This is a genomic window from Streptomyces sp. NPDC003393, from assembly GCF_053589015.1.
In genome coordinates this window covers 224901-337297 of record NZ_JBSFRB010000001.1, presented here as the reverse complement: position 1 = coordinate 337297, position 112397 = coordinate 224901, and the positions used below count along the sequence as shown (strand labels likewise).

The 112397-nt window shown below is 72.1% G+C and carries 99 protein-coding genes and 4 pseudogenes (2 of these 103 cut by a window edge); 52 read left to right on the top strand and 51 right to left on the bottom strand.

Features of this window, described 5'->3' with window-relative positions; translation table 11 throughout:
• The 8 genes from pqqC to ACWDUZ_RS01490 form a co-directional block, all read right to left on the bottom strand.
• Positions 1–473, bottom strand: partial view of a pyrroloquinoline-quinone synthase PqqC gene (gene pqqC, locus ACWDUZ_RS01525; RefSeq protein WP_451629706.1) — the 5' portion only. It extends 226 nt beyond the left edge of the window; only the first 473 of its 699 coding nucleotides appear in the window; its start codon is at positions 471–473; its stop codon lies off the left edge, out of view.
• A 4-nt stretch (positions 474–477) separates the two neighbouring features.
• Positions 478–1383 carry a pyrroloquinoline quinone biosynthesis protein PqqB gene (gene pqqB / locus ACWDUZ_RS01520; protein ID WP_451629705.1) on the bottom strand — a complete coding sequence of 302 codons (906 nt, stop codon included), beginning with the start codon at positions 1381–1383 and terminating at the stop codon, positions 478–480.
• 106 nt (positions 1384–1489) lie between these two features.
• Entirely contained in the window at positions 1490–1585 is a 96-nt protein-coding gene (gene pqqA / locus ACWDUZ_RS01515; protein ID WP_063766868.1) for a pyrroloquinoline quinone precursor peptide PqqA, read from the bottom strand.
• 45 nt (positions 1586–1630) lie between these two features.
• Entirely contained in the window at positions 1631–3331 is a 1701-nt protein-coding gene (locus tag ACWDUZ_RS01510) for a PQQ-dependent dehydrogenase, methanol/ethanol family (RefSeq protein WP_451629704.1), read from the bottom strand.
• A 19-nt stretch (positions 3332–3350) separates the two neighbouring features.
• A complete protein-coding gene (locus ACWDUZ_RS01505) occupies positions 3351–3812 on the bottom strand; it encodes an MSMEG_3727 family PQQ-associated protein (protein WP_451629703.1) in 462 nt (153 codons plus the stop codon).
• 278 nt (positions 3813–4090) lie between these two features.
• Positions 4091–6340 carry a catalase/peroxidase HPI gene (gene katG, locus ACWDUZ_RS01500; protein WP_451629702.1) on the bottom strand — a complete coding sequence of 750 codons (2250 nt, stop codon included), beginning with the start codon at positions 6338–6340 and terminating at the stop codon, positions 4091–4093.
• 36 nt (positions 6341–6376) lie between these two features.
• A complete protein-coding gene (locus ACWDUZ_RS01495; RefSeq protein WP_451629701.1) occupies positions 6377–7771 on the bottom strand; it encodes a LytTR family transcriptional regulator DNA-binding domain-containing protein in 1395 nt (464 codons plus the stop codon).
• 370 nt (positions 7772–8141) lie between these two features.
• Positions 8142–9158 (bottom strand): helix-turn-helix domain-containing protein, encoded by a 1017-nt coding sequence (locus tag ACWDUZ_RS01490; RefSeq protein ID WP_451629700.1) that lies wholly within the window; start codon positions 9156–9158, stop codon positions 8142–8144.
• Positions 9159–9330: 172 nt separating this feature from the next.
• On the opposite strand from ACWDUZ_RS01490, the gene ACWDUZ_RS01485 reads away from it, so the two are divergent.
• The gene (locus ACWDUZ_RS01485; RefSeq protein ID WP_451629699.1) at positions 9331–13422 is read left to right on the top strand and encodes a S8 family serine peptidase; all 4092 of its coding nucleotides are present in this window, start codon (positions 9331–9333) and stop codon (positions 13420–13422) included.
• A 105-nt stretch (positions 13423–13527) separates the two neighbouring features.
• On the opposite strand, the gene ACWDUZ_RS01480 is transcribed toward ACWDUZ_RS01485, so the two are convergent.
• Positions 13528–14754 carry an MFS transporter gene (locus tag ACWDUZ_RS01480; protein WP_451629698.1) on the bottom strand — a complete coding sequence of 409 codons (1227 nt, stop codon included), beginning with the start codon at positions 14752–14754 and terminating at the stop codon, positions 13528–13530.
• A 111-nt stretch (positions 14755–14865) separates the two neighbouring features.
• On the opposite strand from ACWDUZ_RS01480, the gene ACWDUZ_RS01475 reads away from it, so the two are divergent.
• Positions 14866–15330 (top strand): winged helix-turn-helix transcriptional regulator, encoded by a 465-nt coding sequence (locus ACWDUZ_RS01475; RefSeq protein WP_451629697.1) that lies wholly within the window; start codon positions 14866–14868, stop codon positions 15328–15330.
• Positions 15331–15414: 84 nt separating this feature from the next.
• Here the strand turns inward: ACWDUZ_RS01475 and ACWDUZ_RS01470 are convergent.
• Positions 15415–16053 (bottom strand): annotated as a pseudogene (locus tag ACWDUZ_RS01470) (aspartate-semialdehyde dehydrogenase); the annotation flags it as partial.
• A gap of 150 nt (positions 16054–16203) precedes the next feature.
• Here ACWDUZ_RS01470 and ACWDUZ_RS01465 point away from each other — a divergent pair.
• The 7 genes from ACWDUZ_RS01465 (at position 16204) to ACWDUZ_RS01435 (ending at position 21251) form a co-directional block, all read left to right on the top strand.
• A complete protein-coding gene (locus ACWDUZ_RS01465; RefSeq protein ID WP_451629696.1) occupies positions 16204–17352 on the top strand; it encodes an amidohydrolase family protein in 1149 nt (382 codons plus the stop codon).
• Between the two features lie 136 nt (positions 17353–17488).
• The gene (locus tag ACWDUZ_RS01460; protein WP_451629695.1) at positions 17489–17911 is read left to right on the top strand and encodes an Hsp20/alpha crystallin family protein; all 423 of its coding nucleotides are present in this window, start codon (positions 17489–17491) and stop codon (positions 17909–17911) included.
• 149 nt (positions 17912–18060) lie between these two features.
• A complete protein-coding gene (locus tag ACWDUZ_RS01455; protein ID WP_451629694.1) occupies positions 18061–18726 on the top strand; it encodes a CBS domain-containing protein in 666 nt (221 codons plus the stop codon).
• A gap of 66 nt (positions 18727–18792) precedes the next feature.
• Positions 18793–19104: a BON domain-containing protein gene (locus ACWDUZ_RS01450; protein ID WP_451629817.1), complete on the top strand. Its 312-nt coding sequence runs from the start codon at positions 18793–18795 to the stop codon at positions 19102–19104.
• Positions 19101–19763, top strand: coding sequence for an OsmC family protein (locus ACWDUZ_RS01445; protein ID WP_451629693.1), 663 nt, complete (start codon positions 19101–19103; stop codon positions 19761–19763). The genes ACWDUZ_RS01450 and ACWDUZ_RS01445 overlap by 4 nt, the downstream gene beginning before the upstream one ends.
• Positions 19764–20003: 240 nt before the next feature.
• The gene (locus ACWDUZ_RS01440; protein ID WP_451629692.1) at positions 20004–20348 is read left to right on the top strand and encodes a universal stress protein; all 345 of its coding nucleotides are present in this window, start codon (positions 20004–20006) and stop codon (positions 20346–20348) included.
• A 36-nt stretch (positions 20349–20384) separates the two neighbouring features.
• Positions 20385–21251: a universal stress protein gene (locus ACWDUZ_RS01435; RefSeq protein WP_451629691.1), complete on the top strand. Its 867-nt coding sequence runs from the start codon at positions 20385–20387 to the stop codon at positions 21249–21251.
• A gap of 158 nt (positions 21252–21409) precedes the next feature.
• Here ACWDUZ_RS01435 and ACWDUZ_RS01430 read toward each other — a convergent pair.
• From ACWDUZ_RS01430 to ACWDUZ_RS01420, 3 genes and pseudogenes are all read right to left on the bottom strand, one after another.
• A pseudogene (locus tag ACWDUZ_RS01430) lies at positions 21410–22002 on the bottom strand (CBS domain-containing protein); the annotation flags it as partial.
• Positions 22003–22153: 151 nt separating this feature from the next.
• Positions 22154–22411 carry a DUF1876 domain-containing protein gene (locus ACWDUZ_RS01425; protein WP_451629690.1) on the bottom strand — a complete coding sequence of 86 codons (258 nt, stop codon included), beginning with the start codon at positions 22409–22411 and terminating at the stop codon, positions 22154–22156.
• Positions 22412–22566: 155 nt separating this feature from the next.
• On the bottom strand, positions 22567–25254 hold the full coding sequence (locus ACWDUZ_RS01420) for a bifunctional acetate--CoA ligase family protein/GNAT family N-acetyltransferase (RefSeq protein ID WP_451629689.1): 2688 nt from the start codon (positions 25252–25254) through the stop codon (positions 22567–22569).
• Positions 25255–25469: 215 nt separating this feature from the next.
• On the opposite strand from ACWDUZ_RS01420, the gene ACWDUZ_RS01415 reads away from it, so the two are divergent.
• Entirely contained in the window at positions 25470–26345 is an 876-nt protein-coding gene (locus tag ACWDUZ_RS01415; RefSeq protein ID WP_451629688.1) for a universal stress protein, read from the top strand.
• Positions 26346–26437: 92 nt separating this feature from the next.
• A complete protein-coding gene (locus tag ACWDUZ_RS01410) occupies positions 26438–26776 on the top strand; it encodes a carboxymuconolactone decarboxylase family protein (RefSeq protein ID WP_451629687.1) in 339 nt (112 codons plus the stop codon).
• Between the two features lie 51 nt (positions 26777–26827).
• On the opposite strand, the gene ACWDUZ_RS01405 is transcribed toward ACWDUZ_RS01410, so the two are convergent.
• Both ACWDUZ_RS01405 and ACWDUZ_RS01400 read right to left on the bottom strand, forming a co-directional pair.
• Positions 26828–27115 carry a hypothetical protein gene (locus ACWDUZ_RS01405; protein WP_451629686.1) on the bottom strand — a complete coding sequence of 96 codons (288 nt, stop codon included), beginning with the start codon at positions 27113–27115 and terminating at the stop codon, positions 26828–26830.
• A 111-nt stretch (positions 27116–27226) separates the two neighbouring features.
• Positions 27227–29581, bottom strand: coding sequence for a heavy metal translocating P-type ATPase (locus ACWDUZ_RS01400; protein ID WP_451629685.1), 2355 nt, complete (start codon positions 29579–29581; stop codon positions 27227–27229).
• A gap of 364 nt (positions 29582–29945) precedes the next feature.
• Between ACWDUZ_RS01400 and ACWDUZ_RS01395 the strand changes: the two genes are divergently transcribed.
• Positions 29946–32072 (top strand): SpoIIE family protein phosphatase, encoded by a 2127-nt coding sequence (locus ACWDUZ_RS01395; RefSeq protein WP_451629684.1) that lies wholly within the window; start codon positions 29946–29948, stop codon positions 32070–32072.
• Between the two features lie 446 nt (positions 32073–32518).
• On the opposite strand, the gene ACWDUZ_RS01390 is transcribed toward ACWDUZ_RS01395, so the two are convergent.
• Both ACWDUZ_RS01390 and ACWDUZ_RS01385 read right to left on the bottom strand, forming a co-directional pair.
• On the bottom strand, positions 32519–33811 hold the full coding sequence (locus tag ACWDUZ_RS01390; protein ID WP_451629683.1) for a cytochrome P450: 1293 nt from the start codon (positions 33809–33811) through the stop codon (positions 32519–32521).
• Positions 33812–33849: 38 nt separating this feature from the next.
• Positions 33850–35205 (bottom strand): glutamine synthetase family protein, encoded by a 1356-nt coding sequence (locus tag ACWDUZ_RS01385; RefSeq protein WP_451629682.1) that lies wholly within the window; start codon positions 35203–35205, stop codon positions 33850–33852.
• A gap of 336 nt (positions 35206–35541) precedes the next feature.
• Between ACWDUZ_RS01385 and ACWDUZ_RS01380 the strand changes: the two genes are divergently transcribed.
• The 10 genes from ACWDUZ_RS01380 (at position 35542) to ACWDUZ_RS01335 (ending at position 46041) form a co-directional block, all read left to right on the top strand.
• Positions 35542–35730 carry a ferredoxin gene (locus tag ACWDUZ_RS01380; RefSeq protein ID WP_451629681.1) on the top strand — a complete coding sequence of 63 codons (189 nt, stop codon included), beginning with the start codon at positions 35542–35544 and terminating at the stop codon, positions 35728–35730.
• Between the two features lie 3 nt (positions 35731–35733).
• Complete coding sequence (locus tag ACWDUZ_RS01375) at positions 35734–36942, top strand: NAD(P)/FAD-dependent oxidoreductase (protein ID WP_451629680.1); 1209 nt, start codon at positions 35734–35736, stop codon at positions 36940–36942.
• A gap of 30 nt (positions 36943–36972) precedes the next feature.
• The gene (locus ACWDUZ_RS01370) at positions 36973–37779 is read left to right on the top strand and encodes an acetoacetate decarboxylase family protein (protein ID WP_451629679.1); all 807 of its coding nucleotides are present in this window, start codon (positions 36973–36975) and stop codon (positions 37777–37779) included.
• A gap of 33 nt (positions 37780–37812) precedes the next feature.
• Complete coding sequence (locus tag ACWDUZ_RS01365; protein WP_451629678.1) at positions 37813–39300, top strand: aldehyde dehydrogenase; 1488 nt, start codon at positions 37813–37815, stop codon at positions 39298–39300.
• Entirely contained in the window at positions 39293–40228 is a 936-nt protein-coding gene (locus ACWDUZ_RS01360; RefSeq protein ID WP_451629677.1) for a 3,4-dihydroxyphenylacetate 2,3-dioxygenase, read from the top strand. Before ACWDUZ_RS01365 ends, ACWDUZ_RS01360 begins: the two co-directional genes overlap by 8 nt.
• An 83-nt stretch (positions 40229–40311) precedes the next feature.
• Entirely contained in the window at positions 40312–41157 is an 846-nt protein-coding gene (locus ACWDUZ_RS01355) for a fumarylacetoacetate hydrolase family protein (RefSeq protein WP_451629676.1), read from the top strand.
• Between the two features lie 28 nt (positions 41158–41185).
• A complete protein-coding gene (locus ACWDUZ_RS01350) occupies positions 41186–41800 on the top strand; it encodes a TetR/AcrR family transcriptional regulator (RefSeq protein ID WP_451629675.1) in 615 nt (204 codons plus the stop codon).
• Between the two features lie 193 nt (positions 41801–41993).
• On the top strand, positions 41994–43445 hold the full coding sequence (locus ACWDUZ_RS01345; protein WP_451629674.1) for an APC family permease: 1452 nt from the start codon (positions 41994–41996) through the stop codon (positions 43443–43445).
• Positions 43446–43828: 383 nt separating this feature from the next.
• Positions 43829–45319, top strand: coding sequence for an aldehyde dehydrogenase (locus ACWDUZ_RS01340; RefSeq protein WP_451629673.1), 1491 nt, complete (start codon positions 43829–43831; stop codon positions 45317–45319).
• Positions 45316–46041, top strand: coding sequence for a gamma-glutamyl-gamma-aminobutyrate hydrolase family protein (locus tag ACWDUZ_RS01335; RefSeq protein WP_451629672.1), 726 nt, complete (start codon positions 45316–45318; stop codon positions 46039–46041). Before ACWDUZ_RS01340 ends, ACWDUZ_RS01335 begins: the two co-directional genes overlap by 4 nt.
• Before the next feature lie 59 nt (positions 46042–46100).
• Here ACWDUZ_RS01335 and ACWDUZ_RS01330 read toward each other — a convergent pair whose 3' ends face one another.
• The 11 genes from ACWDUZ_RS01330 to ACWDUZ_RS01280 form a co-directional block, all read right to left on the bottom strand.
• Positions 46101–46673, bottom strand: a complete 573-nt coding sequence (locus ACWDUZ_RS01330) for a MarR family winged helix-turn-helix transcriptional regulator (RefSeq protein ID WP_451629671.1) — start codon at positions 46671–46673, stop codon at positions 46101–46103.
• A gap of 295 nt (positions 46674–46968) precedes the next feature.
• A complete protein-coding gene (locus ACWDUZ_RS01325; protein ID WP_451629816.1) occupies positions 46969–47262 on the bottom strand; it encodes a gas vesicle protein K in 294 nt (97 codons plus the stop codon).
• The gene (locus tag ACWDUZ_RS01320; protein ID WP_451629670.1) at positions 47259–47507 is read right to left on the bottom strand and encodes a gas vesicle protein; all 249 of its coding nucleotides are present in this window, start codon (positions 47505–47507) and stop codon (positions 47259–47261) included. Before ACWDUZ_RS01320 ends, ACWDUZ_RS01325 begins: the two co-directional genes overlap by 4 nt.
• The gene (locus ACWDUZ_RS01315) at positions 47504–48403 is read right to left on the bottom strand and encodes a GvpL/GvpF family gas vesicle protein (protein WP_451629669.1); all 900 of its coding nucleotides are present in this window, start codon (positions 48401–48403) and stop codon (positions 47504–47506) included. Before ACWDUZ_RS01315 ends, ACWDUZ_RS01320 begins: the two co-directional genes overlap by 4 nt.
• Positions 48400–48750, bottom strand: a complete 351-nt coding sequence (locus tag ACWDUZ_RS01310; RefSeq protein WP_451629668.1) for a gas vesicle protein — start codon at positions 48748–48750, stop codon at positions 48400–48402. The genes ACWDUZ_RS01315 and ACWDUZ_RS01310 overlap by 4 nt, the downstream gene beginning before the upstream one ends.
• Before the next feature lie 18 nt (positions 48751–48768).
• Positions 48769–49407, bottom strand: a complete 639-nt coding sequence (locus ACWDUZ_RS01305) for a hypothetical protein (protein WP_451629667.1) — start codon at positions 49405–49407, stop codon at positions 48769–48771.
• Positions 49404–49691 (bottom strand): gas vesicle protein GvpG, encoded by a 288-nt coding sequence (locus ACWDUZ_RS01300; protein WP_451629666.1) that lies wholly within the window; start codon positions 49689–49691, stop codon positions 49404–49406. The genes ACWDUZ_RS01305 and ACWDUZ_RS01300 overlap by 4 nt, the downstream gene beginning before the upstream one ends.
• Positions 49692–49695: 4 nt before the next feature.
• Positions 49696–50451 carry a GvpL/GvpF family gas vesicle protein gene (locus tag ACWDUZ_RS01295; RefSeq protein WP_451629665.1) on the bottom strand — a complete coding sequence of 252 codons (756 nt, stop codon included), beginning with the start codon at positions 50449–50451 and terminating at the stop codon, positions 49696–49698.
• A complete protein-coding gene (gene gvpJ, locus ACWDUZ_RS01290; RefSeq protein WP_451629664.1) occupies positions 50448–50975 on the bottom strand; it encodes a gas vesicle protein GvpJ in 528 nt (175 codons plus the stop codon). The genes ACWDUZ_RS01295 and gvpJ overlap by 4 nt, the downstream gene beginning before the upstream one ends.
• 36 nt (positions 50976–51011) lie before the next feature.
• A complete protein-coding gene (locus ACWDUZ_RS01285) occupies positions 51012–51329 on the bottom strand; it encodes a gas vesicle protein GvpO (RefSeq protein WP_451629663.1) in 318 nt (105 codons plus the stop codon).
• A 114-nt stretch (positions 51330–51443) separates the two neighbouring features.
• Positions 51444–53753: an LLM class flavin-dependent oxidoreductase gene (locus ACWDUZ_RS01280; protein ID WP_451629662.1), complete on the bottom strand. Its 2310-nt coding sequence runs from the start codon at positions 53751–53753 to the stop codon at positions 51444–51446.
• Between the two features lie 275 nt (positions 53754–54028).
• Here ACWDUZ_RS01280 and ACWDUZ_RS01275 point away from each other — a divergent pair, with 275 nt between their 5' ends.
• Positions 54029–54682 (top strand): FMN-dependent NADH-azoreductase, encoded by a 654-nt coding sequence (locus ACWDUZ_RS01275; protein WP_451629661.1) that lies wholly within the window; start codon positions 54029–54031, stop codon positions 54680–54682.
• A gap of 119 nt (positions 54683–54801) precedes the next feature.
• On the opposite strand, the gene ACWDUZ_RS01270 is transcribed toward ACWDUZ_RS01275, so the two are convergent.
• Positions 54802–55152 carry a GNAT family N-acetyltransferase gene (locus ACWDUZ_RS01270; RefSeq protein WP_451629660.1) on the bottom strand — a complete coding sequence of 117 codons (351 nt, stop codon included), beginning with the start codon at positions 55150–55152 and terminating at the stop codon, positions 54802–54804.
• Positions 55153–55547: 395 nt separating this feature from the next.
• Between ACWDUZ_RS01270 and msrA (ACWDUZ_RS01265) the strand changes: the two genes are divergently transcribed.
• The 3 genes from msrA (ACWDUZ_RS01265) (at position 55548) to ACWDUZ_RS01255 (ending at position 59271) form a co-directional block, all read left to right on the top strand.
• Positions 55548–56102, top strand: coding sequence for a peptide-methionine (S)-S-oxide reductase MsrA (gene msrA / locus ACWDUZ_RS01265; protein ID WP_451629659.1), 555 nt, complete (start codon positions 55548–55550; stop codon positions 56100–56102).
• 248 nt (positions 56103–56350) lie between these two features.
• Positions 56351–57046, top strand: a complete 696-nt coding sequence (locus ACWDUZ_RS01260) for a TetR/AcrR family transcriptional regulator (protein ID WP_451629658.1) — start codon at positions 56351–56353, stop codon at positions 57044–57046.
• A gap of 335 nt (positions 57047–57381) precedes the next feature.
• Positions 57382–59271, top strand: a complete 1890-nt coding sequence (locus ACWDUZ_RS01255; RefSeq protein WP_451629657.1) for a BTAD domain-containing putative transcriptional regulator — start codon at positions 57382–57384, stop codon at positions 59269–59271.
• Between the two features lie 197 nt (positions 59272–59468).
• Here the strand turns inward: ACWDUZ_RS01255 and ACWDUZ_RS01250 are convergent, their stop codons facing one another.
• The 5 genes from ACWDUZ_RS01250 to ACWDUZ_RS01230 form a co-directional block, all read right to left on the bottom strand.
• A complete protein-coding gene (locus ACWDUZ_RS01250; protein WP_451629656.1) occupies positions 59469–59777 on the bottom strand; it encodes a DUF6510 family protein in 309 nt (102 codons plus the stop codon).
• 1 nt (position 59778) lies between these two features.
• A complete protein-coding gene (locus ACWDUZ_RS01245; RefSeq protein ID WP_451629655.1) occupies positions 59779–60534 on the bottom strand; it encodes a ferredoxin reductase in 756 nt (251 codons plus the stop codon).
• Positions 60504–61103: a molybdopterin-dependent oxidoreductase gene (locus ACWDUZ_RS01240; protein ID WP_451629654.1), complete on the bottom strand. Its 600-nt coding sequence runs from the start codon at positions 61101–61103 to the stop codon at positions 60504–60506. The genes ACWDUZ_RS01245 and ACWDUZ_RS01240 overlap by 31 nt, the downstream gene beginning before the upstream one ends.
• Positions 61104–61334: 231 nt before the next feature.
• Entirely contained in the window at positions 61335–62069 is a 735-nt protein-coding gene (locus ACWDUZ_RS01235) for an RNA polymerase sigma factor (RefSeq protein WP_451629815.1), read from the bottom strand.
• Between the two features lie 214 nt (positions 62070–62283).
• A complete protein-coding gene (locus tag ACWDUZ_RS01230) occupies positions 62284–62745 on the bottom strand; it encodes a DUF5709 domain-containing protein (RefSeq protein ID WP_451629653.1) in 462 nt (153 codons plus the stop codon).
• 500 nt (positions 62746–63245) lie between these two features.
• Between ACWDUZ_RS01230 and msrA (ACWDUZ_RS01225) the strand changes: the two genes are divergently transcribed.
• Positions 63246–63755, top strand: coding sequence for a peptide-methionine (S)-S-oxide reductase MsrA (msrA, locus tag ACWDUZ_RS01225; protein ID WP_451629652.1), 510 nt, complete (start codon positions 63246–63248; stop codon positions 63753–63755).
• Between the two features lie 157 nt (positions 63756–63912).
• On the opposite strand, the gene ACWDUZ_RS01220 is transcribed toward msrA (ACWDUZ_RS01225), so the two are convergent.
• Positions 63913–64527 carry a 3'-5' exoribonuclease domain-containing protein gene (locus ACWDUZ_RS01220; protein ID WP_451629651.1) on the bottom strand — a complete coding sequence of 205 codons (615 nt, stop codon included), beginning with the start codon at positions 64525–64527 and terminating at the stop codon, positions 63913–63915.
• 277 nt (positions 64528–64804) lie between these two features.
• Between ACWDUZ_RS01220 and ACWDUZ_RS01215 the strand changes: the two are divergent.
• Positions 64805–65183 (top strand): annotated as a pseudogene (locus tag ACWDUZ_RS01215) (hypothetical protein).
• A 329-nt stretch (positions 65184–65512) separates the two neighbouring features.
• A complete protein-coding gene (locus ACWDUZ_RS01210) occupies positions 65513–66247 on the top strand; it encodes a LysM peptidoglycan-binding domain-containing protein (RefSeq protein WP_451629650.1) in 735 nt (244 codons plus the stop codon).
• Here the strand turns inward: ACWDUZ_RS01210 and ACWDUZ_RS01205 are convergent.
• The 3 genes from ACWDUZ_RS01205 to ACWDUZ_RS01195 all read right to left on the bottom strand — a co-directional run bounded on the left by ACWDUZ_RS01205 (position 66231) and on the right by ACWDUZ_RS01195 (position 69276).
• The gene (locus tag ACWDUZ_RS01205; protein WP_451629649.1) at positions 66231–66770 is read right to left on the bottom strand and encodes a hypothetical protein; all 540 of its coding nucleotides are present in this window, start codon (positions 66768–66770) and stop codon (positions 66231–66233) included. The two genes, ACWDUZ_RS01210 and ACWDUZ_RS01205, sit on opposite strands and share 17 nt — an antisense overlap.
• A 123-nt stretch (positions 66771–66893) precedes the next feature.
• Positions 66894–68570 carry an isovaleryl-CoA dehydrogenase gene (locus tag ACWDUZ_RS01200; RefSeq protein ID WP_451629648.1) on the bottom strand — a complete coding sequence of 559 codons (1677 nt, stop codon included), beginning with the start codon at positions 68568–68570 and terminating at the stop codon, positions 66894–66896.
• 58 nt (positions 68571–68628) lie between these two features.
• Entirely contained in the window at positions 68629–69276 is a 648-nt protein-coding gene (locus ACWDUZ_RS01195) for a TetR/AcrR family transcriptional regulator (RefSeq protein WP_451629647.1), read from the bottom strand.
• Between the two features lie 73 nt (positions 69277–69349).
• Here ACWDUZ_RS01195 and ACWDUZ_RS01190 point away from each other — a divergent pair.
• Together ACWDUZ_RS01190 and ACWDUZ_RS01185 are read left to right on the top strand one after the other, a co-directional pair.
• A pseudogene (locus ACWDUZ_RS01190) lies at positions 69350–69983 on the top strand (AMP-binding protein); the annotation flags it as partial.
• A 412-nt stretch (positions 69984–70395) separates the two neighbouring features.
• Positions 70396–71133, top strand: a complete 738-nt coding sequence (locus tag ACWDUZ_RS01185; RefSeq protein ID WP_451629814.1) for an FAD binding domain-containing protein — start codon at positions 70396–70398, stop codon at positions 71131–71133.
• Positions 71134–71359: 226 nt separating this feature from the next.
• Here the strand turns inward: ACWDUZ_RS01185 and ACWDUZ_RS01180 are convergent, their stop codons facing one another.
• On the bottom strand, positions 71360–73081 hold the full coding sequence (locus tag ACWDUZ_RS01180) for an MFS transporter (RefSeq protein ID WP_451629646.1): 1722 nt from the start codon (positions 73079–73081) through the stop codon (positions 71360–71362).
• 109 nt (positions 73082–73190) lie between these two features.
• Positions 73191–73655: a MarR family winged helix-turn-helix transcriptional regulator gene (locus ACWDUZ_RS01175; protein ID WP_451629645.1), complete on the bottom strand. Its 465-nt coding sequence runs from the start codon at positions 73653–73655 to the stop codon at positions 73191–73193.
• A 174-nt stretch (positions 73656–73829) separates the two neighbouring features.
• On the opposite strand from ACWDUZ_RS01175, the gene ACWDUZ_RS01170 reads away from it, so the two are divergent.
• The 8 genes from ACWDUZ_RS01170 (at position 73830) to ACWDUZ_RS01135 (ending at position 86397) form a co-directional block, all read left to right on the top strand.
• Entirely contained in the window at positions 73830–76190 is a 2361-nt protein-coding gene (locus ACWDUZ_RS01170; RefSeq protein WP_451629644.1) for a SpoIIE family protein phosphatase, read from the top strand.
• A gap of 99 nt (positions 76191–76289) precedes the next feature.
• Positions 76290–77009: a TetR/AcrR family transcriptional regulator gene (locus ACWDUZ_RS01165; RefSeq protein WP_451629643.1), complete on the top strand. Its 720-nt coding sequence runs from the start codon at positions 76290–76292 to the stop codon at positions 77007–77009.
• A 381-nt stretch (positions 77010–77390) separates the two neighbouring features.
• Complete coding sequence (locus ACWDUZ_RS01160; RefSeq protein WP_451629642.1) at positions 77391–80486, top strand: FAD-binding and (Fe-S)-binding domain-containing protein; 3096 nt, start codon at positions 77391–77393, stop codon at positions 80484–80486.
• A gap of 49 nt (positions 80487–80535) precedes the next feature.
• The gene (locus ACWDUZ_RS01155) at positions 80536–82359 is read left to right on the top strand and encodes a thiamine pyrophosphate-requiring protein (protein WP_451629641.1); all 1824 of its coding nucleotides are present in this window, start codon (positions 80536–80538) and stop codon (positions 82357–82359) included.
• Between the two features lie 283 nt (positions 82360–82642).
• Positions 82643–84409, top strand: coding sequence for a glycoside hydrolase family 15 protein (locus ACWDUZ_RS01150; protein WP_451629640.1), 1767 nt, complete (start codon positions 82643–82645; stop codon positions 84407–84409).
• A 10-nt stretch (positions 84410–84419) separates the two neighbouring features.
• Complete coding sequence (locus ACWDUZ_RS01145; RefSeq protein ID WP_451629639.1) at positions 84420–85442, top strand: SDR family oxidoreductase; 1023 nt, start codon at positions 84420–84422, stop codon at positions 85440–85442.
• 10 nt (positions 85443–85452) lie between these two features.
• Positions 85453–85713, top strand: coding sequence for a hypothetical protein (locus ACWDUZ_RS01140; RefSeq protein WP_451629638.1), 261 nt, complete (start codon positions 85453–85455; stop codon positions 85711–85713).
• A gap of 105 nt (positions 85714–85818) precedes the next feature.
• Positions 85819–86397, top strand: coding sequence for a MarR family winged helix-turn-helix transcriptional regulator (locus tag ACWDUZ_RS01135; protein WP_451629637.1), 579 nt, complete (start codon positions 85819–85821; stop codon positions 86395–86397).
• A gap of 33 nt (positions 86398–86430) precedes the next feature.
• On the opposite strand, the gene ACWDUZ_RS01130 is transcribed toward ACWDUZ_RS01135, so the two are convergent.
• Positions 86431–87309, bottom strand: a complete 879-nt coding sequence (locus ACWDUZ_RS01130; protein ID WP_451629636.1) for an SDR family NAD(P)-dependent oxidoreductase — start codon at positions 87307–87309, stop codon at positions 86431–86433.
• Positions 87310–87379: 70 nt separating this feature from the next.
• Between ACWDUZ_RS01130 and ACWDUZ_RS01125 the strand changes: the two genes are divergently transcribed.
• The gene (locus ACWDUZ_RS01125) at positions 87380–88063 is read left to right on the top strand and encodes a TetR family transcriptional regulator (protein WP_451629635.1); all 684 of its coding nucleotides are present in this window, start codon (positions 87380–87382) and stop codon (positions 88061–88063) included.
• Between the two features lie 92 nt (positions 88064–88155).
• Here the strand turns inward: ACWDUZ_RS01125 and ACWDUZ_RS01120 are convergent, their stop codons facing one another.
• A complete protein-coding gene (locus ACWDUZ_RS01120) occupies positions 88156–89076 on the bottom strand; it encodes an aminoglycoside phosphotransferase family protein (protein ID WP_451629634.1) in 921 nt (306 codons plus the stop codon).
• Positions 89077–89338: 262 nt separating this feature from the next.
• Here ACWDUZ_RS01120 and ACWDUZ_RS01115 point away from each other — a divergent pair, with 262 nt between their 5' ends.
• Complete coding sequence (locus ACWDUZ_RS01115) at positions 89339–89716, top strand: cupin domain-containing protein (protein WP_451629633.1); 378 nt, start codon at positions 89339–89341, stop codon at positions 89714–89716.
• 87 nt (positions 89717–89803) lie between these two features.
• Here ACWDUZ_RS01115 and ACWDUZ_RS01110 read toward each other — a convergent pair whose 3' ends face one another.
• A complete protein-coding gene (locus ACWDUZ_RS01110; RefSeq protein ID WP_451629813.1) occupies positions 89804–91162 on the bottom strand; it encodes a vWA domain-containing protein in 1359 nt (452 codons plus the stop codon).
• Positions 91163–91170: 8 nt separating this feature from the next.
• A complete protein-coding gene (locus ACWDUZ_RS01105; RefSeq protein WP_451629812.1) occupies positions 91171–92031 on the bottom strand; it encodes an AAA family ATPase in 861 nt (286 codons plus the stop codon).
• Positions 92032–92270: 239 nt separating this feature from the next.
• Here ACWDUZ_RS01105 and ACWDUZ_RS01100 point away from each other — a divergent pair, with 239 nt between their 5' ends.
• Genes ACWDUZ_RS01100 through ACWDUZ_RS01090 form a run of 3 tightly spaced genes read left to right on the top strand, consistent with a single transcriptional unit; the run spans position 92271 to position 94557 of the window.
• On the top strand, positions 92271–92951 hold the full coding sequence (locus ACWDUZ_RS01100; protein ID WP_451629632.1) for an ABC transporter permease: 681 nt from the start codon (positions 92271–92273) through the stop codon (positions 92949–92951).
• Entirely contained in the window at positions 92948–93619 is a 672-nt protein-coding gene (locus ACWDUZ_RS01095; protein WP_451629811.1) for an ABC transporter permease, read from the top strand. The genes ACWDUZ_RS01100 and ACWDUZ_RS01095 overlap by 4 nt, the downstream gene beginning before the upstream one ends.
• A complete protein-coding gene (locus ACWDUZ_RS01090; RefSeq protein WP_451629631.1) occupies positions 93616–94557 on the top strand; it encodes an ABC transporter substrate-binding protein in 942 nt (313 codons plus the stop codon). Before ACWDUZ_RS01095 ends, ACWDUZ_RS01090 begins: the two co-directional genes overlap by 4 nt.
• A 66-nt stretch (positions 94558–94623) precedes the next feature.
• On the opposite strand, the gene ACWDUZ_RS01085 is transcribed toward ACWDUZ_RS01090, so the two are convergent.
• The 7 genes from ACWDUZ_RS01085 to rhaI all read right to left on the bottom strand — a co-directional run bounded on the left by ACWDUZ_RS01085 (position 94624) and on the right by rhaI (position 103670).
• Positions 94624–95778, bottom strand: coding sequence for an ABC transporter ATP-binding protein (locus ACWDUZ_RS01085; protein WP_451629630.1), 1155 nt, complete (start codon positions 95776–95778; stop codon positions 94624–94626).
• A gap of 22 nt (positions 95779–95800) precedes the next feature.
• On the bottom strand, positions 95801–96481 hold the full coding sequence (locus ACWDUZ_RS01080; RefSeq protein ID WP_451629629.1) for a LutC/YkgG family protein: 681 nt from the start codon (positions 96479–96481) through the stop codon (positions 95801–95803).
• Positions 96478–97974, bottom strand: a complete 1497-nt coding sequence (locus ACWDUZ_RS01075) for a LutB/LldF family L-lactate oxidation iron-sulfur protein (RefSeq protein ID WP_451629628.1) — start codon at positions 97972–97974, stop codon at positions 96478–96480. The genes ACWDUZ_RS01080 and ACWDUZ_RS01075 overlap by 4 nt, the downstream gene beginning before the upstream one ends.
• A complete protein-coding gene (locus ACWDUZ_RS01070) occupies positions 97971–98726 on the bottom strand; it encodes a (Fe-S)-binding protein (protein ID WP_451629627.1) in 756 nt (251 codons plus the stop codon). The genes ACWDUZ_RS01075 and ACWDUZ_RS01070 overlap by 4 nt, the downstream gene beginning before the upstream one ends.
• A 133-nt stretch (positions 98727–98859) precedes the next feature.
• Positions 98860–100302: a rhamnulokinase gene (locus ACWDUZ_RS01065; protein WP_451629810.1), complete on the bottom strand. Its 1443-nt coding sequence runs from the start codon at positions 100300–100302 to the stop codon at positions 98860–98862.
• Between the two features lie 35 nt (positions 100303–100337).
• Complete coding sequence (locus tag ACWDUZ_RS01060; RefSeq protein WP_451629626.1) at positions 100338–102377, bottom strand: bifunctional aldolase/short-chain dehydrogenase; 2040 nt, start codon at positions 102375–102377, stop codon at positions 100338–100340.
• A 132-nt stretch (positions 102378–102509) separates the two neighbouring features.
• Positions 102510–103670, bottom strand: a complete 1161-nt coding sequence (gene rhaI / locus ACWDUZ_RS01055) for an L-rhamnose isomerase (RefSeq protein WP_451629625.1) — start codon at positions 103668–103670, stop codon at positions 102510–102512.
• Between the two features lie 281 nt (positions 103671–103951).
• On the opposite strand from rhaI, the gene ACWDUZ_RS01050 reads away from it, so the two are divergent.
• The 8 genes from ACWDUZ_RS01050 to ACWDUZ_RS01015 form a co-directional block, all read left to right on the top strand.
• Positions 103952–105466, top strand: a complete 1515-nt coding sequence (locus ACWDUZ_RS01050; protein WP_451629624.1) for a sugar ABC transporter ATP-binding protein — start codon at positions 103952–103954, stop codon at positions 105464–105466.
• Positions 105463–106503, top strand: coding sequence for an ABC transporter permease (locus ACWDUZ_RS01045; protein ID WP_451629623.1), 1041 nt, complete (start codon positions 105463–105465; stop codon positions 106501–106503). The genes ACWDUZ_RS01050 and ACWDUZ_RS01045 overlap by 4 nt, the downstream gene beginning before the upstream one ends.
• Entirely contained in the window at positions 106496–107506 is a 1011-nt protein-coding gene (locus tag ACWDUZ_RS01040; RefSeq protein WP_451629622.1) for an ABC transporter permease, read from the top strand. Before ACWDUZ_RS01045 ends, ACWDUZ_RS01040 begins: the two co-directional genes overlap by 8 nt.
• 73 nt (positions 107507–107579) lie before the next feature.
• Entirely contained in the window at positions 107580–108665 is a 1086-nt protein-coding gene (rhaS, locus tag ACWDUZ_RS01035; protein ID WP_451629621.1) for a rhamnose ABC transporter substrate-binding protein, read from the top strand.
• Between the two features lie 36 nt (positions 108666–108701).
• The gene (locus ACWDUZ_RS01030; protein WP_451629620.1) at positions 108702–109022 is read left to right on the top strand and encodes an L-rhamnose mutarotase; all 321 of its coding nucleotides are present in this window, start codon (positions 108702–108704) and stop codon (positions 109020–109022) included.
• A gap of 13 nt (positions 109023–109035) precedes the next feature.
• Positions 109036–110370, top strand: coding sequence for a BNR repeat-containing protein (locus ACWDUZ_RS01025; protein WP_451629619.1), 1335 nt, complete (start codon positions 109036–109038; stop codon positions 110368–110370).
• Positions 110371–110448: 78 nt separating this feature from the next.
• Positions 110449–111477, top strand: a complete 1029-nt coding sequence (locus ACWDUZ_RS01020) for a LacI family DNA-binding transcriptional regulator (protein ID WP_451629618.1) — start codon at positions 110449–110451, stop codon at positions 111475–111477.
• A 123-nt stretch (positions 111478–111600) separates the two neighbouring features.
• Positions 111601–112397, top strand: the 5' portion of a protein-coding gene (locus ACWDUZ_RS01015; protein WP_451629617.1) for an alpha/beta fold hydrolase. It continues 511 nt past the right edge of the window; only the first 797 of its 1308 coding nucleotides appear in the window; the start codon lies at positions 111601–111603; the stop codon falls past the right edge of the window.

Below are 112397 nucleotides of genomic sequence, written 5' to 3'. Positions count from 1 at the left end.
CGCGCCGCCATCAGATCGGGCGCGAACAGCTCGGTGAGCGAGGACGCCACCGACTCCACCCACGGGCGGGTCCGGGCGAAGTTCACATAGGCGTCGACGGCGAACCGCACACCGGGTACGAGGTGCCGGTGGTCCCGGATCTCCTCGCGGGTCAGCCCGACGGCCTCGCCGAGCCGCAGCCACGCCTCGATGCCGCCCTCACCGGCCGCGGTGCCGTCGTGGTCGAGGATCCGCCGGATCCAGCGGCGCCGGACCTCGAGGTCGGGGCAGTTGGAGAGGATCGCGGCGTCCTTGCGGGGAATGTTCTCCTGGTAGTAGAAGCGGTTGGCCACCCAGCCCCGGATCTGCGGGCGGCTCAGCCGGCCGTCGTTCATCCGGACGTGGAACGGATGCTGGTCGTGGTACCGCCGCGAGTGCGCCCGCAACGCCTCGACGAAGCCGTCGGCGCCGGTTGCCGTGGCCGTCGTCGTCACGGCACTACACCTGGACCTCAAGGCCGTCCATGGCAACCTCCATGCCCTTGTCCTCCACGGTACGCCGCTCGGGCGTGTCCTCGAGGAGCATCGGATTGGTGTTGTTCATGTGCACGAAGACGGTCCGCCCCACCCTCAGCGAGGGCAGTTGCGCCAGGCTGCCGTCCGGTCCGCCGACGGGCAGGTGGCCCATCTCCCGGGACGTCTTCCCCGCCAGTCCGAGCCGTACGAGTTCGTCGTCGCGCCAGCAGGTACCGTCGATCAGCAGGCACGCGCAACCCTCGATCTCGCCGCGCAGTGTCGGGGTCAGCGACTGCACTCCCGGCAGGTACACCAGCGTCCCCCCGCTGCGCTCGTCGGTCAGCCGGTAACCCACGACGCGGCCCTGGTCCGGCCCGGCTCCGAACCGGGCCCGCTTGCTGGTGGGCACGTCGAAGGCTTGGCAGGACAGCCCCTCCGACAGGGCGACTGCGGCGCCGGGGAGCACCGCACTCCACTCGACCGGGCAGTAGCGCTCGAGCGTGCGCAGAATCCCCGAGCCGTCGCACAGGGTCTTGCGCACCGCCGACGTGGTGTACAGCCGCAGGGCGCGGGCCTCGCGCAGCAGGAGCAGGCCCAGTGTGTGGTCGAGTTCGGCGTCGGTGAGCAGCACCGCCTCGATCGGCGTCGTCCGGTCCTCGTGCGGGTGCAGGCCCGGGAAGGCCTCGATCTGGCCGCGCACGTCGGGCGAGGCGTTGATGAGGAACCACCGGCGGCGGTCGGCGCTGACCGCGACCGACGACTGGGTGCGCGCGGGACCGGCCCGGGAGCGGACGGCGGCGCACACCGGGCAGCCGCAGTTCCACTGCGGGGAACCGCCCCCCGCCGCCGACCCCAGCACCCGCAGCAACACACCGCCACTTCCGTTCATCGCCGCTGTGGCCCGTCGCCGGCCCAGCCGTCCGCGACCGTCCCGAACCGCCGGGGGCGCCGGACCGTCACCGGCGCCACCCCGCGTCCGCTGGTCCTCTCGTCCGCTACTCCTCCAACCGAGCGAGGTACATGGTCACCTCGGCCGCGACCACGATCTCGTCGAACTCCGGTGTCTCCCAGACAGCGAGCTCGGACTCCATGGATTCACCTCCTCTCCGCCAGGGGCGGCAGGCTCCGGTCACGCGCTAGACCGGTTCCGGAAGGGCGAAGACGAGCAGGGCGCTCCCGTGCCCGGCGCCGAGCATGCCGGGGAGGAACCCCTCGGCCCAGCCGCCCCAGCCGACCGGTACGGCGACGTACTGCCTGCCGTCGACCATGTAGGTGGTCGGGCTGCTGTGGTGCCCGCTTCCGCACTGGAACTGCCACAGCAGCTCGCCGGTGCGCGCGTCGAACGCGTTGAACTCGCCGGAGGGTTCACCGGCGAACACCAGGTCACCACCGGTGGCCAGCACCGAGGCGCACATCGGCAGTTCGTTGCGCCAGCGCCACTTCTCCTCGCCGGTGGCGTCGAAGGCGCTGACGGACCCAGCCATGTCCTCGATGTCCACCTGAACGCCCGCGCCCCAGTACGGGATGCTCTCCTTGAACTCCCGCCGCCGCCGGGTGGCGGTGGCCCCGGTGTCCTGGACCGGGACGTAGAAGAGCCCGGTCTTCGGGCTGTAGGCCGCGTGCGTCCATTCCTTGGCGCCCGCGGGACCCGGGTAGAAGTGGACCGGTTCGCCCTCCTTGTCCGGGTACACCTTGGCCGTCACCCGGCCGTCCCGCGTGATCGCACCCCAGGTGATGCGGTCCACGAAGGGGGTGATCCCCACACGCTCGCCGTTCGTGCGGTCGAGGACGAAGAAGTAGCCGTTCTTGTCGAAGTGGCCCAGCAGTTTGCGCCCGTCCTGCTCGAACAGGATGCATTCGGCGATGCTGTCGTAGTCCCACAGGTCGTGCGGGGTGCACTGGTAGTGCCAGCGCATCTGGCCGCTGTCCACGTCCACGGCGATGATGCTGTCGGTGAACAGGTTGTCGCCCTCGCGGACGGCTCCGTCGAAGTCGGGCGCCGGGTTGCCGGTGCCGACGTACAGCAGGTTCGTCTCCGGGTCGAAGGTGCCGGTGAGCCAGCAGTTCGCTCCTCCCCGTGCCCAGGCCTCGCCGTCGGCGGGCCAGGTCTCCGCGCCGGGTTCCCCGGGCTTCGGCACCGTGTAGCAGCGCCACTGGTGCTCGCCGGTCTCTAGGTCGAACGCGTCGAGGTGGCCGCGTACCCCGAACTCACCGCCGGAGCTTCCGACGATGACCATGTTCTTCACGACCAGGGGTGCGACCGTGGCGCTCTCCCCGGCCCGGACGTCTCCGTAGGTCCTGTCCCAGACCCGCTTGCCGGTGGTCGCGTCGAGGGCGAGCACACGCGCGTTCGCCGTGACGAAGAAGACCTTCCCCTGGGCCACGGCGACCCCACGGTTGACGTTCCCGCAGCACAGGGACACGTCGAAGGGAACCGCGTGCTTGTACCGCCAGATCTCCACCCCCGTCTTCGCGTTCAGGGCCCACACCCAGCCGTCCCAGCCGGAGAGGAACATGACCCCGTCGACGACGATCGGTGCGGCCTCGAACGAGTAGGTCGACGCGCCCGCGATCAGGCCGGTGGTGCCTGCCTGGAAGACCCATGCGGGGACCATGCGCTTGACGCTCTCGGTGTTGAGCTGGTCCAGCGGGCTGTACCGCTGTCCGTTGTAGGCGCCGTAGTAGGTGAGCCAGTTCTGGGGTTCCTCGCGAGCGTGGAGTATGCGTTCGTAGTCGACGCCGGCCACCACCGGCGGCGCGACATCCCCGCCCGCGACCTTGCCGCTCAGGCTTCCCTGGTCGACGGCCCAACCCGCGTCCACGTAGTCGACGGTCATGCGCTCCGCCTCCATCTCCTTACGGTCGCGGCTGTGCCGGACGGTCGAGGCGGGCCTCCGGCGGAGCGTCCCCCAGGACGACGATGGCGCCGGTCAGTCCCCGGCCCTCGTCGTTGCCCGTGGGCGAGCAGAACCAGTAGTAGCCCGGTCCGTCGAGGTTGAGGTTCGCCCGTCCCCGTGAATGGTTCACCAGCCAGATGAACTTCCGGTCGCCGTTGCTCGGCAGCAGCGCGCAGTGGGTGTTCAGATCGTCGTTGATGAGCTCGAGCTCGATGTCGCCTCCGTGCGGCATGACCAGAATTTCGGGATCCCAGGTCAGTTCGTCCGGGTGAATGCGAATGGTGGCCTTCATACGGCCGTCCGATTCCTCGGTGGCCCGGCCGATGCTTCCGGTGCCCAGCACCTGACCCAGCGTTGCTTTGTTCTGTGTGTTCAACCCGATCTGGTCCAGCAGGTCGGATCGCTCCTGCGCGGTCGTCATCGGGGCTTCACTCTCCTCATGAACGGACCTGTGATGAGTGGACCTTTTTGAATTCATTTTTGCGTCGCGATATCCGGAAACAGTCGGCGACCGAGGAAGATGTCACGCCGGATGAATCACATCGAAAAAGCGGGATGAATGAGCAATCAATAAACACGCTACGCCGGGCGGATCACACCGACAAGAGTGAACGACGGCTCGGGGCCGCTCATGCCGTTCGTCCGCGGCCCGCTACCGTTCGCACCCCGTCCGCTGCCGTCGGCGGCCCCATGAGGGAATCAGGCGAGGTCGAACCGATCGAGGTTCATGACCTTGTCCCACGCGGCGACGAAGTCCCGTACGAACTTCTCCGGTGCGTCGTCACTCGCGTAGACCTCCGCGACGGCGCGCAGTTCGGGGTTCGTGCCGAAGACGAGGTCGACACGGCTGCCGGTCCACTTGACCTCGCCGGTGGCGCGGTCGCGGCCCTCGAAGGTGTCCGCCGTCGCGGAGGTCGGCTCCCATTCCGTGTCCGGGTCGAGCAGGTTCACGAAGAAGTCGTTGGTCAGCGACCCGGGTGCCGAGGTGAGGACGCCCAGGGGTGACTGCCGGTGGTTCGCGCCCAGCACGCGCAGGCCACCCACCAGGACGGTCATCTCGGGCACGGTGAGGTTCAGCAGGTTCGCGCGGTCCACCAGCAGGTGCTCCGACGGCAGCCGGACGCCCTTGCCCAGGTAGTTGCGGAACCCGTCCGCGGCCGGCTCGAGCGGGGCGAAGGACGCCGGGTCGGTCCATTCCTGCGCGGCGTCCGTGCGTCCCGGAGTGAAGGGGACCCGGACGTCATGGCCGGCGGTCCTGGCGGCCTGCTCGACGGCGGCGGCCCCGCCGAGCACGATGAGGTCGGCCAGCGAGATCTTCCTGTTCCCGGTCCGGGAACCGTTGAAGGACTCCCGGATCTCCTCCAGGGTGCGCAGCACCTGTGCCAGCGTGTCGGGCTCGTTGACCTCCCAGTCGCGCTGCGGCTCGAGGCGGATGCGCGCGCCGTTCGCCCCGCCCCGTTTGTCGCTGACGCGGAACGTCGAGGCGGACGCCCACGCGGTCGAGACGAGCCGGGGGACCGGCAGCCCGGAGGCGAGGATCCGGCTCTTGAGCACGGCGATGTCCGCCGCCCCGACGAGCTCGTGGTCGACGGCGGGGACCGGGTCCTGCCAGATCAGCGGCTCCGGGGGAACCAGCGGTCCCAGGTAGCGCTGGATCGGGCCCATGCCGAGGTGCGTCAGCTTGAACCACGCCCGGGCGAACGCGTCCGCGAACCGGTCCGGGTTCTCCAGGAAGCGCCGCGAGATCGGCTCGTAGACCGGGTCCGACCGCAGGGCGAGGTCCGTCGTCAGAATCGTCGGGGCGTGCCGTGCCGACGGGTCGTGGGCGTCCGGGACGGTACCGGCTCCGCCGCCGTCCCTCGGAATCCACTGCCACAGGCCGCCGGGGCTCAGCTCCACGTCCCACTCGTAGCCGAACAGGGTCGCGAAGAAGCCGTTGTCCCATGTCGTCGGGGTGGGAGTCCAGGTGCCCTCGAGCCCGCTGGTGACGGCGTCCCGGCCCTTTCCGCTGCCGTAGGCGCTCTTCCAGCCCAGGCCCTGCTCCTCGAGAGGGGCGCCCTCCGGGCCGGGGCCGAGACAGGCGTCCGGGTCGGCCGCGCCGTGCGTCTTGCCGAACGTGTGGCCGCCCGCGATCAGCGCGACGGTCTCCTCGTCGTTCATCCCCATGCGCCGGAAGGTCTCGCGGATGTCCCTGGCCGCGGTGAGCGGGTCCGGGACGGTGTTCGGTCCCTCGGGGTTGACGTAGATGAGACCCATCTGGACGGCCGCCAGCGGACGCTCCAGCTCCCTGACACCGCTGTGGCGTTCGTCGCCCAGCCAGACCCGCTCGGGGCCCCAGTAGACGTCCTCGTCGGGCTCCCAGACGTCCACCCGGCCGCCGCCGAAGCCGAAGGTCGTGAGGCCCATCGTCTCCAGCGCGCGGTTGCCCGCGAAGACCATCAGGTCGGCCCAGGAGATCTTCCGGCCGTACTTCTTCTTCACCGGCCACAGCAGCCGGCGCGCCTTGTCGAGGTTGCGGTTGTCCGGCCAGCTGTTCAGCGGCGCGAAACGCTGCATGCCCGCGCTCGCGCCACCGCGCCCGTCGTCGACGCGGTACGTCCCGGCGCCGTGCCACGCCATCCGGATCACCAGCGGGCCGTAGTGGCCGAAGTCGGCCGGCCACCACTCCTGCGACGTCGTCAGCACCTCGTCGACGTCCCGCGCCAGGGCGTCGAGGTCGAGCGTGCGGAACTCCGCGGCGTAGTCGAAGTCCTCGCCCATGGGGTCGACCATGGCGGGGTGTTTCCGGAGGACCGCCAGGTCGAGCCGGTTCGGCCACCAGTCGCGATCGCCCGCGCTCCCCATCGGGTGACCGTGGTGGCCGCGGTGACCGGCCGGGACCGAGTGGCCGAGGCCGCCCGCGCTCCCCGTGCTCTTCTCGCCGACAACGGCGTCCGGACTGTCGGACACGGGACTCCTTCCGGGAGCAGAGTCGTGCCGGGGTTGTCAGATGCCCAGCGCGCGACGTACGACCGGCGCGTGCCGTCGGGAGACCGGCACCATCTCGTTCGTGCGGTCGTCCATGACCAGGGACAGCTCACCCTTGGACCCGCGCTCGATCTCCCGGACACGGCCGAGGTTGACCACATACCGGCGGTGCACCCGCAGGAAGCCGGCGTCCGCCAGTTCGCTGTCGAGCCTGTCCAGGCTCGACGGGGTGGCTCGCAACGACCCCTGATCGGTGGAGAGCCACACGTCGTTTCCCCGCGACTCGGCGAAGAGGACCTCCGGCAGCCGCAGCAGCACCATCCGGTTGCCGCGCAGGCCCACCAGTCGGCGCGGACGCGCGCGGTGGTGCGCGGACCACTCCGTCTCGGGCACCCGCGCCCCGTCGGCGGCACCGAACGAGACCAGGTTCCCGATCAGGTGTCCGGACGAGAAGACCGGTCGGATGCTGATCGGCGTCGGCTCGTCGGCGAGGTGAGCGAAGATCTGCGTCGATCCGACCCAGCCGGGATCGTGTGCCGCCTGCCCGGACGCGTGCCGGGCGGCCGCGGTCAGTTCCGGCAGTCCAGGGGTCCAGCGCAGCGTGGGGTCGACCGCCGGGGTGGACGCCGGGACACCCAGGAGCCCGCTCGCCCTGTCGTCGGCGATCACCACCTTGCCCGCGGCGTCCACCGCGGCGAGCGCTGCGCCGGAGCGGGTCCTGGCCCGGGTGTAGGCCGCGACCAGCTCGGCGCCGCTGTCCCGGGCGCGCCTCTTCAGCGGGCGCTGGGTCATCGTGGCCGCGTTCGCCAGCCAGCATTCCGCGGCCGCGGGGAGCTCGCTGCGCCAGCAGCAGATGCTCAGGACCGCGATCGGTTCCTTGGTGACCACGTCACGGACCGCGATGCCCGCGCAGACCCAGTTGTGGAACGCCTGGCACCAGTGCTCCGCGCCCCGGATCGGCACCGGGCCGTGCGCCTCGAGCGCCGTGCCCATGCCGTTCGTGCCGGCCGCGCACTCGGACCAGCAGAACCAGGGCGCCAGATGGGAGGCGTCCGCCCTGGCGCGCGTGGCTTGATCACCCCACTCGGCCAGGATCCGGCCCGAGGCATCGGCGACGGTGACCACGCCACCGAGGTTGCCCACTTCATGTGCCACGGACGCGGCACGGAATCCCAGCTCGGCGATGACGACATCGTGCTCGGGCGTCCGGCCGGGCTCCGCGACGGCTGCCGGGGCCTGGGTGAGGTGAGGATCGACCCGGTACTGCTCACGGCAGCGACGCCATGAGACCGCCACCAGGGGGCGGACACCCGTGACCTGGTCCTCGCCCTGCACGAACCGTTCCCACGCCGCGAGTACGGTGCCGTCGCCCGGGTTCGCCGAGACGGGCTCGAGCCGCGTTGCGTCCCTCATGGTTCAGAACCGCCCTTGGTTCATCCCCCACGCCCGACGGCGTGCGCCCGCTCCGCACGGGTCGCTGCTGGTCGCGGCCGGGCCCACGGCGGGCCGGGCACCGCGTCGCGCGTCTTCCTGCTTCTTCTTCCTGCTTCGTCACTCGTTCCAGGCCGTGTCACAGACCTGCATCCCCCACCCTAGATACCGTTTTCGGGCAGCGCACGTCCCTGTCGGGGCCGCGTGCGCCGGGTGACCGAGGCGCATGGACGCCGCGGCGGCCGGAACAGCGCAGCCGGGGCCAGGTCGTCACCATCGGCTGCGGCGCGGTCGCACTGCGTGGCGCGCGCACCGCCACCCCGCAGCCGGGCCGGGGCGGCGGTGTGCCGCGTCACAGCCAGCCCCGGCGGGCCGCCATGACCGCGGCCTGGAACCGGGTGGACGCCCCGAGTTCCGTCATCAGGTCATGGATGCGGCGCTGCGTGGTGCGCGGGCTCCAGCCCTGCGTCCGGGCGATCGCCGCGTCGGTCAGGCCGGAGCTGAGCATGGTCAGCAGGGCCCGGCGCTCGGCCTCCGCCTGTACGGCGGCCGGCCCCGGATCCGCCGTGACCGTCTCCGCCGCGGTGTCGGCGCCCCGCGGCGGCGCCGCGTCCCGCAGCGGCACGGCGCGCTCCCACTCCGCTTCGAAGAGTGCCTCGAGGGACACGAGCATCGGTGAGGGACGGATGAGATACGCGGCCGAGTGGCCGCCGGGCGCCAGGCTGAACGGGATGATCGCGGCCTGGTCGTCGCTGACCACCAGTTTCAGCGGCAACTCGGCCCGGACCCGCGCGTGTTCGCCGCCGCGCACGCTCGGCAGGATGTCACCGTGCAGCCGACCGGGCCAGGCCACCGCCGCACGGCTGTAGATCACCCGATGGCTGACGCCGGTACGCTGCCGCTGCGTCTGGGTCTCCAGGTTGGCACCCGGGCGGTCGATGTACGGAGGGCGGTCGAAGGCGCGTACCTCCCGGCGGGCCCTCGAAGTCAGCCGGTGCACCGCGGCGCTGATGTCCCCCCGGTCGGTGAGGAGCTCAACCGCGATGTCCGGGTGGCTGATCCGGTTCGCCTCCCGGTGTGTCTCCGCCAGCCGCTGCACCAGTGAACGGGCCGCGTCGAGTTGGTGCTCCCGCTCCTGGATCAGCGCGGTGACGGCGACTTCGGGCGCGGTCGCCGTGAAGCGCGGCGGACGGCCGGCGGCGCGTGTGGCGAGACCGTCCTTCACCAATCGCGACAGCAGCCGCCCGGCAGCGGAGGCCGACAGCCCGCACACCGCGCCGAGTTCGGACGCAGTACAGCGCGGCATGCCTATGAGGGCCGTGTAGGCATGCTCGGTGTCGGCGGTGAGTCCCAGTACGTTGAGTTCCATGCCTTCTTCCGCCTCGTGTGGCGACACCTCGCCAGCTGGCTCACTTCGGCCACTGCCGCAATCTTGTGCTGTCTTGCGTGTAGTTGGCATCTTCCCTGGAAGGGACGTCCTCCTACGCCGATGACGAGCGGGCGGACGTCCCTGTCGTGTTGCCCCCTCGGAAGGTGTCCTCATGCCCCCGCGTCGCCGTTCGCCAGGCAGCCGGTTCGCCCGGTTGTCCGTCGCCCTGGCCGTCGTCTCCTCAGCCGTCGCCCTGGCCGTGCCGGCCGAGGCAGCGCCGCAACCCACCGCGATGCCGTCGGCCCGGACGCCGCTCGACGGCCCCTCCTCGGGCAGTGCGGTCCCCGAGCCGCCGGCCCAGCACCAGGGCGCCGTCCCCGGTCAGGTTCTGGTCACTCTCGACCCGACGACGTCGGTGACGGGCCACCCGGTGGCCGGTACGCGGCAGGCGGCCCGTGTCCCGAAGACCAGCAGCCCCGACCTCGACGCGAAGCTGCGGTCGGTCGGTGCCACATCCCTGCGCCCGCTGTTCCCCGGCCTGTCGTCTTCGGCCGCCGCTGACGTGACGTCATCGGCTCGCTCACGCCTGGGTGATGACGCGGCCGACCTGTCGCGCACCTACGTACTGCAGACCGGCCGACGTGACTCGGCAGCCGTGGCGCGGGCCCTGCGGGGCACCCCAGGGGTCTCCTACGCCGAACCCGACCGCTATGTGAACACCATGAACAGCGGTGCCCGGCCGCTGCCTTCGGCGGTGACCAAGGCCGCCAGGGCGGTCAGCGCCGAGCCGGCCCCGGGCACCGACCCCGCTTCGGTGCCGCGGAACTTCGGACTGGCCACCTCCGCCCAGGCGCTGCTCAACGCCGGCGGCGTCGACGCCGCCGGCGCGTTCTCGCTGCTGGGCCACTACGGGCAGCAGCCGGGCGACGGCGAGACCATCACGAATGTCTGCATCGGCGACCTGACCGACCAGTCGATGGCCGACGGCGGCGACGACTACGTGCGGTCGAACGGCCCCACCACGGTGGTCAAGGACGGCCGGCGCTACCTCGACCTGCCGTCGATGCCGCTGATCCCCACCTACGTCGCCGGCGACGACGGCAGCCTGGACGCCGCCGCGTCCACCGAGCATCAGGACCCCGCGCTGGGCGAGGCCATGCTGGACTTCAGCGTGATGGCCCCGCTGACGCACGACCGGCAGCGCCCCGAGGCGACCGGCAGCGGCTACACCGACCTGCTGGGCATCGCGCCCGGCGCCGACTACCGCCTCGTCGTCCCGCAGCAGCCCACCATCGACCGGATAGCCGGCGCGCTGCTGGCCGCCGCGCACCAGTCGCCCAAGCCCGACGTCATCACCGCGAGCCTCGGCTTCGGCACCGACGCGGAGGGATTCCCCGGGCGCTACCTGGAGGACGACCCGTTCATCCGGTCGGTCGTCGCCTCCATCGTGCACCGGGACGGCATCGTGGTGTCGATCTCCTCCAACGACGGCACCCGCCTGTACACCCCCGCCGCTGTCGGCCCCGACGGCGGCAGCACGCCCACCGACCTCGCGCCGGGCGAGCAGTCGGCCACGGACATCGACGACGACGCGGAGTCCACCACCCCGTCGAAGGTGCCCGACAGCGGCGCGATGTCCGTCGGCGGCACCACTCTGGACGACACCCTCGCCCAGGGCACGGACGGCGCCGCGACCACCGCCGAGACCCGGATCAGCGGCTCGGGCACCTTCTCCTCCGGCTTCGGCACCCGCGTCGACCTGTCGGCGCCCAGCGACAACGTCCTCGCGTTCTCCCACCCCGCCGGAGGCTCTCCGCAGGACGTGTCCGTGTCGCTCACCGGCGGTACGTCCGCGTCCGCGCCGGAGGTGGCCGCCGCGGCGGCAGTCGTCCTGCAAGCCGGCCGGCTCGCCGGGCACGACCTGACTCCGGCCCAGGTCAGGCACGTTCTGGAGCAGACCGGCCGAGACGTGCCCACGCCGCCGCAGATCGACCGGACGCTGCACGTCGGCCCGCAGATCGACGTCACCGCGGCCGCCGAGCGGGCACTGGGCCGCCCCGCGGGCACTCCGGCCCTCGTCAGGCTGTCGGTCGCGCACCGGGTCACCATCGGCGGGCTCGGCAGCGCCTTCACGGAGACGACCGACCAGGACCGCATCGACCTCGGCGACGCCGCGTCCGGCGGTACCGGAGAGGGGCTGGTGGGCCCGGTTACTTTTGCCGGTGACGTCGTGGGCCTGGACGGCGAGCGCGCCCAGTACACCCTCACCGTCGGATCGACCGTGTTCCGCTCGCACGGCCCGGCGATCCGGGTGACGCCACATCAGCTCCTCGCCGCGACAGGGCTTCCGGACGTCTCCGACACCGACCGCCGGGTGACGGTGACCTACCGGGTCGCCGTCCACGGCCGCACCCGCGCCACCGCCACCCGCACTCTGACCGTCGGCCCCAGCGACGGCCGGTACGCCGAGGCCGCCGCGCCCAAGGCGCCCGCGGTCGTCCCCGAAGGGCACCCGGTCACCGTGTCCTACGACCTGACCGGTGTCGAGAACGTCTCCGCACCGCAGTTGGTGGTGTCCGGCGTCGGCCACTGGAACCCGACCCTCGGACCGGTGTTCGGCGCCGCCTGGCACCAGGAACTCACCGGCACCAAAGGCACCGTCACCGTCCCGGCCGACGCGTTCTCCGGGGGCGGGCTCTACGGCGTCGGCATCTCGACCTCCGGGTTCGGCGGCAACCCCACGGCCGTCGGATACGGGGAGTTCGCGCCGGTCCGGGTCGCCGGCGGCACGGCGGCCGACCGTCCGGCCGCGCCGACCCTCACCGGGAAGAACCGCGTCGAGGGCCACACCGCCGAGGTCACCCGGGTCGCACCCGGGTTCGACCTGCACTACGACGTGCGGAGCGTGCACCGGGCCGCGTACGCGGAGGTCGAGTTCTCCGCGCCCGGCCCCACCGTCTACGGCTCGGTCAACACGTTCACCAACGCGGACGGCGACCGGCTCGACAACGACGGCGTGAACACGCCCTCCACCGTCCACCGGGTCCTGCCGGCCACCTCCGGCTCGGTGCACCTGGACGCCCTGGCGCTCGGCCTGGCCGGCTCCGACAGCTACGGCGTGCGGGTGTTCGCCCTGGACAAGGGCCACCACATCGTCGGCCAGGCCTCGCCGTCCTCCACCCTCGCGGTCGACGACGGGCTCGCCCCCGACGGCAGCACCGTGCTGAGCTTCGCCGCGGCCGGCACCGACTCCGTGGCCGCCCTGCGCACCACCTCGGGCGGTACCGAACTCCGGCACTACTCCACGGCCACCGGCGACTACGGCGCCGTCATCGCCTCCGACGCCGGCACCGGCTCCGACTACGAGGTGCTGGGCGTGGCAGGAGTCGCACACCGCGCCCTGGTGGTGCACCAGGCGGCACCGGGCGGTGATGTGCGGGTGGAGACGTGGAACACCGCCACCGACACGCTCATGGGCTCCACCTCGCTGGAGAACGGTCGGTACACGTTCGTCGCCGGCCGGGTCGACGCCGTGCACGACCGGGGAGGGGTGCTGCTGCGCGGCTCCGACGACAGCGACCTCGTCCTGCCCGTCGATCTCGCCACCGGGACCTCCGGCGACCCGATCCCGGCCGACCTGCCCGACGTGCCCAAGGGCACGTACAGCCTGCTGGACTTCGACACGTCCTCCGGTGCCGTCTACTTGGCCAAAGGCGCGTCGGCGTTCCTGTGCCTGGGAGGCATGGTCGTGCCCCGGGTGGATCTGACGACCCGGGCCGTCACCGAGGCCGGATCGATGCCCGGGTGCAGTTACGGCTTCGACTCCGACGGCCAGGGCCACCTCTACAACCTGTCGGCGACGTCGATCAGCACGAAGATCGTGCCGACGGCGGTGCTGACAGGCCTGGACACGGCCACCGGAAACCAGGACGCGTCGATCACCGTCCGGCAGGGCGCCCCGGCGTCGATGGCGATCGACGGCAAGAACAAGATCGCGGTCGTCTCGTATCCCACGCCCCCGGGCCAGGCGTACTTCGGGTCCCAGCAGCCGCTGGTCCTGGACAGCAACGCCACCGGCCAGCTGCTGATCATCGATCTCGCCTCGGGCACCGTCCTGCGGACCCTCTCCGGGTTCACCGTCGCCGCGCACGGCGGGTCCCTGATCCACGGCGGGCAGATGAACTCCGTCCAGCTCGACCCGTCCACCCGGACCGGCTGGACGTACGGCGCGTTCGACGCGCAGGTGCAGCAGTTCAGCTACTGATCCCGACCGGCACTCCGTGAGGGCCCGTACCCTCACGGAGTGCCGGCAGGTCGACCGGGCCGGGTGCCGTCACGACCGGCCCTCTCGCTCAGCGGCGGACACCGATCACGGGGCGGCTGCCGTGGCTCGACGGGCGGCGTCGCGACCGCGTCGGTGGAGCGGGGCGAGAACGGCCAGGCCCCCGATGAGGACGACCACGAAGAAGGCGCCGAAGGCGGTGGCCCCGCTCAGCAGCCCGGGCATCAGACCGTGCGCGGTCACGACGGCGCCGAGGGCGGGCGCCCCGATGCCCTGCGCGAGGTAGCCGATGAGGTATCCGCCGGACACCATGCTGGCCCGGTGGTGCGGAGCGGCGTACCGGTTGAAGACCGTCAGCCCGCCGGCGAAGTCGAAGGCGTAGGCGGCACCGGCCACCGCCGAGGCGAGGAAGAAGAGGGCCGGCGAATGCGTCAGGCCCGTGACGACGAACAGCCACACCGCCGCGAGCGACCCGACTGCCCCGAGGACGACCAGGAGCCAGACCTGGACACGCCGGGCCACGAGCGCGAACAGGGTGATGCACGCCGCGAAGACCGACAGCATCGCGCCTGTCACCAGGGCGTTGGTCGAACCGGCGAGCTGTTGGGCGATCTTGGCGCCGAGCGGCAGCACGATGGCTCCGAGCAGGAACGACGAGGCGAAGGCGATCGAGCCGGCCACGAAGACGGTGCGGCTGCCACGGGGAATGACGATCGTCCGGATGCGCCACGGTTCCCGGTCCTCGTCCGGGGTGTGCCGGGGCATGCGCAGGACCAGGCAGGCCACGGCCGCGATCGTGGCGGCCAGGACGAAGAAACCGAGGTGGAGCGGGAAGGGCGCGTACTCGGTCAGGGCGCCGCCCAGCACCATCGCCAGGCCGATGCCGAGGGCCGAGACGGCCGTGCTGATGGCGCCGGCGCGCTTCTCCTTGCCCGGTGCGCTGAATTCGACCATGGCCACGTTGGCGGGGCTGATCGACAGCCCGACACCGATTCCCATGAAAGCGCGCCCGACCAGGAGCCACCAGACGTCACCGGCGACGGCGAAGAGCAGCGCACCGATCAACTCGGCGGCGAGCCCGATCAGGATGGAGGCACGTCTTCCGATGTGGTCGGAAAGGTCCCCGAAGATGATCAGAACCGGGATCAGGACGATCGGATACGCGGCGAAGATCCACGTGACGGTTGTGGTCGAGACTCCCCATTCGGCCTGGTAGAGCGGGTAGGTCATGGTGGGACAGGCGCTGGTCCACAGCGCGAGTGCCACCACGGCGCCGGCCGTCCAGAAGCTGGCGCGTGTTCCGAGGAGGGGCACTGGGCCTCCAGTGAGTGACAGGGTTCGGGGTCGCCGACCACATAGCTGGATATCTCAAAGCAACCTAGCTGGCTGAGTAGCTTCCTGCAACTCAATGCCTAAGATGGAGGCATGACCAAGCTGCTCGGCAAGGACTCGACCTGCTCCATCGCCCGGAGCCTTGAGGTGCTCGGCGACTCCTGGACCCTGCTGATCATCCGGGAGGCGGTGGTGGCGCACTCGTCCCGGTTCCAGGAGTTCCGGGAGGCGCTGGGGATCGCGCCGAACATCCTCGCCAAGCGCTTGGCGCTGCTGGTCGAGGAAGGCTTGATGGAACGGCGCAGCTATCAGGAGCCGGGGGAGCGGGCCCGCGACGAATACGTCCTCACCGAGGCCGGGCGCAGTCTGACCGTGGTCATCGGGGCGCTGGCGGCCTGGGGACGGACGCATCGTCCGCGCCCGGACGGCACCTCGCCGCAGTTCACGCTGGAGGACTCGGGGAGGGCGGTGCGGCTGGCATTCGTCACCGAGGACGGCGACACGGTGCCGCCGGGAGAGCTGACGGCGCGGCGAACCGAGGACACGCGGCTCGGGTGAGCGGCGAACCCTTCCCGGTTCACCGGCCGTGCCCGGGGCGGTGCTCGCCGGCCGTGCGTCCGTCCCGGTGTGCCGGGCGTCTCGTCAGAGGGTGCCCGGCCGGCCTGCCACGAGCTCCGCGATCTGCACCGCGTTCAGGGCCGCGCCCTTGCGCAGATTGTCGCCGGACACGAAGAGCGCCAGTCCGTTCTCGACCGTCTCGTCGACGCGGATGCGTCCGACGTACGACGGGTCCTTGCCGGCGGCCTCGAGGGGCGTCGGGACGTCGGAGACCTCCACGGCGGGCGCCCGCTCCAGCAGCTCATGCGCCCGGTCCACGCCGATCGGCCGGGCGAAGCGCGCGTTGATCTGGAGGCAGTGGCCGGTGAAGACCGGCACGCGAACGCATGTCGTGGACACCCGCAGCCCTGGGATGCCGAGGATCCTGCGGGCCTCCCGGCGCAGTTTCTGTTCCTCGTCGGTCTCGTGGCTTCCGTCGTCGACGAGGTCGCCCAGAAGGGGAATCACGTTGTAGGCGATCGGCTCCTTGAAGGCGGCCGGTTCAGGGTGGCGCACCGCCGCTCCGTCGAAGGCCAGGTCGGCGGCCCGGGCGGTCACGGCGTCGGCTTGCCGTTGCAGTTCCGCGACGCCTGCCAGGCCGGCACCGGAGACCGCCTGGTAGGTGGTGGCCACGAGCGCCGTCAGACCGGCTTCCCGGTGCAGCGGGTGGAGCACCGGCATGGCAACGCCCGGGTGATCGTGGGCGACGGGGAGCGCGTCGTGGACGACGGCGCGGTCGTCGTCCGGGGCGGCCTGATCGAGGAGATCGGTCCCCGGGACGCCATCAGCCCCGATCCCGCGCGCAGGACGGTCTCCCTGCACGGGAAGACCGTCATGCCGGCCCTCGTCAATCCGCATGGGCACATCGGCTACTGGAAGGGCGCGGGAGCGGACGCCGCGAACTTCTCCGCCGACAACATCCTCGACCACCTCCGCCGTCTCGCCTACTACGGTGTGAGCGTGTTCCAGTCCCTGGGCACCGACCGGGACGACACGGAGATCCGCGTACGCGACCGGCAGCGCAAGGGGGAGTTCGACGACGAGGACCTCGCCGTCCTGTACTCCGCCGGGTCCGGCATCGTCGCCCCCACACCGGGGTCCGACAACGGCGGTCCGTTCTTCGCCGTCGACGCGGTCCACGAGGCGACGAGTCCGGAGGACGCCCGCCGCCATGTGCGCGCACTGGCCGCGAAGCACGTCGACGCCGTCAAGTTCTGGCTCGACGACCGGCACGGCAGCAAGGCGCGGCTGCACCCGGAGGTGTACCGGGCGATCGTCGACGAGGCGCACACGCACGGACTGAAGGCCGCCGCTCACATCTACACCGTCGACGACGCCAAGGAGGCGATCCGCGCGGGCGCGGACATCCTGGCCCACCTGCCGCGGACTCCGGCCCCCGACGACGAGCTCATCGAGCTTCTCACCTCTCGCGACGTCGCGGTCTTCACCTCGATGAGCGTCCAGCGGCCCGACGGCGACGGCTGGCTCGACGACCCGGCCCTGGCCGAACTGGTGCCCGCCGAACGCGTCGCGGACCTGCGCGCCCGGATCCGGAACAACGCGCCCCAGCCGCTGTTCGACACGGTGGACGCCTACCAGCGGATGCAGAGCACGCTGCGGACCTTCGTCGACGCGGGGGTGCGGGTCGTCTTCTCCGCGGACACGGGTCTGCTGACCCAGGTACCGGGCTTCGCCGAGCACCGCGAACTGGAAGCCCTCGCCGCGGCGGGGTTGCCGCCGCTCACGGTCGTCCGGACCGCCACACAGCGCTCCGCGGCCCTGCTCGGGCTCGCCGACCGCGGCACGCTGGAGGCGGGGAAGCGCGCCGACTTCATCGTCCTGGACGCGGACCCGCTGCGGGACATGACGCACACGCGCAGGATCGACTCCGTCTACCTCGGAGGGCGGCGGATCGACCGGCAGGCCATCCGCAACCGGGTGTGGAAGACCGTGGAGCAGGCCGACGCTGGTCCCGGCGCTTGACGCACGAGCCGTTCGCCCAGCCCTGACATCGGGGTCCGTAACCCGTACCGGGGCTGTTCGGCCCCGGCGGGAGGGGTACGCGAGAGGTGGAGTTGATGTGTCGGCAGTCCGACCACAGCCAAGAATGGAGAGAACGATGGCCACACTCGCGCGCAGGCAGAAGTTCCCGTTGCCGGACATACCCGAGTGGTTCGAGACCTTCCCCGCTCGGTTCGGGATGCCGTCGATGGGTGATCTGTACGCGGTCCGGATCGAGGAGTACATGGAGGAAGGCCGGTACGTCATGCGGGCGGAACTCCCGGGCGTCTCTGCCGACGACATCGACGTGACCATCAGTGAGGGCACGCTGACCGTCAGGGCCGAGCGCACCGAACGGGACGTGGAGAAGCACCGCAGTGAGATCCGCTACGGCTCGATGAGCCGCACCGTGACGCTGCCGCCCGGGGCCGACGAGGACGATGTCAGAGCCGACTACACCGACGGCATTCTCACCGTGAGCGTGGGCATGGGGCGCGAGAAGACCGAGGAGAAGCACATCGAGGTCAAGCACGGCGGGTGAGGTGTCACTGCGGCGGTCCGGCGTGCCGGGTTCCCCGGCCGCCGGGCACACGTCCTGAGCGCCGGGCACGCCAGGACGGCGCTGCTCGCCGGCGTGCCCGGCAGGTCGGTGCGAGGCCGGTTTCGAAGGGCCTGGAAGGGCGCTATGCGATGAGGCAGCACACGGTGGGCGAACTGATGACGCCCACCGCCGTGAGCGTGCGGCCGGGCACGCCGTTCAAGGAGATCGCACGCGTTCTGGACGAGTACGACATCACCGCCGTCCCGGTGGTCGACGACCAGGAGCGGCCGGTCGGGGTGGTGTCCGAGGCGGACCTGCTCCGCAAGCAGACCTCCCGCGGCGTGGGCAACAGCGCGCGGGACCTCATGACGAGCCCCGCCGTGGTCGCGGAGCCCGGCTGGCACGCCGTGCGCGCCGCCCGGACGATGCAGGAGCACAAGGTCAAGCGCCTGCCCGTGGTGGACGGCGACGGACGGCTGATCGGCGTGATCAGCCGCAGCGACCTGGTGCGGCTCTATCTCCGCAGGGACCGATCGATCCAGGAGGAGATCCTGGAGGACGTCATCGTGCAGACCCTGGGCCTGCCGCCGTCCGCGCTGACCGTGGAGGTCGTGGAAGGCAGAGTGACACTAAGCGGCACAGTGGAGAACAAGACCTTGATCCCCATTCTCGTACGGCTGTGCGACGGCGTCGACGGTGTGGTGGACGTGGTGAACCGGCTCGGCTTCGCCCAGGACGACACCGTGCACCGCCCCCCTGGGCACGGCGGTGTCACGGCGCCCCAGAAGCCCGTACAGGGCGGGGAACAACGGTGAGACGAGACTGCCGGGCGTCGTCGGACCAGCTCCTGGTGGGCTCCCTCCTCCAGGGCCGGACACGATCTGCTGCGTCCCTACCTGCGGGAGGACGCCGCCCTCGCGGACGAGATCCGTCACGACGTACTGGAACGCATTCTGGGCCTCGCCCCGGGGCGCGTCAGGGTCCGTGTCGATCACGGGGTCGTGGCCGTCACCGGCCGGATCGACTCCGCCACCGACCTTCCCGTCATCGTGCGCCTGTGTGAGTCGGTGGCGGGTGTGGTGGCGGTTCGTCCCCGTCTCACCTGCGCCTACGGTGGTGCTGACCTCGACGGGGAACCGCCGCGGGAGAGCCCGTCATCTGCCGGGACGACGGTCGGGAGGGAGCCGACATGAAGATCGAGACCCGTTGCGGGCGGACCATCGAGGTCACCCGTTTCGCCCCGCAGGGGCTGCCGGCCTCCATGCGACGCGTTGTTCTGGAGACCCCGTGCACCGCCCGGGACAAGGGCGGACTGTGGGTGTCGATGACGCCGGAGGAAGCAAGGGGCCTGGCGGCCCTGCTGCTTTCCCAGGCGGCCGCGGTGGACACCGCGCCGAGCAGCGAACCCGGGGAGGTCGATGTGGTGCCGGTCGCCGGTGACGCCTTCGAGGTCCAGGTCCGCGGGCACGTCCTCATGGCCGACCAGCCACGCTCCGACGGAGGCCGGGAGACCGGGCCCACGCCCGTGGAGTTGTTCGTGTCGTCCGTCGCCGCCTGCGCGGCGCAGCACGCGGGCCACTTCCTCGACTGGCACTGCGTCAGCCGTGACGGACTGCGCGTCCAGGCACGCTTCCGCATGGCCGACGACCGCCCGGCCCGGGTGTCCGAGCTTTCCCTGACGGTGCGGGCGCCGGCCCTGCCCGAGGATCGTCTGGCCGCTCTGCACGCCGTGGTGTCCCACTGCACGGTCAGCACCGCGGTCGCGCGGCCCCCCGAGATCCACGTGGAGGTCGTGCGTGAGGCGCAGTGCGAGTCGGCGACGCCGTCGTCCGGACCCGACTCCGCGTCATGACGGTGCTGCGCCCTTGCCGGCAGGGCGGCGACCGGGAGCCGGGCACCGTGCGAGCGCGCGCGCCACCGCTGTTGTCGTCCGGCCCCGTCGGTCGACCGGTGCCGACCCGGGCATGACCGGCCTACCCCGGTCGCTGGACGGCTCACCGCGCGGTCTGTCGTCCGTCACCGCGCGGACACGGTTCCGGGGACGCGGGCCGCTCGGCCCCGACCGGGGACCTGTGGCCCCTGCCCCCGGGGGATGCCGGCCGCGGATGCTGGAGATGGCTCAGTCGTTGCGGGAGGTGAGACCATGCCCCGCTGTGTCACCGTCGGTCTCGACGGGCCGCCGGAGTGCCGGGCGGCCGCCGAACGGGCGGCGCGCGAGGCGCAGGTCCGCGGGTCGCCGGTCAGGCTCGTACACGTGCGGGAACCGGTGTCCGAGCCCCTGGCGCCGGCACAGGTCCTCGAGGCCTCACGGGAGGCATCCCTGGTCGTCGTGGGCCGGCGCGTCCGCCAGACCGCGCTGTGCCCCCACATCGGACACGTCACCCACGCGGTGCTGCATCACGCCGACGCCCCGGTTGCCGTCGTGGCGCACGGCTGACCCCCTCGGACGCACACGCACAGGAGCGCGAGAACGATGGAACTGCCCCTGGTCGTCGGTGTGGACGGCTCCGAGCCCAGCCTGCGGGCCGTGGACTGGGCGGCCGACGAAGCGGCCCTGCACGCGGTGCCGCTGCGGGTGGTGTACGCCTCCCTCTGGGAGCGCTACGAGGGCTCCGCACTGGCACGGGACCTCGGCAAGCCGGACGCGCAGGTCCTGGCCGAGGACATCGTCCGGGCCGGAGCCCGCCGCGCCCGAAACCGACAGGCCGAGCTCAGGATCAGCATGGCCGCCCTGCCCGAGGAGCCGGAGTACGCGCTGGTACGGGAGGGCCGGAACGCCTCCGCCCTGGTCGTGGGAAGCCGCGGCCGCAGCGGCGTGGTGAACGTGCTGCTCGGCTCGGTCAGCCTGTTCGTCGCCGCGCACGCCGACTGCCCCGTGATCGTGGTGCGGGGCAGCCATGACAATCAGGCCCGCATGCCGGTGCACGGTCGCGTCGTCGTCGGGGTCGGGGACGCTTCCGCGGCAGCGCTGCGGTTCGCGGTGCAGGAGGCCGCCCGGCGTGGAGCGGTACTGGACGCCGTACGGGCCTGGCGGTGCCCCGCGCACGAGACGATCGACCACCCGCTGCTCGCCGGGTCACCCGAGCGGGTCTACGAGGAGCAGGCCGCCGAGGTCCTGGAGGCGGCGCTGCGGGACCTCCCACCGGAGGTGAAGGTGAAGCGCCGCACCGTGGAGGGGCCGGCCCGCAAAGTGCTGCTGGGGGCGGCCTACGACGCCGACCTGCTGGTCGTCGGGGCCCGGCGGCATACGGGACGCTTCGGACTCCAGCTCGGCCGGGTCGCCCACACCGTCCTGCACCACTCGGCGTGCCCGGTCGCCGTGGTACCCGAACGGACGTGAGGCCGCTCGCGGACGGCAGGCATGGGGCCCGGGTGCACGTCCGGCCAAGACCTCACGGGCCGCCGCGTCAGGCCGGCCGAACGGCGAGCGGCGAGGGGCTGCCCGTCCACATCTCCGTCACCGCCGGTCCTCGGTCCGGCCGGGTCGGTGGGTGTGCCCGTCAGTTGCGCCTCGACACCGACCACGCCTTCCACGGCGCGGGCGAGACGCGCGGCGATCGAGACGAGCGAGGTGTCGCGGAGCTCTCCGCGGAGAAGGACGACTCCTTCGTGCACGTGCACATGGATGGTGTGACTGAGGGCTGGGAACAAGCAGGACACCACGGTGCGACGGACTTCCTCCGCGATGTCCCCGTCCGACCGCAGGAACACTTTCAGCAGGTCGCCGCGGCTGACGATGCCTTGCAGAGTGCCCGCGTCATCGACCACGGGCAGCCGCTTGACGTGGTGCACGGCCATGATCCGGGCTGCCTGGGCCAAGGTGGCCCCAGGGGGCACCGTGAGGGCAGGGGCACTCATGAGCCCCGCCGCGGTCACAGCCCGCCCTTCGAGAGGTGGGGACTGGGCCTGCGCGGGCAGCAGATCGGCCTCCGAGACCACACCGACGACGCGTCCCTCGCCATCCAGGACCGGCAGTGCACTGACCTTCCACTGCTCCATGATCCGGACGCTTTCCTTGAAGGCGCATCGCGACCGACGGCCACGACCGTCAGGGTCATCACGTCGCCTACGAGGCGCGGAGTCTCGGGCATCTCAGGTCTCCTCCACTCGTCCCACCATTCCTGCGTGGGAGACGGCACGGAGTGGTTGGTCTCGCTGGTGCCATCTTCATGGGCCCCATGTGCCGCGAGGCGCGCCACCGTACCGGTGGCGCGACCAGGAGGCGACGTCGGATATGCGCCGTCACATGCGCACGGGGCCGGCCATGTCGACGATGTCGTCGGCGGCCACGTCGTGCAGCCGGATGGCGAGGTCCTCCAGGGCCCGACTGGCGGCCAGTTCGTCACCGATCTCCGGTACCGGCCGGTCGATCGGGTTGCGCCGGGCCACGCCGCGACCCGCGACTGCCGACGTGTCGCGGGTGGTGAGCACGGCGCGTGCCTGTGTCTCGTCACCGTCCTCCGTGATGTAGATCTGGACGGTCCAACGCTTGGCTTCCATCGTGATCACTTCCGTACGAAGGTGTCCTCCTTTTCCCACGGTGCCCTCGCACCGGAGTCCGCCGCCAGAGCCGAACGTCCCCGTCCGGTCCGCCGGTTTTCCCCCGGCCACGGGCCGTCGGTCCCCACTCGGGGGTTGCCGGCAACAGGCCAAGGTCAGCGCAGGCGGCGCAGGTACGGATCGCGGGCCTGGCGCGGCAGCAGCCGGACGCGTACGTCGAGCGCCGTGATGCCGTCAAGGCGGGCCAGGACCGGGTTGACATCGGCCTCGGCGAGTTGTGGCAGGTCGCAGGCCATCCGGGAGATGCGGTGCAGCAGCTGCTCCAGGCCGGTGAGGTCGACGGCCGGGGTGCCGGCGTGGCCGAACAGCAGCGGGGAGCAGCGGGGGGAGGTGAGCAGCTCGCGCACGTCGCGGTCGGTGAGCGGGGCGAGCCGGCCGGCGTGGTCGGCGAGGAGTTCGGTGGCCGTGCCGCCGAGCCCGAAGACCACGAGGGGACCGAAGACCTCGTCCTGGACGACTCCGGCGAACAGCTCCGTGCCGTGTTCGGCCATCGGCTGGATCACCACGCCGGTCAGCCGGTCGCCGAACCGCGCCACCAGATCCCGGTGGGCGGCTTTGATCTGGGCCGCGTCCCTCAGGTCGAGGTGCAGGGCGTGCTGCTCGCTCTTGTGCAGCAGCCCGGGCCAGTACGCCTTCATGGCCACGCGGCCGCCGGCGCCGGTCAGCCGCTCGGCGGCCGCGACGGCTTCGTCCTCGTTCGGTGCCCAGGCCCACGGAATCTGCGGGATGGCGTAGCAGTCCAGGAGGTCGGAGGTGGTCTGCGGGTCGAGCCAGCCACCGTCAGGGTGCGCGTCCAGGAACGCCGCGACGATCCTCCTCGCCTCGGGGCTGTTCACGTCCTTGAGTTCGCTCACCTCCCCGGGTGGCTCGGTCAGCCACCGTGCCCGGGTGGCCGCGTGGGCCAGGGCGTTGGCGGCGTCCTGGGCGTCGGAGTAGGCGGGCACCGTGCCATCGGCGTTGGTGTCGAGCAGTTCCACCCGGGCCGCCTGGGCGGGAAGGACGGCCACGGTGGGACGGAGCAGCGGTCGCGGGACATCGGTCAGGGCGCGCACCAGGTCCTCGCCGGTCGCCGAGGCCATGGCCGTGGGGACGAGGGCGACCAGGACGGCGTCAACGGCCCCGCAGTGGGCGAGAAGCTCCACGCAGGCACACATCTGGTCCTCACCGACCGCCGCGGTCGTGTCCACCGGGTTCGTGGCGGTCGCGCCCTCGGGCAGCAGCGCGGCGAGCCCGTTCACCAGGCCCGTGGGCAGCGCCGGCACGCTCAGTCCGGCGTCCGCGCACGCGTCGGCGGCCAGGACGCCCGCGCCGCCCGCGTTGCTGACCACGGCCACCCTCGTGCCGGCCGGCAGTGGCTGGGAGTGCAGCAGAGCGGCCGTGTCGAGGAGTTCCCCGATCGTGCGCGTGGCGGTGACGCCGGCCTGGGTGAACAGCGCCTGCCGGGTCATGGTGGGGGTGGCGGCCGCCGCCGTGTGGGAGGCAGCGGCCCGGCGCCCCTCCTCGGAGCGGCCGGCGTCCACGGTCAGCACCGGCATGGTGCGCGCCACGCGACGGGCGGTGCGGGAGAACGCGCGCGGGTTGCCGAAGGACTCCAGGTGCAGCAGCGCCAGGTCGGTGTGCCCGTCCCCTTCCCACCACTGGAGCATGTCGTTGCCGCTGACGTCGTACTTGTCGCCGAGGGAGACGAAGCTGGACACGCCGATGCCGAGGCGTGCCAGCCCGTCCAGCAGCGCGATGCCGACCCCGCCCGACTGCACCGCGACCCCGGCGGTGCCGGCTCCCGGGTGCCGGGCGGCGAAGGTGGCGTCCAGGTGGACGCCGGCCTCGGTGTTGGCCAGTCCCAGGCAGTTGGGGCCCGCCAGCCGCATGCCGTGCTGGCGGCACGCGTCCTTCAGGGCCGCTGCCAGGGAGGCGTCGAGACCGGCCGAGACGACGAGCAGGGCACGCACGCCGGCCGTCCCGCACTCCTCCGCCACCCGTGGAACGGCAGCCGCGGGAACGGCGACGACCGCGAGATCGGGCACCTGCGGCAGCGCGGCCACGGAACGGTAGGCGTGTACTCCGGCGATCGCGGAGGCCACCGGATGGATGACGAAGACCCGCCCGGTGAAGGAGCCGGTGAGGATGTTGCGCAGGATCGCGCGTCCGACCGAGCCGGGCTTGCGGCCGGCACCGATGACCACGACGGACCCGGGGCGCAGCAGCGGACGCAGGCTGACGACGTCGGCGAGGCGGCCGCGGGCGTCCACGGCGCTCAGGTAGGCCTCGTCCTCGGTGAGTTCCACCAGGCAGTGCACTTCGGGGCCGTCGTACTGGCGCTTCACGCGCAGGCCGAGGTCGTGGAAGACCCTCAGCACGTCCAGGTTCTCGGTGAGGGCGTCGGCGGTGAACGCGGTGATGCCCGCGGTGCGGGCGGCGTCCGCGAGGTGTTCGAGCAGCAGGGTGGCCAGGCCGCGGTGGTGCCAGTCGTCGGCGACGGCGAGGGCGACGTCGGCCGTGGTGCCGTGCGGTTCGGCCTCGTACTCGGCGAGGCCGACAAGGCGGCCGGCGTGCTCGGCCACCATGGCCCGGTAGCCGGGGCGCGGGAGTCCGGCCACGCGCTGCGCGGCCTGACGTGCGGAGGTACGGCTGAGGGAGAAGAACCTCAGCCGCAGGTTCTCGTCGGACATCTCCTCGTACAGGCGCAGGACCTCGGCATGGTCGTCAGGGGTCGACCGGCGGATCCGGACCGTGGTGCCGTCGGTCAGCAGGGCATGCACCGGTGCCGGCTCGGTAGCGGTCATCGCTTGGTCTCCTTCCGCGGTCGAGGTGTTCAGCCTCCGGCGCATCGGCTCTTGGCCACAGAGGCCGGGCGGGCAGGAAACCGGGCCGAACGGCCCCGTTCACGGCCCCGGAGGGGGCCGATCCGCCCTCGCGTCGGGCCACGTCGGATGCGAGGGTGAGATCAAAGGAACGTCGTGCCGCTCCACGCGCAGTCCGGTGAAAGGTGGCGGTGGGGATGGAGACGCCGCTGGTGGTGGGTGTGGACGGGTCGGGCCCGAGCCTGACGGCGGTCGACTGGGCGGTGGACGAGGCCGCCCGGCACGGACTGCCGTTGCGGTTGGTGTACGGCTCCCTCTGGGAGCGCTACGAGGGTGCTCTCCCGTCGGCGGGCAGGGAGCGTTCCGCCGAGGAGGTGATGGCCCAGAATGTGGTCGGCACGGCGACCGAACGGGCGCGGCGGCGCGATCCGGACGTCAAGGTATCCGCGACCATCCTCCCCGACGACCCGGTCTCCGTCCTGTTGGAGGCAGGGGACAGCGCCTTCGCGCTGGTCATCGGCTCGCGCGGGCGCGGTGAGCTGAAGGGGCTGCTCCTGGGCTCCGTGAGTCTGGCCGTGGCGGCCCGGGCCCGGTGTCCGGTGTTCGTGGTCCGCGGCGACGCCGCGGGCCTGGCGGGAAGCCACGAGCGCATTCTGCTCGGCGCCGGCGAGTCCGGGACCTGCGATGAGGCGGTGCGCTTCGCCTTCCGCGAGGCCGAGTCGCGCGGCTGCGTCCTCGACGTCGTACGGGCCTGGCGCCGCCGCACGAACGAGACGGCCGGCTCCCCGGTGGTGGACGACGACTCGGACCATGGGGACGAGGACCGGACCGCCGCCCTTCTCGATGAGCTGCTGCGCGATGCGACGGCCGGCCATCCGACGGTCCGCGTGCGGGGCGCGACGGTGGAGGGACCGGCACACAGGGTGCTCGTGCATCGTTCGGCCGCCGCCGATCTGGTGATCGTGGGCGCGCGACGCAGGGCGGGGTCCTTCGGGATCCAACTGGGCCGGACGTCCCATGCCCTGCTGCATCACGCACAGTGCCCGGTGGCGGTGGTACCGCAGCGGGTGTGACCGTCGGATGACGTCGCGGCGCCGTGTCCCCCACCGACCTCGGGGCACTGCTCGAACAGCCGCCGCGCGTCGTTGTGCAACTGGAGGCAGTCATGACCGAGTCCGTCTACCACCCCGCCACACCGGAGATCGGCGCCCGGCGGGCCCAACTCGCCCCGGCCGTCAACGAGGCGTTCGAGAACTTCAGCCGGGCCGTGTTCGCCGAGGGAGCGCTGCCGGAGAAGACCAAGCAGTTGATCGCCGTGGCCGTCGCCCACGTCACGCAGTGCCCCTATTGCATCCAAGGACACACCCGCCTCGCGCAGCGCAAGGGAAACAGCCCGGAAGAGATCATGGAGGCCATCTGGGTCGCTGCCGAGATGCGCGCCGGCGGCGCCTACGCGCATTCCACACTGGCCCTGCACGCGATGGGCGAGACCGCACCCCGCTGATGGCGCACCAGGCTTCCCCGGCGATCTGCGTGATCAGTGTGCGACGGCACCTCAGGCGCCTTTCAGTCGCCGGCTCATCTCCTTGATGTAGTGATCTCCGTACGCGGCCTCGACATCCTCGAGGTCGACCAGCGGGGGCAGGTCGACGACCGGCTGTCGCTCGGCGAGGTAGAGGGCCGTCTCCTCGATGATCCGCTGCTCGTCGGCCTGGGCCGCATCGAGTTCGTCGACGACGGCCGGGCTCGCCTCGAACCGCGACTCGATCACACCACCGCTGTACCGGGCACGCACCAGGTAGGCGTGATCGCCCACCGGCTCGATCTGAAACTGATCGGACATGGTGGCCGACTACCCGCGAAGGCGCCGGCTGTCACGGCGTTGCCCATCACGGTGCCCACGGCACGGGTCCCCCTGCGGCTGCGGCGCGCCCCGGTGCCGGCCGCCGGTGTCTCACGGAGCCAGTGAGAAGTAGTTCTCCTCCTCCTGGGTGAAGTGCAGCCGCAGGACGGTGTGCAGACCGTACAGGCAGGCACGCAGGTCCTCGAGCTGCTCAGGAGCGAGCGTGCCCTGCGCGTCGGCGAGCGACAGGTGGGTGGCCACCCGTCGGGCGAGCCGCTCGATCTCCGCGTGGGCGCGGCTCATGGTCGCGGTCGCCTCCGGGCCGCCGAGGGTGGCTTCGAGGGCCGGATACAGCTCGTGCTCCTCGGCGTGTTCGTGCGGCAGCAACCGCTCGGTGAGCAGCCGGTGCACGGTGCGCACCGAGTCCAGGGCCTTCGCGCTCTCGCCCTGATCCGAGAGACAGGCCGCGGCCCCCCGTACGGCGTGCAGCACGTCCTGGAGGTCCTCGTGCTCGGCGGCGAAGCGGCGGATCAGGGCTTCGGCGCCCGGCTCGAGGGCGGGACGGCCCGCGTGACCGACACGCAGGGCGCGCAACGCGTTGAGGATGACCACCAGGTCGATGCCCTCCTGAAGCAGGGCGCCGACAGCGGGCGGCAGCAGCCCCAGGGCGGCCGCGCCCATGGCCGCCAAGGACATCAGCATGCCGCCGAGGGCGCTCTGCACGGCGATGTGCCGCGCGCGTACGGCGATCACCGTGGCGTCGGCGAGCCGGTCCACACGATCGGTGGTGAGGATGACGTCGGCCGCCTCGGAGGAGGCGGTGGAACCCCGTGCGCCCATCGCCACCCCGACGTCCGCGGCGGCGAGTGCGGGGGCGTCGTTGACGCCGTCGCCGACCATCACGGTGACCGCGTGGGCGCGTTCCGCGTGGACGGCGGCCACCTTGTCGGCCGGGGTCAGTTCGGCGCGTACGTCGTCGAGCCCGAGGACCGCGGCGATCTCGCGGGCCGGTTCGGGCCGGTCGCCGGTGAGCATCACGATCCGCTCGACGCCCGCCGCGCGCAGCCGGCGCAGCGTCCGGGACGCGTCGTGGCGCAGTGGGTCACGCAGCAGAACGGCCCCGACGGGGACGCCGTCGACGGTGAGCCAGGCGACGGCGGCCCCGTCCAGCAGTGCCTGGTTCTCCACGGAACGGGCCCACTCCGGTACCGGTGTGCCGGGTGCCAGGCGGCCGACGGCCGTACGGCGGCCCTCGACGACTCCGTGGGCGCCCCGGCCCGGCTCCTCCGAGACGTTCGTGGCGACCGACGGTTCCAGCCCGCGCTCGTGGGCCGCGTCCACGATGGCGCGGGCCAGCACGTGCGGCGAGTACTGGTCGACGGACGCCGCCAGCCGCAGCACCTCGGCGGGCTTGACGCCCGGACCCGCGGTCACGTCGAAGACGCGCGGGCGGCCCCCGGTGAGGGTGCCGGTCTTGTCGAGCAGCAGTGTCCGGACCCGCCCGAGGCGCTCCAGCGCGCCCCCGTCGCGCACCACCACCCCCAGCCGGGACGCCCGGGACAGCCCGGAGACGATCGCCACCGGGGCGGCGAGCAGCAGCGGGCAGGGCGTGGCGACCACCAGCACCGCCACCGCCCGCACCGCGGACCCGCTGAGCAGCCAGGCCAGGGCCGCGACCGCCACCGCCAGGGGCAGGAACCAAGCGGCGTAGCGGTCGGCCAGACGGACCACGGGAGCCGATTCCGCGCTCGCCTGACGGGCCAGCCGGACGATCTCGGCGTAGGTGCTGTCCTGCTCGGTCGCCGTCGCCCGCAGGTCGAAGGCACCGCCCGCGTTGACGACACCGCTGCGTACGAGTTGGCCCCGTACCCGTTCCACGGGCACGGACTCGCCCGTGAGCACCGACTCGTCGAGCACGGCGGCGCCCTTGGCGACCCGGCCGTCGACCGGTACCACCTCGCCGGGGCCGACGACCAACAGGTCCCCGACGCCGACGTCGCCGAGAGGCACGGAACGAATTTCCTTGCCGGTGCGCCGGCGGGCGGTGCGCGGTGCGTGTTCGAGCAACGCGCGCAGATCGCGGGAGGCCCGCCGCTGCGCGGCGGCCTCCAGCGTGCGGCCGGTGGCCAGCATCAGCGCGATCAGTGCCCCGGCCAGGTACTCCCCGACCGCAAGAGTGCCGGCGAGTGCCAGCACCGCGATCAGATCCACGCCGGCGTGCCCGTGACGCAGGGTGGCCAGCACCCAGCCGACCGCGGGGCCGACGGCGGCGATGGTGCCGAGCGCCCAGCACAGGTCCGCCGCGGCGAGGTCGCCGAGCAGCCAGAGGATCCCCCCGGCGAGGAGGGCCGAGGCGGTGACGGCCAGCAGGACGGTTTCGAGCCTGAGGGCCGCTACGGGCGCCACGGTCGGGCGGAAGGCCGGGTGTCCCGGACTGGGGGGATCCGAACGTTCGGTGCGGTGCATGGCCAAGTGGTCCTCGTGGATGGACGGCCCCGTGAGGCTTCCTTCCCCTCTTCCAAGTGTTCGGCGTCGGAAACACCGTCGCCAGGCGGCGGCAGGCCCGCGCCGGGAGGGACGGCCGGCCCCGGTGCCGGCGGGGCGGGACGTCCCGGACCCGCACCCGCCCGCTCCGCCGCACACGGCGTCGCTTGTCGGAAGTCGGCCGTCGGCCGGTGCGGAAGTCGGCAGGTCGGCCGGGTGCACGGCTGTGTTCTGCGGGTCCGGGGGTTCCCGGGCATGATGAGGATGAGACGGGTCTCGCTGACGCTCGGTGACCGGGCGAACACGGTCGATCCGGGAAGGCGCGTCGATCCGGGAAGGCATGGTGATGGCACGCACGGATCTCGGCGGAGGCGGTTGTCCCGGCAGCCCGCCCCCCGGGGCGTTCGACACCACCAGGGACCTGGACATGCTGTTCGCCCAGGCGCCGGTGGGCCTGGCTGTCTGCGACGGCGAGCTTCGCGCTCTGCGGGTCAACGCGGCACTCGAACGTCTGTGCAGGATCGAGGCCGGCCAGGTCCTGGGCAGGCCGATCGGTGAGTTCTTCCCCACGCGTGACGTCGCCCGTCTGACGAAGCTCCTGCGCACCGTTCTGGAAACGGGCAGACCTGTGGTGACCACCGTGTCCCTGGCCGTGACCGGAGGTGAATCCGACCAAGGCTGCTCCTTCTCGGCCTTCCGGCTGTGCGACGCGAGCGGCCGGGCGAGGGGGGTCGTCACCGCGATCTCCGACCTGGGTGGGCGGCCGGCGCCGGGGAGCAGCGAGCGCCTGGCCCTGCTGGAGGCCGCCGCGACACGGATCGGTTCCACCCTGGAGGTTGCCCGGACGGCGGAGGAGCTCTGCGAAGTGGCGGTGCCCCGGCTGGCCGACCTCGTCGCCGTCGATCTGCTGGAAGGGATCGACCGCGGCGAGGAACCGCTGCCCGGACCGGTGGAGAGCGCGACCCTGTTGCGTCGCGCCGCGGTCCTCTCGCGGACCGCGCGCGCCCCGGAGGCGACCTATCCGGTCGGGGAGCTGACGACCTTCCATCCCACCACCCCCTACGCCCAGTGCCTGGCGTCGGGGCAGCCGCTGCTGATCCCGGTCCTGGACCAGGACGCCGGCTGGTTGGCCCAGGACCCCGCCCGCGCCGCCAAGATCCTCGGCGCCGGAATCCACTCGTTGATGACGGTGCCCCTGCGGGCGCGCGAGACCACGCTCGGACTCGCGCACTTCTACCGCTGGCAGTTGCCGCAGCCTTTCGAGCCCGACGACCTGGCCCTGGTCCACGACCTCGTCGCCCGGGCCGCGGTGTGCATCGACAACGCCCGCCGCTACACCCGGGAACGTCACGATGCCCTCGGCCTCCAGCACAGTCTGCTGCTGCGGGGTGCCGTGCCGGCGCGCAGCTCGGTGGAGACCGCACACCGGTACCTGCCGGCCCGCACCCATACGGGGGTGGGCGGCGACTGGTTCGACATCCTTCCGCTCTCCGGGGCCCGCGTCGGCCTGATCGTCGGTGACGTGACCGGCCGGGGCATCCAGTCCGTGGCCTGCGCCGGACGGCTGCGTACCGCCCTGCGAACACTGGCCGGCATGGACTTCCCCCCGGACGAGGCGCTGGCCCACGTGGACGCCCGGGTGCGCCCGGCCGCCGACGGCGACCTCTCGGCCGACCGGGAGGCCGCATCGCTCGGCTCCACCTGCCTGTACGTCATATACGATCCCGCCACCCGGCGATGCTGTGCGGCCAGCGCCGGCCATCTTCCGCCCATCGTCGTACGTCCCGATGGAGCAGCCGGGTTCCTGCCCCTGTCCGTCGGTCCGCCGCTCGGGCTGGGGGGCCTGCCGTTCGAGGCGACGGAGACGAGTCTGCCCGACGGCAGCCTGCTGGCCCTGTACACGGACGGTCTCCTCCACGGCCTGCGGCACGACCCGGACAACCTGGTGCATCTGCTGCACACCCTGACCGAGCCGGGCCGGCCGCTGGACGACCTGTGCCGGGCCGCCGTGGAGGCCGCCCTGGACGAACGGCCGCCGGCGGACGATACCGTCCTTCTCCTGGCCCGCACCCGGAGCCTGGAGGCCGACCGGGTCGCCACGTGGGACCTGCCCGCCGAGCCCGAGGCCGTCGCCCGGACCCGAGCCCGGGTCTCGCACCAACTCACCGACTGGGGCCTCGCGGAGGACGTGCCGTTGGCCGAGCTGGTCATCAGCGAGTTGGTGACCAACGCGATCCGCTACGGCCGCAGCCCCATCCACCTGCGGCTCATTCGGGAACACACACTCATCTGCGAGGTCTCGGACGCCTCCCACACATCGCCGCACCTGCGCCAGGCGAGCAGTGACGACGAAGGCGGCAGAGGACTGTTCATGGTCGCGCAACTCGCGGAGGCGTGGGGCACGCGCTACACGGCCACGGGCAAGACCATCTGGGCGGAGCTGACCATGACCCCCGCGGCCGCTGGCCCGTGACGTCCGCCCGTCCCGGCACGTCGTGCGCGTGCCGCCGCCGATCACATGGGGCCGCCACTCGGGTGCTCGCACGACCGTCGCCCGATCAGAGGCCGCAGCGCGGGACGGATCGCCGCTGTGCCAAGATCGGCTGCCGTGAAGGATGGCGACCCGCTGGCCGGCCTGGACGATGTGCCCTGGGGCCGGCTGCAGCAATCCTATGGCATGGCCGACGACGTCCCCGGACACCTCCGAGCAGGACGAGGCCTCCTGGCCATGGGCCGCGACAGACGCTCTGCGTCGGTGGAAGGTGCCGACCATGCACTCTCACCTGCGCGCCTACGTCGGCTTGTCCGGGCCGGCGGACGGGGGTGACGCTCTGACGCCTCCCGCGCCGTGGGGATGACAGCCGGGACGGGGGCGGTCCGTGAACGGCGACCGCCCCTGCCGTGCCGGTGCCGGGTGGCTCAGGCGAGCGTCACCTCGACCGGCAGCTTCTTGATGCCGTTGACGAAGTTGGAACGCACGCGCGGCACGTCGCCGGCCAGGCGGATGTCCGCCAGGCGTGGGATCAGCTCCTCGAACATGATGCGGATCTCGGTGCGGGCCAGCAGGTTGCCCAGGCACAGGTGCGGGCTGCCCTTGCCGAAGGTGACGTGGTCGTTGTTCCGGCGGGCGACGTCGAAGTCGTAGGGGTTGCCGAAGACCTCCTCGTCGCGGTTGCCGGAGGCGAACCACATGACGACCTTGTCGCCCTCCTTGATCCGCTTGCCGCCGAGTTCGACGTCGCGGGTCGCGGTGCGGCGGAAGTGGTAGACGGGAGAGGCCCAGCGCAGGAACTCCTCGACCGCCGTCGGGATCAGGGAGGGATCGTCCTTGAGGCGGGCGAGCTGCTCGGGGTGCTGGAGGAGGGCCAGCATCGAATGGGTGATGGTGTGCCGGGTGGTCTCGTTGCCGGCGACGACCAGCAGCAGGAAGTAGTTGTCGAAGTCCTGCGGGGAGAGCGGGACCCCGTCGCGCGGGGTCTCGTTGACCAGCCGGGAGATCAGATCGGTGCCGGTGCCGCCCCGGCGCCGTCGGGCCAGTTCCCGTCCGTAGGAGAAGACCTCCAGGGAGGCGGGGGAGCGGAAGGGCAGGTCGCGGTACTGCTCGCTCTCCGCGCTGTGCAGGAGGACGTCGGCGTAGTCGGGGTCGGTGTTGCCGATGATGCGGTTGCCCCAGTCGATGAGCTGCTGGTTGTCCTCCGGGGGCACGTCCAGCAGGCGGGCCAGGACGTTGATCGGGAAGTCGGCGGAGACCTCCTTGACGAAGTCGAAAGTGCCCTTGGACAGGGCCGCGTCCAGGGTGGTGGCGGTCAGGCCGCGCAGGAAGTCGGCGTAGCTGTTGATGACGCTCGCGCCGAACTGGCGCTGCAGCAGGCTGCGCAGGGCGCGGTGGCGGATCCCGTCGAGTTCCAGGATGGAGGCGCGCTTCTTGATCTGGTCGTCGTCGACCTCTTCGAGGTTGACGAACTTCGTGGAGGTGAAGGTCTCGGCGTCACGGTCGACGCGGGCGATGTCGGCGTGCCGGGACACGGTCCAGAAGCCGGAGTTGGGCGCGTCCTCCTCCTGCCAGTGGACGGGGTCCTCGTGCCGCAGCGTGTGGAACATGCGCCACGGGGTGACGCCGTCGGTGAAGTTGTCGAGGTTCGCGAGGTCGACGTCGGCGAGCGGCAGCGGCTCGCGCACGGCCTCGGTCAGCGGCTGGGCGGTGGTGGTCATGGGGTGTGTGCTCCTCGGCGTCACGGGTGGTACCGGCGTCACAGGTGGTAGGCGTACTCGGTGAACTCCCAGTCGGTGACGTGCCGTTGGAAGCGCGCGACCTCGTCACGCTTGTACGCGAGGTAGGAAGTGGTGAAGTCCTTGCCGAGCAGCTCGGTCAGCGCCGTGTCGGCCTCCAGGGCGTCGAGCGCGGCGGGCAGGGACATCGGCAGCACGGGAGACTTCGTCGTGTCGTAGCCGTAGCCCTCCAGAGGGATGGGAGGTTCCTCGCCGGCCAGGACCCCCAGCAGGGCGGCCGCGACGGTGCCGGCGATCAGCAGGTAGGGGTTGGCGCTGGCGTCGCCCAGACGCAGTTCGAGACGGGAGCCGGACCCGCGCTCGGGCGGGATGCGGACCATGGCGCTGCGGTTGTCCAGGCCCCAGTCGATCAGCCAGGGGGCGAGGGTGTCGGGGCCGAAGCGCTTGTAGGAGTTGACCGTCGGGTTGGCGAGCGCCGCCAGCGCGGGGGCGTGGGCCAGGACGCCGGCCACGGCGTGGCGCCCGGTGGCGGACAGGCCGTAGGGGGCGGACGGGTCGGCGAAGGCGTTGGTGTCCTGTTCGACCACGCAGGAGAGGTGGAGGTGGAAGCCGGAGCCGCCGGCGCCGTTGAAGGGCTTGGCCATGAAGGTGGCGAGGCGGCCCTCCTTGCGGGCGAGTTCCTTGATCGCCGCCTTGAAGCGGAAGGCGCGGTCCGCGGCCGTCATGGCGTCGGAGTGGGTCAGGTTGATCTCGAACTGCGACCCGTCGAACTCGTGGTTCCCGCTGGTGACGCCGATGTTCATGGCGTGCAGCAGGCGCAGGGTGCGCAGCAGGTGGTTGTCGTCGTCCGCACGCAGGCCCGCGGTGTAGACGACGCCCTCGGCGTCGCTGTACTTGCGCCATCCGGTCGGGGTGTCCGCGGCCGCGTCGCACAGGAAGTACTCCAGCTCCGGGCCGACGACGGGGCGCAGGCCGTGCTCGGCGCACTGGTCGAGGACGGCGCGCAGCAGGTCGCGCGGGGACTCCGGGGCCGGCCGCCCGGTGGCCGGGTCGGTGATGTCGCCCAGACAGGTGGCCACGCCGGGTTCCCACGGCAGTGAGGTCAGGGTGTCGAGGTCGGGACGCACGCAGATGTCGGGCAGGCCCGCGTCGAGCCCCCCGGAGACGGGGACGACGTCGCCCTGAGGACTGGTGTGGTAGACGGCGCGGCAGAAGGCCAGACCGTGCTCGCAGGCCGATGGCAGGTGGTCCAGCAGGACGTCCCGGGCCCGTTCGGTGCCGATGAGGTCGGGGTAGGTGACCCGGACCACGTCGATGCCCTCGGCGGCCAGCCGTTCCATGTGGTGGCGGACGGGCGGGGTGTCGGATGCGCTCACCGGTGTCTCCTCTGGGGAAGGGGGCGCCTCCCAGGGCTCAGGGCGCTGGGGGAGAAGGGGGAAGAGGGCGGCTGCGCACTGCGGGAGCGCTGAAGACCGCTCTGTTTGGTGCCAAACGGTAGGGACGCCCGTCACTCTCCCGCAAGGGGGCCGGTGCAAAAATTTATCCACCTGGATAGCTATTGACCAGAGGTCGCGCCGCTTCCTATGTTGTTTGACGCCAAACGAGTTGGGGTGCGGTGACAGCCGCACCCTTTGGCCGGGGCCCGGCCCCCCAGCGGTCCGGGCCCCTTCATCCCCCTCTCCGACGCCCCCTCAGTACCAGGAGGACCGGCCATGAAGGTCGTCGTCGACATGAACAAGTGCCAGGACCACGGCCAGTGCGTCTTCGCCGCCCCCGACGTCTTCCGCTTCGACGACGCCGGCCGCCTGGCCTACGTCCCCGACCCCGACGACGCGCTGCGCGACGAGGTCGAGGAGGCCGCCGACGTCTGTCCGCTCCAGGCCATCCGGATCGAGGGCTGAGCCGTGCGCGCACCCATCGTCGTGGCCGGCGCCTCCATGGCCGGCCTGCGCGCCGCCGAGCAGCTGCGCGCCGCGGGCTGGGACGGGCCGGTCACCCTGGTCGGGGACGAACCGCACATGCCCTACAACCGGCCTCCGCTGTCCAAGGAGGTGCTGGCGGGCAAGGCGTCCTTCGAGTCGCTCGCCTTCCGGCCCCGGGCCGCCGTCGCCGACGTCGAGTGGCGGCTGGGGACCCAGGTCGTCCGCGCCGACCTCGACCGGCGGACCGTCGAACTCGACGACGGCGCGACCCTGGCGTACGTCGGGCTCGTCGTCGCCACCGGAATGCGTCCCCGGCGGCTGACCTGCCCCGGCCCCGTCGCCGGCCGGCACACCGTCCGCACCCTGGCCGACGCCCGGGCACTGCGCGAGGCGCTGACCGAGCCGGGCGTACGCGTGGTCGTCATCGGGGCGGGCTTCATCGGCTGCGAGGTGGCCGCCACCGCCGTGGCCCTCGGCGCCGCCGAGGTCACCGTCGTCGACCCGCTGCCGCTGCCGATGGTCGGACCGCTCGGCGAGCTCCTCGCGAAGGCGCTGCGCGACCGCCACGAGCACAGGGGCGTCCGCTTCGCCCTCGGTACCGGCGTGAGCGGCTTCGAAGGCGACGAGCGGGTCACCGGAGTGGTCCTGGCCGACGGCACGGTGCTCGCCGCGGACGTCGTCGTCGAGTCCGTAGGCTCCGTCGCCAACACCGAGTGGCTCGGCGGCAACGGCCTCGACCTGACCGACGGCGTCCTCACGGACGAGCACCTGCGGGTCGGCGGCCGCCCCGATGTGATCGCCGTCGGCGACGTCGCCCGCTTCCCCAACGCCCGCTACGACGGCGTGCCCCGCCGCGTCGAGCACTGGTCCATCCCCACGGACACCGCCAAGCACGCCGCCCGGGTCCTCACCGCCCATCTGAACGGCACCGAGTCCTCACTCGCGCCGTTCGCCCCGCTGCCCACCTTCTGGAGCGACCAGCACGACTTCCGGCTCCAGTCCTTCGGCGCCCCCGCCCTGGGCAAGGAGGACGTACGCGTCCTGGAGGGCGACCTCGACGGGGACGTCCTGGTCGGCTACCACGACGCCGGCCGGCTGGTCGGCGTCGTCGCCCTCGGCGGCTCCGCCGCCGCTGCCGCCGCCGCCCGCCACCGCGCCGCACTGCTGAAGCAGCCCGCCCTCACCGCGTAACCGCTCCGCGCAACCAGCCAAGGAATCCCAGTGACCCGTGTCCGTGGATACTTCCATCCCAAGACCGCGACGGGTGCCTCGTCGCTGATCCCCTCCCCGCCCTGGCGCTACTCCGGCGATCTGCTCACCGTCGAGTACCGCACCGACCCCGCACGCGTACGGGAGCTGCTGCCCGAGCCGCTTCAGCTCGCCGACGAGGACCCCGGCGCGGTCGCACTGATCTGGGCCGACTGGCAGTCCTGCTCCGCCTCCGGCGACGAGCTGCTGGACCCGGTGCTCGCCCAGTACAAGGAAGCGTTCGCCGTCGTCCGCTGCATGTACAAGGGACAGACCTACACCCGCTGCGTCCACATCTGGGTCGACAAGGACTTCGCGATCGCCCGTGGACTGCACCAGGGCTACCCGAAGAAGCTCGGTTCGATCCACCAGACCCGCCCGCACCCGTACGGGCCCGCCCCGCGCATCGAGGCCGGCGCGCGCTTCGGCGCGACCCTCGCCGCCGCCGACCGGCGCCTGGCCCAGGCCGTCGTGACCCTGCGCGAGCCGTCCGCGACCAACGGCTTCGTGAACAGCCACCCCATGGCCCACCACCGCTGGCTGCCTTCCATCGAGAAGGGCAAGGGCCTGGCCCTGGACGAGCTGATCGAGTCCGGCGCCGCGTCCTTCGAGGGCGGACAGCCCTGGGTGGGCGACGCCGAGCTGGAGCTGTTCGAGGCGCCCACCGAGGAGCTGGCCCGCCTGGAGATCCGCGAGCCGATCGCGGCGTACTACCGGCAGGTCGGCGTGGTCTGGGACGGAGGCCGGCTGCTGGAGTCCGGCACGTCCGGCGCCGAGTGACCCCGCCCCCCACCACCCAGGAGCCCCGCGATCATGAGCCCACACCGCACCACCGTCGCCGGCGTCCCCGTCGACACCCGCCACTGGATCGGCGGCGAGCGCGTCGCCTCCGACGAAACGTTCACCGACGTCTCACCCATCGACGGCAGCACCCTCGGCGAGATCTCCCGCGGCACCGCGCCGGAGGCGGCCGCAGCCGTCGCCGCCGCCAAGGCCGCGTTCCCCGGCTGGGCCGCCACCCCCCGCGCCGAGCGAGCCCGCCTCCTGCACGCCATCGCCGACGGTGTCGACAAGCGCCTCGAAGAACTGGCCCTCGTCGAGACCACCGACAACGGCGCCCTGCTGCGCTCGCACCGCCGCGGCGTCATGCCCCGCGTCGCCCACAACTTCCGCTTCTTCGCCGACTGGCTGCTGACGCTGGACCACGAGGACTTCACGACGCACACGAGCGGCTCCGCCGCGGGCCGCGGACACACCAACCACGTCAGCTGGGACCCGGCCGGCCCCTGCGTGCTCATCACCCCGTGGAACGCCCCGCTGATGCTGGCCACCTGGAAGGTCGCCCCGGCGCTGGCCGCCGGCAACACCGTGATCCTCAAGCCCGCCGAGTGGACACCGCTGACCGCATCGCTGCTCGCCGACATCGCCGCCGAGGCCGGTCTGCCCGCCGGAGTCCTCAACGTGGTGCAGGGCTACGGCTCCGAGATCGGCGACGCCCTCACCTCGCACCCCGACGTGCGGCGCATCAGCTTCACCGGCTCCGTGCCGACCGCCAAGCACATCTCCGCGTCGGCCGCCGCCAACCTGACACCCCTGAGCCTGGAGCTCGGCGGCAAGTCACCGCTGCTGGTCTTCGCCGACGCCGACCTGGACCTGGCCGTCGACCTCGCCGTCGAGCAGTACGACAACGCGGGCCAGGTCTGCCTCGCCGCCACCCGCATCCTGGTGGAGGAGCAGGCCGCCGAGGAGTTCACCCGCCGGTTCGTCCAGAAGGCGGCACGGCTGCGGCAGGGCGATCCGCGCGACGAGTCCACCGACATCGGCCCCAACATCCACCCCCGCCAGCTGGAGAAGATCGACGGCTTCGTGCGGCGGGCGGTCGCGGCCGGCGCCCGCGCGGTCATCGGCGGCCACCGCGGGGACGGCCTCTACTACGCGCCGACCCTGCTCACGGACGTCGCGCAGGACAGCGAGATCGTCCAGGAAGAGGTCTTCGGCCCCGTCCTGACCCTCCAGACGTTCACCACCGAGGAGGAGGCGGTCCGGCTCGCCAACGGCACCCGCTTCGGCCTGGCCGCGACCGTCGCCACCGGCGACCTGGAGCGCGCCGAACGGGTCACCGCACAGCTCGTCGCGGGCACCGTCTGGGTCAACTGCTTCTTCGTCCGCGACCTCCAGGCCCCCTTCGGCGGCTCCCGCCAGTCCGGCGTCGGCCGCGAGGGCGGCACCTGGAGCTTCGACTTCTACTGCGACATCAAGAACACCGTCACCGCGCCGAAGGGATGGAAGGACCATGGGTGAGATCGTCGGGGCGGGCCTGCTCGCCCACGTCCCCACCATCGTGCTGCCCGAGGAGACCAGGCTGGAGCTGAACGGCGGCAAGGAGATCACCCTCGTCACCGGCCTTCGGCAGCTCCGCCAGGACGTCTTCGAACGCGACGACTACGACACCGTCGTCGTCCTCGACTCCCACTGGGCCACCACCGTCGAGTTCGTCGTCACCGCCCAGGACCGCCGGGCCGGGCTGTTCACCTCCGAGGAGCTGCCGCGCGGCATGTGCCGTATGCCGTACGACTTCCCCGGCGACCCCGAACTCGCCCACAACATCGCCTCGTTCGCCGACAAGCACGGCACCTGGATCACCGCGATCGACGACGCGTACCTGCCGATCTACTACGCCACGATCAACCTGTGGAAGTTCCTCGGCGAGGGCCTGCCCGACAAGCGATGGGTGACCATCGGCGTCTGCCAGACCGGCGACATGGAGGACCACCTGCGACTGGGCCGCGCGCTCGCCGACGGCATCGCCGCCACTCCCGGCCGCCGCGTGCTGCTGATCGCGTCGGGCGCCCTCTCGCACACCTTCTGGCCGCTGCGCGAACTGCGCGACCACGAGGCGAGCGACCCCGCGCACATCTTCACGGCCGACGCCCGCGAGGCCGACCACGAGCGCATCGCTCGGTTCAAGGAGGGCCGGCACGACAAGGTCCTCGACACCATGGACGAGTTCTGGAAGTACAAGCCCGAGGCCAGGTTCTTCCACTACCTGATGATGGCCGGCGCCCTCGGCGAGCAGGCGTGCGTCGCCAAGGCCCGCCAGTACGGCGAGTACGAGAACTCCATCGGCACCGGCCAGGTCCACCTCTGGTTCGACCGCCCGGCCGACGGCTGGACCGGCACCTCTCTGCCCACGCCGGCCGCACCCCGCACTCCGCACAGCCGCGCCTGACAGGCTCCGCCCAGCCGCCCAGCCGCCCAGCCGCCCAGCCGCCCAGCCGCCCAGCCGCCCAGCCGCCCAGGAAGGCCCCCGCCATGCCCGAGTACCGCCGTATCCTCCTCGACGGCGCCGCCGTCGAGACCGTCCGTGACGGTGACGAACTGGTCGCCGGAGACGGCCGCCGAGTCAAGATCGACGACGCGCGGCACCTGCCGCCGGTCGTCCCCTCCAAGGTGATCGCCGTCCACCTCAACCACCGCAGCCGGGTGGACGAATTCCGGATCGGCCTGCCCGACACCCCCACCTACTTCCACAAGCCGACCTCCTCCCTCAACTCCCACCAGGGCGCGATCGTGCGTCCCGAGGGCTGCAAGTGGCTCAACTACGAGGGCGAGGTCGCCATCGTCATCGGGAGGACGGCGCGCAACATCGCCCCGGCCGACGCGGGGGAGTACATCGCCGGCTACACGATCGCCAACGACTACGGCCTGCACGACTTCCGCGACACCGACGCCGGCTCGATGCTCCGCGTCAAGGGCTCCGACACGCTGTGCCCCCTCGGCCCCGCCCTGGTGACCGACTGGGACTTCCACGGCAAGCGACTGCGCACCTACGTCAACGGCGAGGTGGTCCAGGACGGCTCCACCGACGAGATGACCTGGGACATGCACTACCTCGTCGCCGACATCGCCCGCACGATCACCCTCTTCCCCGGTGACGTCCTGCTGTCCGGCACCCCGGCCAACTCCCGGCCCGTCCGGCCCGGCGACGTCGTCGAGGTCGAGGTCGAGGGCCTCGGCCGGCTCACCAACCACATCGTCACCGGCCCCACCGCCATCCGCACGGACGTCGGCGCCCAGCCCACCGAGTCCGAGGAAGTGCTCTCCACCGCGCTCGGCGGCGACTGGGAGTTCCGCGGCATCCGGCCGCCCCAGCGCTGACCGGAACGCCGCAGGTAGGGTCGTCGACATGACCGACTCCGTCGAGGCCGCCGGTGAGCGCCGCAGCCGCAAACGCGTGACGAACTACGGGAACGGTCGGGCTGCCCTGCTGGACGCCGCCGTACGGGTGGTGGCCCGGGGCGGTCTGCGCAAGCTCACCTACCGTGCCGTCGCCGAGGAGGCCGGCGTCACCCACGGGCTGGTCGTGCACCACTTCGGCTCGCGGGACGCGCTGATCGAGGAGGCCGTCACCCACGCCATCCGCTCCTCGCTCAGCAGCAGCGCCCTCGACATCGGGACCGGCAGGCCGGCCGACTTCGCCACCGGCCTGCCGCAGATGGTGGAGTCCGGACCCGAACTGCAGGCCTTCCAGTACGAGCTGCTGCTGGAGGCGCGGCGCAGGCCGGAACTGCTGCCCCACCTGCGGAGCCTGTACGAGGAGTACTTCGAGGCCACCAGGCGCGAGCTGTCCCGCATGCTGCCTCAGCCGGTGGAGCGAGGTACGTCGCGGCTCGTCTTCGCCGCGCTGGAGGGCCTGGTCCTGCACCAGCTCGTGTTCGGCGAGCGCGAGGTCACCGAAGAGGCGCTGCGGGAGCTGCAGGCCCTGCTGGAGCGGCTGTCGGAGGGCCCGGCCGAGGGCTGACCCGCGCGTTGCCGACGCCGCTGCCGCCTGTCGGCGGCCTCGCTGCCGACAGGCGGTTCACGGCCGGTGCACGGATTCGCCGCGCGGCGGGATTCCCCGCTTCCACCCCCTTGTCAAACGGATAGTTCCGGCCCAGGATGAGGCAACTCGTTTGGCCTGAAACGATCCTCCCCTTCTCTGGCAGGTGATCCGAGTGGACAGTCAGACGGCCTCCGCGCAGCGGACCGTACGGGACGCCCCCACTGCAGCCACACTCAAGCCCAACGCCCTGGGCGTCCTGGGCATCCTCTTCTTCGTCCTGTCCGGTCAGGCTCCGCTGACGGGTATCGCCGGTGCCGCCCCGATCTCGATCGCCATAGGCGACGGATCCGGCACTCCGGCCGCCTACGTACTGGCGGGGGCCGTGATCCTCCTCTTCTCCGTGGGGTTCGTCGCCATGGGGCGGCACGTCGTGGACGCCGGCGCCTTCTACACGTACATCGGCACGGGTCTGGGCCGGACGGCCGGCGCGGGCAGCGCGAGCGTCGCCCTGTTCGCGTACTGCGTGATCCAGGCGGCGATGTACGGCCTGTACGGCTCGATCGTCAGCGGACTCGTCGCCGACCACACCGGATTCCACCTGCCGTGGTGGGCGTGCACGCTGGTCACCATGGCCGTGGTGCAGGCCCTGGGCGCCGCGGGCATCGAGATGGGTGCCCGGGTCCTGGCCGTGTTCGTCCTCGCCGAGTTCAGCATCCTGCTGATCTTCGGCCTGGTCACCCTGTTCAAGGGCGGCGGCCCCGAGGGGCTGGGCGTGGCCGACAGCTTCTCCGCCTCGGCGGCCCTTCAGGGCGCACCCGGCGTCGCCGTGATGTTCGCCGTGGCGTCGATGTTCGGCTTCGAGGCCACCGCCATCTACGGCGAGGAGGCCAAGGAGCCGAAGAAGACCGTGCCGCGGGCCACCTATCTGTCGGTGGTCGTCGTCACCGGCTTCTTCGCGCTCACGTCCTGGATGCTCATCTCCGCCTACGGCGCCTCGCAGGCACCCGCGGCGGCGGGCAAGGCGCTGGCCGGCGGCGACTCCGCCGGCTTCGTCTTCGCCCCCATCGCCGCCCAGTTCGGTGGCTGGGTCAACGACGTCCTGCCGGTCCTGCTGGCCACCTCCCTGTTCGCGGGCATCCTGACGTTCCACAACTCCGCCAACCGCTACCTGTTCTCCCTCGGCCGCGACGGCCAGTTCCCCGCCGGCCTGTGTCGCCTCAACACCCGGCACGCGCCCTGGATCGCCGGCTGTGTCCAGACCCTGATCGCCGCCGCCCTGGTCGTGCCGTTCGCGCTGGCCGGTCAGGACCCGGTGCTCACCCTCTTCTCCTGGTTCAGCGGTCTGGCCGTCCTGGCGATGATGCTGCTGTACCTGCTGACCTCGGTGTCGGTCGTGGTGTTCTTCCGCCGCCGGCGCGTGGACCTCCGGATGTGGAACACCCTGATCGCACCGGTACTGGGCGCGCTCGGCCTCGCGGGGGCGATCTGGGTCATCCTCGCCAACTTCACCACGCTGATCGGCGGCGAGACGAGCACGGCCGTGTGGCTGGTGCTCTCCGTGCCCGTCGTCATGGCGCTCGGCGTCGTCAACGAGCGGATCCGCCGCCGACGTACCGCCCCCTGACGGACGGCTTCCCCTTCCGTGGGCGCGCCCATGTCCCCGGCGCGCGCCCGCGGGTGCCCCGTCTCCCTCCTCTGCTGTTCCGTAAGCGCTTCACCGACGCCTGGTCTGGAGGACCGCTTGACGCTCTCCCCCCTGAAGGGGGGAGATTCTTACGGCTCGCGCCGTGAGACTTCCTGTTTCATCGCCGACTGCCCGCCCGGAGAACTCCGTTGAGGTTCCAGCGGCTCACGCATCTTGGCCAGCGTCAGCCTGCCTCACGGAAAAAAACCTGCGGGTCAGAGCACGGCCTTTCGCCCAGGGGCGAAACCCCGCTCCCCGCCCTGCTCCGCAGGGGTTTCGTCTCCTCCCCATCTGAAGGTGGGGCTGTCCATGAAAGGACTTCGATGACCACCGCCACCCACGACGACTGGCTGCACCGCGCCAAGACGTTCGCACCGCACGGCACCCATCTGATCGACGGTGCCGACGAGCCCGGGGGCGGCAGCACGTTCTCCGTCGTCTCGCCCCGCGACGGTCAGCCGCTGGCCGAGGTGGCCGACGCCGGCGCGGCCGAGGTGGACGCTGCCGTCGCCGCCGCCCGCCGCGCCTTCGACCACGGCCCCTGGCCGCGCCTGGCCCCCGCCGAACGCGGACGGCTCCTGCTCCGCCTCGCCGATCTCCTTCAGGAGCACCGGGCGGAACTGGCGCTCACCGTCAGCCTGGAGATGGGCAAACCGATCACGGACGCCCACGACATCGAACTGCGCGCCGTGATCGGCACATTCCGCTGGTACGGCCAGCTGGCCGACAAGCTCACCGACGAGTCCCCGCACACCGCACCGGACGCGCTGGCCCTGGTCACCCGGGAGCCCGCCGGGGTCGTCGGCGCGGTCGTGCCGTGGAACTTCCCCCTGACGCTCGCCGGGTGGAAGGTCGCCCCGGCCTTGGCCGCCGGGTGCACGGTCGTCCTCAAGCCCTCGGAGAACTCGCCGCTCTCCGCGCTGCTGCTCGGCCGGCTCGCCCTGGAGGCGGGTCTGCCGCCGGGTGTGCTCAACGTCGTGGCGGGCGACGGCCCGGTGGCCGGGCGTGCCCTCGGACTCCACCCCGACGTGGACGTCCTGGCGTTCACGGGTTCCACCGCCGTCGGCCGCCACTTCCTGCGCTACGCCGCCGACTCCAACCTCAAGCGCGTCTGGCTGGAACTGGGCGGCAAGTCCCCGAACATCGTCCTCCCCGACGCTCCCGACCTGGACAAGGCCGCGGCCACCGCCGCCTGGGGCATCTTCTTCAACCAGGGCGAGATGTGCACCGCGCCCTCCCGGCTGCTGGTGCACTCGGCCATCGCCGAACAGGTCACCGAGGCCGTCGTGGCGCGCGCCCGCGCTCTGCGCGTCGGAGACCCCCTCGACCCCGCCACCGAGATGGGCGCCCTGGTCGGCCGGGACCATCTCGACCGCGTCCTCGGCCATGTCCACGCCGCGGTCGAGGACGGCGCCCGACTGCGCACCGGCGGCACGCGCACCCTGACCGAGACCGGCGGCGTCTACCTCGAACCGACCGTCTTCGACCGGGTCGACCCGGCCGGCCGGCTGGCCCGCGAGGAGATCTTCGGACCCGTGCTCTCCGTCCTCGCCTTCGACGACCTCGACGAGGCCGTCGCCCTGGCCAACGCCACCGAGTACGGCCTCGCCGCCGGCCTGTGGACGTCCGACCTGTCCACCGCCCACCGGGTCTCCCGCGCCCTCAAGGCCGGCACGGTCTGGGTCAACTGCTACGAGGAGGGCGACCTGACGGTTCCCTTCGGCGGCATGAAGCAGTCCGGCAACGGCCGCGACAAGTCCGCCCACGCCCTGGAGAAGTACACCGAACTGAAGACCACCTGGATCCAGCTGTGACCCACCGCCCCCTGATCGCCGTCCCGGCCCGTTACTCCGCCACCGCCTCCGCTCTGCGCCATGCGGCCGAGGTCAACGCCCGTGCCCTGATCGAGGCCGTCTGGCGGGCCGGCGGCGAGCCCGCCACCCTCCATCCGCACGCCCCTGGAGGGATCGCCGACCCCGCCGAGGTCGCCGCCCGCCTCGCCCGCTTCGACGGCCTGCTGCTTCCCGGCGGCGGCGACCTCGCCCCCCACCGCTACGGAGCGGCCGACGCGCACGAGGCCGTCTACGACGTCGACGACGAACAGGACGCCTTCGACCTGGAACTCGCCCGGCAGGCCCTCGCGAGCGGGCTGCCGACTCTGGCCGTCTGCCGCGGTCTCCAAGTGGTCAACACGGCCCTGGGTGGCACGCTGCACCAGGACATGGGTGGCCCCGAGCGGGAACACCGCCATGTCCGGCACCCCGTCTCCTTCACCCCCGGCTCGGCGCTGACTCGGATCACCGGCGCCGACAAGGTCGAGGCGTCCTGCTACCACCACCAGCACGTGGACCGGCTCGGCGAGGGACTGACCGTCACCGCCCGCGCGGCCGACGACACCGTCGAGGCCGTCGAACTGTCCCACGGCCGCGACTGGTTCGTCGCCGTGCAGTGGCACCCCGAGGACACCGCGCACGAAGACCCCGCCCAGCAGCGCCTCTTCGACGCGCTGGTACGGGCCGCGCACGGAGCACACTGAGAAACCCGGTGGAACGCCACGCCCACCGGAGCCGCGGGGCGGGCCGGGTGCGGGCGGCGTCAGTTCCGGGAGCGCCGTCCGCTGCGGCGGGGCGCGGGTTCCTCGCCGTGCAGCAGGGACCTGCGCCGGTCCTCGCCCTGCTCCTCGACCTGGAGCACCACGCGCCGCAGCCCCTCGGCCAGGCTGCGGCACTCCGCGTCGGTCAGCCGGGAGGTGACGAACGCCTCTTCCTCGTTGAAGGCCGGGAAGACCCGGCGCATGAAGTCCTCGCCCTCGTCGGTGAGGCGCAGCAGAACCAGCCGGCCGTCGGTCGGATGGGCGGAACGGCGCAGCAGCCCGCGTGACTCCAGGGTGCGCGAGACGCCGGTGAGCGTGCCCTTCGAGATGCCCGCCTCCTCGGCGACGTGCCGCGTCTCCGATTCCCCCCAGACCCACACCACCCACAGCACGACGAACGCGGTCCAGGTCAGGTCCGAGTCGCGCAGCACGGAGTTCTCCAGGTGGTGCCGCACGGTGGAGGCGGCCCGGTAGATGTTGGCCACGGCCGCCATCTGCTCGCGCCGGACGGCAATGCCTCCCAGCTTGGCCTCCGCGAGCTTCTCCGCTTCGGTGATGGATCGCTGGCCGGGCAAGCGTGCTCCCTGAGTCTCCTCGGCGGGCCCGGACGGCCTGCCGTCCCATCCGGTCGTTCGGATCAGATTGTACGGGCGGGGCCCGGGCCGGTACCCGACCCGTCGGCTCGTTCCGGCGTTCACGGTCCCGGGCGCGTGCGCGAGCTCGAACGACCGACGAACGCGGCCCGGTGATGCGTCGGGGACAGTGCCGTCGGTCGAGGCCGTCCGTGACGGCCGCACGGGCGCCAGTCGGCGGACCGGCGCTCCTGCGTCTGCGGTGGCCAGGGGAGCAGGTGCGCGGGGCCCTTCGGCCTCATGGCTCGGGGTCGGCGAGGAGGCGGCCCAGGGGGCCCAGGTCCAGATTGAGGTCGCTGCGGCGCAGCCCGTGCTGCGCGCACAGTTCGTCCATCCGCTGGTCGAGCAGCATCAGCGCGGTGCCGAGGCGGTCCTCCTGCTCCTCGCTCAGCGTGCCCTCGTCGAACCGGCGCACCGCCTGGCGCTCCATCAACTGGCGCAGCAGCTCCACGACCGCCAGGACCAGCGCGGCCAGGTCGCCCGCGACCCGTTCCGGATCCAGGTCGAGCGCGTGGGAGCGCGGCCCGGTCACAGCGGCCCGCTGTCCGGCCACGGCGCGGGCACCCGCTCGCTGACCGACGCCAGCAGGGCGTGCAGCGAGACGCGCACCAGCGGGACGTCGGCGACGGCCAGGACCAGGTCCCCGCTGACCACCACCCCGGTCGCCAGAACCCGGTCCAGCAGGTCGACCAGGGGCACCCCGATGGGCGCGCACGGCTCCGGTTCGTCCCAGGGCACGGGCGTGCGGTCGGGCTCCGGGGCGATCGGCAGGCTCATGCGCCCACCTCCTCCGGTGCCGAGCCGTTCCACTCCTGGTCGGGCCGTGCGAAGGAGTACGGGACCCAGGGCCCCGACGCGGTGATCTCCACGTGCGGCCGGCCGGTGGCGGCGCGCGCCAGGACACGGGCGAAGTCTTCTTGTCCCGCGTCGTCGACGAGATAGGCCGCGTTCAGCAGTTGCGGCGTCCTCCTGCCGGACAGCCGCTCGCTCTGCGGCCGGTGCCTGGTGGTGGCGACCGCGTATCGCCTCAGCTCCCGGTCCACCTCCATCGCCTGGGCCAGAGCCTGCTCGTGCACTTCGTGCCGGACGCGGCGCCGTGCGCTGGCCCTGCTCAGATAGGCCCGACCGCCGGCCGGACCGCCCTCGCCGGCCTGCGGCGGGCCCTGCGCCGCGGCGGGCGGGGCGGCGGCGTGCACCTTCACGGCCCACTCCGTGCGATCGCGCAGCCGGTCGAGCAGGACGCCGAACTGAGGCGCGCGGGCGGTGACGGCCTCGACCGCGTTGATGTCGCTCGCGTACAGGGTGGCCATGGGCAGCGGCACGACGGGACCCCGCCGGGCGGCCGCCTCGACGCCGCGGTGGTGTGCGCGGGCGCAGCGCTCCAGTTCCTCGGGCCGATTCAGCCGCTCGGCGAGCGCTGTCTCGCTGAAGGTGGACGCGGGCACGTCCTGGGCGATCACCCACACGGGCCCGGCCCGCAGCGCGCGCAGGGGGCCGCCCTCCTCGTGGCCCGCCGCCCCGGCCGGAAGTCCGGCGGCCACAGGGGCGCCGGTCACGGCGAACACGTAGGTGAGGGTCGGTTCGAGCGGGTCCCGATCGCCGGCGCCGCAGGGCGGCGGCGTGAGCCGCTCCGGGCCGCGGGGGGCGGCGTCCTGCGGTGGGAGGCCGTTCACCGGACCCTCTCCGGTTCCTCCGCCTCGCCGTCGGTGTGCCGTACGGCGGCCAGTTCCTCGCGCAGGCGCGCGTTCTCCTCGGCCAGTTCGTCGCGGGCGGCGCGCGAGGACAGCGCCGGGTCGGTCTCCCACCAGTCGATGCCCGCCTTCCTGGCGGTGTCGACCGAGGCGATGAACAGACGCAGCCGGATGGTGAGCAGTTCGATGTCGAGCAGGTCGATCTTGATGTCGCCCGCGATCACGATGCCTTTGTCCAGGACGCGTTCGAGCAGGTCCGCGAGGCTGCCGGCGGGCGCCGGCCAGGCCTCGGGGCCGAGGTCGGCGTTCCAGGGGGCGACGTCACTCACGATGCACCCCCGAGGAGCTCACCGGCGCCGGAGGGCGGGCTCGCGGCCGACCGCGCCGGCGGGCTCGTCCTCGTCGTGCTCGTCGGGGCCCACGCATCCGGGCCCTTGCCTGTCCTCGTCCTCGTGAGCTTCGTCCTCGTAAGCCTCGTCGTGGGCATCGTCGTCGTAGGCATCGTCGTACGTGTCGTCCCGCTCCTCATAGGCGTCTTCGTCACCGTCCCCGTACCTGCCGTCCTCGTCGAACTCGTAGTCGTCCTCCGGGTAGCCGTCTTCGGGCGCGTGGTCGTCCTCGTACCGTTCGTCCCGGTGCCGATGGCCCAGGTGGCCGTACCCGCGGCGGCCCGTCACGTCTGTGCCGGCCAGCGCCTCGGTACGGTCCTGCAGTGCGTCGGCGATGTCCGCCAGCCGGCGGTCCGCGGCCGAGACGACCGCGTGCGAGGCGGTCAGCAGTTCGCCGCGCAACTGGTCGGCGAGATCCTGCACCCGGGGCGACCGCCACGCGTCGAGCGCCTGGGGCAGCAGCCGGTCGGGGTTGACGCCGAGGTGCCGTCCCGCGAGACAGGTGCCCAGCGCGAGGGCCAGACCGGCCTTCTTCCTGCGCCCCAGGAGGTAGCCGCCGATCACGGCCACCGCCATGCCCGTCCTGTACGACTTCATGGTCGCCTCCCCCGCGGCCGCGACGGGCTCTTGGCCGCCGGGGCCCGATCCAGGCGCCGCACAGGGCTGTCGAGGAGGGCGAGAAGCCGTTCCTCCTCCTTCTCGAAGGTCTCCTCGTCGATGGTGCCCGCGTCCAGGGCCTGGTTGAGGGCGGCCAGCCGCGCCTGCACCAGTCGCGGGTCGCGCGCCTGACGCCGCGCCTCCTGGAGGAGGTGGTCGGCCACCCACAGGGTGCCGCGCACCGGGGCGAAGGGCAGCAGCAGGAGTCCGGTCATCAGGCCCACCGCGTCACCGCCCGGCCGCGACGGGAGGCGCCTGGACGAAGCTGTAGCACGGCAGGGGGCCGGTCACGCTGAGCGCCAGCCGGTCCCCGAGGTCGCGGGCCTGCGCGGCCAGTGCCTGCCGGAACCGGGCCTCGTCGCGGGTGCGCAGCAGGAACGACGCGCTCAGTGCCCGCTCGTCGTCGACCGGTCCCTCGACCACGCGTACCGCCAGTGGAGCCAGACCGGCGAGGACCGCGCGCGCCGCGCTCCGCGCCTCACGCCGGACGGCCTTGGCCAAGGCCTCGCCCAGACGCACGTTGGCCTCGTAGTCCGGTCTGCGCCGGGTGCGCTGGGCCAGGCGGCGCAGCTTCTCGTCCCGGCGCACGAGATCGGTGAAGCAGTCGGGTACCGGCACGCCCTTGACGTTCATCTCCACGCAGTCCCGGACCGTGTCCAGCTGTGCCGTCAGCCGGCCGGTGTCGGTGCGCAACTGCGAGCGCAGCGTGTCCTGATCGGGGCTGACGACGGCGAACCTCATGGGCAGCACGGAGCCCTGGGCGAGGAGCTCACCCAGCACCGTCTGATGGGCCAGCAGGTCCCGGCGGCGCGCGCGGATCCGCTCGGGCGCCCGGGAGACCGCCGCGCACAGGCCCGACTCGGCCAGCAGCCGCACGGGCGCGCCGCCCACACCCGGGGCGCGGGGGACCCGGACACCGGCGGGGGCGATGCCGTAGACGTACAACGGTCCGGAGGCGATGGCGGCGGCGTCCGTCATGGTCATTCCTCCTCGGCCGGGCGGCGTGCTCGCGGACGCGGGCGGTCCTCCTCACCGGCACGGCGACCGGCCGGTCTGCTGCGCTCCGCGGCGGGGCGGCGGCGCGCCGGCTCGGGCTCGCGCCGGCTCCGGGCACGCGGGGGACCGGCCTCCTCTTCCTCCGGCTCCTCCTCCGCCGCGGAGCCTTCGGGGCTGAGGATGTCCCGGACCCTCGAGCTCAGGGAGCGGGCGGTACGCCTGGCGCCCGCCTTGGCCACGGTCTTCGCCGGCGACCCCCCGAACAGTTCCGGCACGGTCTTGGACCGCGCGTCGTACTCCAGGTCGAGACGGTTGCACGCCTCGGCGAAGCGCAGGTACGTGTCGACGCTGGCGACCACGATCCGGGCGTCCACCTTGAGGATCTCGATGCCGACCAGCGAGACGCGCACGAAGACGTCGATCACCATGCCCCGGTCGAGGATGAGCTCGAGCACGTCGTAGAGGGTGCCGGCGCGGGGTACGCACACCACCTCGTCGTCGTAGGTGATCACACCACGCTCCTTCCGGGGCCGGCCCCGACGGGCCGCTCACTGGTCCTGGGCACCCCGCCGATAGCGGGCGATCCGGCGGTACTGCAACAGCTCTCCCTCCGCGTCGAGTTCGACCCGGTAGGTGGCGAGCAGGCTGGTGGTGTCGGGGATACGGGCCAGTTCCAGGACATCGACGTCGACGATCCAGCCGTCGTCCTCGCTCCGGGCCACCGCGGATACTCCCTCCAGACGGTGGTGCACGAGCTGGGCCAGCCCCTCGGCGGCGCACTCGGCCGCTTCCTTGGCGCCGCGGACCGCGCGCGAACGCGGGGACGCGCCGGCCGTGGCGCGGTTTCGCTCGCGGGTTTCTGTCATGCAGCCACTGTGACCGTACGGCCTGGTGGGCGCGCGCGGAGCTGGGCCATCCGTGGACCCGGTCACCGCGTCCGACGTACCGTCAGGCGCGCCCTCCAGGGGCCGCGACACCGTTCAGGCGGCGGCTTCATGGAGCTCCTCCCGCGGCGCCTCGGGCGGCTGCGCCGGCGTGAGGTCGAAGTTGCGGTCGAAGACGTCGTCCGGGTCCCACTGGGCCTTCAGGCGCCGCAGCCGGCTGAGGACCGGCTCGGGGAAGGCGTCGTGGAGGCGGGCCGGATCGGTGTCCGTCTCGAAGTTCAGGTACATGCCGTTCAGATGCGGATACAGCCGGGCCCAGTGGTTGTTCAGGCGGGGGACCAGATGGGGAGCGGTGGCGGCGAGGACGGAGAAGTGCTGGGTGCGGTGCGACCAGGCCATCGCCTCGGCGGGGACGTCGTGCACGGCGCCGCCCAGGGACCGGAACTGCATGATCAGCACTTCGCCCGACTTCATCATGCGCTCGATCACCTCGGCGGCTTCCCGGGTGATGTGCTCCAGGAGCCCGCTGCGGGTGTCCTCGAGGCCTTGGCCGCGGTGCCGGTTCTCCGGCGGTGCCACGATCTCGTGGTACGGGACGAGGCGGGCCTGCGAGCCGAGGACGGGGCCGGCGTCCAGGAACGGCGTCAGGGCGTTCTGCGCGGCTTCGACGTCCTCGCCCGCGTGAACGAGGGTGATCCGGGCGGTCACCGGTCTGCCGCGCCGGGCAGGCAAGAGCGACAGGAAGCTCGTCACCTCCCGCGGTGCGTCCTCGACCAGCCGGCCCCACCTGACCAGGACGTTCGCGGTGTCGGTCGCGTCCACCGTGAGCGTGGCGTGGGCGACGTCGCCGATCTCGTACGCCTCGAACTCGAATGCCGTGACGATGCCGAAGTTGCCGCCCGCGCCCCGGATCGCCCAGAACAGGTCGGGGTGGTGGTCCGAGTCGACGCGGAGGAGGCGGCCGTCGGCGACGACGATCTCAGCGGCCACGAGGTGGTCGATGGTCAGCCCGTGTTTGCGGGCGAGGTAACCGAGGCCACCGGCCGTGGCGAGACCGCCCACACCGACGTCGCCGTAATCGCCGGAGCTCAGGGCCAGACCGTGCGGCGCCAGAGCGCGGGCGACATGGCCCCAGCGTGCTCCTGGCCCGACTGCGATCCGGCGGGCGGCCCGGTCGATCACCGTGACGGAGTTCATCTTCGACAGGTCGATGACGATGCCTCCGTCGTTGGTCGACCGGCCGCTGATGCCATGGCCGCCGCTGCGGACGGCTATGCCGACGTCCTGGCCGCGTGCGTAGGCGAGGGCGGCCGCGATGTCGTCGGCGTTCTCCGCCTGGACGACCAGTGCGGGGGAGCCGGTGCGGGTGTAGGTGTGCCGCACGTCCTCGTAGGCCCGGTCGCCGGGCTTGACGGCTTTCCTCGCGAGCCGCTCGGGGACGGCGTCGTAGTCGACGGCGCGGTGCCGTGGGCCGAGAGCGACGGCCGGACGGGTGGGTGCGGGGCTCACGCCCGCCGCCCGCTCGCGTGCCACCGCCTCCCGCAGCGCCGGGGCGACCCGCTCGCCGAAGGTGCGGATCACGTCCGGGTCGTCGCCGCCGACGAGGAACCCGGAGAAACCGTGCTCGAGCACCAGGGGAAGCAGATCGTCGACCCATTTCTGCGGGGGCCCCTGGAGAGGCCCACTGCGGCCGGGGGAGAAGCCGACGTTCAAAACGTTGAGCAGGCGCCTGACCTCCCCGGGTGCTCGCCCCGCCGCCTGAGCGGCCTCGTCGATCACCTTGTTCGACGCGGCGATGTCGGGGTGGTGGAGGTACTCCAGGGTGGGCAGCCACCCATCGGCCGCGCGTCCGGCCAGGCCCAGCATTCGCGGCTTGTAGGCGCCGAGCCAGATGCCGATGTCGTGCGCGGGGCGCGGGCCGCGCTTCGTCGCGGGCACGGAGTAGTGCGTGCCCTGGTGCCGAAGCGGCCCGGGCGCGCTCTCGTCCCAGATGCCTCTGATGACGTCGATCGCCTCGTCGAGTGCTTCGACGCCTTCGCCGGGTGTACGACGTGGCCCGCCCATGCCGTACACCGCGTCGGGAAAGGCCCCTGCGCCGAGGCCGAGTTCGAACCGGCCTTTCGACAGCAGGTCGAGGCTCGCCGTGGCCCGCGCGAGCGCCGCGGGCGGGCGCAGAGGGAGGTTCAGGACGTTCGCCGAGACATGGATGCGCCGGGTCCTGGCCGCCACCCAGGTCAGCAGTGTGTAGGTGTCCAGGAAGCGCGGGTTGTAGGGGTGGTCCTGGAAGGTCGCCAGGTCGAGCCCGGCCGCTTCGGTGGTCTCCGCGAGCGCCACGGCCCGTTCGGGATCGCGCGCGGTGGGGGTGATGAAGGTCCCGAGCAGCAGGTCGTGGCCGTAGTCAGGCATGGAAGGGCCCTTCGGACAGTCGGTAAACGGACCATGGTCCGCTTCTCTCGATCCGGTGTAACAGGCGTGGCGGGTCGGGCACTACCTAGCTTGGGCGTGGCGTTGGACACAGTGTCCGACGCGATGGCGTGACGCACCGCCTGACCATCCTGACTTACTTTTCATTAGTAGCTAATCGGTGCTTTGTGTGGGGGCGACGGCGGACAGCACTGTGGACGCGTGCTGCTCCTGCGGGCAGCCGCGAAGATCACGACCGAGCACCTGGAGAACCCCTCATGGCAACCCTGCTGCACCTCGACTCCTCATTGCACTTCGGCACCGACTCGAAGTCCCGCACCGTGGCGCTCAAGTTCCGTGAGGCGTGGCGGGAACAGCACCCCGACGGGCAGATCGTCCACCGGGACCTCGCCGCGGACCCGCTGCCCCACCTGGACGGGCACGGCTTCACCGCGGCCTTCGTGGACGAGGGGGCCCGGACGCCGGAGCAGGCCGCCGCGTTCGCCAAACGTCTGGAACTGATCGAGGAGCTGGAGCGGGCCGACGCCGTGCTGCTCGGCGCCCCGATGTACAACTTCACGATTCCCTCGACCCTCAAGAGCTGGATCGACCATGTGCTCCTGGTCGACCGCACCACGGGTGACGGCTCCAGCGTGAAAGGTCTCCCGCTCACCGTCGTCGCCAGCCGGGGCGGCTCCTACGCGCCGGGTACGCCCCGGGAGTCGTCGGAGTACGTGCAGAACTACCTGCGGTCCATCCTGGGCGAGTACATGGGCTTCGACGTCGACTTCATCGTTCCCGAGCTGACCGCCGCCGCGTCGAACCCGGCGATGGCCGAGCTCATCCCCCTGGCCGAGGCGTCCTGGGCCAAGGCCCTGCAGGACGCCGTCGTCAAGGGCAAGGAAGTCGCGCAGCGCCTCACCGCGGCCTGACCGCGGCACGGACGCCGGGCGGCGCCCCATGGCCCCACCGCGTGGCGTCCCCAGCCCCAGCGGGCCGTGACCGTCGCGGTCACGGCCCGCTGGGCCTGGGAGGCGGGGTGGTCGGTTCGTCAGTGCCCGCTGTTCGTGTCCCGCGCGGTGTGGGTGGCGATGAAAGCCGAGCGGTTGATGTCGACGGTGTCGTTCCACTCGGGGTGGGCCTGGACGTAGTCGGCGACAAAACCGCAATAGACGCCGACCGGGCCCTGCCCCCCGCTCAGGTCTTCCAGGGCGTAGCGCGCGAGGGCCGACGCGATGCCCTGATGCCGGCGGTTCTGGTCCACGTACGAGTGCGTGAGCGAGACGCGTCCGCCAGTAGTCTCGTAAGCGAGGGTGCCGACGACCTCGCCCTCGATCAGCGCCTCGTAGAGGCGGGCGGTCTCGTCCTTGCGCACCTCGACGGCGGCCGGTGATGACTCCATGCTCTGTTCTCGATTCGTTCGTCTCCCGCCCCGGAGCGGGCCTCAGGGGCGCTCAAGTGGACTACTCAGTCCAACTTACCGTACGCATTCACGCGAATGGGGGTCCATACTGGACTCAGAGGTCCGAAGTGGGGCTGGGTCACGGACGGCGCGGCGGCTGATCGACAGCGCCGGTCAAGACGGCTCGGGACGACCCGCGCGGTGCGGGTGACCGAGGACGGCAGTCGTATCGGGCGCGTGTGCGATGACGGTCCCGGCGGCGGAAGCCGGCGGAACCGCGTGAACCCGGTCGCGCCGCGCTTCGTTCCCGTCTTCGGGCCCGCGACGCAGGAATAGGGCGAGTGCCGCTCGCCGTTCGGAACGGCCGAGACCACCAGTACAGAGGAGCACGCATCATGACCAGCGGAATCCACGACACCGGACAGATCACCCGGGAACCGGGCACCGAGACGGCTGTCCTGGCCGGCGGGTGTTTCTGGGGCATGGAGGACCTCATTCGCCGGCAGCCCGGCGTGCTGCGCACACGCGTCGGGTACACCGGTGGACAGAACGATCACGCGACGTACCGCAACCACCCCGGTCACGCCGAGGCGGTCGAGGTCGTCTTCGATCCCACGCAGACGACCTACCGTGACATCCTGGCATTCTTCTTCCAGATCCACGACCCGTCGACCCTGAACCGTCAGGGGAACGACATCGGCACGAGCTACCGGTCGGCGATCTTCCCGCTCTCCCCCGAGCAGGAGCAGGTCGCACGCGACACGATCGCGGATGTCGACGCTTCGGGCCTGTGGCCGGGCAAGGCCGTGACGACGATCGAGCCGGCAGGCCCCTTCTGGGAGGCCGAACCGGAGCACCAGGATTACCTCGTCACGTACCCGAACGGCTACACATGCCACTTCCCGCGCGAAGGCTGGGTGCTGCCCAAGCGCACGGCGCCCTCCGCCTGAGGACGGGGAGCCGCCGGCCGGAGCGGGCGCCGACTCCGGCGTCCGCTCCGATCCACGCCCCGCAAGCCGAGGCCGTCCGGCCACGGACGCGCCCCGGCGGGGGGAGGAGTGGGCCCGCACCGCGGGCCCGGCCGGCCGCGTCGGCACCCGTGGCCGCCGTGGTCCGGCACCTCGCCGTCGCCGATCGCGGCCACCGCACCACGGAGGACGGAAAGAGGACTTTGAAGTCCAGTCTGGATCCTGCTACCGTGCACACCGGTAATCTGGCCGATGTGGCGGAACAGGCGCGCGACAAGAACGGCTCCCGGCTCACCGAGCGCGGGAGGGTGACGCGCGAGCGGATTCTGCGGGCCGCCGCCGACATGATGTACATCAAGGGCGTGTCCCTCACGACCCTCGACGACGTCAGAGCGGCCAGCGGAACGAGCAAATCCCAGCTCTATCGCCACTACTCCGACAAGGATGCGCTGGTGCGGGACGTCGTCGCGTTGCAGGCCGCAGAATTGCTCGAACGCCAGAACCAGCTGCTACGGCGGCTCAACTCGCTCCGCGGGCTGGAGCGCTGGCGGGACGCGGTGATCGAACGCAACGCGCTCCACAGCGGAGCGTACGGCTGCCCCCTCGGCTCCCTGGCGAGCGAACTGGCCGACCAGGACGAAGAGGCGCGCAGGGCGATCGCCCGGCACTTCGAGTCCTGGGAGGGGCTGCTCGAGGCCGGGCTCGTGCGCATGAAGGACTCCGGGGTCCTCAGTGCCGATGCGGACGCCGAAGAACTGGCCACCGGCCTCATGGCCGCCCTTCAAGGCGGCTACCTCCTCGCGCAGACGGCCCAGGACGTCAAACCCATGCGGATCGCTCTCGACATGGCGATCGGCCACATCAAGGCCTTTGCCCTGTCCGCCGAGGGCGACGATCCGGCCGCGGAGGGCGCGGGAGAGCGCTGACCTCTCCGAGGCGAGACGGCGCCCAGAAGTCCAGGTCCGACGCCGCCGACGGCCGCGTCGCGGTCTTGGTGCCGGAGGGACCTCGTCGTCCGCGCCGGCAGGGCGCGGTGTGACGGCGGGAGGGCGCGCTCTTCCCTCCACCCCAGTACGCCGCCCCACTCCCGGGTGGCCCCGGTCGACAGAGGGGGGCGAGAGCCCCGCGCGATGGTCGGGTAGCCTCGTAGAAGGGACTATTTAGTCCAGAAGCTTTAGTCGTTCTGCGGTATGTTCGGGGGAGTCGTCCTTCGCGGACGGCCACATTCAGCGTCACGAGAATTTTCAGGGCGGTACGCACCATGCACCCAGGCGTCCAGTTCTCCGTGCTCGGCCCGGTCCGGCTCCACCGACAGGGAGTCGAGGCCGGAGCAGGTCAGCCGAGGCAGTGCGCCGTACTCGCTTCGCTGCTGCTCAGGGCGGGCAAGCCGGTGAGTCTCGCGAAGCTGGTGGAGGACGTGTGGGGCGACGAGGCCCCACCGTCGGCCCCGGGCTCGGTGCGCACGTACGTATACCGGCTCAGGCAGGCGCTGGGGGACCAGAGCGACAGCTCCGTGCGCCTGGTCGACGGCGGCTATCTGTTGCGCATCCGGCCGGAGGCCCTGGACCTCAACAGGTTCAAGGAGACCGTGGCAAAGGCGAGGGAGGCCCGCGGCAACGGCGACCTGGCGTCCGCGGCGAGCCTGCTGACCGAGGGCCTCGACATGTGGAAGGGGGTGGCCCTGGCCGGGGTGCCGGGGCCGTTCGCGAGCCGGCAGCGCAGTGTCCTCGGTGAGCTGCGCCTGGCCTGTGCGGAGGAGCTGCTCGCCTGCGAAGTCGACCGAGGGCGCTACACCGAGGCCGCGGCGGAACTGTCCGCCCTGCTGGTCGAGCACCCGCTCCGAGAGCGCGTATGCAGCCTCCTGATGACCGCGCTGTACGGTGCCGGCCGGCAGTCCGAGGCCCTGACCATCTACCACACGACCAGCCATCTGCTGCGTCAACGCCTCGGCGTCAGCCCGTCCCCGGAACTGCGGCAGGTCCACGAGCGCATCCTCTCCGGACGGTTCCAGCTCCCGCAGCGCGCCGACCGTCCGAGGCACGCGCCGCGGACGCCCGCGCCCGACGCCCCGGCCCAGCTCCCGGCCGCCCTGCCCAGCCTCGTCGGCCGCGAGTGGGAGCAGGAGCAGGTCGAGCGCCTGGTCGCCGATGCGGAGGCGTCGTCCTCCGTGGCCATCTGCGCCGTCGGCGGACTGGCCGGCGTCGGCAAGACGGCTTTCGCCCTCACCGTCGCCCACCGGCTGGCCGACCGCTTCCCGGACGGCCAGCTCTTCGCCGAGCTCCAGGCGGCGAGACCGGAGACCGAACCACGGGACCCCGCGCACGTGCTCGAGGACTTCCTGCGCTCCCTGGGGGTCCGACCCGAGGACATGCCGGAGACCATCGAGGCGCGCGGGCTCATGTTCCGCGGCCTGCTCGCCAACCGCCGGGTGCTGGTCCTGCTGGACAACGCGAGGGACACGGATCAGCTGAAGCACCTCCTCCCCGGCGGCCCCGGTTCCATGGCTCTGGTCACCAGCCGCATGCAACTGCACGCGCTCGTCGCTGCCTACCAGGCGCTTCCCCTGACACTCGCGCCCCTGAGCCAGACGGACGCACGCAGCCTCCTCGCACGCCGGCTCGGCGCGGCGAGGACGGCGGCCGAACCGGAAGCCGTCGACCGCATCATCGGGCTGGCCGGGCAGCTCCCCCTGGCCCTGGCCAACGTCGCCGCCCGCGCCGCCTACCGACCACAGTTGCGCCTGGCGAGCCTGGCCGACGAGTACGAGGCACCGGAGCTCAGCGCCCTGGACGCCTTCGCGAGCGACGAGGACCAGGCACTCGACGTCCGCGCCTCCCTCACCCGCTCCTACCGCCTGCTCGACACGGAAACGGCCGCGCTCTTCCGCGACCTGAGCGCCTGCCCGGACCCCATGTTCGCGGCATCCCAGGTCGCGGACCTGGCCGGACGGCCCGAGTGCCGGGTCCGTCAGGTCCTGTCCCGCCTCACGCGAGCGCACCTCGTCTCGGAGATCGGCCCGGGCCGGTACAGCTGGAACCGGCTCGTGGCCGCGTACGCGGCGGAGCAGGCGGGGCGGGGGTTCTTCGGCCGGGGCGAACCGGCCCGTCGGCAGAGCGGGCCGGAGCCGGCATCCATGCCGGTCGCGCCGTAGCCGAGGACGGTGACCACCCCGGCCGACTCGCGGCCGGGGACCGACGGCGTGCGGCCGGGGCTGCCGGCGCCGCCGTGGAGGGGCGCCGTACCACGCGGATCGAGCCATGCACGCGCGTACCCGACTGCAAGGAGCCGCGTACGCGCGTGACCGGCTGCTCGAATTCCCGGGGCCGCGGTAGCCGCGGCCCCGGGAAGTCAGGCCTCTTGCAAGGGAATCGCCAGCGAGGACGCGCCGCTCATGTCGAGCCAGACCGCGCTTGTCGTCCGTGTCGTACGCAGCACGACCTTCCCGCACTGCTGGCAGCGCGCGACGAGGCCCGGTGCATGCATGTACACGTGCAGGCAGGCGAGGGGGCCCGTGCAGCCGCAGTGACCGCAACGGCAGGTCGCGGCGGTCACATCGACGGCGAAGACCTCGGACAGGGGTCCTGCCAGCGCGTTCCCGTCGACATACCCGTCATGGACATCGTCCGTATACGGGCTGCCGGACTCCACGGACGCCATCTCAACCTCCACTGTCGCCGAAGCGCTCGGTACGTACTCGCTCAGGGGCATGTCCCAGGAGCACCAGGTAGGCGGCCGTCTTCTCGACGAACGCCGTGGGTCCGCAGACGTAGCAGGTCGGCTCGAAGTCGGGGGGCCAGCCACCGCGGACCAGATCCTCGGGGGTGATACGACCCGGCGGGCGCTGCGCGTCCTCGGGGGCTTCCCTGCTGTAGAGGTACGTCGTGTCCAGCCCCGGAGCCCCTGCGCGCAACTCCGAGCGGTACAGCAGGTCGGACGGGGTCCGCAGCGCGTAGAGCAACCGGAAGGGGACCCGGCTGCCGACCGCCTCGCGCACGCGGACCATGCACATCAGAGGCACGAGTCCCGATCCGCCGGCCACCAGCAGAATCGGCTCTGTCTGCTGCTGCCTCCAGACGAACCAGCCACCGACCGGCCCGCGCAACTCCACCTGGTCCCCGGGCACGAGTTCGTCCACGAGGTAGGGCGAGACCTCTCCGCCGGGCGTGCGCTGGACGGTCAGTTCGAGGCTCCGGCCGTCGGGGGCGGAGGCGATGGAGTAGCTGCGCTGGGTGCTGTAGCCGTCTTCCGCGGTCAGTCTGACGTCCACGTGCTGTCCGGCCAGGTGCCCGGACCAGTCCGGCACGTCCAGCGTCAGCGTGACGGCCGTCGGCGTCTCCACGCGCCGGTCCGTCACCTCGGCGATCCGCCATCGGAGCCGGTCGCCTAGTCTCCCTGATACCGCTGTTCCCGCCATGGGTCTCCGTAGTTGTGATAGCCGGCGCTTTCCCAGAAGCCAGGCGTGTCGTTCCGCCGCAGCTCGATCCCGCGTACCCACTTCGCGGACTTCCACAGGTACAGGTGCGGGACCAGCAGTCGCGCGGGGCCTCCGTGTTCGGGCGCCAGGTCGCTGCCGTCGTATTCGTAGGCGATCCAGGCCTTGCCGTCGAGCAGGTCGGCGAGGGGCATGTTGGTGGTGTAGCCCCCGTACGAGGTGACGAGGGCGTGCTCCGCGGCGGTCTCCACGTCCGCGAGCAAAACGTCCAGGGACACGCCTCGCCATTCGGTGCCGAACTTCGACCACTTCGTCACGCAGTGCAGGTCCACGGTGGGGGACTCCGCCGGGAGTGCCCTCAGGCCCGCCCAGTCCCACACGTGCTGCTTCCCGGACTCCGTGGTCACGGAGAGCTTCCAGTCGTCTTTCGGGATGCGGGGCGTGGGCCCGGCCGACAGGACCGGGAAGCCGGTCGTCTCGTACTGTCCGGGCGGTAGTTTCGTGCCTGCCGGTGGCCTTCGGCCGTGGAAACCGCGAGAGATGAGCGCCATGTGCTCGCCGTCCTTGTCGGTCCGGGGCGGCCCTGTGGGCCTCTTCGGAAATGAGCGTCCGCGGCTTGCTCAATCTTACCTCCGGCCTTTTGAGAAGGTCGGTTCGTGACCGCCCGGTCCTCCTTGCGGGACAGCCCTCAGGGACGGCGACGGCGCCCGGGTCCCCCGTGCGGTGCGGCGGTGCGAGCCCGGTGGGGCGGCGCGGCCCGGGCCGACGGGGCCGCCGCCGCGTCAGCCCGCGGTGCTGAGATGCCCGCCGGCGATCAGCTGGGCCCGCAGTTTCCTGCGGGCGTCGAACATGGTCTTGTAGAGCGCGTTGCGGTTCGTCCCCAGTTCGCCGGCGAGCGTTTCCAGGGGGACCCCGTTGACGACGGCGGTGAAGACCTTCCGCTGGTGGGCGCTGAGTGCGGTCTCGACCGCGTTGCGTATGGCCTCGACCAGTTCTCGGGCCTGCCAGTGGCTGACTGGGTCGGCTCCGGAGCAGTCGGGCACCTGCGCCCAGTCTTCCGACTCGAACCACGCGTTCGGCGCACGCCAGAAATGCCGGCCCAGCTTGCTGGACACTTCGAGTGCGACAAATCGAAACGCCCATGTGGTGAATCTGGCGTCGCCTCGGAATTCCCGGATCTTGTGCGTGATTCTCATCAGGGCATCGGCGGCCGACTGGTGGGCGAGGTCGTTCAGTTCGGGTCCCGTGATCCGGTGACGGGGACCGCGGCGGAACGCCTCGTCCATGGCGATCCGCACCAGCAGTTCGTGCAGCCGTCTGCAAGCCTGTTCGTACTGCGGCCCGTGACCGTCCTGGAGCGCGTCCACCCAGGCGGCGGACTCCGGGTCGAGTTGCCCTCGGCGTTCGGCGGGCTCTGCCGTCGGGGTGCTGCCGTCGGTTCCGGAATCTCCATTCGAAGCCGGGCGGCATGTTCTGCTGAAATCCGTGGAGTGCATTGCCTTCAATCCCCAGGTCATCTCGTGCACTCAAGCCAACCACGGGGGTCATCTACCGGACGTCTACGCTCAGTCGCTGCTTCTTCTTTCCTCGTGCGTACATCCCGGGATTGCACGGGTGAGATTTCCGGTGCATTCCGACCAGCGACTCGCGCCCGGCGTGAGGCGTGTTCTCCCGCCGGTCGCGACGGCGGGAGAACAGTCCGGTGGCGAAGGCCCGCGCCCTCCCACGCCCTCAAAGGTTCTCTCGGGTCTCGGGCACCACGTGGACAGCCGCTTCCTCGGCGGAGGCGGCCCCGTTGTCGACGCCCACGTCCCGCGCCCAGTAGTCGTCGCCGTCGTATCCCGTGGCGACGACGTCCGTGTCCCAGCCGAGGAGGCGCCCCGCGCGCTCGTCGCCGACCTGGTCGTCGATGAGCTCTCCGTCCGTGCCGATCGTGTCGCCCAGCCCGTCGCCCTCGTCCCGCGCGGTGACCTCCGGCAGCTCGCGCCTGAGCCGGTGCGTGAGGTCCTCGTGGGAGGCGCCCTCCCTCGCGGTGACGCCCCAGTCGTTGACGGCCAGAGGCGCGTTGGCGGGCGAGTAACCCCGGTCGAGGACGTCCTCTCCCAGCTCGTCCTCGTCGTACTCCTCCTGCGACCGCAGCGGATTGGAGGCGCTCAGGTCCTCGGCGGGCAGGAAATCGTCTGGTGAAGTCATTACGGCCTCCATGCCGTCGGAGCCCCGCGACATCGGGGTGCCGGCGCCTCGGTGACGGCGCGGGCGGGACGAGGCCATTCAAGCGGCCCGGTGTCGACTGGGCGTCTATCCGGCATCGTCGCCCGGGGCGGGCCCTCGGCTCACGCCGAGCGGTCGCGCGTTCTGAGCACCACCGGCCCGGGTGTCCCTCGGGCTCAGCCGTCGGTCGCTCAGGGCTGTGTCATGCCCGGGTTACCCGGCTCGCCACCACCGCTGTACCGGTGCAGGCACGCGTGTGCCCCGGCGGCCGGCGGGCCCGGCACCCGCGGACGCCGGGTAAGGAGTCCGCCACGGAAGCAGCTAACGGTTGACCGGCCGCTGGGTCCGGAGCCCCAGGGTCGAGGCCCTGGGGTGGATCCGCGATCCGGCGACGCGGCGGGCCCCGCCCGTCGATGCCGGTCTCGTGTCGGGCGGCCTCGGCCGGATCCGACTTCACAGCTTCACAGAAGGGGGAACGCGACGTGGTTCCGGCGAGGGAGTATGCGGTGCTGGCGGGCGGATGCTTCTGGGGCATGCAGGAGCTGTTCCGCCGGTTCCCGGGTGTCGTGGGCACCCGTGTCGGCTACACCGGCGGTGAGGTGGTGAAACCGACATTCCGGAACCACGGGAACCATGCGGAGGCGGTCGAGGTCACCTACGACCCTTCCGGGACGGACTACCGCAGCATTCTGGAGTTCTTCTTCCAGATCCACGACCCCACCACAGTGCACCGGCAGGGCGACGACATCGGCTTGACCTTCAGGTCCGCCATCTTCTACCTCGACGAGGAACAGCGGCGCGTCGCGCAGGCGGTGATCAAGGACTGCGAAGCGTCTGGATCATGGCCCGGGAAGCTGGTCACCGAGGTCGTCCCGTCCGGCACGTTCTGGGAAGCGGAACCCGAGCACCAGAACTACCTGCGGCGCCATCCGGAGGCGCACATCAGCCAGTACGTCCGGAAGGACTGGAAGCTGCCCCGGCCGCCGGCCTGACCCGCCCGCGCTCATCCCAGCGAGAGCGTGTCACGAAAGGTGAGGTGAGCACGTCACCCGGTCCGGCTCGGGCCTCGTCAGCTTTCGAGGGCCATCCGAACCGCGAGCAGGAGCAGCACGCCGCCGGAGACCCCGGCCGCCGGTCGGGGTCAAGACGTCAGCCGGATACCGGTGCCGCTTCGCCGGGGCCCGGCCACGCCAGGAGATTCGCCAGCAGTTCCGCCTGCTCGATGGCGTCGTCCAGGGCGTGGTGGGTGTGCCGGCGCCGGGACAGCAGGTGTCGTGGCATCGTGCCCTTGGCCACGGCCCGCAGCGGCAGCCCGGCTTTGGTGGCGTACAGCGTCTTCATGTCCAGGCAGCCGGAGTGCCCGAAGGGGCTCTCGCCGGTGAAGCGGATCAGGTACCAGTACAGGAACGTCCAGTCGTACGACGCCGGGTAGCCGCACATCACCGGCTGCGCGCCGGCACTCACCTCGCGCACCCACGCGCTGAACTCGGCGAGCGCGACCGCCGGTTCGGCGCCCTCGGTCGTCAGGCGGTCGCGGTCCAGGCCGCTCACCGCCAACGCCGCCGGGACGAAGTCGTCGGAAATCGGCTGTAGTTCGCGGTAGAAGGTGTGCTCCTCCGGGTCCGCCGGCGTGAAGCCGTCGGCGTCCTGGGTGCCGGCCACGGCCGCGCCGAGGCTCAGCATCGAGTAGGGCCCCGGGATCGGCCCGTCGGCCTCGATGTCGACGGAGATGCAACGGCCGGGTCTGACGCGTCGTGCGGGCATGGGACCGGAGCATGGCAGGCACCGGCGGTGCCGCGCATCCGAATTCGGGTGCGTTGTCCGGTCGGCCCGGCGGGCGGGCCACCGGGGGACGCCATGATCTTATGACGGGTGCCATGTGCCGCCCCGGTCCCGCGTCTACCTTCCGCGCCGGGACGAAGGGCAATCGGCGTGCTTTCAAGGGCGATTGAGGGGTATTGCTTTGTGGGGCGCCCGGGCACCGCCACAGGGTCCACGCATATCCCTCTGTGTTCGCATGCGCCAAGCCCTGCCGGAAGCGATGCGCGCCCGCGGCAAGGCCGCCGTGAGCGCCCTGCGTGCGACGCTCGCCGCGCTCGACAACGCGGAGGCGGTGCCGGTGGACGCGGCCGGATCGCGCGGACCGGCCCACGAACAGTCACCGGCCGGGCCCGGCGCCACCGATGTGGCCCGGTGTGAGCCGAGCGAGCACGGCGTGGTGGGAGATCGTGCGGGCCGAGGCCGTCGAACGACCGGAAGCCTCCGCACAGTTGACGGAACCCGGGCACGCCGGCCGGGTCGTGCGGCTCCGTGCGGAGGCGGCTGTGCTGCTGCGCTTCCTCGACGGGCACGGCGCGGCGCAGGCAAGGCGCGCGTCCCACATGCGGATGTGGAATATAAGTGGGCATTTCATCAACTGACCGTTTTGCCCACCATTGTGGCATAAGATCCAGAAAAATGGTAATTATTTCCCGCGTTGATCGGGAATACCCGTCGATCGGCGTGATGCAATTCACTTACGATCCGGCCTAGTGAAGGAATAGTTCCTTAACTGGCGCAACTTGCAGTGCAAACCGTAGGTGGGTACCCCTCCGCAACTATCCCGCTTAGTAAAGAGGGTTATTGTCCACTTATTGATCTGCGGCTAACAATGTCCCAGCCGCAGCGCACCGCGAACGAAATGCGATGTGAATTGCCGAGGGGGATCGGCAGCTGCGGGCCATGCAATCCGTGGACCCAAGGACGCACCATGCCCAGACACGCCGCCCACCGCCCGCGCCGAGCACGTCGTCTCTCCGCCGGCAGCGCCATCATCGCCGGCTCGTTCGCCCTGGCGTGCACGGCCACGCTCGGCTCGGCCCAGGCCGCGGATGCCGCTCCGGCCGCCTCGTCCACCGACGCGAACACCGACGCGACCACCTATGTCGTCCAGCGGGGCGACCACCTGGCCGCGATCGCCCGTTCCCTCGACGTGCCGGGCGGCTGGCAGGCCATCGCTGCGGCCAACCACCTCGCCGGCCCCTACGTCATCTACCCGGGCCAGGTTCTGACCCTGCCCGACGGATCCTCCACGGTCGCGAAGGCCGCGTCCGCCGCGGTCGCGAAGACCGAATCCTCCACGGTCGCGAAGGCCGCGCCCGCCTCGACCAGCCAGGTGGCCTACCCCGACAACCTGGACGGCTGGATCAGGCACTCGCTGGCCGTCATGGCGTCCAACGGGATCCCGGGCTCGTACAACGGCATCTACCGCAACATCATGCGTGAGTCCTCCGGCAACCCGAAGGCGATCAACCTCTGGGACTCCAACGCCGCGAAGGGCATCCCGTCCAAGGGCCTCCTCCAGGTCATCGACCCGACCTTCAAGGCGTACCACGTGCCGGGCACCTCGTGGGACATCTACGACCCGGTCGCCAACATCACGGCCGCGTGCAACTACGCCTACCACCGCTACGGTTCGATCGACAACGTCAACGGCCCGTACTGACCTGACGGGCACCCGGGGGCACGGGAACGCGAAGGCCGCGCTCCGTACGGTCGCGCAGGCCGGCCAGCAGCCGCCGCATCAGCTTCCCGTGCACCCCCGACCCGATCACCAGTTGCCGGTAGACGAAGCCGAGCGGTCCCGGGAACGCCGCGTACGTGGTGGCGCGCAGCACCGTTCCCGGCTGCTCCGACGCGGACTCCAACTCCAGCTCCAGCGCGTACCGGGCGTAGAAGTGGCGACCGGCCAGGACGGCCCGGCGCCCGGGCACCGACTCCACCACCCGCATGCCCGGCAGCGTCGACCCCGTCTGGAGCGCCGGTCCTGACACGGCCGCGGGCCTCGCCCGCACGAGGCGGGCGTACGCCTCACGCAGCCCGCCACGCGGCCGCCCGGCCGACCCGGCCAGCGTCCGCCACACTGCGGCGGCGTCCGCCGCGACCACGATCCGGTGCTCGTCCACGAACGGCAGTCCGTACGGAAGTTCCTTCGGCCGACTGCCGTTTCCGGCGTTCTCTGCGCTCACGGTGACACCTCGCGGGGGTTCTCGCTGGAGCAGGGCACGAACCCCGCGACAGTAACTCCCCCCGCTGTCACGGAAACGGCGGGGCCCGCCCCGCAGGGGAGCGGGCCCGCGACGGCCGGGCGGTCAGCGGGGCAGACGTGCGAGCAGTGCCGCGAAGTCCGTCCCGGGGGGCAGCGTGCCGAAGGCGAGGCCCCGGTCGCCGGCGAGACGGGAGGCGCAGAACGCGTCGGCGACGGCGGCGGGGGCATGGCGCACGAGGAGCGAGCCCTGGAGGACGAGCGCCGCGCGTTCGATGACCCGGCGGGCGCGCAGCGCCGCGTCCTCGGTGGGCGCGAGTTCGTCACGCAGTGCGCGCCAGGCCGCGTCGAGACGGCGGTCGGCCCCGGCGGCGGCCTCGACCTCGGCGCGGAAGGCGTCCAGGGACTCCGGCTCACGGGTGAGCGCGCGCAGCATGTCCAGCGCGTTGACGTTGCCCGACCCCTCCCAGATGCCGTTGAGCGGGGCCTCCCGGTAGAGGCGCGGCATGCCGGAGGCCTCGTCGTACCCGTTGCCGCCCAGGCACTCCAGTGCTTCGGCGACGGCGGCCGGCTGCCGTTTGCACACCCAGTACTTGGCGACGGCCGTGGCCAGGCGCAGGAAGGCCCGTTCCTGCGCGTCGCCGCGCTGCGCCCGGTCGGCGGCGCCGGCCAGCCGCAGCGCGAGGCCGGTGGCGGCCTCGGACTCCAGCGCGAGGTCGGCGACGACGTTGCGCATCAGGGGCTGGTCGATCAGCTTGGCGCCGAAGACGGCGCGGTGACGTACGTGGTGGGCGGCCTGGGCGAGGGCCGCGCGGGTGCCGGCGGCGGAGCCGAGCACACAGTCCAGGCGGGTCATGGTGACCATCTCGATGATGGTGCGCACACCCTTGCCCTCGGGGCCGACGAGCCAGGCCACCGTGTCGTCGAACTCGGGCTCGCTGCTGGCGTTGGAGCGGTTGCCGAGCTTGTCCTTCAGCCGCTGGATGCGGAAGGTGTTGCGGCTGCCGTCGGGCAGCACCCGCGGGACGAGGAAGCAGGAGAGTCCGCCCGGCGCCTGGGCCAGCACGAGGAACAGGTCGTTCATGGGCGCGCTGGTGAACCACTTGTGTCCGCGCAGTCGCCAGGTCCCGTCGGGCTGTTCGACGGCGGTGGTCGTGTTGGCGCGCACGTCGGTGCCGCCCTGCTTCTCCGTCATGCCCATTCCGGCGAGCAGGCCGCGCTTGTCGGCGGGCGTGCGCAGGCCGGGATCGTAGACGCGGCTGGTGAGCAGCGGCTCGTACGTCGCGGCGAGGTCGGGGGAGTGGCGCAGGGCCGGGACGACGGCGTACGTCATGGAGATGGGGCACAGGTGTCCCGGCTCCAGCATGGTCGTCAGCATGAAGCCCGCGGCGCGGGCCACATGGGCGCCGGGACGCTCGTCGGCCCAGGCAGCACCCGCGAGGCCGGCGCCGACCGAGGAGTTCATCAGGTGGTGGTAGGCGGGGTGGAACTCGACCTCGTCGACGCGGTGGCCGTAGCGGTCGTGGGTGCGCAACTCGGGTTCGTGGCGGTTGGCCTGGTCGGCCCAGAGCTGGGCCTCCTCACTGCCGGCGAGACGACCCAGGCGGTGCAGCTCGTCCAGGTGCCACTCGGCGCCCTCCCTGCGGACCGCCTCGAGGAGCACCGCGTCGTCGGCGAGGTCGTGACCGGACAGCGGCGGGGGCTGGTTGGTCACCTCGTGCGTCACGGCGGTGGGGTTGCTGCGGGGCACGGCTGTCGCGGCGGGCTCGGTGCTCGTGGTCATCGTGGGTCCTCCGGGATGCGCGGTCAGGGGGTGGTGCCGGGGTCACGTCGGGTCGGGGTCACGCCGGGGTGGTCTCCGGTCGGGACGAGGTGGTGGGCTCCGCGGGCAGGGCGCCGGCACAGCGCAGCGCGGTGGCGATGAGATCGGCGAGGAGTTCCTCGGTGCTGTTGTCGTCGGTGGTGGCGAGGGGATCGACGAGGACCTCGCCGATCGCCCCGGTGAGCGCGGCCGCGGTGACGGCGGCGTTCTGCGCGGGCAGCAGGCCCTGCGCCATGCCCTCCTCGACCACCTCGGCGAACAGCGCCCGGTAGCGGCGGCGGAAGTCCAGGCGCTCGGCGCCGACGGCCGGCTCGGCGGGGGCGGCGAGCAGGGCGTAGGCCAGCCCCCGGTTCTCCAGCGCCCGGCGGGCGAAGACCCGCACACCGCGGCTGAGGCGTTCCACGGGGGTGCCGGGGCCGCGCAGCACCTCACCGAGCACGTCGACCTCGTGTCCTGCGGCCCGCCGGAACACCTCCACGGCGAGCGCGGCCTTGGAGGGGAAGTGCTGGTAGACCGAGCCGGCCGCGATGCCGGCCGCGTCGGCCACGGCGGTCACGGACGCCTGTGACCAGCCCACTTCCGCGACCACCTGGGTGGCACACACGACGAGGTGCTCGCGGGCGGCTTGGAGTCGGCGGATTTCCGCCGGGGTCTTGCGGTACGCCATGGAAGAAGTGAACCATTATTCAGACTTTCTGGCCACGGCCGGTTCCGCCGGCCCGGCTCGTCAGGAGAACGTGATGCACCTCAGTGCCCTGCTGGACAGTGCCGTTCGCTCGGCCGGTGACAAGGAGGCCGTCGTCTACGGCGACCGTCGGTGGACCTACCGCGAGCTGTCCGAGCAGGCCCGGCGTGCCGCCACCGTGCTGCGGGACGCCGGCCTGCGACCGGCTGGCCGTGATGACCTACAACACCCCTGCCTTCCTGTTCGCGGCGTTCGGCGCCTGGTACGCGGGCGCCGCGCTGGTGCCGGTCAACCCCAAGCTCCAGACGGCCGAGGCGGCACACCAGTTGCGCCACTGCGGGGCCCGGCTCGCGGTCGTGGACGCGGAGATCGGCGAGCGCGCGACCTCGGCGGACGCGGACGTGAGCCGGCTGGTGAGCCATTCGGACGCCGACGCCGGCAGTCTCCCGGCCGACGCGTTCGAGGCCCTGGTGGCGCGGGCCGAGCCGTGGACCGGTGAGCCGGGACCGGACGGTGACATCGCGCAGATCCTGTACACGTCGGGCACCTCGGGAAGACCGAAGGGCTGCGGCCACACCCATCGGGGCATCGCACTGACCGCCGTGTACACCGCGGCCGCGATCCCCCTCCGCCGGGACGAGCGGTTCCTGATCCGCATGCCGATCTGGCACGCCTCACCGCTCAACAGTCGAGGTCACCGGCGACATCGGCAGGCTGACCGAACTCCTGGGACACCTCGTCGCCCCCGATCCCGACTTCGCGATCGTCACCCCGTGACCCCCGGGCCCGGGTGCCGCTGAGCGGCCCGTGTTGCGTTGCGGTCGCCCGGACCAGGGCGTCGAAGCGCCGGCCGGCCCCGGCCGCCATGGCGGTCTTCCTCGCCGGACAGGATCGTGCAGGCGGTACGCCCGAAAGCGTCCCATCCGGCCCGGCGGTGACCGAGCGGGCGGGGTGTCCGGCCGGGCGGTGCACGGCCTGCTCGTGTGAGCCCTGTACGCGCCCCCACCGGGGCGGCGAAGATGCGCCCTGTCGGCGGGCGCCGGTACCGGTAGAGCCCGTCCGTCCACCGTCCAACTCCCCGTGGAAGGCAGGTCGGTCGAGGTGCTGTTGCGGTTTCCCACGTCTGTGACCGAAGCGCAGGAATGCCTGGCCGAGGCCGCCGTCCCGATCGGCGGGGCGACACTCGTGTGGGCCGCCTGGCAGCGCGACGGCTTCCCCGAGCGGGCCATGTCCTTGCGCGACCTGCCGGAGGCCAACGTCATCGGATCGGAGGCACTGGGCGCCGCGGTGGTGCTGAACAGGATCGACGACCGCATACCGGAGGTGCTGCGCCGGGCCGCCGGCTCGGTGGGGACCGGGGCCGTGCGCCGCACGGCGACGGTCGGCGGCAACATCGTCGGCAGCACGCTGCGCTGTCTGCTGCCCGCGGTCCTGGTCCTCGACGCCCGCGCGACGGTGCTGGAGTCCGACGGGCCGCACGAGACGGATCTGGCCGAGGTGACCGCCAAACGTCCGCTCCTGCTCGCCCTGCGCTGGCGCCGGCCGATCGCCAGCGCCTACCGCAAACTGCCCGGTGAGGCGGGCGGACCGCCCCCGCTCGTCGTCGCAGGCGCCCTGCACGACGACGGCGGTGGACGGCACCGCCTGCATGTCGCCGTCCGCGACGGCTACGACGTGCTCAGCGGCAGCACCGTGTGCCGCGCCACCGGCACGGGCGCCGACGCCGGGCCGGTGCTCCGCACTCTGCGTGGCACGGCGCTCCGCCAGCTGCCGGACGCCGCGTGGGACATCGTCGGTCGCCAGGTCGGCGATCTCCTGAGCCGCCCCGGCAGCCACTGAGGACTCAGCAGCGGGCGGCGGGCAGCGCGCCGTCCTCGCCCTGGACGGTCACTTCCGCGGTGCCGTCGCCGTCCTGCGCGAACGCGGCGGTGCACACCAGCTGACGCACCGCCGGCTTCCCGAGCGGCCGCACCGCGAGCGGCCCTGCGCTGAGGGCGGGCGCCGGGGCGCGCGTGTGTCGTCGAGACGGCCGAGGCGGATGGTGGGACGGCCGAATCCGGACGGTTCAGGCCGCGCTGTCGCGCAGTTCGGCCAGGGCGTCCGGGGTGAGCTGCCGCGGCAGGTGATCGGCGTCGACGAGGACGACGGTGCAGCGGGCGGAGTGGGCCAGGGCGGTGGTGAGGCTGCCGTCGGCGAACTGGGCGAGGGGGCCGCGTGGTGAGCGGCCGACCGCTATGACGCGGGCACCCACCTGCTCGGCGTGCCGGGCCAGGGCCCGGCCGGCGGCGGCGTGGTCGCCGACGCTGTTGAGGATCTGTCCGGTCGCGGCGACGCCGTGGGCGGCCAGCCGGTCCAGGTGGGCGGTGACGGCGGCCCGGGCCTGATCGGCGGTCTCGGTGTCGGCGGCCTGCTCCTCGACCACGGCCGTCTGCTGGACATGGACGACCTCCAGCGGGCTGCCGGTGTCGCGCGCCAGGCGGGCCGCGGCGTCGACGATCTCGGCGGCCCTGTGGTGGGCGCCGACGGCGACGACGACCGGGGGCACGTCGTCGGCGATCGGCGCGCCGATCGCGGTGAACGACGGCGTCACCGGCCGGCTCTCCTCGGGCTGCGTCTCGGCCCGGCGGAGCAACTGGTGGCCGCTGGCCAGGACCGGGATGGCGAGGAGGAAGGTGGCCGCACCCAGGTAGAAGGGGACGCTGAGGTCGGTGGCGTCGGCGAGCTTGCCGGCGACGTAGGGGGCCAGGCCGCCGCCGATGAAGCGCAGGAAACCGTAGGCGGAGGAGGCCACGGGCCGCTCGACCGGGGAGACGAGCATGACGGCCTGGGTGGTGAGCGTGTTGTTGATGCCGATGAAGGCGCCGCTGACGATGACCGCGACGATGACCACCGCGGGTGTGGCGACGCCGGCGGCGATGACCGCCATCACGACCCCGAGGCCGAGCAGGTTCGCGTACAGGACCGGGGCGGTGCCGTAGCGGGCCTGCAGGCGCGGGGCGACGAACACGCTGAACGCGGCCACCAGCAGACCCCAGCCGGTGAAGACGAGCCCGAGTTCATGGGCGTTGAGCTTCATGGGGTAGGGGGCGTAGCCGAGCATGGTGAAGAAGCCCCAGTTGTACAGCAGGGCCATGATGCCCATGGTCAGCAGGCCACGGTGGCGCAGCGCCCTGAGCGGGGCGACGGGGGAGGTCGGGCGCTTCGGCTTGGGCAGGGAGGGCACGAAGGCGAGGGTCGCGACCAGCGCGATGGCCATGAGCACGGCGACACCGAAGAACGGGCCGCGCCAGCTGATGGCGCCCAGTTCGCCGCCCAGCAGCGGGCCCACGGCGATCCCCAGGCCGAGCGCGGTCTCGTAGAGGATGATCGCGCCGCCGAAGCCGCCGCTGGCGGAGGCGACGATGACGGCGAGGGAGGTGGCGATGAACAGGGCGTTGCCCAGGCCCCAGCCGGCGCGGAAGCCGACGATGCCGTTGATGGAGTCCGTCGAGCCCGCCAGGGCGGCGAAGACGACGATGACGGCCAGGCCTATGACAAGGGTGCGCTTGGCGCCGAACCGGCTGGAGAACCAGCCGACGAACAGCATCGCGACCGCGGTGACGATCAGGTAGCTGCTGAACAGCAGGGAGACCTGGCTCGGCGTGGCGTGCAGGCTCTCCGCGAGGGCGGGCAGGATCGGGTCGACGAGACCGATGCCCATGAACGAGATCACGCAGGCGAACGCCACGGCCCAGACGGCCTTCGGCTGCCTGAACGGGCTGGCGGTCTTCTCGTGCGGTGTGCTCATTACCGCTTCTGCTCCAGTCATGTGACGACGGGGACGGTGCCGTGGGGGGCAGGGTGAGGGACGGTGCTGTGAGGGGACGGGGTGAGGGACGTGGGTGCGCGGAGTGCGGTCAGGGACGCTCCCGGTGGCCCTCGATCGCGCGGGCGAGCGCGGGGAGGGCGGTCCGCACCGCCTGCCGCTCGGGTTCGGACAGCTCCTCGACCAGCTGCCGCAGGGCATGCGCGCGTTCGGCCCGCCGCTGCCTGAACACCTCCAGACCGGTGTCGGTGGCCTCCACCAGCACTCCCCGGCCGTCGGTGCGATCGGCGGTGCGCCGGACCAGCCCGGCCCGCTCCAGGCGGGTGACGAGCTGGGTCATGTTGGGCTGGGAGACGTTCTCCGCCCGGGCCAGTTCGGTCAGCCGCTGCGGCCCTTCGCGTCCCAGCCGGCCCAGCGTGGACGAGGCCGCGGTGCTCAGGCTGCCGGCGGTCGCGCTCTGGCGCACGTACCGGACCAACTGCTCCACAGCGATCACCAGGTCCTCCGCGGACGCGCCCGGAGGGACGGGTCCGGGGTCCATAACCCGCTTATGCATAGCCGCATTATGCATCTACATGTACGACACATCAAATGCCTCCGCGCACCACTCCACGCTCCTCCCCGAGGGGCCGTCGGAGCGGTCCGACCGCCGTATGCGGCAGAGCGTCGGTGACCGGGGCGGGCCCGCCGTGGACAGCGCGCGGTGCCGTGAGCGACGTACCGTAAGCAGGTGTTCTCCTTCGCCGGCATCGCGGCGGCCGTGCTCGACGGGCACGGCACCGTGCTGTGCTGGTCCTGGGCGGCGTGCGACCTGCTGGGCTGGACCACGGACGACGTCCGCGGGCGGCCCTTTCGGGCGCTGTTCGCCGAGGCGCTCCCCGGCGCGGACGACGGGGGCCTTCCCACGCAGGGCCGTGCCCGGCTGCGGCATCGCACCGACGGGCCGGTCGACGTCACGTTCCGGGTACTGGACCTCCAGACCGCAGACCGGTCCGTGGTGCTCATGGCGCCCGCCCGAGCGGCGGACGACTGGGAGCAGGGCGCGAGCACGCTGCGCGCCCTGCTCGCCCAGGAGCACCTGGGGATCGCCCTGCACGGCCCGGACCTGACCCTCGTACGGAGCAACCTCGCCCCTGGCCTGCCGGGTGCCGCCCCGCCTCCGGGGGGTCGGCTGGGCGACGTGCTCTCGCCGCAGGACGCGGAGGCCGGCGAGGCCGCGCTGCGCGGCGTCCTGCGCACGGGCGCGCCCCTGACCGGGCAGGCCGTGAACCTGCGGCCGGCGGGCGACGGCCCGCCGCAGCGGGTGTCGCTCTGGGCCTTCCGCGTGGAGGACGCCGCGGGCGCCCCGGAAGGCGTCCTCGCGCTCTACGTCGACGCCCTCGCGTTGCAACGGACCCGCCGCGAACTCGATCTGCTGCAACGGGCGGCCGTCCGGATCGGCGGCTCCCTCGACCCCCGACGAGCCGCGCAGGATCTGGTGGACGTCCTGGTTCCGGCCCTGGGGGACCTGGCGACGGTCTCGCTCGCCGAGGCGGTGCTGCACGGCGACGAGCCCCCGAGGCTGCGCGGCGGTGGTGCCCTGCACCTGCGGCGGGTCGCCGTGGCCTCGGCCGTCGGCCCTTATCCCGACGTCCTCCTCCAGCCGGGCGCGACGGTGCCCCCGGTGCTGGCGACGGCCGAACTGCGGGAGCTCCAGGACGGGAGGGCCGCCGTCTTCGGCCCGGAGACCGTGGCCCGGCAGTTCGACGACCCCGCGCAGGTCAGACACTTCGTCCCGGACGGCGGGCACTCGGCCCTGTGGGCTCCGCTGTTCGCGCGCGGCCTGGTCCTCGGCACGGTCACGGTGTGGCGCACCGAGCAGCCGGACCCGTTCGACGAGCAGGACGTGGACATGCTCACCGAGATCGCCTCCCGCTCCGCGCTGAACGTCGACAACGCCCGCCGCTACCTGCGCGAGCGCCGCTCCGTGCTCGCCCTCCAGCAGCGGCTGCTGCCCCGGGCCACGACCGAGAGCCCGGCGGCGGAGACGGCGGGTCTGTACCGGCCGGCCGAGGGCGGATCCGGCATCAGCGGCGACTGGTACGACGTGATCCCGCTGCCCTCCTTCCGGGTGGCCCTCACCGTCGGTGACGTCTCCGGCCACGGCCTGTACGCCACCGCCACCATGGGCCGGCTGCGCACCGCGGTCCGCACGCTCGCCGACCTCGAACTCGATCCGACCGAACTCCTCACCCACCTCGACGACGGTGTGCGGCAACTGGCCGGTGAGTCGGACGCGCAGAGCCGCGTGGACTCCACCTGTCTGTACGCCGTCTACGACCCGGTCACCTGTCTGTGCCACCTGGCGAGCGCCGGTCACCCGCCCCCGGTCGTGGTCCGGCCCGACGGCACCGTCAAGGTGGTCGACGTCTCCGCGGGGCCGCCGCTGGGAGTGGGCGGCATGCCGTTCGACACCACCACGGTCGATCTGGAGCCCGGCAGTGTGCTGGCCCTGTACAGCAAGGGCCTGATCCAGCAGGACGACGCCGACGTCGAGAGCGGACTGCGGTGGCTGACGGAGAGCCTCGCGGCGTCCTGCGGGCAGGGCCGGTCACTGGTCGAGGCGGGCCGCGCTCTGCTGGCCGCCCTCCCGGACGGCCGGCGGAGCGACGACATCGCGCTGCTGCTGGCCCGTACCCGAGCGGTACCGGCCGAGTCCACGGCGAGCTGGGAGTTCCCCGCGACGCCGGCCGACGTGTCCGCGGCCCGGGAGGCCGCCGCCCGTCAGCTCACCGACTGGGGGCTGGACGAGTTGGTCTTCACCACCGAGCTGATCGTCAGCGAACTGGTCACCAACGCGGTGCGTCACGCGGGCGGCCCGATCCGCCTGCGGCTCATCCGCGGCGACGTACTGGTCTGCGAGGTCACCGACCCCAGCAGCACCCAGCCGCGGCTGCGCCGCGCCCGCTGGACCGACGAGGGCGGACGCGGGCTGTTCCTCGTCGCCCAGCTCAGCCTCCGCTGGGGCAGCCGCTACGGCCGCTGCGGCAAGACCATCTGGTCCGAGCAGGCCCTCGCGCCGCCCGAGGCCGACGTCGCGGCGCTGATGTGAGGCACACTCGCTCGGTACCGAATGTCCGGGCAGCGGTATTCAGTACCCTACGCGGGGCGAGTGATCGCCGAGGGCCGAGACAGAGAAGGACGACCGCCCATGAGCAAGCAACCCGCGCGGATCCGACTCGCCGACGCCGCCTTCGCCCTCTTCGACGAGCGAGGATACGAGCAGACGACCGTCGACGACATCGCCGAACGGGCCGGAGTGGGACGTACGACGTTCTTCCGGCACTACCGGTCCAAGGAAGCGGTCATCTTCCCCGACCACGACCGGCTGCTCGAACTGATCCGGGACCGGCTCGCCACCTCCAGTCATCACACCGCCCTGGTCGCCGTCTCCGACGCGGTCCGCCTGGTGCTGCTCCACTACGTCGAGGAGGGCGACCTCGCACGCCGGCGGTACGCCCTGACCAGCAGGGTCTCCGCACTGCGCGACCGCGAGATCGCCAGCGTGGCCCGCTACCAGCGGCTGTTCCGCGAGTTCATCGCGGACTGGATGGGCGACCCCACGCAGTCGGCGTCCCTGCGGGCAGAGATCATGGCGGCGGCCGTGGTCGCCGCCCACAACCATGTGCTGCGCCGGTGGCTGCGGGGCGAGTCCTCGGACCCGGTCCGAGAGGTGGACGAGGCGATGGCCGAGGTGCTCGCCCTCTTCCCGGCGCCGTTGGGCCACGACGACGGCGGTACGGGCGGCACCACCGTCGTCGCGTTCCGGACCGGACAGGACCTCGACGCGCTGCTGCCCTCGCTGCGGCGGCTCGTCGAGGGCGGGACGGCACCGGGCGTCGAGACCTCGGTCAGGCCCGGCAGCCGGTAGCGCCGGCTCGCTGATCGGCAGGACACCCTCCCCGGCGGCCACTGTCGGAGCCGCGCCGCCACGCGGATCCGCCCGGACCGATCCGCCGGGGCCGACGGGGCGGCGCTCACCCGATCGGGTCAGCCCCTGCGGAGGAACGGGAGAACCCGGCCGGGCGGAACGGGGCGAACGGTCCGGCCGCCGGACGCAGCCGCGTTCAGCCCTCCCGGGCCGTCGCCCCCACCCCTCGCCCCGGCCCGCCGGACCCCTTGCCCCGCCGCCCGCCATCGGCGCGGCTCACACGATCGCCCTACGACGCGCGCGGCAAAAACCGCCCTTGCACACTGCAAGGGCGGGTACCCGGCAGGAGTCCCGCACGCGCCAGGAAGGCGGTCGCCCCTGATGAGTCGCACATCTCGCCTCGACGTCCCGTCGGTGGACCCGGTGGATCCGGCCGGGTTGGAGGCGGCACTGCACGCGTCGGTGGACGCCGAGGTCCGGTTCGACGCCGGAAGCAGAGGCGCGTACGTCACGGACGGCTCCAACTACCGTCAGGTGCCCCTCGGCGTGGTCGTGCCGCACAGCGTGGAGGCGGGCGCCGAGGCGGTCGGGGTGTGCGCCCGGTTCGGGGCGCCGGTGCTGTCCCGGGGCGGCGGCACCAGCCTGGCCGGCCAGTCCACCAACACCGCCGTGGTGATCGACTGGACCAAGTACTGCCACGGTCTGATCTCCGTCGACCCCGACGCCCGCACCTGCGTCGTGGAGCCGGGCATCGTCCTCGACCAGCTCGACAAACTGCTCTCCGACCACCGTCTGCAGTTCGGGCCGAAACCCTCCACCCACCGCCAGTGCACGCTGGGCGGAATGATCGGCAACAACTCCTGCGGCGCCTCCGCGCAGGCCTACGGCAAGACCGTCGACAACGTCCGCCGGCTCGAGGTCCTCACCTACGACGGGCTGCGCATGTGGGTCGGGCCCACCTCCGAGGCCGAGCGGGCCGGGATCGCCGCCGAGGGCGGGCGCAAGGCCGAGATCTACGCCGGCCTCGACCGCATCGCCACCGAGTACCTGGCCGACATCCGGCGCGGCTTTCCGAAGATCCCGCGCCGGGTCTCCGGCTACAACCTCGACTCGCTGCTGCCGGAGAACGGCTTCGACGTCGCCCGCGCGCTGGTCGGCAGCGAGGGCACCCTGGTCACCGTACTGCGGGCCGAACTCGATCTGGTGCCGGTGCCGCCGTACCAGTCGCTGCTGGTGCTGGGCTACGACGACATCTGCCGGGCCGGCGACGACGTCGCCCGGCTGCTGGAGCACTGCTCGCCCAGCCAGCTGGAGGCGCTGGACGGGCGGATGGCGCAGCTGATGCGGGAGGAGGGCGTCCACCTGGACTCGCTCGCCGTCCTGCCCGAGGGCGACAGCTGGCTGCTCGTGCAGTACAGCGGGGACAGCCAGGAGGACGTCGACGAGCAGGCGCACGCGCTGCTGCGCGCGATCGGCCGCGGCCCGAAGGACCCCACCGTCGCCTTCTCCGACGACCCCGCCCGCGAGGACAAGATGCTCAAGGCGCGCGAGGCCGGTCTCGGGGTGACCGCGCGGCCCCCGGACGACCGGGAGACCTGGGAGGGCTGGGAGGACTCCGCCGTCCCGCCCGAACGGCTCGGCGACTATCTGCGCGACCTGAAAAGGCTGTTCGGGGAGTTCAACTACGACGACCCCTCCCTGTACGGGCACTTCGGGCAGGGCTGCGTCCACACCCGTATCCCCTTCGAGCTGAAGACCGCCGCGGGCGTCGCCGACTTCCGGCGCTTCGTCGAGCGCGCGGCCGACCTGGTGTCCTCCTACGGCGGTTCGCTGTCCGGCGAGCACGGCGACGGGCAGTCCCGGGGCGAGCTGCTGACCCGGATGTTCGGGGAGCGGCTGGTGACCGCGTTCGGCGAGCTGAAGACACTGTTCGACCCGGGCAACCGGATGAACCCCGGCAAGGTCGTCGACCCCAACCCGGTCGACGGGCAGTTGCGGCTGGGCGCCTCCTGGCGGCCCGCCGACCCGGAGACGCACTTCGGCTACCCGGAGGACGAGCACTCCTTCACCCGCGCGGTGATGCGCTGCGTCGGCATCGGCAACTGCCGCGGCCACGAAGGCGGCGTGATGTGCCCCTCCTACCGGGCCACGCTGGAGGAGGAGCACTCCACCCGGGGCCGCGCCCGGCTGCTGTTCGAGATGCTCGGCGGCCACGCGGACTCCGCCATCACCGACGGCTGGCGCTCCACGGCCGTGAAGGACGCCCTCGACCTGTGCCTGGCCTGCAAGGGCTGCAAGTCGGACTGTCCGATGAACGTCGACATGGCCACGTACAAGGCCGAGTTCCTCTCCCACCACTACGCGGGCCGGCTGCGCCCTGCCGCCCACTACTCCCTGGGCTGGCTGCCGGTGTGGGCCCGGCTCTCCCGCCTCGGCCCGTCCCTGGTCAACACGGTGCTGCACGCGCCGGTGCTGGCCCGGGCAGGCAAGGCCCTGGCGGGCGTGGCCGGCCAGCGGCCCGCGCCGGTGTTCGCCCGGCAGTCGTTCCTCCAGTGGTGGCGGGAGCGCGGCACGCCGGAGCCCGACCCGGCCGGTCCGCGAACCGTGGTGCTGTGGCCGGACACCTTCAGCACCTACTTCCACCCGTCGATCGCGATCTCGGCCGTCCGGGTGCTCGAGGACGCGGGCTTCGACGTCGCCGTACCCACCGAGCCGGTGTGCTGCGGGTTGACGTGGATCTCCACCGGGCAGCTGAGCACGGCCGAGAAGGTGCTGCGGCGCACGCTCGACGTGCTGCGCCCCTACCTGGACGCGGGCACCCCGGTCATCGGCCTGGAACCGTCCTGCACCGCGGTGTTCCGCTCCGACGCGCCCGAACTCATGCCCGCCGACCAGGACGTCAAGCGTCTGGCCGGGCAAGTGCGCACCTTCGCGGAGCAGTTGGTGCACCACGCGCCCGACGGCTGGCGGCCGCCGCGGCTCGCCCGGCAGGCGACCGTGCAGACGCACTGCCACCAGCACGCGATCATGAAGTTCGAGGCCGACCGGGAGCTGATGCGCCGCGCCCACCTCGACGCCGACGTCCTGGACGAGGGCTGCTGCGGGCTGGCCGGCAACTTCGGCTTCGAACGCGGCCACCACGAGGTCTCCATGGCGGTCGCGGAGCAGGGTGTGCTGCCCGCCGTGCGCCGTGCGGCCCCCGACAGCCTGGTCCTCGCCGACGGCTTCAGCTGCCGCACCCAGATCGAACAGGGCGGAACCGGCCGCCGGGCCCTGCACCTGGCCGAGGTGCTTGCTCTCGGCCTCGACGGGAACCTGCCCAGTGAGCAGCCCGAGCGCCTGGCCGTCCGGCCCGCCACGCCTTCGCGCGCGGCCCGGTGGGCGGTCACCGCGGGCGCGGCGGGCACCGCCGTGCTCACCGCGGCGGCCGTGGCCGCCCCGGGACGGCGCACCCTGCGCCGCCTGCTCCGGCCGTGACGGTGCCCTGCCGAAACCGACCCCCGAACCCCCCGAAAGGTTTGCGAACATGTCGATGAAGGTCTCCGACCACCTCCTCGAGCGCCTGCGCGACTGGGGTGTGGAGTACGTTTTCGCCTACCCCGGCGACGGCATCAACGGGCTGCTCGCGGCCTGGGGCCGGGCCGACGACAACCCGCGCTTCATCCAGTCCCGGCACGAGGAGATGTCCGCCTTCGAGGCCGTCGGCTACGCCAAGTTCTCCGGCAGGGTCGGCGTGTGCGCCGCCACTTCCGGCCCCGGCGCCATCCACCTCCTCAACGGCCTGTACGACGCCAAGCTCGACCACGTCCCGGTCGTCGCGATCGTCGGGCAGACCAACCGCAGCGCCATGGGCGGCTCCTACCAGCAGGAGGTCGACCTGCTCAGTCTGTACAAGGACGTCGCGTCCGACTTCTGCGAGATGGTCACCGTCCCCGAGCAGCTGCCCAACGTGCTGGACCGGGCGATGCGCACCGCCATGGCCCGCCGCTCGGTCACCGCCGTCATCCTCCCCGCCGACGTGCAGGAACTGGACTACTCGCCGCCCGAGCACGCCTTCAAGATGGTCCCCTCCAGCCTGGGCATGCCGCAGTACGCGCCGGTGCCCTCGGACGACGACCTGGAGCGCGCCGCCGAGGTGCTCAACGCCGGCGAGAGGGTCGCCGTCCTCGTCGGGCAGGGCGCCCGCGGGGCCCGGCAGGAGGTCATGGCGCTCGCCGACCGGCTCGGCGCCGGCGTCGCCAAGGCACTGCTCGGCAAGGACGTCCTCGACGACGACCTGCCCTACGTCACCGGCGCCATCGGCCTGCTCGGCACCCGGCCGTCGTACGAGCTGATGGAGAACTGCGACACCCTCCTCGTCATCGGTTCGTCCTTCCCCTACACCCAGTTCCTGCCCGAGTTCGGAAAGGCGCGGGCCGTGCAGATCGACATCGACCCGCACATGGTCGGCCTGCGCTACCCGTTCGAGGTGAACCTCGTCGGCGACGCCCGCGAGACGCTGACCCGGCTGCTGCCGCTGCTGAGGGCGCACAAGAACAAGAGCTGGCGCAAGAAGATCGAGAAGGACACCGCCCGCTGGTGGAAGGTCATGGAGCGGCGCGCCGCCGTCGACGCCGAACCGATCAACCCCGAGTACGTCGCCCACTGCCTCGACCCCCTGCTGCCCGCCGACGTCATCCTCGCCTCCGACTCCGGTTCCGCCGCCAACTGGTACGCCCGTCATCTGAGGATGCGCGGTGCCATGCGCGGATCGCTGTCCGGCACGCTCGCCACCATGGGTCCCGGAGTGCCGTATGTCATCGGCGCCAAGTTCGCGCACGGCGACCGCCCGGCCATCGCCCTGGTCGGCGACGGGGCCATGCAGATGAACGGCATGGCCGAGCTGATCACCATCGCCAAGTACTGGCAGGAGTGGGAGGACCCCCGCCTGATCGTGGCCGTCCTGAACAACCAGGACCTCAACCAGGTCACCTGGGAGATGCGCGCCATGTCGGGCGCCCCGCAGTTCCTTCCGTCGCAGTCGATCCCCGACGTCGCCTACGCCGACTTCGCCCGTTCCATCGGCCTGAACGGCATGCGGATCGAGGAGCCGGGCGAGGTGAAGGGCGCCTGGAAGGCGGCGCTGCGCAGCGACAAGCCGTGTGTGCTCGACTTCGTCACCGACCCCGCCGTACCGCCCATCCCGCCGCACGCCACCCTCGACCAGATCGAGGCCGCCGCGGAGTCCGTCCTCAAGGGCGACAGCGACCGCGCCGCCATGGTCCGCCAGGGCTTCAAGGCCAAGATGCAGGAGTTGCTGCCCGTGGGCCGCCACCGCGCGGAGCGGCCGCAGGCCAAGCACGCGCCGTGAGCAGGAGCCCGGTCGCGGAGGGGGTGGGCATCGCGGTGTCCGCCCCTTCCACCCCTTCCAGGGCCGCCGGGGAGGCGTACGGCGGCGGGCATCTTCCGGCCGCCCGGCGCCCCGTCCACGTCACCGGCGCGGAACCGGGCGGCATCCCGGCCGGCACCCCCGCCCCAGGGACGCGCACGACGCACCGGCCGCACGAGGCACCGCGGACAGAGACACCGCGGACAGAGGCATCGGAGACACAGGCATCTCACACACAGGCATCACGGACAGAGGCACCCCAGACATGAGCACCACCACCTTCCCGCCGCACGCCCTGCACGACTACGCGCTGCTGGCCGACGGGGAGCGCGGCGCGCTGATCGGACCGGACGGCGCCGTCACCTGGCTGTGCGCCCCCACCTGGCACGACGACGCCGTCTTCGCCTCTCTCATCGGCGGCCGCGGCGTCTACGCCGTCACCCCGCGCGGCCGCTACGTCCCCGGCGGCTACTACGAGGAGGGAACCCTGATCTGGCGCAGTCGCTGGATCACCACCGACGGCGTCATCGAGTGCCGGGAGGCCCTCGCCTTCCCCGGCGAGGGGGACCGTCTGGTGCTGCTCCGGCACTTGATGGCCGTCGAAGGGACCGCCCACGTGCGGCTCGTCCTCGACCCGCACGCCGACTACGGGCGGGCACCGACGACCTCTCCGCACCGCGACGACGACGGGGTCTGGTACCTCAACTCCGGCCGCCACCGCATGCGCTGGCAGGGCGCACCGGCGGCCTGCGTGCGCGCCGAGGGACTGACCGCCGAGCTCGTGCTGCGGCCCGGCGAATGCCACGACCTGGTGCTGGACTGCTCCGACGCCCCGCTGTCGCGGACGCCGCCCCGGGCCGAGCAGTGCTGGGCCGCCACGGAGCAGGCCTGGCGGCGTGGCATGCCCGCGCTGGGACAGACCATCGCCCCCGGCGACGCCCGCCGCGCCTACGTGCTGCTGCGCGGCCTGACCTCGCACGGCGGCGGCATGGTCGCCGCGGCCACCACCAGCCTGCCCGAACGCGCCGAGGCGGGCCGCAACTACGACTACCGGTACGTGTGGATCCGCGACCAGAGCTACGCCGGACAGGCCGCGGCGGCCGCGGACGCCCCGGAACTCCTCGACGCCGCCGTCCGTTTCGTGGGTGAGCGGCTGCTGGGGGACGGCCCGCGGCTCGCCCCCGCCTACACCGTCCACGGCACACCCGTCCCCGGCCAGCGGGAGCTGGACCTGCCCGGTTATCCCGGCGGATTCAGCCGGATCGGCAACAAGGTCTCCGGGCAGTTCCAGCTGGACTGCTTCGGCGAGGCGCTGCTGCTGTTCGCCGCGGCGGCGCGCGCCGACCGGCTGGACGGCGAGGGCTGGAAGGCCGCCGAGCTCGCGGTCCGGGCCATCGCCGAGCGCCGGCGGGAGCCGGACGCGGGCATCTGGGAGCTGCGCCCGGAACTCTGGACCCACAGCAGGCTCATCTGCGCGGCCGGACTGCGCGCCCTGGCGCGCGTGGCACCGCGCCACCCGCTCGCCGGCACCTGCACCGGACTCGCCGACTCCCTGCTTGCCGAGGCCACCGCCACCAGCCTGCACCCCGACGGGTACTGGCAGCGCGCCCCGGACGACCCCAAGGTCGACGCCGCTCTGCTGCTGCCCGCCGTGCGCGGCGCGGTGCCCGCAGCCGACGGGCGCACCCGTGCCACTCTCGCCGTCTGTCGCGAACAACTGGCCGAGGACCACTTCATCTACCGCTTCCGCCACGACGACCGGCCGCTGGAACAGGCCGAAGGCGCGTTCCTGCTGTGCGGGTTCGTCATGGCGATGGCCCAGCACCAGCAGGGCGACGACATCGACGCGCACCGCTGGTTCGAACGCAACCGAGCCGCCTGCGGCTCGTCCGGGCTGTATGCCGAGGAGTTCGACATCGCCCAGCGTCAACTGCGCGGCAACCTCCCGCAGGCCTTCGTCCACGCCCTGCTCCTGGAGACCGCCGCCCGCCTCGCCCAGGACCCCCAGCCGCCGGCGCGTACCGCCGAGTGAGGAGCCGACCATGTCCGAGACCGTCGTCATCACCGGAGCGAGCGCCGGCATCGGCCGCGCCACCGCGCGCGAGTTCGGCAGGCGCGGCGCCGACGTCGTCCTGATCGCCCGTGGCCGGGCAGGCCTGGAAGCCGCCGCCAAGGAGGTCGAGTCGCTCGGCGGCCGGTCCCTCGTGCAGGTCGCCGACACCTCCGACGCAGGGCAGGTCGAAGCGGCCGCCGACGCCGCCGAGCAGGCGTTCGGCCCGATCGACGTCTGGGTCAACTGCGCGTTCACCAGCGTCTTCGCGCCCTTCGACGAGATCACCGCCGAGGAGTACCAGCGGGTCACCGAGGTGACCTACCTCGGCTTCGTCAACGGCACCCGCAGCGCGCTCCTGCGCATGCTGACGCGCGACCGCGGCACCATCGTGCAGGTCGGCTCGGCGCTGGGGGAGCGCGCCATCCCGCTCCAGTCGGCGTACTGCGGGGCCAAACACGCCATCAACGGCTTCACCTCCTCCCTGCGCACCGAACTGCTGCACCGGGGCAGCAACGTACGGGTGACGATCGTGCAGATGCCGGCCGTGAACACCCCGCAGTTCTCCTGGGTACGCTCCCGGCTGCCCCGGCATCCGCAGCCCGTCCCGCCGATCTACCAGCCCGAGGTCGCCGCCCGGAGCGTCGTGCACGCCGCCGACCATCCGAGGCGCAAGCAGTACTACATCGGCGCCAGCACCCTGGCGACCGTCTGGGCCAACCGCCTGGCTCCGGCCCTGCTCGACCGCTACCTGGCCCGCACCGGCTTCGACTCCCAGCAGACCGACCTGCGGCCGCCGAGCGACGAGAGCAACCTGTTCGAACCCGTGGACCGGCCCGAAGGCGCCGACCACGGTGCCCACGGCATCTTCGACGACTCGGCGCACCGCCACTCCTTCGAGGCCGCCCTGGCCCGCCACCCCGCCGCCGTCGCCTCCGCGATCGCCCTCGGTGCGGGCGCCGCCGCCACCGCGAAGGCCGCACTGCGCAGGCGGGTCCACGCCAACGCCGCATGAGGAGACTTGCATGACCGCATTCGACCGTCCGCGCCGCCTCCTCGACGAGGCGACCGACATCGTGGCCATCGTGGGCGGGGTGACCCACGACCGGGCCCGCGCCGTACTGCGTGCGATGTCCGCGCACACGCACATCAAGGAAGCGCACGTCGCCGAACTCGTTGTGGAGTGGGCGGTGTCGGGGCGGCTCCCGGCCGACCTGCGCCGGGAGCTCAGACTCCAGCTGGACACCGGCCGGGGCGCGCCGGCCGCCGAACCGGCCGCCCTGTGAGGACGGGCCGGCCGGGCACCCCCTGCCGAGCGCCGTCGTCCTCTGCGATGATTCTCCGCGCCTGATCGTCCGCCCCGCCGGGCGGAGCGGCGGAAGGGGGACACCATGGCACACCACGACACCGGCCGAGGCCACGGCCATCCCGGGCAGCACCCCCTCGACCGTGAGGCCGAGGAGCTCGGCGTGGCCGTGATGGCCGCCTCCCGGCTGTTCGTGGCGATCTCCGCCCGCGCGCTGGCCTCCACCGACGACTCGCTCACCCTGCCCCAACTACGGGCGCTGGTCGTGCTGGACACCTGCGGACCGGTCAAGCTCGTCGTCCTGGCCGCCACGCTGGGCGTCAACCCCTCCACCGCGCTGCGCATGGTGGGACGGCTCGAGGCGCTCGACCTGGTCGACCGCAGGACCAACCCGGCCAACCGGCGCGAGGTCGTGCTCAGCCTGACCGCCGCCGGCCGCGATCTGGTCACGCGGGTGCTCGCGCACCGGCGCGCGGAGATCCGCAAGCTGGTGCAGCGGCTGCCCGCCGAGGAACGCGCGGTGCTCGTTCCCGCCCTGCACGCCCTGACCACGGCGGCGGCCGACGAGATGGCCGTGGACGTCTACGCCGACGGGCGCCTGGACCACGGCATCGTGGACGATCCCGTCGACCCCGCCTTCCCGCCCCACGCCCAGGACGCTTAGGACGTCGGGGACGCCCTGGGGGATGCTGCGGGCTTACCGGCGCGCGGCTTCCTCGGGTGGGAGATCCGCGGGGTAGGGCTCACCGAAGTCGGCCGAGCGGCTGACCTTCTCCCAGTCGGTCGCCTGGGCGAGTCGCCGGTGTGCGTGGTCCAGGGCCATGGTGGCCGCGTTCACACCCAGGAGGAGATGACTCGGGACCCGGCCGCGTCGGACGGTCCGCACGATGATCTCGGCGGCGCGCCGAGGGTCGCCGGCCGCTCCGTCCGAGCTCTGGCGCACCCGCCGGTTCATCGCCCCGACCGTCTCGTCGTAGGCGGCGGGGATCGGGTGGACCGTCATGGAGGAACCGGCCCAGTCGGTGGCGAAGCCACTTGGTTCGACCACCATCACCTGCACGCCGAACGGCGCGGTCTCCGCGGCGAGCACACGGCTGAAGCCGTCGACGGCGAACTTGGCCGCCTGGTAGGAGGCGATGCCCGGTGAGCCGCCGACGCGCCCGCCGACCGACGATATCTGCACGACGGTGCCGGCGCCTTGACGGCGCAGGACGGGGAGCGCGGCCTTGGTGACGTGGTAGACGCCCCAGAAGTTCGTCTCGAACTGGGCGCGGAAGTCGTCGTCGTCCGAGGTCTCGATGGGCGAGACGTTCGCGTAGCCCGCGTTGTTCACGAGCACGTCGATGCGTCCGAAGCGGGCCAGCGCCGCCTCCACGGCCTCGCACGCCGCTTCCGGGCGAGTGACGTCCAGGGCGAGGGGATGAATGCGGTCGCCGTACTGGTCCACCGTCTCGGCGAGGGCCTCGGGGCGGCGGGCGGTGGCGACGACGTGATGGCCGGCCTCGAGGGCGGCGGTGACCAGGGCGCGGCCGAGACCGCGCGACGAACCGGTGATGAACCAGACTTTTTGCCTCATGCCTCTAGTGAAACACCGTTCTCTTATTTACGCAACGCCGTTCTCTTATCCTCTTCCTATGATGTGCCGCATGACTACGCCTGCCTTCCAGCGCGCGCGCAGTGCCCAGGCCAAGCAGGCTCGGGAAGAGGCGATCCTGGACGCGGCCCGCGCGCTGGGCCGCGGTCGCGGTATCCGGGACGTCACTCTCACCGACATCGCCGCGGCCGTGGGGATGCACAAGTCGGCCCTGCTCCGCTACTTCGAGACGAGGGAGCAGATCTTCCTCAAGCTCACCGCCGAAGGCTGGCGGGAGTGGTCGGCCGACGTGCGCGCCCAGCTCGGGGAGCGGGCGCACTCCACCGCCGGGGAGGTCGCCGAGATCCTGGCCTCCACGCTGGCGGCGCGGCCGATGTTCTGCGATCTGCTGGCACAGGCGCCCTTGAACCTCGAGCGCAATGTGTCGGTCGACTCCGTGCGCGCGTTCAAACTCGTGACGCTCGAGGAGATCGAGCTGATCGGCGCCGAGCTGCGGCGGCTGCTGGGACTGACCGAATCGCAGACGGTCGATCTGGTCGCCACGGCGACGAGCCTGGCGGGGGCGCTGTGGCAGATGGCCACTCCCGGCCCGCGCCTGCGGGAGCTCTACCGGACCGACCCCCGGCTCGGCCACGCCGTCGTCGAGGTCGAGCCCCGGCTGCGCCGCGTCCTCGCCGCCTTCCTCGCCGGACTCGACACGGGCGCCGCGGGGACGGATCGGCCCTCTCGGGCGTAGGCGGGCCTCAGGGCCTGGCCGTCCTGGTCCTGCCGGCGCTCCGGGGCCCGCTTGCCTTCAGGTCTTGTCGCGTCGTGACCCTTCCGGGGTGTTCAGCCGCTGGGAGAGCGGCGGTGGGGACCGGCGACATGGTCGTGGAGCAGTTCGTGGAGGACGCGGCGAGCGACGGTCGCCATGTACGGGTTGCGGTCGCGATAGGAGCGCAGTTCGATCAGTGCGATCGACAGGGCCCATCCGCGCCCCCTCGTCCACGTCGCGTCGTCGGCTCGCAGGGCCGCCCGGAAGACCTCGCGCGCCCCCGCCGGCAGCACGTACCAGGCCGCGATGAGGTCGACGGCGGGATCGCCCAGGCCCAGGCATCCGAAGTCGATCACCGCGCTCAGCCGGTCCCCCGTCGCCAGCACGTTCCCCGGCTGGAGATCGGCGTGGATCCACACCGGCGGCCCGGGTGGCCTGGGGGCTCGCAGGGCCTCCTCCCAGACGGCGGTGACAGCGGCGGCGTCGACGGTGCCGCGCAGCGCGGCGACGGCCTCCCTCGTCACCCCGTCCCGCGCCGCCAGGGGCTCGGCCCGGTAGGAGGCCGGTCCGCCCGCCGGATCGATCCGGTGCAGGGCCGCGACGAAGCGCGCCAGGTCCTCGGCCAGTAGGCCGGGATCGTCCAGACCGGCGACGACCGGGTTCTCGCCCTCGAGCCAGCGGTAGACCGACCATGGCCAGGGCCACCCGTCGGCCGGCGTCCCCCTGCCCAGCGGCTCGGGCACGGCCACCGGGAGCAGCGGGGCGAGCCGCGGGAGCCAGGTGTGCTCCTTCGCCACGTCCGCGGCGGATCCGGCGGTGCGGGGCAGCCGTACCACCATGTCCTCGCCGAGCCGGTACATGACATTGGAGGTGCCTGCGGAGGCGACCGCGGTGAGGGGGAGCCCCGCCCACCGCGGGAACCGCTCGGCGATCAGCCGGTGCACGAGGCGGACGTCGAGGGCCCGTTCGCCGGGCGGTGGAATGGGGACACGCATGGGCGACGAGTGAACGGGAGCCGCCCTGGTCGGTCAACTCGTTTTCCGGCTTGCGGACGCGGGACCGAGCCGGTGTGTGTGGCCCTTTTCGTGCTGGTGCCCTGACCCCGATCGCCCGGCCCCCGTAAGCATTGCCCGGCCCCCGTAAGCGGGGAGACGATGAGGGCGAGGGGCTCGGCCCCCGCCGGTACCGTGCCCTCGAGCCCGGCGACGGAGACCGGCCCCGGCCGCGGACATCACGGCCGGAAGGGAGAACACCGTCATGTTGGAAGTGAAGACGGTCGACAAGCCGGACGAGCGGCGCGACTTCCCCCGGGGCCACCTCGAAGCCGTCCACCTCACCGGTCTGGACTTCGCCGTGGCCACCTTCGAACCGGGCTGGCGCTGGTCCGAGTCGGTCGGACCGATCGCCGGGACGAAGTCCTGCATGATCCACCACAACGGCTACGTCGTGCGGGGCCGGATGCACCTGGTCATGGACGGCGGCGGCGAGGCCGAGGTGGGGCCCGGTGACGTGTTCGTCTGCCCACCCGGACACGACGCCTGGGTGGTGGGCGACGAACAGGTCGTCGTGTACGACTTCGCGGGAGCCATGGCGGAGCGGTACGCGAAGCCCGGCCAGACGCCGGTCGAGGCGTGACCGAGGAGCGATGCCGCTGCCCGGCGGGCGGAAATTCCCCTCGCCGGGCGCCCGGCGCTCCGATCTTCCGGTGCCCCGGGCGTGCCCTCAAACGGGCAGCACCCGGGAGACGATCTCCGCGAGTTGGCGGGCGTTGCGGCACTCGTGCATCTCGACCACGCCGGCGTAGGCGGGTGCGGCGGAGTCGCCCGTGCCCCACTGGGCGCGCGGCTCGGGATTCAGCCAGTACAGGCGGCGGGCCCGGCCCGCGATCTCCCGCAGGGCCGGCAGGTTCGGGTCGCTCATGTTGGTCCGGGCGTCACCGAGCACGAACACGGTCGTGCGCGGGCCGACCGCGGCGCCGTGGCGTTCGGCGAACTCGCCCAGCGCCACGCCGTAGTCGCTGCTGCCGTGCCAGCCGGTCAGCCGTGCCTCCGCCTGGATACGGGAGCCCAGTCCTTCCGGATCGGCCGTGCCGTGCCGCAGCAGCCCGGTCACCTCGTCGATCCGGTTGACGAAGGCGAACACGCGCACCTTGCCGAACTGGTCGTGCAGCGCCTGCACCAGCAACATGGTGAAGTCGGAGAAACCCGAGACCGACCCCGACATGTCGCACAGCAACACCAGTTCGGGCCGGACGGGCCGGCGGCGGCGCAGCACCGGCTTCATCGGCACGCCGCCCGTCGACAGCGAGCCGCGCAGGGTGCGGCGCAGGTCGATGGTGCCGCGGGCGGCCCGGCGACGGCGCGCTGCCAGCCGGGTGGCCAGCTTCCGCGCCAGCGGGTGCACGGTCCGGCGCAACTCGGCCAGCCGGTCCCGGCCCGCGTACAGGAAGTCGACGCGGTCCGCGCTCGGTGCCACCGCCCGCCGCGCGATCTCCTCCCGCCCGCGCCGCTCCGCGACCCGGCGCCGCGCCTCGGTGGCGACCTGCCGGCGGAACCCCTCGATACGGCGCCGGATCTCGTCGTCCAGCAGACGGTCGGTGAAGGAGGCCGCCCCGCTCCCGGTGTGGATATTCGCCCGCACCCGGGCCAGCAGCGTCTGCGGACGCAGCCGCTCCAGCGTCTGGTACGCCGACCAGCCGTCCGAGCCGGGGGAAGCGCCGTAGCCGCCGAAACCGTCGACCGCCTCGACCGCCAGCCGCCCCAGCAGCGCCGTGTCGCTCGCGGCGAGCGCGTCCACGAGCCGGTCGCGCAGTTCCTCGCGCCCGGCCGGCTCCCCGCCCGGGGCGCCGACACCGCGCGGGAAGTACAGGTCGAAGACCGGGTCGAACACCGTTCGTTGGCCGCTGCCGTGCAGCAGCGTGGCGGCCAGCCCCTCCCGCAGCATGTCACGGTCGGCCAGCCCCAGCGCCTCGACCGCCCGGGCGGCGTCGACGGTCTCGCCGGTACCGATCCGCAGGCCGTGCGCGCGCAGCGCGGATACGAAACCGGTCAGCCGCTCCGCCACCGAGGCGCCGGCCGGCACGGCGGGGTTCACACGGCGTCCAGGTCGAGCTTGGCGGCCGCCTTGAGTACGTCCTCCTGGTGCTTGAGCAGGACGCCCAGAGTGTCGCGGACCAGGCTCTCCTCGAGACTGTCCGCGCCCAGGGCGAGCAGTGTGCGCGCCCAGTCGACGGTCTCGGCGACCGAGGGCACCTTGCGCAGATCCATCGCCCGCAGCGCCCCGACGACCCGCACCACGGACGCGGCCAGGGTCTCCTGAAGTCCCGGCACCTTCAGCCCCACGATGCGACGCTCCAGCTCCTCCTCCGGGAAGCCGATGTGGAGGAAGAGGCACCGTCGGCGCAGCGCCTCCGACAGCTCGCGGCTGGCGTTGGAGGTCAGGACGACGAAGGGGCGGCGGGTCGCGGTGATCGTGCCCAGCTCGGGGACCGTCACCTGGAAGTCGCTCAGCACCTCGAGCAGCAGGCCCTCCACCTCCACGTCGGCCTTGTCGGTCTCGTCGATCAGCAGCACCGTCGGCTCGTCGCCGCGGATCGCCGTCAGCAGCGGGCGGGAGAGCAGGAACTCCTCGCCGAAGATGTCCGTACGGGTCTCGTCCCACGTCTCGTCCCGGCCGGCGCTGATGCGCAGCAGCTGCTTGGCGTGGTTCCACTCGTACAGCGCGCGGGACTCGTCCACGCCCTCGTAGCACTGCAACCGGACCAGCCGGGCGCCCGCCACCTGGGCCACGGCCTTGGCCAGCTCCGTCTTGCCGACTCCGGCGGGCCCCTCGACCAGCAGCGGCTTGCCGAGTCGGTCGGCGAGGAAGACGGATGTGGCAACCGCCGGCGAGGCCAGGTATCCGGTCTCGGCGAGGCGGGCGGAGACATCGTCGACGGACGTGAACAACAGGGCCTCCAGCGGGCGCGTGAATCGGTTGCGTAGCTGCCTTCCGCGAGCTGAGCACTTCTATCTAAGCGCTTGTTCAGTCGCTCTGTCACGGGTGTTCCTCCGGTACAGGGCGTCCTGCGCCATCGGACCCCGCCGGCCGCGGGGCGGTGCGCCACCGCCCCGGACGGGCGCGGTGCGCCACCGCCCCGGACGGGCCACCACAGCGCGCCGCTCCCGTGCGCCGCCGGTGGAATGGACGCGTGACAGCGCCACCGGACGACTGCCTCGCCCGCAACGAGTGGATCTGCGGTGCGTATCTGAGCACGCGCCGCCACATCCTGTGGGACGCGGTGCTCCAGCACCTGTGGCTGACCGGCCTGTCGGTGCTCATCGGACTTGCCGTCGCCGTTCCGCTGGCCCTGGCGGCCCGCCGCTGGGGCTGGGTGGCCGGACCCGTGCTCGCCGTCACGACCGTCCTCTACACCATCCCGTCCCTGGCGATGTTCTCGCTGCTCCTGCCGCTGTACGGGCTCTCGGCGACCCTGGTCGTCGCCGGACTCGTGCTGTACTCGCTGACCCTGCTGGTGCGCAACCTCCTCGCGGGCCTGCGTGCCGTCCCCGAGGAGACCCGGCAGGCGGCACGCGGCATGGGCTACGGTCCCGTGCGGCTGCTGCTCACCGTCGAACTCCCGCTCGCCCTGCCCGCCGCGATGGCCGGGCTGCGCGTCGCCACGGTGTCGGCGGTCTCCCTGGTGACGATCGGCGCCGTCGTCGGATTCGGCGGGCTGGGCAACCTCATCTACGCGGGGATGAGCACCTACTTCAAGGCCCAGGTGCTCACCGCCTCCGTGCTGTGCGTGGTGATCGCGGTCGCCGCCGATCTGCTGCTGCTGGGCGTGCAGCGCCTGCTGACGCCATGGACCCGGGCCGGCCGCACATGACGACGCTCGCCGACTCCTGGCGCTGGCTCACCGATCCCGCCCACTGGAGCGGCGACGACGGCATCGCCCACCGCCTTCTCCAGCACCTGGTGCTCACGGCCGTCTGCCTGGCCGTCAGCTGCCTGATCGCCCTGCCCGTCGCCCTGGTCCTCGGCCACCTCGGCAAGGGCGGCACGCTCGCGGTCAACCTCGCCAACGTGGGCCGGGCCGTCCCCACCTTCGCCGTGCTGGTCCTGCTGCTGCTCACCCCGGTCGGACAGTGGGGCGAAGGCCCGACGGTCGTGGCCCTCGTCCTGTTCGCGGTACCGCCGCTGCTGACCAACGCCTACGTGGGGATGCGCGAGGTCGACCGCAGCGTCGTCCAGGCGGCCCGGGGCATGGGGATGAACGGCCGGCAGACGCTGTTTCACGTGGAACTGCCCCTTTCGCTCCCCTTGGTGCTGAACGGGGTGCGGATCGCCGCCGTCCAACTCGTCGCCACCGCCACCCTCGCCGCTCTCACGGGCGGCGGCGGCCTCGGCCGGGTCATCACGGCCGGCTTCAACCTCGCCAGCACGCCCCAGGTGGTCGCCGGTGCGCTGCTCGTCGCGGTGTTCGCGCTCGTCGTCGAGGGAGTCTTCGAGATCATCGAGCGGCTGGCACCGGTGTGGGCCCGGCGCGGCCGATGAGCGGACGCCGCGTCCTGTCGGCCGTCGTGCTGCTGGCACTGACCGCCTGCACCACCGGCCCGTCCCTGGAGAACCGCGGCCAGGTCACCGCGTCACCCGGTGACAGCCGGCACCTGACCATCGGATCCGCCGGCTTCACCGAGAGCGACCTGCTCGCCCAGATGTACGCACTGCTGCTGAACCAGGCCGGATACAGGACGACGCTCCTGACCGTCGCCAATCGCGAACTGTACGAACCCGCCCTGGAGTCGGGCCGGATCGACGTCGTCCCCGAGTACGCGGCCACCTTCGCCGACTGGCTGAACGCCAGGACGCAGGGCGCCGACGCGCCCCCGGCCGGCTCACCCGACCTCGGCACCACCATGCGCGCGCTGCGCGAACTCGCCGCACCGCGCGGCCTGACCGTCCTGGACCCCGGCAGGGCCGTCGACCAGAACGCCTTCGCGGTGAGCCGGTCGTACGCCCGGCGGCACGGTCTGAAGACCCTCAGCGACCTCGGCGCCTCCGGCCTGAAGGTACGGCTGGCGGCGGGCGACGAATGCGTGCGCCGCCCGTACTGCGCGCCGGGCCTGAGGAAGACCTACGGGATCGACGTCACCGGCATCGACCCCAAGGGCGTCGGCACCACCCAGGCCAAGGAGGCCGTGCGCGGCGGACACGACCAGATGGTGCTGACCACCACGACCGACGCCACCCTCGACGCCTTCGGCCTCGTCCTCCTCGCCGACGACAGGCACCTCCAGAACGCCGACTACGTGATCCCGGTCGTCAACCGCGCCCGCGCGGGCGGACCCGGCGTGACCAAGGTGCTCGGCCGGCTCAACGACGTCCTCACCACCGCCGACCTGGCATCCCTGAACCGGCAGGTCGACAGCTGGCGCCGGCTGCCCTCGGACGTGGCCCGGACCTACCTTCGGGACAAGGGGCTGCTGAAGTGACCCGACGTGACCGCCGCGACCGGCACGGCCGTCGTCGTTCCCCGGCCACTGCCGGATCGGCCACCGTCAGGCGTCGGCCACCGAGTCGAACCTGACCTGGTCCCGCGGCACGCCGCGCGCGTCGGCGCCCACCGAGCGGCGCAGCGCCGCGTGCAGCCTGGCCGGGGTGAGCACGCCGAGGAAGCGGGCGCCGTCCAGCACGGCGACCCAGCCGGCGTCGTGCTGGAGCATCACCCCGAACGCCTGTCGGAGCGGTGCGCCCACCGGCACCCACGCCCGCATCCGGTGCGCCAGACCGGCTACGGAACCGCCCGCGGCCAGCCCGTCCAGGCCCACCCAGCCGTGCAGGTCACCGGAGGCGTCGAGGACCACCGCCCAACGGGCGCCCGCGGCGCGCAGCCGCCCGGCCACCCGCTCGGCCGGCTCGTCCAGCCGGGCGACCGGCGGCTGCTCCAGGTCGTCCGGCTCGATCGTGGTCACCGACAGCCGTTTCAGACCCCGGTCGGCGCCCACGAACCCCGCGACATACGGGTTCGCCGGGCTGCCCAGTACCGTCCCGGGCGTGTCGAACTGCTCGATCCGCCCCTGCCCGTACACGGCGATGCGGTCGCCGAGCCGCACCGCCTCCTCGATGTCGTGCGTGACCAGCAGCACCGTCTTGCGCACCGCGGCCTGCATGCGCAGGAACTCGTCCTGCAGCTGCTCGCGCACCACCGGGTCGACGGCCCCGAACGGTTCGTCCATCAGCAGCACCGGAGGATCCGCGGCCAGCGCCCGCGCCACCCCGACCCGTTGTCGCTGGCCGCCCGACAACTGCTCCGGATAGCGCGGCCCGTACGTCCCCGGGTCCAGGCCCACCAGTTCCAGCAGCTCGGCGGCGCGCGCCCGCGCCTTCGCCTTCCTCCAGCCGAGCAGCGCGGGCACGGTCGCGGTGTTGTCGAGCACCGTGCGGTGCGGGAAGAGGCCGACCTGCTGGATGACGTAGCCGATCCGGCGGCGCAGCCGCACCGGATCGACCCCGGCGACGTCCTCGCCACCCACGAGGATCCGGCCCGAGGTCGGTTCGATCAGCCGGTTGACCATCAGCATCGTGGTCGTCTTGCCGCACCCGGACGGGCCCACGAGCGTGACGAGTTCACCCTCGGACACCTCGAAACTGAGCCCGTCCACGGCCGTGGTCCCGTCCGGGTACCGCTTGGTGACCTGCTCGAAGCGGATCATTCCCTCACGCTAACCGGGCCGCTCACCCCCCGCTCACCAGCACCACCTCCAGGGTGCGCGGACCGTGCACCCCCTCCACCCGGTCCAGTTCGATGTCGCTGGTCGCCGAGGGGCCGGAGATCCAGGTCAGCGGACGCGTCGGATCGAGGCGTTCCAGGGCCTGCGGTACGGAGGAGACCACCTGGTCCGGGACGCGGACGACGCAGATGTGGTGGTCGGGGATGAGGGTGATGCGGCGACGGCCCTGGTCGGGGGAGCCGTCCAGGACGATCGTGCCGGTCTCGGCGACGGCGACCGCGCAGCCGGTGACCACGCTGTCCACTCGGTCGAGCTCGTGGGGTGTGCTCACCGCGCGGTCGTGGACCCGGGTGGGATCGGCGGCCGACATCCACTCCGGCGGAAGCCCGGGCGGCACAAGCACGTACTGGGGCCCGCGCTGGGCGAGCAACCGCATGATCACGTAGGGCAGTTCGTCGGTGGTGGTCCGGTGCACGAGCGCCCGGTAGTCCGCCAGGTTCTCGGCCAGCAGATCCACCGTCTCCTCGACCCGCCGGTCGCCGTGGTACCGAAGGTAGTCCCGTGAAACGGCCTGCTCGTACCGGGGGTCCCTCCCAGGCCCTTCAGGCACTGGGGGAGTGTCGTCCGCCGGCACATCCGCCAGCGCGCGGCGCACGCGGCCCAGGATCCGGTCCCTGCTGCTCACTTCGTCCCCTCCTTGCCGCCGTCCGTGCGCTGCCACCAGTCACGGAACGGTTCCGCGGGCACCGGGGGCAGGTCCCGGGTGCCGCTCCAGGCCCTGCCGGGGCCCGGCAGCGTACGGGGATGCAGACGACGGGTGCGCGAGGCGAGGCGCTGGCCGGTGCGCAGGACACCGGGGTGCGTGAACGCCCAGCGGGCCGCGCGCATCGCCGCCCGCTCGGCGGCGTGCCCCTTAGCCGGTCGCAGGACCACCTTGTTGCCACCGCGTGTCGACCGATCGCCCTGGGCGACCCGTTCGCGCAGGTGCACCAGCACCTCGGGGATGTCGATGGCGACCGGGCAGACCTCGTAGCAGGCGCCGCACAGCGAGGACGCGTACGGCAGGGAGGCGTCGATCGCGCTGCCGGTGCCGCGCAGCTGGGGACTGAGGATCGCGCCGATCGGTCCGGGGTACACCGAGCCGTACGCGTGCCCGCCCGCCCGCTCGTAGACCGGGCACACGTTCAGACACGCCGAGCAGCGGATGCAGCGCAGAGCCTGGCGGCCGACCTCGTCGGCGAGCGTGTCGGTGCGGCCGTTGTCCAGCAGTACCAGATGGAAGGTGCTCGGTCCGTCCCCGTCGGTGGTGCCGGTCCACATCGACGTGTACGGGTTCATCCGCTCCGCCGTCGAGGAGCGGGGCAGGGTCTGGAGGAAGACCTCCAGGTCCCGCCAGGTCGGCACGATCTTCTCGATGCCGACGACCGAGATCAGCGTCTCGGGCAGGGTCAGGCACATCCGCCCGTTGCCCTCGGACTCCACGACCACCAGCGTGCCGGTCTCGGCCACGACGAAGTTGGCGCCGGAGATGCCGACCTTGGCGCGCAGGAACTTCTCCCGCAGGTGCAGCCGGGCCGCCTCGGCGAGTTCCGCGGGCGTGTCGCTCAGACCCTCCGGGGCCGGACGGCCCCACTCGCCCATCTCGGAGCGGAAGATGTCCCGGATCTCGGCGCGGTTGCGGTGGATCGCCGGCACGAGGATGTGGGAGGGCCGGTCCTTGCCCAACTGCACGATCAGCTCGGCGAGATCGGTCTCGTAGGCGCGGATTCCCTCCGCCTCCAGGGCCTCGTTGAGGCCGATCTCCTGCGTGGCCATCGACTTGACCTTGACGACCTCGCTCTCCCCGGTCGCCTTGACCAGATCGGCGACGATCCGGTTGGCCTCGTCGGCGTCGACCGCCCAGTGCACGGTGCCGCCGGCCGCCGTGACGGCCTCCTCGACCTGCACCAGATAGCGGTCCAGGTGCCGCAGCGTGTGGTCCTTGATCCGCCGGCCGGCCTCGCGCAGCGCCGCCCAGTCGGACACCTCCGCCACCGCTCTGGCGCGCTTGGCGCGGATGGTGTGCGTGGCGTGGCGCAGATTGCCGCGCAGGGTCTCGTCGCGCACGGCCTGGTGCGCGGCCTCCGGAAAAGCCGGGTACGCCCGGAAACCGGGCATGCCCACGAACGTGGCACTCATAGGGCGGGGTCCTCCTCCGTGCTCGCCAGGATCTCCGCGATGTGCACCGGCCGCATGCCGGTGCGCAGCCGGGCCATGGTTCCGCCGATGTGCATCAGACAGGAGTTGTCGGCCGCGCACAGCACCTCGGCACCGGTCGACTCGGCGTGGCGCACCTTGTCGGCGCCCATCGCCGCCGAGACGTCGGGGTTCTTCACCGCGAAGGTACCCCCGAAGCCGCAGCACTCCTCCGCTCCGGGCAGCTCCACCAGCTCCAGCCCCTTCACGGCCCGCAGCAGCCGCAGCGGACGGTCCCCGAGGCCCAGCACACGCAGCCCGTGGCAGGTCGGGTGGTACGTCACCGGGTGCGGGAAGTACGCCCCGACGTCGATCACCCCCAGCACATCGACCAGGAACTCCGTCAGCTCGTACGTCCGCGGCACGACCGGCGCCAGCGTGCGGGCCAGGGTGTCGCCCCGGCCCTCCGCCCGTGCCCGCTCGCCCATCCGCGGATACAGCTCCCGCACCATCGCCGCGCACGATCCGGACGGTGTCACGATCGCCTCGTAGTCCTGGAAGACCTCGGCGAAGCGCCGGGCCAGCGGTTCGGCCTCGTGGCGGTAACCAGTGTTGTAGTGCGCCTGCCCGCAGCACGTCTGGGCCATCGGGAAGTCCACGTCCACGCCCAGTCTGGTCAGCAGTTTCACCACGGCGCGCCCGGTGTCCGGATAGAGCGTGTCGTTGACGCAGGTCAGGAACAGAGCGACACGCATCGCGGCTCCTTGTTGTCGATCATCGGGTGGGTGAAGCCTAGTCAGGAGAACGGGGGTTGGGGCAGGCCCCGGACCACGGCGTGGCGGGCACCGCGGCGTGTGGCGCCGCTCTGGTCCGGCGTGGCACCGCGGTTCACGGTGCCGCCCCGACGAGCCGGGCCTCGGCCGCACGCCAGGCCGCCGCGTCGCCGCCGGGTTCGTACCGTGTCAGCGGCTGTGTCCGTGCGATCAGGCGCCGCATGCCGGCCCGGTCGCCGACCAGGCCGTGTGCCCTGGCCTGCACCAGGACGTTGCCGAGGGCGGCCGCCTCGGTGGGACCGGCCACCACCGGCAGCTCGCAGGCGTCGGCGGTCAGCTGGCACAGCAGGGCGTTGCGGGTCCCTCCGCCCACGATGTGCACGACGTCGACGGGGTGGTCCGCGAGCCGCTGGGCCTCGCCGATCGCCCGGCGGTGCGCGAGGGCGAGGGAGTCGAGGATGCAGCGCGTGAACTCGCCGCGGGTCGCGGGCACCGGCTGCCCGGAGGCCCGGCAGGCGTCCGCGATCCGCTCCGGCATCCGGCCCGGGGCCAGGAAGCCGGCGTCCTGGGCGTCCACGACCGACCGCAGGGCGGGTACCTCGGCCGCTTCCCGCAGCAACCCGCCCAGATCGGGGTCGCCCCAGGCCCGCACGCACTCCTGGAGCAGCCACAGCCCCATGATGTTGCGCAGGTACCGCACCGTGCCGTCCAGCCCCAGCTCGTTGGTGAAGTTGGCGGCGCGGCTCTCCCCGGTCAGCACGGGCTCGGACAGTTCCAGACCCGCCAGCGACCAGGTTCCCGTACAGATGTACGCGAACCGCTCACCCACGGCCGGCACCGCCGCCACCGCCGACGCCGTGTCGTGCGAGCCGACGGCCGTCACCGGCACGGGCCCGCGCAGCCGCGTCTCCCGAAGCACCTCCGCCCGCAGCACGCCCGCCGGGTCGCCGGGCCGGCGCAGCGGCGCGAACAGCTCCAGGTCGATGCCCGTACGGGCCGCGACGTCGTACGACCAGTCGCGGGTGCGGGGGTCGAGGAGCTGGGTGGTGGAGGCGTTGGTCAGCTCCGTGCCCTGTTCACCGGTCAGCCAGTACGTCAGCAGGTCGGGGATCAGCAACAGGCGCCGGGCGGCGGCGAGCTGGGCCGTGGAGCGGGCCGCCGTGAGCTGGTACAGCGTGTTGAACGGGGCGTACTGGATGCCGGTCGCCGCGTACAGCTCCTCGGGCGGCACGCTCGCCCACACCTTCTCGGCGACGCCCTCGGTGCGGGCGTCCCGGTAGTGCACCGGGTTGCCCAGCAGCGCGCCGTCGGCGTCGAGCAGGCCGTAGTCCACGGCCCAGCTGTCGATGCCGACGGAGTCCACCTCGCCCGCGGCGCGCAGTCCGTCCAGCACGCCGGCGTACAGCCCGAGCACGTCCCAGCGCAGGCCGTCGGGCACGCGCACGGGACGGTTGGGGAAGCGGTGCGCCTCGGTCAGCTCCAGCGAGTCGGGGCCGACGCGGCCGACCATGACACGGCCGCTGGACGCGCCGAGGTCGACCGCGGCGTACGCCTTCACCTCCGCGCTCCCCTTGCGCACCCGGCTCACCGCGTTCACCGGAGGAACGCGGCCGCGACGCCGGCGTCCACGGGGAGGTGCAGACCGGTGGTGTGGGTCAGGTCGCCGCCGGTGAGCGCGAACACGGCGTTCGCCACGTGCTCGGGCAGCACCTCCCGCTTGAGCAGCGTCCGCTGGGCGTAGAACTCGCCCAGCTTCTCCTCCGGCACCCCGTACACCGCGGCCCGCTGCGCCCCCCAGCCGCCCGCGAAGATCCCCGAGCCGCGCACGACCCCGTCCGGGTTGACGCCGTTGACCCGGATCCCGTGCTCGCCCAACTCGGCGGCGAGCAGACGCACCTGGTGGGCCTGGTCGGCCTTGGTGGCGGAGTAGGCGATGTTGTTGGGCCCGGCGAAGACGGCGTTCTTGGAGGCGATGTAGACGATGTCACCGCCCAGCCCCTGCGCGATCATCACCCGGGCGGCCTCCCGCGAGACGAGGAAGGAGCCGCGGGCCATGATGTCGTGCTGGAGGTCCCAGTCCTGGGCGGTGGTCTCCAGCAGCGGCTTGGAGATGGAGATACCGGCGTTGTTGACGACCAGGTCGACCCCGCCGAAGGCGAGCACGGCCTGACGGAACGAGGCGGCGATCCGCTCCTCGTCCGTCACGTCCACGGTCACGGCCACCGCCTTGTCCGGCCCGCCCAGCTCCTCGGCGACGGCCGCGGCGTTCTCGGCGTTGAGATCGGCGACGACGACGCACGCGCCCTCGGCGACCAGCCGCCGGGCGATCGCCTTGCCGATGCCGCTGCCCGCGCCGGTCACCAGCGCCACCCGGGTCGCCAGCGGCTTCGGCTTCGGCATCCGCCGGAGCTTGGCCTCCTCCAGCGACCAGTACTCGATGCGGAACTTCTCGGCCTCCTCGATCGGCGCGTACGTCGAGACGGCCTCGGCCCCGCGCATCACGTTGACGGCGTTGACGTAGAACTCGCCGGCCACCCGCGCGGTCTGCTTGTCCTTGCCGAAGGAGAACATGCCCACCCCCGGGACGAGCACGATCGCCGGGTCGGCACCGCGCATGGCGGGGGAGTCCGGCGTCGCGTGCCGCTCGTAGTAGGCGGCGTACTCCGCGCGGTACTCGGCGTGCAGTTCCTTGAGCCGGGCGATCGCCTCGTCCAGCGGGGCGGCCGGCGGCAGGTCGAGCACCAGGGGCCGCACCTTGGTGCGCAGGAAGTGGTCCGGGCAGGAGGTGCCCAGCGCGGCCAGCCGCGGATGTTCGGCCCGCGACAGGAAGTCGAGGACCACCTCGGAGTCGTCGAAGTGCCCGACCTGCGGCCTGTCCTGCGAGGCCACGGCCCGGACGTACGGCGCCAGGGCCGCGGCCCGCTCCCGCCGCCCTGCCTCGTCCAGCGCCTCGTACCCCTCGATCACCTGCCCGAAGGGCTCCGCCTTGCCGCGCTCGGCGAGGAACTGCTCGGCGGTCCGGATGATGCGCAGCGAGTTGCGTTCGCACTCCTCGGAGGTGCCACCCCACGCGGTGATCCCGTGCCCGCCGAGAACGCACCCGATGGCCTGCGGGTTGGCCTTCTTGATCGCGGCGATGTCCAGTCCCAGCTGGAAGCCGGGACGCCGCCAGGGCACCCACACCACCGTGTCGCCGAAACACTCGGCGGTCAGCTTCTCCCCGTCGGCCGCGCAGGCGAGCGCGATTCCGGAGTCGGGGTGCAGATGGTCCACGTGCTTGGCGTCGACCAGGCCGTGCATGGCCGTGTCGATGGAGGGCGCGGCCCCGCCCTTGCCGTGCAGGCAGTAGTCGAACGCGCCGACGATCTCGTCCTCGCGTTCGACTCCCGGGTACACCTCGACGAGGGCCCGCAGCCGGTCCAGCCGCAGCACGGCGAGACCGTTCTCGGTGAGCGTGCCGAGGTCGCCCCCGGAGCCCTTGACCCACATCAGCTCGACGTCCTGGCCGGTGACGGGGTCGGTGGCAGCGCCCTTCGCGGACGCGTTGCCGCCGGCGTAGTTGGTGTTGCGGGGATCGGCGCCGAGGCGGTGGGAACGGTCGAGGAGGGCGGAGGCTTCGGGGTGGAGTGACATGGAGGTTCCTTTTCGAGAGACGAGGGGAGTGGATCGACGGGGCGCGGGGCCGTATTGATCAGTGGCTCCGCCGCGGGGGCGCTCAGCCACCACCGGCCGGCACCCCGCTACAGACACGGACCCGGTGGACGCTCACGCGCCCCAACCGGCCTGCTGCCCGCCCACTCGCTCCGCGACGATCTTCTCGGCCCACCCGGACCGCCGGTACGCCGCGAGAGGCTGGGGGTCCAGCCCCATTTCCTCCCGCACCTCACGGAGCAACGGCCGCACGTCCGTGTTGTAGGCGTCCATCAGCACGGCGTTGGCCTCCAGCACGTCACCCGAGGCCTGCGCGGCGGCCAGCGCGTCACGGTCGACGAGCAGGGCCTTCGCCGTGGCCTCCTGCACGTTCATCACCGACCGGATGATCGCCGGGATCTTCGCCTCGATGTTGTGGCACTGGTCGAGCATGAACGCGACCTCGGGCGTGAACCCGCCGCCGCGCACCACCTCGTACATGATCCGGAACAGCTGGAAGGGGTCGGCCGCGCCCACCATCAGATCGTCGTCGGCGTAGAAGCGGGAGTTGAAGTCGAACCCGCCGAGCTTGTTCTCCCGCAGCAGCGTCGCCACGATGAACTCGATGTTGGTGCCCGGCGCGTGGTGTCCGGTGTCCACCACGACCTGCGCCTTCGGCCCGAGCTTGAGGCAGTGCGCGTAGGCCGTGCCCCAGTCGGGGACGTCCGTGGCGTAGAAGGCCGGCTCGAAGAACTTGTACTCCAGCAGCATCCGCCGGCCCTCGCCCAGCCGCTCGTACACCTCGGCGAGCCCCTCGGCGAGCCGGTCCTGCCGGGCGCGGATGTCGTCCTGCCCGGGGTAGTTCGTCCCGTCGGCGAACCACAGCTTCAGGTCCCGCGATCCGGTGGCGTCCATGATCTCGACGCACTCCAGCAGATGGTCGACCGCCTTGCGGCGTACCGCCGCGTCCGGGTGGCAGATGCTGCCCAGCTTGTAGTCGTCGTCCTGGAAGGTGTTGGAGTTGATCGCGCCCAGCCGCACGCCGCGTTCCTCGGCGTGCGCGGCGAGGGCGGCGTAGTCGTCGACCCGGTCCCAGGGGATGTGCAGGGCGACGGTCGGGGCGACGCCGGTGAACTCGTGCACCTTCGCCGCGTCGTCCAGTTTCTCGCGCGGTGTGCGCGGGACACCGGCCTGCGCGAACACCTTGAAACGGGTCCCCGAGTTCCCGTACGCCCACGACGGCGTCTCGACGGCCTGGGTCTTGAGCGCGGCCTTCACCGCGGCGAGCTCGGTCACTGCAGGGCTCCTGTGACAAGGGGTGGAAAGCCTATGGACGGCTTTTGAACGGCTTGGCTGTGAAACGATTCAGAACCGGAAGCTATGGGCCGTGAAGGGGGGTGTCAACCCCCCGGAGCCGACCTCTTCTTCGAGACCCCTCCGTGACCCTTGAATCACCGAATTTTTTCGATCCGTACCCATTGACGTGACATCGGCTCCATGCCTAACGTCCCGGCAACCAAGTTGAAACCTTTCACGACCCGGTACGGCTGCCGGCCGGCGTCGTCGAGGAGCCCCCAATGACCCACCCGTCCGACACGGGTCCGGCCCCGGTGCTGGCGCTCAGGGACATCTCGAAGTCCTTCGGCGCGGTGCGTGCCCTCAAGAACGTGTCCCTGGAACTGTTTCCGGGGGAGGTGCACGCCCTCGCCGGGGAGAACGGCGCGGGCAAGTCGACCCTCATCAAGACCCTCGCCGGGGTGCACCGGCCCGACGCCGGCCAGGTGCTGCTCGACGGCGAGCCCGTCGTCTTCCACGGACCCGGCGACGCCCGCGACGCCGGCATCGCCGTGATCTACCAGGAGCCCACGCTCTTCCCCGACCTGTCGATCGCCGAGAACATCTTCGTGGGGCGCCAGCCCCGGCGCGCCCTCGGCCGGATCGACCACAAGGCCACCCACGAGGCCACCGCCGGCCTGATGCGCCGGCTCGGTGTCGACCTCGACCCCGACCGCCCCGCACGCGGCCTGTCCATCGCCGACCAGCAGATCGTCGAGATCGCCAAGGCGCTCTCCTTCGACGCCCGAGTCCTGATCATGGACGAGCCCACCGCCGCCCTCACCGGCAGCGAGGTGGCCCGCCTGTTCGGAGTCGTCCGCACCCTGCGCGAGCAGGGCGCCGCGGTGCTGTTCATCTCCCACCGCCTGGAGGAGATCTTCGAGATCTGCCGGTGGGTGACCACCCTGCGGGACGGCGCCTGGATCGCCAGCGAGCCGCTGGAGGGCATGACCGAGGACGATCTGGTGCGCCGCATGGTCGGCCGCGATCTGGACGAGCTCTACCCCAAGCAGGACGTGACCCCGGGCGAGGTGGCGCTCAGCGTGCGCCGGCTGACCCGCGAGGGCGTCTTCACCGACGTCTCCTTCGAGGTACGGCGCGGCGAGATCGTCGGCCTGGCCGGACTGGTTGGTGCCGGGCGCACGGAGGTCGCCCGGGCCGTCTTCGGCGTCGACCGCTGGGACGCCGGTGAGGTGGAGGTCGGCGGGCGCCGGCTCACCAACGGCGCCCCGTCCACCGCGATGGCCGCCGGGCTCGCCCTCGTCCCCGAGGACCGGCGCGCTCAGGGCCTGGTGATGGACATGTCCATCGAACGCAACATCGGACTCACCGGACTCCGTACGACGAGGAGGGCCGGCCTGGTGGACCGCGGCGCCGAACGCAGCCGCTCCCTGGACTGGGCGGTCAAGCTCCAGGTGAAGTACGCCAGGATCGCGGACGCCGTCTCCACGCTCTCCGGGGGCAACCAGCAGAAGGTGGTCCTGGCCAAGTGGCTCGCCACCGGCCCCGAGGTGCTGATCGTCGACGAGCCCACCCGCGGCATCGACGTCGGCACCAAGGCCGAGGTGCACCGGCTGCTGTCCCAGCTCGCCGCCGACGGCGTCGCCGTCCTGATGATCTCCTCCGACCTGCCCGAGATCCTCGGCATGGCCGACCGCGTGCTCGTGATGCACGAGGGCCGGCTGACCGCCGAGATCCCCCGCTCCGACGCCACCGAGGAAACCGTGATGGCCGCAGCCACGGGGAGGGCCGCGTGACCGTGACCGCCCCCAACCCCGCCTCCGCCACCGAGGCGCCCAAGTCCAGCGGCACCCGGCTCGTCGACCGGGTGTTCAAGATGCGCGAACTCGCCATCCTCGTCGTCTTCCTGGTGATGATCGCCGTCACCCAGGCCGGCAACAGCGAGTTCCTCTCCCAGCAGGGCATCAAGGACCTGCTGCTGAACGCGACCATCCTGGTGCTGGTCGCCACCGGCCAGTCGCTGGTCGTCATCACCCGCAACGTCGACCTGTCGGTCGGCTCCACGCTCGGCATCAGCGCCTTCGCCGCCGGCACCTACCTGCACGGCGGCGGCAACGCGCTGGTGGCCATCGTGCTGGCGGTGCTCCTGGGCGTCGGCTTCGGCCTGCTCAACGGCCTGCTGGTCAGCCTCGGCCAGGTGCCCGCGCTCGTCGTCACCCTCGGCACGCTCTACATCATCCGGGGCATCGACTCCATCTGGGTGGGCTCGCGCCAGATCACCGCGGCCGACCTGCCCGGCGGCTTCGTCGACTTCGGCTCCGGCGGGATCTTCGCGGTGCCGTACCTGGCGCTGATCGCGCTCGTGGTGCTCGTCGGCACGGCGTACTACCTGAAGCACTTCTCCGGTGGTCGCGAACTGTACGCGCTCGGCTCCAACCCGGAGGCCGCCCGGCTCGCCGGCATCCCGGTCCGCCGGCGCATGCTGGCCGCGTACACCTTCTGCGGCGGCCTGGCGGGCCTCGCCGGGGCGATGTACCTGGCGCGGTTCGGCAACGTCGACTCCGGCACCGGCAACGGTTACGAACTCACCGTGGTCAGCGCGGTCGTGGTCGGCGGCGTGGTCTTCACCGGCGGCTCCGGCAGCGTCTACGGAGCGGCTCTCGGCGCCCTGCTGCTGACCTCCATCAACAGCGTGCTGCCCGCCCTCGGCGTCAGCTCCGTCTGGGTTCTCGCGATCAACGGCATCCTGCTCCTGCTCGCCATCGCGGTCGACCGGATCGTCGCGCTGCGCGTGGCCTCGGCCCTGAAGAAGAGGAACGCCCGCCATGCCTGAGTCCCTCTCCCGTGCCGTCCGCTGGGACACCGTCGTCGGCGCCCTGCTCGTCGTCGTCCTGCTGTTCTCCTTCGGCTTCGTCGACGGCTTCGGCAACGCCCTGAACCTGTCGTTCCTGATCGGCAACACCCTGCCGATCGCGCTGATCGCCCTTCCCATGACGCTGCTGGTCGTCGCCGGTGAGATCGACCTGTCGGTCGCCTCCACCGCCGGGCTGTCGGGCGCGGTCATGGGGGCGCTGTGGAACCAGGGCATGGCCATCGAGACGATCATCCCGCTGTGCCTGGTGCTGGGCGGGGTGTGCGGCTTGGTCAACGGCCTGCTGGTGACGCGGCTCGGACTGCCGTCCCTGGCCGTCACCATCGGCACCCTGGCCGCCTACCGGGGCATCGCGCAGATCGTGCTCGGTTCGGACGCGGTGACCGACTTCCCCACCCAGTACCTCGACTTCGCGGCCGGGCGTCTCGGCGACACCTTCCTGCCGCAGGCCTTCCTGCCCTTCCTGGTGCTGCTGGCGATCGCCGTGGTCACGCTGCACGCCACCCCGTTCGGCCGGTCGCTGTTCGCGATCGGCGCCGCCGAGGAGGCGGCCCGGTTCGCCGGCATCCGGGTCAAGCGCCACAAGCTGATCCTGTTCGTCGCCACCGGCCTGATGTCCGCGCTCACCGGCGTCTTCTGGGCCCTGCACTACGCCAGCGCCCGCTACGACAACGCCACCGGACTGGAGCTCTCCGTGGTCGCGGCCGTCCTGCTCGGCGGCATCGACTTCGACGGCGGCAAGGGCACCCTCGGCGGCGCCGTCGCCGGAGTGTTCCTGCTCGGCGCGCTCCAGAACGTGATGAGCCTGGTCAACGTCTCCGCCCAGTCGCAGATCGTCGTCACCGGCGTCCTGCTGGTCGTCTCCGTGCTCGGCCCTCGCGTCGCACGCCAGATCGCGGTGGCCCGAGCCGGGCGCCGGGCGGCCTCGGCCCCCGCGGCCAAGGCGCCCGCACCGACCCGCTGACGCGCTCGTGCTCCCTCGCCCCCGTCATCCAGGCCCGTACTCCCTCGTCCCGCACTCCTCGTAAGGAACCCTCATGCGCAGAGCATCGATCCGCCGTACCTGCGCGGCCCTGGCCGCCGTCACCTCCCTCGCCCTGGCCGTCACCGCCTGCGGCGGCACCACCAAGAACGACGTGAAGAACGACGGTGGCGCGGCGGCCTCCTCGGCCGGCAAGGCGGACCCGAACGCCGCGACGAAGAAGGGCCTGACCGTCGGCTTCCTGCCCAAGCAGGTCAACAACCCCTACTTCACCTCCGCCGACAGCGGCGGCAAGAAGGCCCTGGAGGCCCTCGGCGAGAAGTACAAGGAGGTCGGCCCCTCCAGCGCCACCGACACCTCCGGCCAGGTCTCCTACGTCAACACGCTCACCCAGCAGCAGGTGGACGCGATGGCCGTGTCCGCGCAGGACCCCGGCGCCCTGTGCACCGCGCTCGAGCAGGCCATGAACAACGGCATCAAGGTCGTCACCTACGACTCCGACACCAAGCCCGACTGCCGCAACGCGTTCGTCTCCCAGGCCTCCGCCGAGGATCTCGGCCGCACCGAGGTCCAGTTGCTCGCTCAGCAGATCGGCTACAAGGGCGAGATCGCGATCCTGTCCGCCGCGCAGACCGCCACGAACCAGAACACCTGGATCGGCTTCATGAAGGAGGAGCTGAAGGACCCCAAGTACAAGGACATCAAGCTGGTCAAGGTCGCCTACGGCAACGACGACGCCCAGGCGTCCTTCCAGCAGACCCAGGGCCTGCTCCAGCAGTACCCGAACCTGAAGGGGATCATCTCCCCGACCACCGTCGGCATCAAGGCCGCCGCCCAGTACCTGTCCGGCTCCAAGTACAAGGGCAAGGTCAAGCTGACCGGTCTCGGCACGCCCAACGACATGCGCAAGTACGTCAAGAACGGCACCGTCGAGGCCTTCGAGCTGTGGGACCCGGCCAAGCTGGGCGAGCTGGCCGCCCACACCGCCGTCGCCCTGTCCTCCGGGCAGATCACCGGCAAGGAGGGCGAGACCTTCGAGGCCGGTGACATGGGCAGCTACACCATCGGCAAGGACGGCGTGATCAACCTCGGCAAGCCGACGGTGTTCGACGCCAAGAACATCGACCAGTTCGACTTCTGATCGTCTCAACCCCCTTCACCCCGGGAGCGGTACTTCATGCAGCGCGTCTGTTTCCTCCTCAAGGTCCGCGAGGACAAGATCGCCGAGTACCGCGAACGCCACGCCGCCGTGTGGTCCGAGATGCGCGAGGCGCTCTCGGCCACCGGCTGGCACAACTACTCGCTCTTCCTGCGCGACGACGGCCTTCTCGTCGGCTATCTGGAGACCGAGGACTTCGAGGACGCCAAGGCGGGCATGGAGGCCACCGACGTCAACGCCCGGTGGCAGGCCGAGATGGCGCCCTTCTTCGAGTCGCTGGACGGCGCCCGGCCCGACGAGGCCATGAAGCCTCTCACCGAGGTCTTCCACCTCGCCTGACCCGGAGCCTGCCATGAGACCGTCGCTCACCTTCAAGGGCCGCACCCTGCTGGACGCCCGGGCCGTCTACTTCGTTTCCTACGACGGCCTGGTCAACACCAACTCCTTCCAGAAGAGCGGCCTGCTGACCTGCCGGGGCCACCAGTACGCGGCCTGGTACACCGCGAGCCGGCACGCCGTGGTCGCGCGCCGCGCCCTGGGCGACTCGGCCTGGTCCACCGTCACCCTGCCCCACCGGCTGGGGGCGGACGACTCCCACAACGTCATCTGCATGGGCGTCTCGCGGGCCGACGGCCGGCTCCACCTGAACATGGACTCGCACAGCGACGGCTTCCACTACGTCAAGTCGGCCGCCGGACTCCTCGACGACCCGACGGCCACCGCCTGGACGCCCGAGGCCTTCGGCGCCGTGGCCACGACACTCGACGGGCTCACGCTCACCTCCCGCTTCACCTACCCGCAGTTCGTTTCCACCCCCGACGGCGGGCTCCAGCTGAGCTACCGCGACGGTGTGAGCGGCGACGGCCGGTGCGCCCTCGCCGAGTACGACGGCTCGGCCTGGACCCGCCTGGGGGAGTGGACCGACTCCGGCGGCAGCTACACCGGCGAGCACGGGACCTCGACCGCCCGCAACATGTACCTGCACGGCATCGACTACGACGCGAACGGCCGGCTGCACGCCTTCTTCACCTGGCGCGAGCGGAACGGGGCGGTGACCGGCGGCGGAGGCCTGGCCAACCACGACACCGGCTACGTGTACTCCACCGACCGCGGCCGCACCTGGCGCAACGACGCGGGCCGCGTCGTCGGCACCACGGGCGGCCCGGACAAGGTCGCCGTGACCAGCCCCGGACTCGTCGTGGACCCGCTCGATCCCGGCCACTGCCTGATGAACCAGGAGAGCCAGTGGACCGACTCGGCCGGGCTGCCGCACGCGCTCGTCAGCCACGTCCCGGTCCGCCTCGGCCCACGCACCGGCGACCACGTCGCCGAGCGCACCGCGCACGGCCGCGCCTTCCACCTCCGCAAGGACGTCGCCGGCACCTGGCGCAAGACCGAGATCCCCGTCCCCCTGCGTGCCGGCGGGCGCAGCGGACTCGTCCTTGACCGCTACGACAACGCCTACGCCGTCCTGCCCCACGGCAGGATCGCCGCCGCCTCGAAGGCCTCCGGCCACAGCGACTGGACCCTGCTCTTCGACGGCGGCGGCCTGCACGCCTTCGGGGAGGTCGTGATCGACGAGACGCGCGTCGGGGCGGACAACGTCCTGTCGTTCCTCTGCCAGGAGAGATCGAGCGGCACCACGCCCTCGCCGCTCCATGTCGTCGACTTCGAACTGCCTGCCTGATCCGCTCTGGTGTGCGCGCGGTGGCGGTAATGTGAACCCCCGCCCGCCGCCCCTCGTCTTCCCGGAGGTCTTCAGCCGATGACCCAGTCGGTGGGTATCAAGGACGTCGCCCGCGCCGCAGGTGTCTCCGTGGGCACGGTCTCGAACGTCATCAACCGTCCCGAGACCGTGGCCACCCAGACCCGCGCCCGGGTGCTCTCCGCGATCGACCGCCTCGGCTACGTCCGCAGCGAGTCCGCGCGGCAGCTGCGGGCCGGCCGCAGCCGGATCATGGGGCTGCTCGTCCTCGACATGGGCAACCCGTTCTTCGTCGACGTCGCCCGCGGCGCCGAGCGGGCCGCCCGCGAGGCCGGGCTCGGCGTGATGGTCTGCAACAGCGCGCAGAGCGTCAGCGAGGAGGCCGAGTACCTCTCGCTCTTCGCCGAGCAACGGGTGCGCGGCGTCCTGCTCACCCCGACCGACGCCACCGGCCGCAACATCGCGGTCTTCCGCCGGCACAACATCCCCTTCGTCCTGGTCGACCGGGTGGCCGAGGGAGCCAGCGAGTGCTCGGTGTCCGTGGACGACGTGGCGGGCGGCGCCCTGGCGGTACGGCACCTGGTGGACGCCGGGCACCGCTCCATCGCGTACGTCAGCGGCCCGCCCGGCCTGAACCAGGTCCGCGACCGCCGCACCGGCGCCCTGACCGCGCTGCGCGAGGCGGGCCTCGGGCCCGACGTGCTGCGCGAACTGCCCACCGAACGCCTGGACGTGGCCGCCGGCCGGGACGCGGGTGCCCGTCTCCTCGGTCTCGCCGACCGGCCCACGGCCGTGTTCTGCGCCAACGACCTGCTCGCCCTGGGCGTCCTCCAGGCCATGTACGCCGCCGGGGTCGGCGTCCCCGACGACCTCGCGATCGTCGGCTACGACGACATCGAGTTCGCGGCCGCCGCGGCCGTCCCGCTCACCTCGGTGCGCCAGCCCGCCGTCACCATGGGCGCTCTCGCGGCGGAGCTGCTGCTGGAGGAGACCGAGGCGCGTGAGGGAGCGGGGAGCGCGCACGAGCACCGGCGGGTGGTGCTCCAGCCCGAACTGGTGGTGCGCAGCTCCACGTTGCCCGGCCGCTGACCGTCCGTTCAGCGTGCACTGAACGGATGTACAGCAAAATTCATGATCCCCGGGGCTCGGACGGCGGAGGGACATGTGTTGAACTGGGACGCGGCCGTAAACCCTGCGTCATCAGGAGATCCGTTGACCGTCAGCTACCGCCAGCCCGGCGTCGTCCTCACCGACCACTCCTTCACCGTGCCGCTCGACCACGACGACCCGGCGGGGGAGACGATCGAGCTCTACGCCCGTGAGGCCGTCGCGAGCGACAAGGCGGACGGGGGACGGGACCTGCCGTGGCTGGTCTACCTCCAGGGCGGCCCGGGGTTCGGGGCGAATCGTTTCGTCGGCAAGCAGGCCTGGCTCGGCCGCGCCCTGGAGGACTACCGTGTCCTGCTCCTGGACCAGCGCGGCACCGGCCGCTCCACGCCCGCCAACCGCCAGACCCTGCCGCTGCGCGGCGGGCCGGCCGAGCAGTCCCACTACCTCACCCACTTCCGTGCCGACTCGATCGTCCGCGACTGCGAGGCGATCCGCCCGGCGCTGACCGGCGGCGCCCCCTGGACGGTCCTCGGCCAGAGCTTCGGCGGCTTCTGCGCGGTCAGCTACCTCTCCCTGCACCCCGAGGGCCTGGCCGCCGCTGTGATCACCGGCGGCCTGCCCGCCCTGGACGCCCACGCCGACGACGTCTACCGGGCCGCCTACCCGCGCATCGAGCGCAAGGTCGCTGCCCACTACGCCCGTTACCCGCAGGACGTCGAGCGGGTCCGCCGCATCGCCGACCACCTCCTCACCCACGAGGTCGTGCTCCCGAACGGCTACCGCCTCACCGCCGAGGCCTTCCAGTCCCTCGGCCTCCTGCTCGGCACCGGAGACGGCAGCCACCGCCTCCACTTCCTCCTGGAACACGCCTTCGTCCGCACACCGCACGGCCCCGCCCT

Bases quoted from the DNA above. Each gene is read 5' to 3' on its own strand.
- ACWDUZ_RS01230 (WP_451629653.1), bottom strand. From the start codon at position 62,745: ATGACTTCACCAGACGATTTCCTGCCCGCCGAGGACCTGAGCGCCTCC.
- ACWDUZ_RS01455 (WP_451629694.1), top strand. From the start codon at position 18,061: ATGAGGCAGCACACGGTGGGCGAACTGATGACGCCCACCGCCGTGAGC.
- ACWDUZ_RS01210 (WP_451629650.1), top strand. From the start codon at position 65,513: ATGCCCAGACACGCCGCCCACCGCCCGCGCCGAGCACGTCGTCTCTCC.
- ACWDUZ_RS01360 (WP_451629677.1), top strand. From the start codon at position 39,293: ATGGGTGAGATCGTCGGGGCGGGCCTGCTCGCCCACGTCCCCACCATC.
- ACWDUZ_RS01280 (WP_451629662.1), bottom strand. From the start codon at position 53,753: ATGCCTGACTACGGCCACGACCTGCTGCTCGGGACCTTCATCACCCCC.
- ACWDUZ_RS01350 (WP_451629675.1), top strand. From the start codon at position 41,186: ATGACCGACTCCGTCGAGGCCGCCGGTGAGCGCCGCAGCCGCAAACGC.
- ACWDUZ_RS01180 (WP_451629646.1), bottom strand. From the start codon at position 73,081: ATGAGCACACCGCACGAGAAGACCGCCAGCCCGTTCAGGCAGCCGAAG.
- ACWDUZ_RS01405 (WP_451629686.1), bottom strand. From the start codon at position 27,115: ATGTCCGATCAGTTTCAGATCGAGCCGGTGGGCGATCACGCCTACCTG.
- ACWDUZ_RS01150 (WP_451629640.1), top strand. From the start codon at position 82,643: ATGAGCACCACCACCTTCCCGCCGCACGCCCTGCACGACTACGCGCTG.
- ACWDUZ_RS01145 (WP_451629639.1), top strand. From the start codon at position 84,420: ATGTCCGAGACCGTCGTCATCACCGGAGCGAGCGCCGGCATCGGCCGC.
- msrA (WP_451629659.1), top strand. From the start codon at position 55,548: ATGACCAGCGGAATCCACGACACCGGACAGATCACCCGGGAACCGGGC.
- ACWDUZ_RS01095 (WP_451629811.1), top strand. From the start codon at position 92,948: ATGACGACGCTCGCCGACTCCTGGCGCTGGCTCACCGATCCCGCCCAC.
- ACWDUZ_RS01285 (WP_451629663.1), bottom strand. From the start codon at position 51,329: ATGACAGAAACCCGCGAGCGAAACCGCGCCACGGCCGGCGCGTCCCCG.
- ACWDUZ_RS01445 (WP_451629693.1), top strand. From the start codon at position 19,101: ATGAAGATCGAGACCCGTTGCGGGCGGACCATCGAGGTCACCCGTTTC.
- ACWDUZ_RS01250 (WP_451629656.1), bottom strand. From the start codon at position 59,777: ATGGCGTCCGTGGAGTCCGGCAGCCCGTATACGGACGATGTCCATGAC.
- ACWDUZ_RS01060 (WP_451629626.1), bottom strand. From the start codon at position 102,377: ATGTCACTCCACCCCGAAGCCTCCGCCCTCCTCGACCGTTCCCACCGC.
- ACWDUZ_RS01195 (WP_451629647.1), bottom strand. From the start codon at position 69,276: ATGGCGTACCGCAAGACCCCGGCGGAAATCCGCCGACTCCAAGCCGCC.
- ACWDUZ_RS01320 (WP_451629670.1), bottom strand. From the start codon at position 47,507: ATGAGCCTGCCGATCGCCCCGGAGCCCGACCGCACGCCCGTGCCCTGG.
- ACWDUZ_RS01200 (WP_451629648.1), bottom strand. From the start codon at position 68,570: ATGACCACGAGCACCGAGCCCGCCGCGACAGCCGTGCCCCGCAGCAAC.
- pqqB (WP_451629705.1), bottom strand. From the start codon at position 1,383: ATGAACGGAAGTGGCGGTGTGTTGCTGCGGGTGCTGGGGTCGGCGGCG.
- ACWDUZ_RS01220 (WP_451629651.1), bottom strand. From the start codon at position 64,527: ATGCCCGCACGACGCGTCAGACCCGGCCGTTGCATCTCCGTCGACATC.
- ACWDUZ_RS01070 (WP_451629627.1), bottom strand. From the start codon at position 98,726: ATGCGTGTCGCTCTGTTCCTGACCTGCGTCAACGACACGCTCTATCCG.
- ACWDUZ_RS01235 (WP_451629815.1), bottom strand. From the start codon at position 62,069: ATGACCTGGGGATTGAAGGCAATGCACTCCACGGATTTCAGCAGAACA.
- ACWDUZ_RS01160 (WP_451629642.1), top strand. From the start codon at position 77,391: ATGAGTCGCACATCTCGCCTCGACGTCCCGTCGGTGGACCCGGTGGAT.
- ACWDUZ_RS01415 (WP_451629688.1), top strand. From the start codon at position 25,470: ATGGAGACGCCGCTGGTGGTGGGTGTGGACGGGTCGGGCCCGAGCCTG.
- ACWDUZ_RS01025 (WP_451629619.1), top strand. From the start codon at position 109,036: ATGAGACCGTCGCTCACCTTCAAGGGCCGCACCCTGCTGGACGCCCGG.
- ACWDUZ_RS01435 (WP_451629691.1), top strand. From the start codon at position 20,385: ATGGAACTGCCCCTGGTCGTCGGTGTGGACGGCTCCGAGCCCAGCCTG.
- rhaS (WP_451629621.1), top strand. From the start codon at position 107,580: ATGCGCAGAGCATCGATCCGCCGTACCTGCGCGGCCCTGGCCGCCGTC.
- ACWDUZ_RS01075 (WP_451629628.1), bottom strand. From the start codon at position 97,974: ATGAGTGCCACGTTCGTGGGCATGCCCGGTTTCCGGGCGTACCCGGCT.
- ACWDUZ_RS01155 (WP_451629641.1), top strand. From the start codon at position 80,536: ATGTCGATGAAGGTCTCCGACCACCTCCTCGAGCGCCTGCGCGACTGG.
- ACWDUZ_RS01130 (WP_451629636.1), bottom strand. From the start codon at position 87,309: ATGAGGCAAAAAGTCTGGTTCATCACCGGTTCGTCGCGCGGTCTCGGC.
- ACWDUZ_RS01465 (WP_451629696.1), top strand. From the start codon at position 16,204: ATGCCGGCCCTCGTCAATCCGCATGGGCACATCGGCTACTGGAAGGGC.
- ACWDUZ_RS01140 (WP_451629638.1), top strand. From the start codon at position 85,453: ATGACCGCATTCGACCGTCCGCGCCGCCTCCTCGACGAGGCGACCGAC.
- ACWDUZ_RS01340 (WP_451629673.1), top strand. From the start codon at position 43,829: ATGACCACCGCCACCCACGACGACTGGCTGCACCGCGCCAAGACGTTC.
- ACWDUZ_RS01475 (WP_451629697.1), top strand. From the start codon at position 14,866: ATGACCAAGCTGCTCGGCAAGGACTCGACCTGCTCCATCGCCCGGAGC.
- ACWDUZ_RS01165 (WP_451629643.1), top strand. From the start codon at position 76,290: ATGAGCAAGCAACCCGCGCGGATCCGACTCGCCGACGCCGCCTTCGCC.
- ACWDUZ_RS01400 (WP_451629685.1), bottom strand. From the start codon at position 29,581: ATGCACCGCACCGAACGTTCGGATCCCCCCAGTCCGGGACACCCGGCC.
- ACWDUZ_RS01425 (WP_451629690.1), bottom strand. From the start codon at position 22,411: ATGGAAGCCAAGCGTTGGACCGTCCAGATCTACATCACGGAGGACGGT.
- ACWDUZ_RS01410 (WP_451629687.1), top strand. From the start codon at position 26,438: ATGACCGAGTCCGTCTACCACCCCGCCACACCGGAGATCGGCGCCCGG.
- ACWDUZ_RS01090 (WP_451629631.1), top strand. From the start codon at position 93,616: ATGAGCGGACGCCGCGTCCTGTCGGCCGTCGTGCTGCTGGCACTGACC.
- ACWDUZ_RS01050 (WP_451629624.1), top strand. From the start codon at position 103,952: ATGACCCACCCGTCCGACACGGGTCCGGCCCCGGTGCTGGCGCTCAGG.
- ACWDUZ_RS01040 (WP_451629622.1), top strand. From the start codon at position 106,496: ATGCCTGAGTCCCTCTCCCGTGCCGTCCGCTGGGACACCGTCGTCGGC.
- ACWDUZ_RS01490 (WP_451629700.1), bottom strand. From the start codon at position 9,158: ATGGAACTCAACGTACTGGGACTCACCGCCGACACCGAGCATGCCTAC.
- ACWDUZ_RS01485 (WP_451629699.1), top strand. From the start codon at position 9,331: ATGCCCCCGCGTCGCCGTTCGCCAGGCAGCCGGTTCGCCCGGTTGTCC.
- ACWDUZ_RS01305 (WP_451629667.1), bottom strand. From the start codon at position 49,407: ATGAAGTCGTACAGGACGGGCATGGCGGTGGCCGTGATCGGCGGCTAC.
- ACWDUZ_RS01255 (WP_451629657.1), top strand. From the start codon at position 57,382: ATGCACCCAGGCGTCCAGTTCTCCGTGCTCGGCCCGGTCCGGCTCCAC.
- ACWDUZ_RS01395 (WP_451629684.1), top strand. From the start codon at position 29,946: ATGGCACGCACGGATCTCGGCGGAGGCGGTTGTCCCGGCAGCCCGCCC.
- ACWDUZ_RS01420 (WP_451629689.1), bottom strand. From the start codon at position 25,254: ATGACCGCTACCGAGCCGGCACCGGTGCATGCCCTGCTGACCGACGGC.
- ACWDUZ_RS01270 (WP_451629660.1), bottom strand. From the start codon at position 55,152: ATGGAGTCATCACCGGCCGCCGTCGAGGTGCGCAAGGACGAGACCGCC.
- ACWDUZ_RS01505 (WP_451629703.1), bottom strand. From the start codon at position 3,812: ATGACGACCGCGCAGGAGCGATCCGACCTGCTGGACCAGATCGGGTTG.
- ACWDUZ_RS01030 (WP_451629620.1), top strand. From the start codon at position 108,702: ATGCAGCGCGTCTGTTTCCTCCTCAAGGTCCGCGAGGACAAGATCGCC.
- ACWDUZ_RS01135 (WP_451629637.1), top strand. From the start codon at position 85,819: ATGGCACACCACGACACCGGCCGAGGCCACGGCCATCCCGGGCAGCAC.
- ACWDUZ_RS01355 (WP_451629676.1), top strand. From the start codon at position 40,312: ATGCCCGAGTACCGCCGTATCCTCCTCGACGGCGCCGCCGTCGAGACC.
- ACWDUZ_RS01120 (WP_451629634.1), bottom strand. From the start codon at position 89,076: ATGCGTGTCCCCATTCCACCGCCCGGCGAACGGGCCCTCGACGTCCGC.
- ACWDUZ_RS01295 (WP_451629665.1), bottom strand. From the start codon at position 50,451: ATGACCATGACGGACGCCGCCGCCATCGCCTCCGGACCGTTGTACGTC.
- ACWDUZ_RS01460 (WP_451629695.1), top strand. From the start codon at position 17,489: ATGGCCACACTCGCGCGCAGGCAGAAGTTCCCGTTGCCGGACATACCC.
- ACWDUZ_RS01390 (WP_451629683.1), bottom strand. From the start codon at position 33,811: ATGACCACCACCGCCCAGCCGCTGACCGAGGCCGTGCGCGAGCCGCTG.
- ACWDUZ_RS01020 (WP_451629618.1), top strand. From the start codon at position 110,449: ATGACCCAGTCGGTGGGTATCAAGGACGTCGCCCGCGCCGCAGGTGTC.
- ACWDUZ_RS01380 (WP_451629681.1), top strand. From the start codon at position 35,542: ATGAAGGTCGTCGTCGACATGAACAAGTGCCAGGACCACGGCCAGTGC.
- ACWDUZ_RS01085 (WP_451629630.1), bottom strand. From the start codon at position 95,778: ATGATCCGCTTCGAGCAGGTCACCAAGCGGTACCCGGACGGGACCACG.
- ACWDUZ_RS01495 (WP_451629701.1), bottom strand. From the start codon at position 7,771: ATGAGGGACGCAACGCGGCTCGAGCCCGTCTCGGCGAACCCGGGCGAC.
- ACWDUZ_RS01125 (WP_451629635.1), top strand. From the start codon at position 87,380: ATGACTACGCCTGCCTTCCAGCGCGCGCGCAGTGCCCAGGCCAAGCAG.
- ACWDUZ_RS01240 (WP_451629654.1), bottom strand. From the start codon at position 61,103: ATGGCGCTCATCTCTCGCGGTTTCCACGGCCGAAGGCCACCGGCAGGC.
- pqqA (WP_063766868.1), bottom strand. From the start codon at position 1,585: ATGGAGTCCGAGCTCGCTGTCTGGGAGACACCGGAGTTCGACGAGATC.
- ACWDUZ_RS01245 (WP_451629655.1), bottom strand. From the start codon at position 60,534: ATGGCGGGAACAGCGGTATCAGGGAGACTAGGCGACCGGCTCCGATGG.
- ACWDUZ_RS01365 (WP_451629678.1), top strand. From the start codon at position 37,813: ATGAGCCCACACCGCACCACCGTCGCCGGCGTCCCCGTCGACACCCGC.
- ACWDUZ_RS01275 (WP_451629661.1), top strand. From the start codon at position 54,029: ATGGCAACCCTGCTGCACCTCGACTCCTCATTGCACTTCGGCACCGAC.
- ACWDUZ_RS01440 (WP_451629692.1), top strand. From the start codon at position 20,004: ATGCCGGCCGCGGATGCTGGAGATGGCTCAGTCGTTGCGGGAGGTGAG.
- ACWDUZ_RS01510 (WP_451629704.1), bottom strand. From the start codon at position 3,331: ATGACCGTCGACTACGTGGACGCGGGTTGGGCCGTCGACCAGGGAAGC.
- ACWDUZ_RS01115 (WP_451629633.1), top strand. From the start codon at position 89,339: ATGTTGGAAGTGAAGACGGTCGACAAGCCGGACGAGCGGCGCGACTTC.
- ACWDUZ_RS01175 (WP_451629645.1), bottom strand. From the start codon at position 73,655: ATGCATAAGCGGGTTATGGACCCCGGACCCGTCCCTCCGGGCGCGTCC.